The 115,343-nt window shown below is 41.4% G+C and carries 101 protein-coding genes, 10 tRNA genes, 1 other RNA gene and 2 pseudogenes (2 of these 114 cut by a window edge); 59 read left to right on the forward strand and 55 right to left on the reverse strand.

Translation table 11 applies throughout. The features are described from left to right. Nucleotides 1-612, forward strand: the 3' portion of a protein-coding gene (locus CF596_RS01270) for a LuxR C-terminal-related transcriptional regulator (RefSeq protein ID WP_096900972.1). 24 nt of this gene lie to the left of the window's left edge; the window shows 612 of its 636 coding nt (coding positions 25-636); the start codon falls outside the window, past its left edge; it ends in the stop codon at nt 610-612. A gap of 110 nt (nt 613-722) precedes the next feature. Here the strand turns inward: CF596_RS01270 and ppk1 are convergent, their stop codons facing one another. Both ppk1 and mtgA read right to left on the reverse strand, forming a co-directional pair. Beyond that, the gene (gene ppk1, locus CF596_RS01275; RefSeq protein ID WP_096900973.1) at nt 723-2,804 is read right to left on the reverse strand and encodes a polyphosphate kinase 1; all 2,082 of its coding nucleotides are present in this window, start codon (nt 2,802-2,804) and stop codon (nt 723-725) included. 133 nt (nt 2,805-2,937) lie between these two features. After that, nucleotides 2,938-3,612, reverse strand: coding sequence for a monofunctional biosynthetic peptidoglycan transglycosylase (gene mtgA, locus CF596_RS01280; RefSeq protein ID WP_004972019.1), 675 nt, complete (start codon nt 3,610-3,612; stop codon nt 2,938-2,940). Nucleotides 3,613-3,688: 76 nt separating this feature from the next. Between mtgA and CF596_RS01285 the strand changes: the two genes are divergently transcribed. After that, the gene (locus CF596_RS01285) at nt 3,689-4,504 is read left to right on the forward strand and encodes a rhomboid family intramembrane serine protease (RefSeq protein ID WP_096900974.1); all 816 of its coding nucleotides are present in this window, start codon (nt 3,689-3,691) and stop codon (nt 4,502-4,504) included. Between the two features lie 46 nt (nt 4,505-4,550). Here the strand turns inward: CF596_RS01285 and CF596_RS01290 are convergent, their stop codons facing one another. Both CF596_RS01290 and CF596_RS01295 read right to left on the reverse strand, forming a co-directional pair. Further along, nucleotides 4,551-7,040 carry an FtsX-like permease family protein gene (locus CF596_RS01290; RefSeq protein ID WP_096900975.1) on the reverse strand — a complete coding sequence of 830 codons (2,490 nt, stop codon included), beginning with the start codon at nt 7,038-7,040 and terminating at the stop codon, nt 4,551-4,553. Nucleotide 7,041: 1 nt separating this feature from the next. Then, on the reverse strand, nt 7,042-7,791 hold the full coding sequence (locus tag CF596_RS01295; RefSeq protein ID WP_004972026.1) for an ABC transporter ATP-binding protein: 750 nt from the start codon (nt 7,789-7,791) through the stop codon (nt 7,042-7,044). Between the two features lie 12 nt (nt 7,792-7,803). Here CF596_RS01295 and CF596_RS01300 point away from each other — a divergent pair, with 12 nt between their 5' ends. Continuing rightward, the gene (locus tag CF596_RS01300) at nt 7,804-8,433 is read left to right on the forward strand and encodes an arylesterase (protein ID WP_004972029.1); all 630 of its coding nucleotides are present in this window, start codon (nt 7,804-7,806) and stop codon (nt 8,431-8,433) included. A 39-nt stretch (nt 8,434-8,472) separates the two neighbouring features. Here CF596_RS01300 and CF596_RS01305 read toward each other — a convergent pair whose 3' ends face one another. After that, nucleotides 8,473-9,087 (reverse strand): carbonic anhydrase, encoded by a 615-nt coding sequence (locus CF596_RS01305; protein WP_004972031.1) that lies wholly within the window; start codon nt 9,085-9,087, stop codon nt 8,473-8,475. 299 nt (nt 9,088-9,386) lie between these two features. Between CF596_RS01305 and CF596_RS01310 the strand changes: the two genes are divergently transcribed. Together CF596_RS01310 and CF596_RS01315 are read left to right on the forward strand one after the other, a co-directional pair. Beyond that, nucleotides 9,387-10,448: an alpha/beta hydrolase gene (locus CF596_RS01310; protein ID WP_096900976.1), complete on the forward strand. Its 1,062-nt coding sequence runs from the start codon at nt 9,387-9,389 to the stop codon at nt 10,446-10,448. Nucleotides 10,449-10,466: 18 nt separating this feature from the next. Next, nucleotides 10,467-11,480, forward strand: a complete 1,014-nt coding sequence (locus CF596_RS01315) for a hypothetical protein (protein WP_096900977.1) — start codon at nt 10,467-10,469, stop codon at nt 11,478-11,480. A 73-nt stretch (nt 11,481-11,553) separates the two neighbouring features. Here the strand turns inward: CF596_RS01315 and nfuA are convergent, their stop codons facing one another. Then, entirely contained in the window at nt 11,554-12,192 is a 639-nt protein-coding gene (nfuA, locus tag CF596_RS01320; RefSeq protein ID WP_096900978.1) for a Fe-S biogenesis protein NfuA, read from the reverse strand. 157 nt (nt 12,193-12,349) lie between these two features. Between nfuA and CF596_RS01325 the strand changes: the two genes are divergently transcribed. The 3 genes from CF596_RS01325 (at nt 12,350) to CF596_RS01335 (ending at nt 15,279) form a co-directional block, all read left to right on the forward strand. Continuing rightward, nucleotides 12,350-12,967, forward strand: coding sequence for a rhomboid family intramembrane serine protease (locus tag CF596_RS01325; protein ID WP_096900979.1), 618 nt, complete (start codon nt 12,350-12,352; stop codon nt 12,965-12,967). A 317-nt stretch (nt 12,968-13,284) separates the two neighbouring features. Then, nucleotides 13,285-13,479: a hypothetical protein gene (locus CF596_RS01330; protein WP_004972042.1), complete on the forward strand. Its 195-nt coding sequence runs from the start codon at nt 13,285-13,287 to the stop codon at nt 13,477-13,479. Nucleotides 13,480-13,731: 252 nt separating this feature from the next. Next, nucleotides 13,732-15,279 carry a hypothetical protein gene (locus CF596_RS01335; protein WP_096900980.1) on the forward strand — a complete coding sequence of 516 codons (1,548 nt, stop codon included), beginning with the start codon at nt 13,732-13,734 and terminating at the stop codon, nt 15,277-15,279. A gap of 128 nt (nt 15,280-15,407) precedes the next feature. On the opposite strand, the gene CF596_RS01340 is transcribed toward CF596_RS01335, so the two are convergent. Continuing rightward, nucleotides 15,408-17,024, reverse strand: coding sequence for an inorganic phosphate transporter (locus CF596_RS01340; protein ID WP_096900981.1), 1,617 nt, complete (start codon nt 17,022-17,024; stop codon nt 15,408-15,410). Nucleotides 17,025-17,521: 497 nt separating this feature from the next. Here CF596_RS01340 and metH point away from each other — a divergent pair, with 497 nt between their 5' ends. Further along, nucleotides 17,522-21,211: a methionine synthase gene (metH, locus tag CF596_RS01345; protein ID WP_096900982.1), complete on the forward strand. Its 3,690-nt coding sequence runs from the start codon at nt 17,522-17,524 to the stop codon at nt 21,209-21,211. A gap of 319 nt (nt 21,212-21,530) precedes the next feature. Here the strand turns inward: metH and CF596_RS01350 are convergent, their stop codons facing one another. The 3 genes from CF596_RS01350 to greB form a co-directional block, all read right to left on the reverse strand. Continuing rightward, on the reverse strand, nt 21,531-22,664 hold the full coding sequence (locus CF596_RS01350) for a hypothetical protein (protein ID WP_096900983.1): 1,134 nt from the start codon (nt 22,662-22,664) through the stop codon (nt 21,531-21,533). A gap of 268 nt (nt 22,665-22,932) precedes the next feature. After that, nucleotides 22,933-23,022, reverse strand: a tRNA-Ser gene (locus CF596_RS01355). A gap of 86 nt (nt 23,023-23,108) precedes the next feature. Then, nucleotides 23,109-23,606 (reverse strand): transcription elongation factor GreB, encoded by a 498-nt coding sequence (gene greB / locus CF596_RS01360; RefSeq protein ID WP_004972106.1) that lies wholly within the window; start codon nt 23,604-23,606, stop codon nt 23,109-23,111. A gap of 363 nt (nt 23,607-23,969) precedes the next feature. On the opposite strand from greB, the gene CF596_RS01365 reads away from it, so the two are divergent. Further along, a complete protein-coding gene (locus CF596_RS01365) occupies nt 23,970-25,085 on the forward strand; it encodes a transglycosylase SLT domain-containing protein (RefSeq protein ID WP_004972108.1) in 1,116 nt (371 codons plus the stop codon). Nucleotides 25,086-25,248: 163 nt separating this feature from the next. On the opposite strand, the gene CF596_RS01370 is transcribed toward CF596_RS01365, so the two are convergent. Both CF596_RS01370 and ttcA read right to left on the reverse strand, forming a co-directional pair. Continuing rightward, nucleotides 25,249-25,632: an SCP2 sterol-binding domain-containing protein gene (locus CF596_RS01370; protein ID WP_004972111.1), complete on the reverse strand. Its 384-nt coding sequence runs from the start codon at nt 25,630-25,632 to the stop codon at nt 25,249-25,251. 248 nt (nt 25,633-25,880) lie between these two features. Next, a complete protein-coding gene (gene ttcA / locus CF596_RS01375; protein WP_096900984.1) occupies nt 25,881-26,801 on the reverse strand; it encodes a tRNA 2-thiocytidine(32) synthetase TtcA in 921 nt (306 codons plus the stop codon). 556 nt (nt 26,802-27,357) lie between these two features. Between ttcA and CF596_RS01380 the strand changes: the two genes are divergently transcribed. Together CF596_RS01380 and htpX are read left to right on the forward strand one after the other, a co-directional pair. Next, complete coding sequence (locus CF596_RS01380) at nt 27,358-28,245, forward strand: lytic transglycosylase domain-containing protein (protein WP_096900985.1); 888 nt, start codon at nt 27,358-27,360, stop codon at nt 28,243-28,245. 188 nt (nt 28,246-28,433) lie between these two features. Next, nucleotides 28,434-29,339: a protease HtpX gene (gene htpX, locus CF596_RS01385; RefSeq protein WP_004972117.1), complete on the forward strand. Its 906-nt coding sequence runs from the start codon at nt 28,434-28,436 to the stop codon at nt 29,337-29,339. Between the two features lie 111 nt (nt 29,340-29,450). Here the strand turns inward: htpX and CF596_RS01390 are convergent, their stop codons facing one another. The 3 genes from CF596_RS01390 to CF596_RS01400 all read right to left on the reverse strand — a co-directional run bounded on the left by CF596_RS01390 (nt 29,451) and on the right by CF596_RS01400 (nt 34,792). Next, entirely contained in the window at nt 29,451-30,041 is a 591-nt protein-coding gene (locus CF596_RS01390; protein ID WP_096900986.1) for a DUF4112 domain-containing protein, read from the reverse strand. A gap of 146 nt (nt 30,042-30,187) precedes the next feature. Next, nucleotides 30,188-31,522 (reverse strand): magnesium transporter, encoded by a 1,335-nt coding sequence (gene mgtE / locus CF596_RS01395; protein WP_075175071.1) that lies wholly within the window; start codon nt 31,520-31,522, stop codon nt 30,188-30,190. 165 nt (nt 31,523-31,687) lie between these two features. Then, nucleotides 31,688-34,792, reverse strand: a complete 3,105-nt coding sequence (locus CF596_RS01400) for a multidrug efflux RND transporter permease subunit (RefSeq protein WP_096900987.1) — start codon at nt 34,790-34,792, stop codon at nt 31,688-31,690. A 244-nt stretch (nt 34,793-35,036) separates the two neighbouring features. Here CF596_RS01400 and CF596_RS01405 point away from each other — a divergent pair, with 244 nt between their 5' ends. Further along, nucleotides 35,037-36,218 carry a hypothetical protein gene (locus CF596_RS01405; protein ID WP_096900988.1) on the forward strand — a complete coding sequence of 394 codons (1,182 nt, stop codon included), beginning with the start codon at nt 35,037-35,039 and terminating at the stop codon, nt 36,216-36,218. A gap of 38 nt (nt 36,219-36,256) precedes the next feature. On the opposite strand, the gene CF596_RS01410 is transcribed toward CF596_RS01405, so the two are convergent. Then, on the reverse strand, nt 36,257-37,408 hold the full coding sequence (locus CF596_RS01410) for a LuxR C-terminal-related transcriptional regulator (RefSeq protein WP_096900989.1): 1,152 nt from the start codon (nt 37,406-37,408) through the stop codon (nt 36,257-36,259). A 292-nt stretch (nt 37,409-37,700) separates the two neighbouring features. Further along, complete coding sequence (locus CF596_RS01415; RefSeq protein WP_143228669.1) at nt 37,701-39,716, reverse strand: YadA-like family protein; 2,016 nt, start codon at nt 39,714-39,716, stop codon at nt 37,701-37,703. 408 nt (nt 39,717-40,124) lie between these two features. Here CF596_RS01415 and CF596_RS01420 point away from each other — a divergent pair. After that, nucleotides 40,125-40,737 (forward strand): annotated as a pseudogene (locus CF596_RS01420) (IS5 family transposase); the annotation flags it as partial. 25 nt (nt 40,738-40,762) lie between these two features. Here the strand turns inward: CF596_RS01420 and CF596_RS01425 are convergent. The 5 genes and pseudogenes from CF596_RS01425 to CF596_RS01445 all read right to left on the reverse strand — a co-directional run. Next, nucleotides 40,763-40,981, reverse strand: a pseudogene (locus CF596_RS01425) (IS4 family transposase); the annotation flags it as partial. 173 nt (nt 40,982-41,154) lie between these two features. After that, entirely contained in the window at nt 41,155-42,789 is a 1,635-nt protein-coding gene (gene groL, locus CF596_RS01430) for a chaperonin GroEL (protein WP_096900991.1), read from the reverse strand. Nucleotides 42,790-42,848: 59 nt separating this feature from the next. Next, the gene (locus CF596_RS01435) at nt 42,849-43,139 is read right to left on the reverse strand and encodes a co-chaperone GroES (protein WP_004972131.1); all 291 of its coding nucleotides are present in this window, start codon (nt 43,137-43,139) and stop codon (nt 42,849-42,851) included. Between the two features lie 185 nt (nt 43,140-43,324). After that, the gene (locus tag CF596_RS01440; protein ID WP_004972133.1) at nt 43,325-44,098 is read right to left on the reverse strand and encodes a metallophosphoesterase; all 774 of its coding nucleotides are present in this window, start codon (nt 44,096-44,098) and stop codon (nt 43,325-43,327) included. Then, entirely contained in the window at nt 44,079-45,017 is a 939-nt protein-coding gene (locus CF596_RS01445) for a diacylglycerol kinase family protein (RefSeq protein ID WP_096900992.1), read from the reverse strand. The genes CF596_RS01440 and CF596_RS01445 overlap by 20 nt, the downstream gene beginning before the upstream one ends. A gap of 417 nt (nt 45,018-45,434) precedes the next feature. On the opposite strand from CF596_RS01445, the gene CF596_RS01450 reads away from it, so the two are divergent. Continuing rightward, entirely contained in the window at nt 45,435-47,264 is a 1,830-nt protein-coding gene (locus CF596_RS01450; RefSeq protein ID WP_096900993.1) for a phosphoenolpyruvate carboxykinase (GTP), read from the forward strand. A gap of 294 nt (nt 47,265-47,558) precedes the next feature. After that, nucleotides 47,559-47,993: a hypothetical protein gene (locus tag CF596_RS01455; RefSeq protein ID WP_096901044.1), complete on the forward strand. Its 435-nt coding sequence runs from the start codon at nt 47,559-47,561 to the stop codon at nt 47,991-47,993. 39 nt (nt 47,994-48,032) lie between these two features. Here CF596_RS01455 and CF596_RS01460 read toward each other — a convergent pair whose 3' ends face one another. Both CF596_RS01460 and folD read right to left on the reverse strand, forming a co-directional pair. Then, the gene (locus CF596_RS01460; RefSeq protein WP_004972140.1) at nt 48,033-48,701 is read right to left on the reverse strand and encodes a 50S ribosomal protein L11 methyltransferase; all 669 of its coding nucleotides are present in this window, start codon (nt 48,699-48,701) and stop codon (nt 48,033-48,035) included. A 270-nt stretch (nt 48,702-48,971) separates the two neighbouring features. After that, nucleotides 48,972-49,820 (reverse strand): bifunctional methylenetetrahydrofolate dehydrogenase/methenyltetrahydrofolate cyclohydrolase FolD, encoded by an 849-nt coding sequence (folD, locus tag CF596_RS01470; RefSeq protein ID WP_004972142.1) that lies wholly within the window; start codon nt 49,818-49,820, stop codon nt 48,972-48,974. A gap of 152 nt (nt 49,821-49,972) precedes the next feature. Between folD and CF596_RS01475 the strand changes: the two genes are divergently transcribed. The 3 genes from CF596_RS01475 to CF596_RS01485 all read left to right on the forward strand — a co-directional run bounded on the left by CF596_RS01475 (nt 49,973) and on the right by CF596_RS01485 (nt 50,988). After that, a tRNA-Cys gene (locus tag CF596_RS01475) sits at nt 49,973-50,046 on the forward strand. A gap of 15 nt (nt 50,047-50,061) precedes the next feature. Further along, nucleotides 50,062-50,147: transfer RNA gene (locus CF596_RS01480), tRNA-Leu, on the forward strand. Nucleotides 50,148-50,256: 109 nt separating this feature from the next. Then, entirely contained in the window at nt 50,257-50,988 is a 732-nt protein-coding gene (locus CF596_RS01485; RefSeq protein ID WP_096900995.1) for a hypothetical protein, read from the forward strand. Nucleotides 50,989-51,058: 70 nt separating this feature from the next. On the opposite strand, the gene CF596_RS01490 is transcribed toward CF596_RS01485, so the two are convergent. Then, nucleotides 51,059-52,831, reverse strand: a complete 1,773-nt coding sequence (locus CF596_RS01490) for an alkaline phosphatase D family protein (RefSeq protein ID WP_096900996.1) — start codon at nt 52,829-52,831, stop codon at nt 51,059-51,061. A gap of 209 nt (nt 52,832-53,040) precedes the next feature. Between CF596_RS01490 and CF596_RS01495 the strand changes: the two genes are divergently transcribed. Beyond that, nucleotides 53,041-53,126: transfer RNA gene (locus CF596_RS01495), tRNA-Leu, on the forward strand. Nucleotides 53,127-53,245: 119 nt separating this feature from the next. After that, nucleotides 53,246-53,671: a hypothetical protein gene (locus tag CF596_RS01500; protein WP_096900997.1), complete on the forward strand. Its 426-nt coding sequence runs from the start codon at nt 53,246-53,248 to the stop codon at nt 53,669-53,671. Between the two features lie 25 nt (nt 53,672-53,696). Here CF596_RS01500 and CF596_RS01505 read toward each other — a convergent pair whose 3' ends face one another. From CF596_RS01505 to rlmE, 4 genes are all read right to left on the reverse strand, one after another. After that, nucleotides 53,697-54,011, reverse strand: a complete 315-nt coding sequence (locus CF596_RS01505; protein ID WP_096900998.1) for a DUF5713 family protein — start codon at nt 54,009-54,011, stop codon at nt 53,697-53,699. 90 nt (nt 54,012-54,101) lie between these two features. Next, complete coding sequence (gene folP, locus CF596_RS01510) at nt 54,102-54,956, reverse strand: dihydropteroate synthase (protein ID WP_096900999.1); 855 nt, start codon at nt 54,954-54,956, stop codon at nt 54,102-54,104. 174 nt (nt 54,957-55,130) lie between these two features. Then, nucleotides 55,131-57,020 carry an ATP-dependent zinc metalloprotease FtsH gene (ftsH, locus tag CF596_RS01515; protein ID WP_004972155.1) on the reverse strand — a complete coding sequence of 630 codons (1,890 nt, stop codon included), beginning with the start codon at nt 57,018-57,020 and terminating at the stop codon, nt 55,131-55,133. Nucleotides 57,021-57,156: 136 nt separating this feature from the next. Then, a complete protein-coding gene (gene rlmE, locus CF596_RS01520; protein ID WP_096901000.1) occupies nt 57,157-57,807 on the reverse strand; it encodes a 23S rRNA (uridine(2552)-2'-O)-methyltransferase RlmE in 651 nt (216 codons plus the stop codon). A 297-nt stretch (nt 57,808-58,104) separates the two neighbouring features. Here rlmE and yhbY point away from each other — a divergent pair, with 297 nt between their 5' ends. Together yhbY and CF596_RS01530 are read left to right on the forward strand one after the other, a co-directional pair. Then, nucleotides 58,105-58,428: a ribosome assembly RNA-binding protein YhbY gene (gene yhbY / locus CF596_RS01525; protein ID WP_004972158.1), complete on the forward strand. Its 324-nt coding sequence runs from the start codon at nt 58,105-58,107 to the stop codon at nt 58,426-58,428. A gap of 6 nt (nt 58,429-58,434) precedes the next feature. After that, nucleotides 58,435-58,974 (forward strand): DOMON-like domain-containing protein, encoded by a 540-nt coding sequence (locus CF596_RS01530; protein ID WP_004972160.1) that lies wholly within the window; start codon nt 58,435-58,437, stop codon nt 58,972-58,974. Nucleotides 58,975-59,099: 125 nt separating this feature from the next. Here CF596_RS01530 and CF596_RS01535 read toward each other — a convergent pair whose 3' ends face one another. Next, a complete protein-coding gene (locus CF596_RS01535; RefSeq protein ID WP_004972162.1) occupies nt 59,100-59,582 on the reverse strand; it encodes a hypothetical protein in 483 nt (160 codons plus the stop codon). A gap of 323 nt (nt 59,583-59,905) precedes the next feature. Between CF596_RS01535 and carA the strand changes: the two genes are divergently transcribed. From carA to CF596_RS01565, 6 genes are all read left to right on the forward strand, one after another. Further along, nucleotides 59,906-61,045: a glutamine-hydrolyzing carbamoyl-phosphate synthase small subunit gene (carA, locus tag CF596_RS01540; RefSeq protein WP_096901001.1), complete on the forward strand. Its 1,140-nt coding sequence runs from the start codon at nt 59,906-59,908 to the stop codon at nt 61,043-61,045. 15 nt (nt 61,046-61,060) lie between these two features. Next, on the forward strand, nt 61,061-64,291 hold the full coding sequence (gene carB / locus CF596_RS01545; RefSeq protein WP_004972166.1) for a carbamoyl-phosphate synthase large subunit: 3,231 nt from the start codon (nt 61,061-61,063) through the stop codon (nt 64,289-64,291). An 82-nt stretch (nt 64,292-64,373) separates the two neighbouring features. Beyond that, nucleotides 64,374-64,850, forward strand: coding sequence for a transcription elongation factor GreA (gene greA, locus CF596_RS01550; protein ID WP_004972169.1), 477 nt, complete (start codon nt 64,374-64,376; stop codon nt 64,848-64,850). 111 nt (nt 64,851-64,961) lie between these two features. After that, entirely contained in the window at nt 64,962-65,174 is a 213-nt protein-coding gene (locus CF596_RS01555; protein WP_004972171.1) for a hypothetical protein, read from the forward strand. A gap of 135 nt (nt 65,175-65,309) precedes the next feature. After that, entirely contained in the window at nt 65,310-65,948 is a 639-nt protein-coding gene (locus CF596_RS01560) for a CatB-related O-acetyltransferase (RefSeq protein WP_096901002.1), read from the forward strand. A gap of 189 nt (nt 65,949-66,137) precedes the next feature. After that, nucleotides 66,138-66,578, forward strand: coding sequence for a universal stress protein (locus tag CF596_RS01565; protein ID WP_004972175.1), 441 nt, complete (start codon nt 66,138-66,140; stop codon nt 66,576-66,578). A 225-nt stretch (nt 66,579-66,803) separates the two neighbouring features. Here the strand turns inward: CF596_RS01565 and tnpA are convergent, their stop codons facing one another. Next, nucleotides 66,804-67,202 carry an IS200/IS605 family transposase gene (gene tnpA, locus CF596_RS01570; RefSeq protein ID WP_096901003.1) on the reverse strand — a complete coding sequence of 133 codons (399 nt, stop codon included), beginning with the start codon at nt 67,200-67,202 and terminating at the stop codon, nt 66,804-66,806. Between the two features lie 39 nt (nt 67,203-67,241). Here tnpA and CF596_RS01575 point away from each other — a divergent pair, with 39 nt between their 5' ends. Continuing rightward, entirely contained in the window at nt 67,242-68,381 is a 1,140-nt protein-coding gene (locus CF596_RS01575) for an RNA-guided endonuclease TnpB family protein (protein WP_096901004.1), read from the forward strand. A 120-nt stretch (nt 68,382-68,501) separates the two neighbouring features. Here the strand turns inward: CF596_RS01575 and CF596_RS01580 are convergent, their stop codons facing one another. From CF596_RS01580 to CF596_RS01590, 3 genes are all read right to left on the reverse strand, one after another. Next, nucleotides 68,502-68,837 (reverse strand): MGMT family protein, encoded by a 336-nt coding sequence (locus CF596_RS01580; RefSeq protein WP_096901005.1) that lies wholly within the window; start codon nt 68,835-68,837, stop codon nt 68,502-68,504. 84 nt (nt 68,838-68,921) lie between these two features. Further along, entirely contained in the window at nt 68,922-69,827 is a 906-nt protein-coding gene (locus tag CF596_RS01585; protein WP_096901006.1) for a neutral zinc metallopeptidase, read from the reverse strand. A 34-nt stretch (nt 69,828-69,861) separates the two neighbouring features. Next, complete coding sequence (locus tag CF596_RS01590) at nt 69,862-70,788, reverse strand: DUF808 domain-containing protein (RefSeq protein ID WP_096901007.1); 927 nt, start codon at nt 70,786-70,788, stop codon at nt 69,862-69,864. Between the two features lie 191 nt (nt 70,789-70,979). On the opposite strand from CF596_RS01590, the gene trpS reads away from it, so the two are divergent. Further along, entirely contained in the window at nt 70,980-71,993 is a 1,014-nt protein-coding gene (trpS, locus tag CF596_RS01595) for a tryptophan--tRNA ligase (RefSeq protein ID WP_004972183.1), read from the forward strand. Nucleotides 71,994-72,584: 591 nt separating this feature from the next. Here the strand turns inward: trpS and sucD are convergent. The 9 genes from sucD to sdhC all read right to left on the reverse strand — a co-directional run bounded on the left by sucD (nt 72,585) and on the right by sdhC (nt 84,659). Next, nucleotides 72,585-73,478: a succinate--CoA ligase subunit alpha gene (gene sucD / locus CF596_RS01600; protein ID WP_096901008.1), complete on the reverse strand. Its 894-nt coding sequence runs from the start codon at nt 73,476-73,478 to the stop codon at nt 72,585-72,587. Nucleotides 73,479-73,489: 11 nt separating this feature from the next. Further along, nucleotides 73,490-74,656, reverse strand: coding sequence for an ADP-forming succinate--CoA ligase subunit beta (sucC, locus tag CF596_RS01605; RefSeq protein WP_096901009.1), 1,167 nt, complete (start codon nt 74,654-74,656; stop codon nt 73,490-73,492). A gap of 174 nt (nt 74,657-74,830) precedes the next feature. After that, nucleotides 74,831-76,264 (reverse strand): dihydrolipoyl dehydrogenase, encoded by a 1,434-nt coding sequence (gene lpdA / locus CF596_RS01610; protein WP_004972188.1) that lies wholly within the window; start codon nt 76,262-76,264, stop codon nt 74,831-74,833. Between the two features lie 60 nt (nt 76,265-76,324). Then, a complete protein-coding gene (gene odhB, locus CF596_RS01615; RefSeq protein WP_004972191.1) occupies nt 76,325-77,539 on the reverse strand; it encodes a 2-oxoglutarate dehydrogenase complex dihydrolipoyllysine-residue succinyltransferase in 1,215 nt (404 codons plus the stop codon). A gap of 16 nt (nt 77,540-77,555) precedes the next feature. Then, nucleotides 77,556-80,378 (reverse strand): 2-oxoglutarate dehydrogenase E1 component, encoded by a 2,823-nt coding sequence (locus CF596_RS01620; RefSeq protein ID WP_096901045.1) that lies wholly within the window; start codon nt 80,376-80,378, stop codon nt 77,556-77,558. A gap of 881 nt (nt 80,379-81,259) precedes the next feature. Next, a complete protein-coding gene (locus CF596_RS01625) occupies nt 81,260-81,970 on the reverse strand; it encodes a succinate dehydrogenase iron-sulfur subunit (RefSeq protein ID WP_096901010.1) in 711 nt (236 codons plus the stop codon). 14 nt (nt 81,971-81,984) lie between these two features. Beyond that, the gene (sdhA, locus tag CF596_RS01630; protein WP_096901011.1) at nt 81,985-83,883 is read right to left on the reverse strand and encodes a succinate dehydrogenase flavoprotein subunit; all 1,899 of its coding nucleotides are present in this window, start codon (nt 83,881-83,883) and stop codon (nt 81,985-81,987) included. Nucleotides 83,884-83,895: 12 nt separating this feature from the next. After that, nucleotides 83,896-84,261 carry a succinate dehydrogenase, hydrophobic membrane anchor protein gene (gene sdhD, locus CF596_RS01635; protein ID WP_096901012.1) on the reverse strand — a complete coding sequence of 122 codons (366 nt, stop codon included), beginning with the start codon at nt 84,259-84,261 and terminating at the stop codon, nt 83,896-83,898. Beyond that, nucleotides 84,261-84,659, reverse strand: a complete 399-nt coding sequence (sdhC, locus tag CF596_RS01640) for a succinate dehydrogenase, cytochrome b556 subunit (RefSeq protein WP_143228670.1) — start codon at nt 84,657-84,659, stop codon at nt 84,261-84,263. The genes sdhD and sdhC overlap by 1 nt, the downstream gene beginning before the upstream one ends. Nucleotides 84,660-85,825: 1,166 nt before the next feature. On the opposite strand from sdhC, the gene gltA reads away from it, so the two are divergent. The 3 genes from gltA (at nt 85,826) to CF596_RS01655 (ending at nt 89,786) form a co-directional block, all read left to right on the forward strand. Beyond that, nucleotides 85,826-87,100 (forward strand): citrate synthase, encoded by a 1,275-nt coding sequence (gene gltA / locus CF596_RS01645; protein ID WP_096901013.1) that lies wholly within the window; start codon nt 85,826-85,828, stop codon nt 87,098-87,100. Between the two features lie 190 nt (nt 87,101-87,290). Beyond that, on the forward strand, nt 87,291-87,806 hold the full coding sequence (locus CF596_RS01650; RefSeq protein ID WP_096901014.1) for a hypothetical protein: 516 nt from the start codon (nt 87,291-87,293) through the stop codon (nt 87,804-87,806). A gap of 354 nt (nt 87,807-88,160) precedes the next feature. Continuing rightward, nucleotides 88,161-89,786 carry an NAD+ synthase gene (locus CF596_RS01655; RefSeq protein WP_096901015.1) on the forward strand — a complete coding sequence of 542 codons (1,626 nt, stop codon included), beginning with the start codon at nt 88,161-88,163 and terminating at the stop codon, nt 89,784-89,786. Nucleotides 89,787-89,932: 146 nt separating this feature from the next. Here CF596_RS01655 and CF596_RS01660 read toward each other — a convergent pair. Further along, nucleotides 89,933-90,009: transfer RNA gene (locus CF596_RS01660), tRNA-Met, on the reverse strand. Nucleotides 90,010-90,202: 193 nt separating this feature from the next. Here CF596_RS01660 and CF596_RS01665 point away from each other — a divergent pair. Further along, nucleotides 90,203-90,616, forward strand: coding sequence for a hypothetical protein (locus CF596_RS01665; RefSeq protein WP_096901016.1), 414 nt, complete (start codon nt 90,203-90,205; stop codon nt 90,614-90,616). Between the two features lie 39 nt (nt 90,617-90,655). Here CF596_RS01665 and CF596_RS01670 read toward each other — a convergent pair. The 4 genes from CF596_RS01670 to coaD form a co-directional block, all read right to left on the reverse strand. Then, a tRNA-Met gene (locus CF596_RS01670) sits at nt 90,656-90,732 on the reverse strand. 73 nt (nt 90,733-90,805) lie between these two features. Continuing rightward, an RNA gene (gene rnpB, locus CF596_RS01675) (RNase P RNA component class A) lies at nt 90,806-91,183 on the reverse strand. Between the two features lie 27 nt (nt 91,184-91,210). Beyond that, on the reverse strand, nt 91,211-91,474 hold the full coding sequence (locus tag CF596_RS01680) for a YfhL family 4Fe-4S dicluster ferredoxin (RefSeq protein WP_004972206.1): 264 nt from the start codon (nt 91,472-91,474) through the stop codon (nt 91,211-91,213). A 1-nt stretch (nt 91,475) separates the two neighbouring features. Continuing rightward, complete coding sequence (coaD, locus tag CF596_RS01685; RefSeq protein WP_096901017.1) at nt 91,476-91,967, reverse strand: pantetheine-phosphate adenylyltransferase; 492 nt, start codon at nt 91,965-91,967, stop codon at nt 91,476-91,478. A gap of 179 nt (nt 91,968-92,146) precedes the next feature. Here coaD and smpB point away from each other — a divergent pair, with 179 nt between their 5' ends. Next, nucleotides 92,147-92,623 carry an SsrA-binding protein SmpB gene (smpB, locus tag CF596_RS01690; RefSeq protein WP_004972209.1) on the forward strand — a complete coding sequence of 159 codons (477 nt, stop codon included), beginning with the start codon at nt 92,147-92,149 and terminating at the stop codon, nt 92,621-92,623. Between the two features lie 78 nt (nt 92,624-92,701). On the opposite strand, the gene CF596_RS01695 is transcribed toward smpB, so the two are convergent. The 3 genes from CF596_RS01695 to rluD all read right to left on the reverse strand — a co-directional run bounded on the left by CF596_RS01695 (nt 92,702) and on the right by rluD (nt 95,178). Continuing rightward, complete coding sequence (locus tag CF596_RS01695) at nt 92,702-93,271, reverse strand: flavodoxin family protein (protein ID WP_004972210.1); 570 nt, start codon at nt 93,269-93,271, stop codon at nt 92,702-92,704. A 39-nt stretch (nt 93,272-93,310) separates the two neighbouring features. Next, on the reverse strand, nt 93,311-94,054 hold the full coding sequence (gene pgeF, locus CF596_RS01700) for a peptidoglycan editing factor PgeF (protein WP_096901018.1): 744 nt from the start codon (nt 94,052-94,054) through the stop codon (nt 93,311-93,313). Nucleotides 94,055-94,125: 71 nt separating this feature from the next. Next, on the reverse strand, nt 94,126-95,178 hold the full coding sequence (gene rluD / locus CF596_RS01705) for a 23S rRNA pseudouridine(1911/1915/1917) synthase RluD (RefSeq protein ID WP_096901019.1): 1,053 nt from the start codon (nt 95,176-95,178) through the stop codon (nt 94,126-94,128). Nucleotides 95,179-95,249: 71 nt separating this feature from the next. Between rluD and CF596_RS01710 the strand changes: the two genes are divergently transcribed. Both CF596_RS01710 and CF596_RS01715 read left to right on the forward strand, forming a co-directional pair. Beyond that, complete coding sequence (locus tag CF596_RS01710; protein ID WP_096901020.1) at nt 95,250-96,230, forward strand: outer membrane protein assembly factor BamD; 981 nt, start codon at nt 95,250-95,252, stop codon at nt 96,228-96,230. Nucleotides 96,231-96,428: 198 nt separating this feature from the next. Continuing rightward, complete coding sequence (locus CF596_RS01715) at nt 96,429-98,399, forward strand: CHC2 zinc finger domain-containing protein (RefSeq protein ID WP_096901021.1); 1,971 nt, start codon at nt 96,429-96,431, stop codon at nt 98,397-98,399. A 68-nt stretch (nt 98,400-98,467) separates the two neighbouring features. Here the strand turns inward: CF596_RS01715 and hemA are convergent, their stop codons facing one another. Beyond that, nucleotides 98,468-99,742 carry a glutamyl-tRNA reductase gene (gene hemA, locus CF596_RS01720; RefSeq protein WP_096901022.1) on the reverse strand — a complete coding sequence of 425 codons (1,275 nt, stop codon included), beginning with the start codon at nt 99,740-99,742 and terminating at the stop codon, nt 98,468-98,470. A 78-nt stretch (nt 99,743-99,820) separates the two neighbouring features. Between hemA and CF596_RS01725 the strand changes: the two genes are divergently transcribed. From CF596_RS01725 to panD, 11 genes are all read left to right on the forward strand, one after another. Next, nucleotides 99,821-101,536: a tetratricopeptide repeat protein gene (locus CF596_RS01725; RefSeq protein ID WP_096901047.1), complete on the forward strand. Its 1,716-nt coding sequence runs from the start codon at nt 99,821-99,823 to the stop codon at nt 101,534-101,536. A gap of 3 nt (nt 101,537-101,539) precedes the next feature. Next, complete coding sequence (gene lolB, locus CF596_RS01730; RefSeq protein ID WP_096901023.1) at nt 101,540-102,118, forward strand: lipoprotein insertase outer membrane protein LolB; 579 nt, start codon at nt 101,540-101,542, stop codon at nt 102,116-102,118. Nucleotides 102,119-102,137: 19 nt separating this feature from the next. Beyond that, nucleotides 102,138-102,968, forward strand: a complete 831-nt coding sequence (ispE, locus tag CF596_RS01735) for a 4-(cytidine 5'-diphospho)-2-C-methyl-D-erythritol kinase (RefSeq protein WP_096901024.1) — start codon at nt 102,138-102,140, stop codon at nt 102,966-102,968. Next, nucleotides 102,967-103,041: transfer RNA gene (locus CF596_RS01740), tRNA-Gln, on the forward strand. The genes ispE and CF596_RS01740 overlap by 2 nt, the downstream gene beginning before the upstream one ends. Nucleotides 103,042-103,134: 93 nt before the next feature. Beyond that, nucleotides 103,135-103,209 (forward strand) — tRNA-Gln (locus CF596_RS01745). Nucleotides 103,210-103,236: 27 nt separating this feature from the next. Beyond that, nucleotides 103,237-103,311, forward strand: a tRNA-Gln gene (locus tag CF596_RS01750). 19 nt (nt 103,312-103,330) lie between these two features. Further along, nucleotides 103,331-103,405: transfer RNA gene (locus CF596_RS01755), tRNA-Gln, on the forward strand. 36 nt (nt 103,406-103,441) lie between these two features. After that, the gene (locus CF596_RS01760) at nt 103,442-104,395 is read left to right on the forward strand and encodes a ribose-phosphate pyrophosphokinase (RefSeq protein ID WP_004972226.1); all 954 of its coding nucleotides are present in this window, start codon (nt 103,442-103,444) and stop codon (nt 104,393-104,395) included. Between the two features lie 101 nt (nt 104,396-104,496). Next, nucleotides 104,497-104,793 (forward strand): 50S ribosomal protein L25, encoded by a 297-nt coding sequence (gene rplY / locus CF596_RS01765; protein ID WP_004972228.1) that lies wholly within the window; start codon nt 104,497-104,499, stop codon nt 104,791-104,793. A gap of 18 nt (nt 104,794-104,811) precedes the next feature. After that, the gene (gene pth / locus CF596_RS01770; protein WP_004972230.1) at nt 104,812-105,393 is read left to right on the forward strand and encodes an aminoacyl-tRNA hydrolase; all 582 of its coding nucleotides are present in this window, start codon (nt 104,812-104,814) and stop codon (nt 105,391-105,393) included. A 146-nt stretch (nt 105,394-105,539) separates the two neighbouring features. Further along, nucleotides 105,540-105,920, forward strand: coding sequence for an aspartate 1-decarboxylase (panD, locus tag CF596_RS01775; protein ID WP_004972232.1), 381 nt, complete (start codon nt 105,540-105,542; stop codon nt 105,918-105,920). A 96-nt stretch (nt 105,921-106,016) separates the two neighbouring features. On the opposite strand, the gene CF596_RS01780 is transcribed toward panD, so the two are convergent. Beyond that, nucleotides 106,017-106,502 carry a DUF1289 domain-containing protein gene (locus CF596_RS01780; RefSeq protein WP_096901048.1) on the reverse strand — a complete coding sequence of 162 codons (486 nt, stop codon included), beginning with the start codon at nt 106,500-106,502 and terminating at the stop codon, nt 106,017-106,019. Between the two features lie 218 nt (nt 106,503-106,720). Between CF596_RS01780 and CF596_RS01785 the strand changes: the two genes are divergently transcribed. The 5 genes from CF596_RS01785 to CF596_RS01805 all read left to right on the forward strand — a co-directional run bounded on the left by CF596_RS01785 (nt 106,721) and on the right by CF596_RS01805 (nt 110,206). Continuing rightward, nucleotides 106,721-107,653 carry a rhodanese-related sulfurtransferase gene (locus CF596_RS01785; protein WP_004972236.1) on the forward strand — a complete coding sequence of 311 codons (933 nt, stop codon included), beginning with the start codon at nt 106,721-106,723 and terminating at the stop codon, nt 107,651-107,653. A 342-nt stretch (nt 107,654-107,995) separates the two neighbouring features. Next, nucleotides 107,996-108,283, forward strand: coding sequence for a hypothetical protein (locus CF596_RS01790; protein ID WP_096901025.1), 288 nt, complete (start codon nt 107,996-107,998; stop codon nt 108,281-108,283). 75 nt (nt 108,284-108,358) lie between these two features. Further along, nucleotides 108,359-108,973 (forward strand): DedA family protein, encoded by a 615-nt coding sequence (locus CF596_RS01795; protein ID WP_096901026.1) that lies wholly within the window; start codon nt 108,359-108,361, stop codon nt 108,971-108,973. Between the two features lie 48 nt (nt 108,974-109,021). After that, complete coding sequence (locus CF596_RS01800) at nt 109,022-109,438, forward strand: ABZJ_00895 family protein (RefSeq protein WP_004972241.1); 417 nt, start codon at nt 109,022-109,024, stop codon at nt 109,436-109,438. A gap of 225 nt (nt 109,439-109,663) precedes the next feature. Next, nucleotides 109,664-110,206, forward strand: coding sequence for a hypothetical protein (locus CF596_RS01805; protein WP_096901027.1), 543 nt, complete (start codon nt 109,664-109,666; stop codon nt 110,204-110,206). 105 nt (nt 110,207-110,311) lie between these two features. Here CF596_RS01805 and CF596_RS01810 read toward each other — a convergent pair whose 3' ends face one another. Both CF596_RS01810 and CF596_RS01815 read right to left on the reverse strand, forming a co-directional pair. Beyond that, nucleotides 110,312-110,836 carry a YecA family protein gene (locus CF596_RS01810; protein ID WP_004972244.1) on the reverse strand — a complete coding sequence of 175 codons (525 nt, stop codon included), beginning with the start codon at nt 110,834-110,836 and terminating at the stop codon, nt 110,312-110,314. Nucleotides 110,837-110,904: 68 nt separating this feature from the next. Beyond that, nucleotides 110,905-111,114, reverse strand: coding sequence for a hypothetical protein (locus CF596_RS01815; protein ID WP_004972246.1), 210 nt, complete (start codon nt 111,112-111,114; stop codon nt 110,905-110,907). A 373-nt stretch (nt 111,115-111,487) separates the two neighbouring features. Here CF596_RS01815 and rpoD point away from each other — a divergent pair, with 373 nt between their 5' ends. The 5 genes from rpoD to CF596_RS01840 all read left to right on the forward strand — a co-directional run. Next, nucleotides 111,488-113,374 carry an RNA polymerase sigma factor RpoD gene (gene rpoD / locus CF596_RS01820; protein WP_096901028.1) on the forward strand — a complete coding sequence of 629 codons (1,887 nt, stop codon included), beginning with the start codon at nt 111,488-111,490 and terminating at the stop codon, nt 113,372-113,374. A gap of 113 nt (nt 113,375-113,487) precedes the next feature. Continuing rightward, nucleotides 113,488-113,781: a DUF493 domain-containing protein gene (locus tag CF596_RS01825; RefSeq protein WP_004972250.1), complete on the forward strand. Its 294-nt coding sequence runs from the start codon at nt 113,488-113,490 to the stop codon at nt 113,779-113,781. A gap of 151 nt (nt 113,782-113,932) precedes the next feature. After that, nucleotides 113,933-114,589 carry a lipoyl(octanoyl) transferase LipB gene (gene lipB, locus CF596_RS01830; RefSeq protein ID WP_096901029.1) on the forward strand — a complete coding sequence of 219 codons (657 nt, stop codon included), beginning with the start codon at nt 113,933-113,935 and terminating at the stop codon, nt 114,587-114,589. Between the two features lie 75 nt (nt 114,590-114,664). Next, entirely contained in the window at nt 114,665-115,198 is a 534-nt protein-coding gene (locus CF596_RS01835) for a hypothetical protein (protein WP_026438100.1), read from the forward strand. Nucleotide 115,199: 1 nt separating this feature from the next. Then, nucleotides 115,200-115,343, forward strand: the start of a protein-coding gene (locus CF596_RS01840) for an iron-containing alcohol dehydrogenase (RefSeq protein WP_096901030.1). It continues 1,041 nt past the right edge of the window; only the first 144 of its 1,185 coding nucleotides appear in the window; its start codon is at nt 115,200-115,202; its stop codon lies off the right edge, out of view.

Raw genomic sequence — 115,343 nt, forward strand, 5'->3', positions numbered from 1 at the left:
CCTGTGCCTGTTCTGCTGATTGATGATCAGGTAGAAGCATCACAAAATTTAAGCCACATTTTACAAAATTTTGGCTACCCTAAAGAGGTTCTACTTTGCAGCCCATCGCTCGCAAATGCAGTGCTGATGGTGCAGCAACATTTGCCTAATTTGGTATTTATCAATTTACAGTCTTGGTCAAAAGCTCAAATTGATTTTATCCAAAATCTCAAACTTTTCCGTAAAGATACCTTAATTGTGGCGGTGCTGCCTTCAAGTATGCCAAAACAATTGCTACAAGCTATTCATTTAGGCATTTCAGCCTATGTCTTTAGCGACCAATCTGCAACAGGCATGCAAAACCAGATTCGCACCATTTTACGTGGCGGCTCACCGCTAGACGGCAACTTAGCCAATGAAATCTTAGCCTGCGAACAATCCATTGTCGCACATGGTCATTCTTTGGCACTCTCTAAAACTGAACATGAAATATTGGCGCTTTCAGGACAAGGTTTACCTTCACAACAAGTTGCTGCCAACCTGAATGCTTCAGAACAACTGGTGCATGGTTATGTGAAAAGTATTTATCGCAAAATTATGAATGCGGATGATGCGATGTGCTGTTTTTCTTAAATTATTGATCAATAAATATCAATCAAAAATATAAGTCTTAAATAAATATTAGAAACAAAAAAAGAGCGATGTCTGGCATCGCTCTTTTTACCTGTTATAAATGTTTGAAACTAAACAATACTATCGGTCAGGATACGCTGCGCATTGTGTGGTTCTTCACCCTCAGCTGCTTTTACACGCACCCAAGTTCCATCACCCTGCAACAGCCACGCCTGTTGATTGTCTTGCATGTAGGTCAATAAACCTTGCTCATAAATACGCTTTTTCAAAGCTGGATCTTCAATTGGGAAACACGCTTCAACGCGGTTAAATAAGTTACGATCCATCCAGTCAGCACTTGAACAATAAATACGTGGATTGCCATTATTAGAGAAATAATAGACACGGGTATGTTCAAGGAAACGTCCGACAATCGAACGCACACGGATATTTTCCGATAAGCCCGGCAAACCTGGGCGCAAGCAGCAAATTGAACGGATGATGAGATCAATTTGCACACCCGCCTGAGACGCCTCGTACAATTTATTGATCAATTGCATTTCAGTCAGTGCATTCACTTTCACAATAATTTGTGCGGGCTTACCTGCTTTAGCATTGGCAATTTCTTCATCAATATAATTCACCAACTGTGCGTGCAGGGTAAATGGTGCATGCAACAACTTTTTCAGTTTTGCCATTTTACCCATGCCTGTTAGCTCTTGGAAAATACGATGCACATCTTCACACAGCTCTTTGTCTGTGGTCAGTAAACCATAGTCGGTATAAATACGCGCATTGCCTGCGTGGTAGTTACCTGTGCCTAAATGTACATAACGCACCAATTTATTATTTTCACGGCGCACCACCAAAATCATTTTGGCGTGGGTTTTATACCCCACAATACCGTACACAACCACAGCGCCCGCTTCTTGCAACACGTTAGCCACAGCAATGTTAGATTCTTCATCAAAACGTGCACGCAGTTCAATCACCGCAGTCACTTCTTTACCGTTTCGTGCAGCCTCTGCAAGCACTTGTACAATTTCAGAATCTGCGCCACTACGATATAAAGTTTGTTTGATTGCCAAGACTTGTGGATCACGTGCAGCTTCACGCAGCAAGTTAATCACGGGTGCAAAAGATTCAAACGGATGGTGTAATAAAATGTCTTGCTTTTGCATCGCTGAAAAAATATTTTCAGACTTTTTTAACACCTTTGGAATGGCGGGTGTATGTGAATCATAACGTAAATGTGGACGTTTAAAATTAGACAATAAACGCGCCAAGTTCACTGGGCCATCTACTTTATAAAGTTGTTCTTCTTCAAGATCGAACTCATCTAGCAAATAATCATAAATGGCTTTCGGGCAGTTGTGCGTTACTTCTAAACGTACCGCACGACCAAAACGGCGTGAGTTTAATTCGCCTTTTAGGGCTTTGGCCAAGTCTTCTACATCTTCATTTAAGGCCAAATCTGCATTACGGGTCACACGGAATTGATAGCATCCAGTCGCAGTCATGCCCGGGAATAAGTCAGACACATGCTCATGAATAATTGCTGAAAGCATGACGTGGTGCTCTTTACCGCCTGTAAGTTCATCGGGTAAACGAACTACACGTGGTAATGAACGTGGTGCAGGAACAACCGCCAAATCAATTTGACGACCAAAAGCATCTTTCCCTTCTAAAGTCACAATAAAATTCAGACTTTTATTGACCAAACGTGGAAATGGATGTGCAGGGTCTAGGCTAATTGGGGTTAATACAGGGGCAACTTGCTCTTGGAAATATTTTTTCACCCATGCCGATTGTGCAGGGGTTAATTCACCACGACGTAAGAAACAAATGTCTTCTTCACGTAATTTTGGCAAAATTTCCTGATTTAAAATACGGTACTGGCGTTCAATAGCAGCATGTGCTGTTTTAGAAATTTGATCTAACACCTGCTTAGGGGTTAAACCATCTGGACTACGGCTTTCATTGCCCAAGTCCAATTGTTCCATCATGCCCGCAACACGAATTTCAAAAAACTCATCCAAGTTACGTGAAAAAATCAGCAGGAAGTTCATGCGTTCCAACAAAGGATGCAACGGATCGACAGCTTGCTCAAGCACGCGCAAATGGAAATCTAAAATAGACAGTTCGCGGTTAATGTAGCGATCATTATATGTATATTCTGTTTGCGCAGGAGTCGCGCCTGTTGCCGTATTCATACCCACCTATGCTTTTTTAAAATGTTTGGCACTGCTACAAGTATGCTTCAATTTTGTGACATTTTCATAAAAAAAGCCTAAAAAATTAGGCTTTGTGGATATTTTCACATTTTATAGTTTGTTTTCGCTCAATTTAGGGAATTTCCGCATAACGCATATAGCGCTGCACCATCTGTTTACGGGCTTTTAATGCCCCCGCATTACGATGTTCCTGAAAATATTTTGGATTAGTTAAAATCGCAGCCAAGAAAATCGCTTGGTCACGGCTTAAACTTTTTGCACTTTTGCCAAAATAATGCTGTGCCGCAGCTTCGGCACCATAAATATTATCGCCAAATTCTACCGAGTTGAGATAGACTTCTAAAATGCGCTGCTTTGACCACATGCGTTCCATCATCCATGTCGCCACAACTTCTTGGCCTTTACGCAAAAAAGATCGCTTATTGTATAAAAACAAATTCTTGGCGAGCTGCTGAGAAATTGTAGAACCACCTGCAACAACCTTGCCTTCATCTTTGTTCCGTTCCAGCGCAGTTTGAATACCTTCCCAGTCAAAGCCATGATGTTGCATAAATTTGCCATCTTCGGCAGTCACCACAGCTCGCTTTAAATTATCACTGAGTTGGTCATAGTCGCGCCATTGATGTTGTATAGGCTTACTCGGTTCAGCCCAATAATCCAAACGCATCATCATGGTCGATTGCACAGGCTGCGTACGCCACCACACCAAGCTGCTAAAAATCCATAATTGAACCAAAAGCACCACACTGACAAGAATTAACAAAGTTCGTATAAAAAAAGCTTTCATCTTGGTGCATGGCTCCTGAAGCGTTATTTTTTCGTGTTAAGCTTAGATTGATCACTACGACACAATATTCAAATATATGTCCCAACATCCCCCAAACCTGCGCAACAATAAAGTTGAAATTCACCTGTGGTGGATTACCGCAGCCCTGATTGCAATAAACGTGGCTTTGTTTGCATGGCAAGTGCTCAACGGCATGAACATTAGCAATCCTAGCCCGCAAGATGCAATACGCTGGGGTGCTGATTATGCACCTTTAACCTTTTTGGCGGAACCCATTCGCCTGTTCAGCAGCATGTTTTTTCATTTCGGTTTAGTACATTTAATGTTAAATATGTGGGCCTTGTATATTTTTGGCAGCGTCAGTGAACAGTTGTTTGGGCGTGTCTATTTTATAGTGTTATATGTTTGCGCAGGTTTGATGGGTAGCCTGCTTAGTGGCTATGTCAGCATTCAAGACAGCTATACCCTGCTCGAACAAGGTGTCGCTAATCCAAAGCTGTTACCTAGCGTGGGTGCAGGTGCATCGGGTGCAGTGATGGGACTTGGAGCTGCACTGACGGTATTGGCGTTATTGCCCCAATTACCTCGCCAAAAATTTCTGTTGGATGGCAAGACTTTGGTGATGGTGATGGCACTGAACTTAGGTATGGGCTTTATGATCAGTGGCATTAATAATGCTGCACATATTGGCGGCATGCTCATGGGCGCAGCCATGACAATCATTTGGTACCTTGGACAACGCAGCAAACACAGTAACTTAGTGAACAGTTTTGCGATGCTCCTTGCACCATTGGGTTGTGCTGCATTTTACTGGTATTGCCATAAACTGCTTGCTCCAATTCAACCCCTTTGGCAAGAACTGCTTAGCATGATGCAACGCAGTCTGGGTTGAACAATCAACCTTTACAGCAAGTAAAACAACATCAACTAGAGATGAATCAGGACTGATTCATCTCCCTTAAACTTTGCAGTGGCGGAATATCGCATAAATAACTTAAACGATAACGTCCAATCAAGGCACACAGCACGGTCATAAATACAGGCAAAATCAGCCAGATTTCCCAATGTGGTTGCAGCATTAAATCCATGCGGTAACTGGCAACAGCACTAATGACTTCGGCAAATAAACACGCCACTATTCCCGCTATAAAGCCCATAAAACCGATTTCCAGACTCAACATACGTTTGAGTTTTTGTTTAGAACTACCAAAAGAACGCAGTAATGCGACTTCGCGTTTGCGCTCATCCATCAGCAAGTTTAAACACGCGATTAATACCAACAGCCCAGACACACTCACCAAAATGGCTAAAATGGTGATGATCTGCACCAACACATTCACAATGCGTTTAATTTCATCCAAAATTAGGCTGACATCAATAAACACTGTGTTGGCAAATTGCTGAATCAATTGAATCAGTTTCGGTTTATCTGCATCAGGTACATAGAAACTACCCAAATAACTGCCTGCATTTTCATCCATAGTTTGCGGTGAAAAAATAAAGAAAAAATTTGGACTAAAGCTTTCCCACTCAACCGTACGCAGATTAATCACTTCGGCTTCAAGTATGCCTTCAGGAAGACTAAAACTGAGCCGATCTCCAATTTGAATGCCCAACTCGGCAGCCGTATCTGCTTCTACTGAGACTTGCCCCACTGCACTAAAATTGGCTTGCCCATTCACAATCACATTATCGGCAGGATAACGATCCGACTGTGTCAGGTTGAGTTCGCGACTTAACGTATTGCTTTGCTGAATTAAGGCGTCGGCAAAAGGTTGATCATTTTTGGCGACCAAACGCCCACGTATATTTGGATAAAGTGGCGTGCTGTGCCACTGCTGCTGCGTTAATTGTTGTTGAAACTCAGGCATATCAAACGGTGGCAAGCCGTAAACAAACTGATTGGGTGTTCTTTCGGGCAATTGCTGCTGCCAACGATCTAGCAGGTCGGTACGCAACACTGCAAGTACCGTAATTAAACTTAATCCTAAAGCCAATGCAGTAATTTGAAATGCCGTGACAGCAGGCGCACGAATATACACTGCGAGTCTGCCTTTAGAATGACGCAATAATTTTAATAAACTCCACACCACTCCATACAGCAATACGCACAGCGCAATAATCGCACCAATCACCCATGTACTAAGCACTAAACTTTCGGTCAAGACCACACAAAACACGATTAGACTTAGCGTCCCTGTAAGCAACATCCACCACCAAGCGCGCATGCTTTTGTCTTGTTGGCGAATCACGCGAATCGGTGCGGTATTCAGCAATTGCAATAAATTAGGCAGCACAAAACCCAACAACACCACAGCACTGGTGAGCATGGCGATTGGCAATGGCCCAAGCAACATTGCCATGGCTGAAAATTGAATTTCCAGGTGCGGAATCAGTTGCAGCATGATTTGCAACAAAGCATAGCCCAACGTCACGCCCAAAATACTGCCAATGCCCATAGCGATAATTAAGACCAAAGCAAGCAAAGCCAAATAAGCGGCTAAAATTTGTCGTTTACTTGCACCAATACAACGTAATAAGGCGATATGATCCTGATTTTGTTGCACATAGCGCTGACTGGTCAAACCAATCGCAATCCCACACAATAAAATGGTCAGGATATTCGCTAACTGTAAAAAGGTATCTAAATTGGCAATGGGGCGCATTAAGCGAGTATTGCCTTCACTGGCATTGCGTAGTCTTAAACTACTTTGTTCTTCAAAGTTTTGTTCAGGGCTGGCCGTTTGCTGTGCCTGTGCAGGCTGTTGTGTATGTGTTTTAAAATACTGCTCAAAATTTTGTGTATCTTTGGCGCTGCCTGCCAACAACAAACGGTAATCTATGCGGCTACCCACTTGAATCGCGTGGGTACGTGCCACATCGGCCTGTGAAATAATTACTGTCGGCGAAAAACCTGAAAAACCGAGTTCCTGATTAGAATCATGTTCAATTTTGGCAGTCACGGTAAATGCTGCATCGGCAATATTCACCGTTTCACCAAGTTTAACGTGAAGCAAATCCATGGCACGTTGGCTGAGCCAAATTTCACCAGATTGAATCTTGTCCGCTGCAGGACTCACCCTCAATTCACCACGTAACGGAAAATTGTGCTCAATCGCTTTGACATTCACCATCACAAATTGCGCTTGAGTATGTGCCATCGAACTAAATACAGTCACATGCGACTGTTGTAACTGATGTGCAGTCGCCTGATCCTGCCAGTCTTGCGCAATGGGCTCATTGTCACTCAGGACTAAATCACCCGCCAACATTTCTGCCGCTTGCAACGCTACCGCATTTTGAATTTGTTCATTGCTAAACTTTAAGGCCGTGGTCGCACTAATCGCTAAAGTCAGCGCAATAATCAGTAAATATACACCACTGCTTTTAAAACTCTGCTTTAACAGCGGATGAAATAATGCGTTCATTTCATCCTCCTGTTATGGCAGCAGTTGGCTTAGCTGCAAATTGCTCAACCAATTGCCCATCAATTAAGGCATAGTGACGCTGACATTGTGCCGCCAGTTTCGGGTCGTGCGTGACCAACACCAAGGTTGTGCCCAACTCGCGGTTCAATTCAAATAACAATTGCTCAATTTCAGTTGCAGTTTCCCCATCCAAGTTTCCTGTCGGTTCATCGGCAAAAATAATTTTAGGTTCACGAATTAAAGCGCGTGCAATGGCGACACGTTGTTGCTCACCTCCCGAAAGCACTTTCGGCGTTTGCTGTGCTTGTCGTTCTAAACCCACACGTTTCAGCAAGTTGAGGGCTTTTTGTTCTGCCTCTGCATATTTAAATTTTTCCTGCAAACGTAGTGGCAACATCACATTTTCCAGTGCCGTCAAATGCGGCAATAACTGAAATGACTGGAACACAAAACCAATATGCTTTAAACGAACTTCTGCACGTTGTTCTTCGTTTAATTCTGCAATTGACTCACCACATACCACCAATTTTCCACTGCTGGCCTGATCTAATGTTGCCAAAATACCCAATAAGGTCGATTTTCCTGAACCCGAACGACCTGTAATGGCCACTTGTTCACCTTCCTGAATATCGAAGTTTAAATTCTCAAAAATGGTCAATTGTTTTTGTGCAAGTTGTATCTTTTGTGTCAAATTTTGGGCAGAAATAATCGTTTGTGGCATGATATTAGATTCTTTAGTGTTTTGAGTCATACGTTTCCCATTATGCAAAATCGCAATCTAACTAGTCGTGTCTTCCCGCGTGTGTTGCTGCTCGGACTATGTTTCAGCCCATTCGTGGTATCTGCAAAAACCATTATGATTGTAGGTGACAGCTTAAGTGCAGGTTACGGCATACAACCACAACAAGGTTGGGTTCACTTATTGCAAAAACGTTTAGAACAACAGTATCCGAAACAGCATAAAGTGGTCAATGCAAGTGTCAGTGGCGAAACCACCAGTGGTGCTTTGGCGCGTCTGCCTAAATTGCTGCAGACCCATCGTCCAGACGTTGTAGTCATTGAGTTAGGCGGAAATGATGGCTTGCGTGGACAACCGCCACAAATGATTCAAAAAAATTTAGCGAACTTAATTCAGCATAGCCAAAAAGCCAAAGCGAAAGTGGTGATTTTTGGGATGAAAATGCCGCCAAATTACGGCTCGGCGTATAGCAAAGCATTTGAAAATAACTATAAAGTGGTGAGTCAGCAATATAAAGTCAAATTACTGCCATTTTTTATGGAAGGTATTGCGGGCAATAAGCAATTGATGCAAAAAGATTTAATTCATCCAAATGCCAAAGCTCAGCCTATTTTGCTAAATAATGCTTATCCATATATCAAAGGCGCTTTATAAAGCGCCTTTGAGGAAAATCTAATTGCTGTGCGGTTCGGATTAAAAATCAAAAAAAACCACTTCACCTGTTTCCAGTGAATATTCTGCACCGACTACTTTCAACTGACCTTGTTCAATCAGGTTTTCTAAAACTGCTGAACCATGACGCAATTGATTTACCGATGCAAATACATTGGAACGTACTGCATGCTTAGACAATTTCGCCAAATCATTTTTCAGTTCAGTCTGCATTAAGGTTTCAACTGAAGGGCGAACACGGTTCACAATCGACATTAAATTTGCCGATGGCGGGCAGTCTGGGCACATTAAAGTATCAATTGTTGCTTGAATTGCACCACAGTGACTGTGTCCTAAGACAACAACCACAGCACAGTCATAACGCTCTGCCGCAAATTCAACACTACCTACCTGTGATGGCGCAACCACGTTGCCCGCAACACGAATTACAAAAAGATCACCCAATCCTTGGTCAAATACCATTTCTGCAGGAACACGTGAATCTGAACATCCTAAAATAATGGCAAATGGATTTTGGTCTTCTGCCATTTCTGCACGCTGTTGGTGCGACAATTGCTTCGGATGTCTGGTATCACCAGAAACAAAACGTTGGTTTCCTTGTTTAAGACGTTCTAAAGCTTCTTGAGCTGTTAGCATTCTTGATTTACCACCGATCTTTGAAGTTGTAATATTCTAAAGCCAGTTTTTATGAATGTCACTTGCAAAAAAATATGCAGCTGCGCTTTTCTTTATTCATTTTTGTTATAAATTTTTTCACTTTTTATTGAGATAGGTCACATTTTCTACCAATTTCAAAGCTTTGATCAAAAAAGCAAGGGATGACTTTCATTTTTAAACGCCTACAATAGACAGAATACACTTGTGCAATTAGACCTAAGAGCTAGTGCCTATCATTATTGGAGCCTGTTTTGGGTTCGTCAGGGGAAGACGTTTTCATGATGAAATTTATTCGATCACGTTATCTACATACGACTTTATTGGCTTTGGGACTAAGTACATCTTGCCTTGTGCAAAGCGCTGCGCCCAATCCATATACCTTCACAAAAAACAATAACGCCAGTAACAGCAACGCAACTGAACTTAAACTATTACAAAATCATTTTCAGCAACAGCGCAAACAAGCAGGACTAAGCTCTAAAAGCATTCGTGTTGGAGATGTCTTCTGGAGCTATAACGAAGGTGGCTCGCACAGCAAACCCACAATTTTATTGATTCATGGTTTGGCAGGCACACGTGATAATTGGAACCGTGTCGCGCAATTTTTAACCCCACATTATCATGTGATTATTCCAGATTTACCCAATAGCGGTGACACCAAAACTCCAAGCAATTTTGATAATTCAGTTCCGAATGTAACTTCACAACTGCGTCAATTTATTGAAGCAATTGACTGTGAAGAAAACTTACACGTGGCAGGACATTCTTTAGGCGGCTCAATTGCAACCGTGTATGCCTCGCAATATCCTTTTGATACGCAAAGTTTATTTTTACTCAATAGTGCAGGCATTTATAAACTTGCTAATACGCCTTACACCAAAAATCCATTATCTTTAAATGACTTAATTGTGAGCAAACATGGCGATTTAGCCGACGTCGCCAAACAAATCATGCAAAGCCCGCCTGCCATGACCTCACAAATTCAACATGCGCAAGAAGAAGTCCTGATTTCTCGCTCAGAACAAACCCGTAAAGCAATTGAGCAAATTGTCAAACTCAACCGTATTTATACTCCAGACTCATTTGCACGTTTAGCAGGATCAATTGAAGCACCGACCCTGATTTTATGGGGTAAGCAAGATCGCATTATTAATGTTGAAGTGGCGAAGGAATTACAATCTTTACTCAAACGCGCCGAAACACCTGTGATTCTTAATAATGTTGGACACATGCCGTTATTGGAAGCTGAAAAACAAGTCGCACAATATTATTTGCCGTTTCTGGCTAAAACTCAGAACCTAAAAAACCCACTTGCTGATAAACTGATTCCTCTAAATTAATTATTATATAAAACCTTCATGCAGAAACATCCCATCATTGAGCAACTAATTGAAGCTCAGCTTGATTTTTTAGATCAAGAATTTAACCAAAGTGAAATGGTACAAACTGAATTTGTGCAGTTTTACCAATGGTTTCGCAAACAAAGCTTACAAGATTTATGGACATCTGAAGCCATTCATCAACTGATTCAACATCAAATTTTAAATACACCTGCCAGTTCATTTTTAGTGGAACAAATTGCTGAGCATATTCGTTTTGCACTGGTACACCCTGTTAATGACAGCAGTAAAATTGCCGATGTGATACCTGTGCTGACCATCGACAAAATTGCACAATATGTTGCAAGTAAAAGTGGACATCGTCAGCGTTTGATTAAAGCCGTGGTGAATAATCCTGCCTTTGCCGCCATGATTACCCAACTCATTCAACATTCCATTCAGGATTATATGGATAATTCGGTGATCGCCAAAAGCGTGCCTGGCGTATCGCGTTTTATGAAAATGGGTAAATCGGTTTTGGAAAGCGTTACCGATACCAATTTAGACCAGACCATTCAGCATTATTTGCAAAAAAATGTGCAGAAGCTGACTCAAATGAGCGAGTCGGTGCTTAATCAACATTTTGATGAGGAAAAACTGTATCACTTCCAAGCCAATTTATGGCACAAAGTTAAAGACTTGCCACTTTCCGTTTTAAAAAATTATATTGAAGTACAAGACCTATCCCAAACTGTCAATTTAGGACATGAAATTTGGGATCATTTACGCCAAAGTGACTATTTGAAACAGCAAGTGCATGATGGGGTTTATGCGTGGTATGTACGCAATCAGGCGCGCCCTTTTGACTTGTTATTGCACGACTTAAACATTGATGAAGCGCTAGTCCAACAACAATTACAACAACTGTTAAATCCAGTCATTCAAAAAATGATCGCTGAAGGCTATTTAAAGCAACGTGCGCGCCATTATTTAGAGAAATTTTATTATTCTGAAAAAACACAACAAATTTTAAATCTACAAACGAATGAATAGGGTCTGTTGACAATTTCAGATAAAAAATAACCTCCTAAAATTTAGGAGGTTATTTTTAAGCGAGGCTTAGAGCTTATTTAAAATAAGCACCTTCAGATTGACTGTGGTCAGTCTGATCCACCACACGCATCAATTCAGGTACGTGTTGTTTCAAGGTTGTTTCAACACCTTGCTTTAAAGTCACATCAATCGCTGAACATCCTTGGCAACCGCCACCAAATTTCAATACTGCAGTTAAGCCGTGTTCTTCATCTTCAACCACTTCAACCAAAGCACAGTTACCACCATGCCCTGCTAAACCTGGGTTAATTTCAGACTGTAAAACATAAGTAATGCGTTCTTCTACTGAAGCATCTGGGCCTACGCGTGGCACTTTTGAGTTCGGTGCACGGAAAGTCAATTGACCACCAAAACGGTCTTTGTTGTAGTCAATTACGGCATCCAATAAATACGGAATAGACGGCGTATCAATAAATGCAGGAAAGTCTGGATATTCCTGTTTGTAGTCTGTAGGTACAACTTCATCGGGCGCACTATAAGCCATGCAACATTCAGCACGCGGTGTACCAGGATTTTCCACAAAAACACGCACACCAATACCCGGTGTATTTTGCTTTGCCAATAAATCCTTCAAATACTCTTGAGCAGTTGGCGTAATCAATAAGTTTGGAATTTCATCTACAACTGCTGTGCTGCTGTTCTCAGTCGACATAACAATAATTTCCTCAAGCTGAAGTGGCTATTTTAACTGAAGATGCGGGGGAATAAAAAAAAATCAACCAAAATTGTCGGATTTATTCCTAAAGTTCGACTCAAACTCAGTTTTGATGCATTATTACAGCAGAATTCAAGTAAAAGAATAGGCGTTTATGCTCGATTTACCTTTTAATCATACCGTGACCATTATCATTATTACGGTCATTGTGTCTATGTTGGCGTTTTCCAAACAAGAATTAATGAATCGTCTGATTTTTTGGCCGCCTGCGATGCAACGTGGTCAATATGACCGCTTCATTACCCATGGTTTTGTGCATGCCGATGGTGCGCATTTGCTGTTCAATATGATTACCCTGTTTTTCTTTGGCAGCATTATTGAAAGTTTTTATCGCCAATACATCTATGATTTAGGCTTTGTTTTATTCTATTTGGGTGGTTTAATCGCCGCGATTATTCCAAGTTATTTAAAGCATAAAAATGACCATCGTTGGGCCAGCTTAGGCGCATCTGGTGCTGTATCTGCGGTGTTGTTTGCCTATATTTTGTTTGAGCCGTGGAAGTTGATTTTCGTGTTCTTTATTCCAGTGCCTGCCATTATTTTTGCAATACTGTATGTAGCGTATAGCATTTGGTCGGGTAAACGCGGCAATTCCAATATTAATCACAGTGCGCATTTATGGGGTGCGGCCTATGGTGTGATTGTGACTATTTTAATTGAACCACGCATCTTGCCTCACTTCCTGAATAAACTGGCGCAACTGCCGTTTTAACTTTTGAAACTATAACGACTCGGTACATCTACCACTGAGTCGTTGCTACTTTAAAGAATTTTCAAATCCGTCAATAGACTGCTTTCATAAATCCGCTTAACACCATCATTTATTGCCTCTCATCTTCAGCCTCTCTCATTGGGAAAAACGACTTTCAATCGTCATTTTATGAACTGCTGATAAGTATTTTTGATTGATGAAAGCATCTGAATGATCCAATACAGCATAAAGCACACAACAAATAACATGCAGTTACTCGACAAGCACTTATACTAAGAATATAAAGACTAAAACTATCAAGCAATCAGGAGTCAGCCATGAAAAAGTTTGCACTTCTAAGCGCCCTGTTACTCAGTCTAGGATTAAGCGCATGTGCCGTACATACCCCTGAAGGCAGTGTGGTGATTGATCCTGACCGCACGATCTACCCGAAAGGCTATTATCCACACCAACATCCGCATGGTGATGGTGATTTTTGTCCTCCAGGTCAGGCGAAAAAAGGACGTTGTTAAGCTGTTGGTCTGAGTGAATAAAACATTGTTGATACAGCATCAGACTCATTTATGATTCGAACCTAGACATTTAAACACTAACCTTTAAATCTCAACAACATTTCATTCACATTAAAAACCTTTACACTTCGTGAAGGTTTTTTTATTCAAATTTCACTCAATTTTGGTAGTTTTTGCTACCCCATATCGCAACTTGGAATAGATAATGTATACATCTGTATATTAATTTCAATTTAGTTTGCGAGTTTTTGCATGTCCACTTCTTACGATGGCTTACAGTTTCCAATTCATCCAGAAAATCATAAACCCAGCACCTCAAGCACGGGCAAACAAATTATTGCCGAAGCCTTAGCCACAGTCGATCATCAAAGCTCAGTCGATGCTTTGGCAGAAAAAAACTGGCGTAAACACTATCCAAAATACTTTAAAGCCCTCGTGACCAATAGTATTCGTGAACAAGCTAACGCAATTCAAATTGCAGAAGATGGTTTAAGAAAAGCTCATCAAAGTTTTGAGTTTTATCGTCATGAGCAAAAATATGTGCTGAAAGATGTCATGCTCTTGCCTACTGAAACTTTACATACCTTTAAATTACAAGGCAGCAGCCAAGCAGCACCCGAATGGTATGTGCCGTATCGTGGGCAAAAGTTACAAGGTCAAGCTCTACTAGATCAAATTGCAATTTGGCTAGCAGCAGGCATTATTGAACCAAGTCATGCCGAAGCGTTAAATGCTGCAATGGCGCATCCTGAATGGTTTGATTTGTCTGACCGTAACATGGTGCTATTTGGTGCAGCTTCAGAAGCAGGGCCACTCACATGGTTAGCCAAATGGAAAGCCAATATTATTGCAGTCGATTTACCAAATAGCCGTGTGTGGAATAAAATTTTAAGCACTGTGCAACAAGGCAATGCCACCTTATATGCACCCAGTACAACACAACTCGCGGCAGATACCCCACTTGATATTTTAACAGAACAGTTGGGTGCAAATCTACTGACACAAACCCCAGAAATTGCACAATGGTTAGCTCAAAAACCTGAAACGCTAGATTTAGCAGCCATTGCCTATTTAGATGGTGAAAAACACGTGCGTGTTGCGATGGCGATGGATGCCATTATGCAATATGTCAGCGAACACAAAGCTGATAGCAGCCTTATGTTTATGTGTACCCCAACCGATGTTTATGCCGTTCCTGAAGAAGTGATTAGCGCATCGGCAGAGAAGTTTCAGCAGCGTTCACAAGGGCAAAAGCTACTCACCAAAAGTATTGAAACCATTTCACGCAGTCATTTCTTCCAAAAGAATCTGCATAATTTAATTGCTTCAGACAATGGTCAACATTATGGTATTGCCGACTGTTTGGTGGTTGAACAAGGGCCAAACTATGCTTTAGCAAAACGCATCCAGCAATGGCGTGCAATTTTAGCGCGTCATCAAGGACAGCATGTCAGCATCAATATTGCACCTTCGACCACCACACACTCTGTGACCAAAAATCCATTACTCAAAGCAGCATTTAGTGGCGCAAGTTTGTTTGATGTTGAAGCATTTAGCCCTGAAACCACCAATGCGATTATGGCGGCATTGTGGATTCATGACTTACGCAATCCAAACTCGGCAGCCAATCCTGAAGTGAAACTTGAGCATCCGCTCGAATTGATGATGGAAGGTGCGAACCATGGTGGATTGTGGCGCGTGGCGTATTTGGCACGAACGGCCCTACCTTTCGCTGCGCTCTATGGCTTTGCTGCAGATAAATTACCGCTGGACAAAGTCATCCAAAAATTTAAAAAGTAATGTAAACCGCTAATCTATCTATTCAAAAACTTGCCTGCAAATATTTCTCTAGACTGATCTGCAGGTATAAAAAAAGCGCTGTATCATCACAGCGCTTTTTTCAACCACTCAAAAAAGTTGAGAATGGATTAAAACACTTTTAAGAACAACCAGAACAAGCTACCCGATAAACAAATTGTCGCAGGTAAAGTGAAAATCCAAGCCGAAAGAATTGTACGCACCATTTGGAAATTCAGACCCGATTTATTTGCCACCATGGTACCTGCCACCGCACTGTTCAGTACGTGTGTAGTTGAAACTGGCATCCCCAAACCATCTGCAGCAGCAATAGTTGACATTGCCACAAGCTCGGCAGACATACCTTGACCATAAGTCATGTGCTGCTTACCGATACGTTCACCAACAGTCACCACAATACGTTTCCAGCCGACCATCGTACCCAAGCCTAGTGCTAAGGCAACGGCAACTTTGACCCAAGTTGGAATGTATTGTAAGAATGAATCTAAATGGCTGCGGTAGCTTTTAACCACTTTTTTCTGTTCTTCCGACATTTCAGGCAAGGCATTGGCTTTGTCTAAACGCTTGAATGAAGTCGTGCTTAAATACATATCATTACGCATTTCTGCTACTTCAGCTTCAGGCACATCTTTCAAGTTGCCATATTGACCCACACGCTCACCCAAATGGTCAGTTAAGCTTGCCAAAGCAGGCACGACTTCAGGGGTAATTTCTTTGGTCTGAATATAGCTAGTGATGACCTGACGTGCTTTTTCATCTGGCATATCGACATGTTGTGGATAAATCACATCAGCTGTTTGCGTTGAAAGCTGTTGGAACGATTGAATGTGGTTTTGGTCTAACTCTTTATTTAACGAGTACGCCAACGGCACAATCCCGATCAAAATCAACATGATTAAACCCATGCCCTTTTGACCATCGTTTGAACCATGCGCAAAACTTACCCCAGTACAAGTAAAAATTAGAATGGCACGAATCAGTGGTGGTGGTGGCTTATTGCCTTCAGGTGGCTGGAACAACTCCATTTGTTTCTTGAAGATTTTTTTCACCAAGAAGAACAAAATCGCAGCAAAGGCAAAACCAATCAGTGGCGAGAACAATAAAGCCTTGCCCACTTTCATGACTTGTTCCATGTCTACGCCACTTGCACCCGCACCTGAGTTCAGCAAGTAGTTCATAATCCCCACACCTAAAATCGAACCGATTAAAGTGTGCGAACTTGAAGCAGGAATACCGAAAAACCACGTTCCTAAGTTCCAGACAATCGCGGCAATCAACATGGCAAAAACCATGGCAAAGCCTGCGCCTGAACCGACATTCATAATCAGTTCGACTGGAAGTAAGGCAATAATACCGTAGGCAACTGCGCCACTGGCGACCATCACCCCAAGGAAGTTACAGAAACCCGCCCACATTACTGCCACAGGTGCAGACAGGGCATTGGTATAAATAACCGTTGCCACTGCGTTAGCTGTGTCGTGGAAACCATTCACAAATTCAAAGCCTAAGGCAATGAATAAAGCGGTCGCCAATAAAATCACCGAGTACATGCTTAGCGCAGGCACGTGGGATAAGTCCGCAGACAATTGGAAACCAATATAAATAAGGGTAGAAACGATGATCGTTAAAAACACCGGCATAAAAAATTTCGGTGTAGGCACATGAACATTGGTCGATTTAGTGGTCGACTTGTGTGCTGAATCTACAGGAGTTGGATTAGAATTCATGCAAGCAGAAAAGAGGATTTAAAATCCCCTTATTGTTCAATTAAATTGTGACAATTATATGACAAAGAGCTGCTATATAAAGCAACTTTCATACTTTATTTTCACACTTTAAGCTGTTTTTTTTGTGCATAAAATTAAAATTAACATTTAAATTTAAACACTTAGAATAAATAAACCTACTTTTCTTATGCCATTCTCTCAAATTTAGATTGTTACACCTTTGTCATATTTGCCTAAAATTTCAGACAAAATTTACCGTGAGCCAATTTTGCCTGAGCAATATGACAAAGCGATGACGCATCAAAGTAAAATCAAAATTAGAATGTTCCTCATCACAACTTTTATTTAGGTTCAAAAGCTACAGCAAAATCCTAAAAATACTGCTTTATGCACTATTTTTACGACTTCCACTCTCTCTGGTCGCTTCAAGTGCACGAAAGCCGTGCGAACTCTGCTAAAATAGCGCTCATTTCGGATTCAGTCATAAAGGGTTTTTTATGTCCACGCTTACCACCCTGAAAGCGCTTCTTGCCCAAAGAATTTTAATTATCGATGGTGCTATGGGTACTATGATTCAACGCCATCAATTGGAAGAAGCCGATTATCGTGGTGAGCGTTTTGCAGATTGGGCACATGACCTCAAAGGCAACAATGATTTATTGGTACTGACCCAACCGCACATTATTCAGGGTATTCACGAAGCCTACTTAGATGCGGGTGCAGACATTATTGAAACCAACAGCTTTAACGGCACACGCGTTTCTATGTCTGACTATCACATGGAAGATTTGGTTCCAGAAATTAACCGCGAAGCAGCGCGTTTAGCCAAAGCTGCCTGTGAAAAATATTCAACACCAGACAAACCACGTTTTGTGGCAGGTGTACTTGGGCCAACATCGCGTACCTGTTCAATTTCACCAAATGTAAACGACCCTGCATTTCGTAACATTACGTTTGATGCACTCAAAGAAAACTATATTGAAGCTGCGCATGCCTTAATTGAAGGTGGTGCAGATATCCTGCTCATTGAAACTGTATTTGACACCTTAAACTGTAAAGCTGCGATTTTTGCGGTCAAAGAAGTGTTTAAACAGCTCGGGCGTGAATTGCCGTTGATGATTTCAGGTACCATTACCGATGCTTCAGGACGTACCTTAACGGGTCAAACTGCAGAAGCTTTCTGGAACTCGGTACGTCATGGCGATTTACTTTCAATTGGTTTTAACTGTGCTTTGGGCGCAGATGCCATGCGTCCACACGTTAAAACCGTTTCAGACGTTGCCGATGTGTTTGTTTCTGCACACCCGAACGCGGGCTTACCCAACGCATTTGGTGGTTATGATGAAACGCCTGAAGAAACCGCAGCTTTCCTCAAAGAATTTGCTGAAAGCGGCTTGATCAATATTACAGGCGGTTGCTGTGGTACAACGCCTGATCATATCCGCGCGATTTACAATGCGGTAAAAGACATTCCACCGCGTAAAATTCCAGAGATTAAACCTGCATGCCGTTTAAGTGGTTTAGAACCATTTAACATTTATGATGACTCTTTATTTGTAAACGTGGGCGAACGTACCAACGTCACAGGTTCTAAAAAATTCCTGCGTTTAATTCGTGAAGAAAACTTTGCCGAAGCCTTAGATGTTGCTCGTCAACAGGTAGAAAGCGGTGCGCAAATCATCGACATCAACATGGATGAAGGCATGCTCGATTCAGAAGGTGCGATGGTGCACTTCCTGAACTTGGTGGCATCTGAGCCTGATATTTCTCGCGTACCTATCATGATTGACTCCTCTAAATGGGAAATCATTGAAGCAGGCTTGAAATGCGTACAAGGTAAAGCCATTGTCAACTCTATTTCCTTAAAAGAAGGTTATGACGAGTTTGTCGAAAAAGCCCGCCTCTGCCGCCAATACGGCGCAGCTGTCATTGTTATGGCCTTTGACGAAGTCGGACAAGCCGATACTGTGGCACGTAAGCGCGAAATTTGTAAACGCTCTTATGACGTTTTGGTCAATGATGTTGGCTTCCCTGCCGAAGACATTATTTTTGACCCGAACGTGTTTGCAGTTGCGACAGGTATTGAAGAACACAACAACTACGCAGTCGATTTTATTGAAGCCACAGGCTGGATTAAACAAAACCTGCCGCATGCCATGATTTCAGGCGGTGTATCGAACGTATCTTTCTCATTCCGTGGTAACGAACCTGTACGTGAAGCCATTCACGCGGTATTCCTATATCACGCTATTCAGCAAGGCATGACCATGGGGATTGTCAACGCAGGTCAGTTGGCAATTTACGATGACATCCCGAAAGAACTGAAAGAAGCAGTTGAAGCCGTTATTCTGAACCAGAACCAAGGTGAAAGCGGTCAGGATGCCACAGAAAAACTGCTAGAAGTGGCAGAAAAATATCGTGGTCAATCAGGCGCACAAAAAGCCGAAGAAAACTTAGAATGGCGTAGTGAATCTGTCGAAAAACGTCTTGAGTACGCTTTAGTTAAAGGCATCACCACCTTTATTAATGAAGACACCGAAGAAGCGCGCCTGAAAGCCAAACGTCCATTAGATGTGATTGAAGGCCCGTTGATGGATGGCATGAACGTGGTCGGTGACTTGTTTGGTGCAGGTAAAATGTTCCTGCCACAAGTGGTGAAATCTGCCCGTGTGATGAAACAAGCCGTTGCATGGCTCAACCCGTACATCGAAGCTGAAAAAACCGAAGGTCAGTCTAAAGGTAAAGTCTTGATGGCAACGGTCAAAGGTGACGTTCACGACATTGGTAAAAATATTGTGGGCGTAGTCTTGGGCTGTAATGGATACGATATTGTCGATCTCGGTGTGATGGTACCTGCAGAAAAAATCCTGCAAACTGCCATTGACGAAAAAGTCGATATCATTGGCTTGTCTGGTCTGATTACCCCATCTTTAGATGAAATGGTTTTTGTTGCCAAAGAAATGCAGCGTAAAGGCTTTCACATTCCATTGTTGATTGGTGGCGCAACCACATCTAAAGCACATACTGCGGTTAAAATTGATCCACAGTTCTCAAATGATGCAGTGATTTATGTTGCCGATGCTTCGCGTGCCGTTGGTGTTGCGACAACCTTACTCTCCCCTGAAATGAAACCTGCTTTTGTTGCAGAGCATCGTGCGGAATACGCTAAAATTCGTGAACGTATTGCCAATAAGCAACCAAAAGCTGCGAAATTGTCGTATGCAGAAGCCATCGACAATGGTTTAAAAATTGATTGGGACAACTACACGCCTGCAGTACCAAAATTAATTGGTACACAAGTGCTGACCAATTACCCGCTTGAAACCTTGTTGCCATACTTTGACTGGACACCATTCTTTATTTCTTGGAGTTTGGCGGGCAAATTCCCGAAAATTCTGGAAGATGAAGTGGTGGGCGAAGCTGCAACCGACTTATATAACCAAGCGCAAGCCATGCTCAAAGATATTATTGCAAATAATCGCTTTGATGCACGTGCAGTCTTTGGGATTTACCCTGCCAACCGTTCTGCGGCAGATTCAGTACAAGTATATGATGCAGCACGTAATCAAGTAACGCATACCTTCCATCATATTCGTCAACAGTCAGACAAAGTCACAGGTAAACCAAACTTGTCTTTGGCAGACTTTGTCGCAACTACAGAGCAAGGGCAAGATTACTTGGGCGGCTTTACCGTGTCGATTTTTGGTGCGGAAGAAATGGCCAATGAGTTTAAAGCCAAAGGCGATGACTATTCTGCCATTTTGGTGCAGTCTTTGGGTGACCGTTTTGCAGAAGCATTTGCAGAGCATTTGCATGAGCGTATTCGTAAAGAATTCTGGGGCTATCAGCCGAATGAGCAGCTAAGCAATGAAGAGCTGATTAAAGAGAAATATGTAGGGATTCGTCCTGCACCAGGCTATCCTGCGTGCCCTGAGCACTCTGAAAAAGCCACACTGTTTAACTGGTTAGGTTCGACTGAAAAGATTGGCACACAGCTTACGAGCAGCTTTGCAATGTGGCCGCCTTCATCTGTGAGCGGCTTCTACTATGCCAACCCTGCTTCTGAGTACTTTAACGCGGGTAAAATCTCGTTAGATCAGCTTGAAGATTATGCACAGCGTAAAGGCTGGAGTTTAGATGAAGCGAAGCGTTGGTTAGCTCCAAACTTGGATGATTCGATTAATTAAGTGCATTGCGCTGCATGGGTGGTTCATCTGCCCATGCGCTATATAATGTCATTTCAAAAGCCAGTGAATTGTAAAATTCACTGGTTTTTTGTTTAATGGGACAGTTCGTTATTTAGTCTGAGGTTATTGAGTGATTAGTCTGTTAGAGGTGTTTTTCACCTTTACACAATGGGTAAGGCATTCAGCTAAACGAACCCCACAGAGAGAACAAAGCGACTACTATTAAGTTAGTAGCCGCTTTTCCACCTATTTTGCCTTGTGATGAATGGAGAGTAATTACTATTCATCAACAATCATCAGTAGAGGTTATAGCTTACTCCTAAACAGCTATTGAAGTGACTTTCTTTGCACCACCAAGAACTGCTGCAATTTTAATCAAACCGATATAAGATAAAAAAATCTCTGAATCGGCAAAATAGTTTGGATAAGCTTCTTTTAATCCCCCAATAGCATTCGTTGAAAGAAGTGCAACTATCCATTTTTCATCTTTTGATAATAATTGCTCATATTGACTATATCTTTGAGAAGCCAATGTTTGCTCTGAGTTTGCAAAAAATTCATGTTCAATCTTTCTTGTCTGCACATTAAGTCGAATTAGTATAAATCCATCCCTGCTGTTTTTTGCAGTCAATACAGTATTCAAATCATTTAAAGTAACACAATAGGTTTTTAAATGGTTTTCTATAGTGATTCCACCTACAGAGCGATCCATAAAATTTTTTATATCAATACATTGATTTATAAGGTGTTGGGTCTGAACAACTTTAGTTAAATATTCTTTTGTTAACTGACCTTTATCATTCTCAAGAAAACCTTTCAAATTTTCAATAATTTGAAATTGATCACTTACATCTTTAAAAAATTTTTTATAATCATAAAGACCATCATTACTTTTTAGATCTTGCCCTGTAAAAATATCAACAATTTCTAATGTTGTTGCCCAACTATGCTGAAGTTTAGTACGAATTTGAAATTCAATTTTTCTTTCTTCATTTAACTTATTGTTAAACTTACCAACTATGTGTATGCATCTACACCCATCATTTTTGGGGTTAAGTATGTAGTTGTCCATTTTTATAAATTTTCCATCATTATAAAAACAATGTTCATTTGCTAAAACTTTAAAAATAGCATTTACTTGTTTTAAATTTTCAACAACTACTCTTATACCACCTATATCCTGCATATTTTTGAGTTGCATGCCATCAAAACGTTTAAGTTTTTTCTTAATTGACTCAAATCGTTTTAATCTTTTAGCAGTAAATGCTTTCTTATCAATTCGATAGATAAAGCGATTTAATAAATTGTGTGCTTCATTCAAAGGCTGAATATGACTATCTCTCCAATATGTTAGTATTTGCATAGTACGTTCTAGCAATTGGTGGTCATCTAATAAACTATCATTAATTAAAGCTTCGCCTGCGCGAGTTACATCTTTTTTTGAGAAGGTCATAAGTAAAAATAAATGTTTTTTATTATTTTATTGTATTTCATATATCTATACCATTTTAAAGTTCGCTTATTGATTAATTATCAATCTAAAAATCATTAATTTTCCAAGTTGAGATTCTAACAAAAACCTAGTCTTTTTTAGACCTAATCAAAATTATCTACACAAATATTATAATTATTGGGAAAGTCAAGCTCATTTTATAGTAATTAAAACTAGAAAACTTTAGCTCAAAAAAAAGACCCTTGAAAATCAAGGGTCTTTTTAAATTTGGCGGAAGCGGTGAGATTCGAACTCACGGAGGACTCACACCCTCGTCGGTTTTCAAGACCGGTGCATTAAACCGCTCTGCCACGCTTCCAATGGCGGCTATCATATAAAGAAAAATTCAGCTTGGCAAATATTTTCTAAAAATTATGATCCAAATGTTCAAAATAAAATCAAAAATCAGTCATTTTCTGCAATTTCAGGCTTTTCATAGCGTATCGAATTAATAAACCAGCTCTTTTTGCCTAACGGCGTCTGCACTTCCACCTCATCATCTACCTGTTTAGACAACAAAGCTCTAGCCATAGGTGAATCAATCGAAATATGTTGTGGATGATGATCATAAATTTCATCCACGCCCACAATTCTCAAGGTCTTTTGCTCGCCTTGTTCATTTTCAATTTCGACCCATGCGCCAAAATATACTTTACCCTCTTGTTCTGGTGCAAAATCGACAATACGCAGCTCTTCTAAACGCTTGCCCAAATAACGTACCCGACGGTCAATTTTACGCAAAAGCTGTTTGTTATATTGGTAATCTGCGTTTTCAGAGCGATCGCCGAGGCTTGCCGCCCAGTTTACTTTTTTGGTGATTTCAGGGCGTTCTTCATGCCACAAATGCTGTAATTCTGCCACGAGTTTATCGTGTCCAGAACGTGTAATTAAGTTAGATTTCATGGTGTTTTTGCAGCCGGTTTTTTACATTTGGTTAACATCAATCCTATATTTTATTGCATTTTTATACACAATAAAAATTTATAAAATTTATTTCTCAATGAAATGAATATCTTATGTTACATTTTTCAAAAAATTTATGTACAAAATTTGACATCCAAAATTTTCATCTTTATTATTCGCACATCTTTTAGTTTTGATCACTTTTTAACCTGTGTATAAATTTTACACATTTTCCCTTTAATCCCAAGTCATTTTGAATGACGTCATGACTGCCCAACCCTTATTGAATTTATCAAACTTGAAAAAGTTTAAGGTGTGTTGCCTTTGCTTTTTAGGGCATAAATTACTTGTAGCGGAGCCAACATGCACAGTAGTTCAACGTCTGGGTCTAGGCTTAGCCTTCACTCATTTTTTAATCGCCTCCCATTCAAAGTCCTCGCTTTCAGTACTGTTCTTCTCCCATTCCACAGTATTAACGCAGGCAAAGCCGTTCATCAATTTGACAGCGTCGTCAATCAGAACAAATTGACCGTTGTGTCTGTGGAAAATCCAACCACAGTGTTTAAAGATGGACAACATTTACATGGCTTTGGTTATGACCTTGTGCGTAACTATGCCGACAGCATGAATGTGAAACTCGAATTTAAAACGGTAAGCGACAATGCGACCGCTTTAAAATGGGTGTCTTCTGGTAAAGCGAACTTTGCCATGACCACGTCGAGTATCCAAAGCATCGAAAAGCAGCAACTCACGGCATTTTCTGCCAGTTGTGGCGATTTAAATACTTTAAAGCGTAATGGTTTAAATAGTGAGCTGAACTGGGTGTTTAAACACGCAGATGATCCACTTAGCCAAACCGCAAGCAACTTTGTTTGTCGTGGCAAGCAAAACGGCTCAATTACCCAATTGGCTTCATTTTATAATCGTAATGTGGTCAAACAAGAATCGTGGGATGTGATCCAGCGGGATTTGCGTAATCGTTTACCTTTATATAAGGCCAACTTTAAAAAGACTGCCACGCAGTACGATTTAGACTGGCATCTTTTGGCGGCAATTGGTTATCAGGAATCTTACCTCAAACCCAACTCGGTTTCGCCAACAGGTGTGCGCGGTATTATGATGCTGACCAATAATACAGCCAAAGCGATGGGCGTAAGCAACCGTACCGATCCTGCACAAAGTATTCAGGGTGGTGCTAAGTATTATGACCAAATGCTGAGCCGTTATGAGCATATTCCATTTCCTGATCGTAACTGGTATGCCCTAGTCGCTTATAACATGGGTCCTGGTGCAGTCAGTCAAATTCAGAAGCGTATTCGCTCACAAGGCAAAAACCCGAACAATTGGGTTAACCTATATGCGTATTTAGACCGTAACAAAGCGAGCAACGGTCGTTATCGTCAAGCAGTGCAATATGTGACTCGTATTCGCGCCTACCTTGAGCATATTAAGACCACACCGCAATTGGTGAATATCTAAAATTTACCTCGCGTGATTGAGTTGCAGTGTATATCAGCTGCAATTCAAACATAAATAATGCGCTGTTAAAGCTGCAGTGCATAAAAAAGCCTAGTTGATACTTCAGCTAGGCTTTTTTGTACTATAGCGGGAAATTCGCCTGCTACAGCGTAAATCGCTTGAATTAAGCAGATTGCTCAAGAATCTTCTTAAATAAGTCTTTTTGTTCTTGGCTTGGTTTTGCAGTTTGTAATGCCATTAATTGTGACATATCGCCCTGTACTTTGATTTTACCTGTCATAAAGGCTTGCATAGCAGCCGCCATGTCAAACTCTAGGAATACTTTACGTAAAGTTTCCGCATCCATATTTAATGTTGTTTTTGCGTTGTCCGCCAAACCTTTTTGGATTTTACCGCCATCTAAAGACAATTCTGTGTTGCCTGCAGCATCAGTCACCACTAAGTTAATTGCCAGATTTGCAAGTGCTGGAGGTAGGTTTAAATCACCAGCTTGAGCCGTTAAATTTTCTACAGTTGCAAACCAATCATCAGTTAAAAAAGCAGGCATGATTTTTCCTCAATATATTTGTGCATGTGTGTTGTCTATCCAGACACCATCATTATTAAGCTGTTTTGCTTGCTGATTGTTATAGCATGAACCTTTCGTGAAAGGCTAAGAAATTTTGTACGGGACGTTCAGTTTTTGTATTTTTAGTCGAAATGACGACTTTCTCAAATAAATCAAATTCATAAAAAAACACCAAGCTCTGGCTTGGTGTTGATTACATTTTGCAGGGATTGACAGGCTGTTATCGCTTAGTCTGCAGCGTAGCCTAAATTGACCATATTGATGCGTTTGTTTTGCTCTGCTGCGTTTTGTTCGGCCTGATCGGCAAAATCAAATACGCGCTGGCTGTCTAACGCTTCAAAGTCGAACAATTCACGGTCTGCCAACTGCGATGGCGATACATTCTGTATTGCACCAAAAATACTATGTAAACGCTTAGGATGTGCTTTATCCCACTCACGTAGCATGTCGTTAATAATCGCACGTTGTAAGTTTTCCTGTGAACCACACAAGTTACACGGAATAATTGGAAATTTGCGCATTTCTGCATATTTGATGATGTCTTTTTCTTCCACATAAGCCAGTGGACGAATCAGCATATTTTTCTTGTCTGAAGAAAGTAGCTTTGGCGGCATCGCCTTTAAACTCCCCCCATGGAACAAGTTCAAGAAAAAAGTCGCCAAAATATCATCACGGTGATGCCCAAGCGCCACTTTGGTTGCACCAATTTCCTGTGCAAAGCCATAGAGCGAACCACGGCGCAAACGTGAACATACCGCACAATAGGTTTTTCCTTCAGGGGTTAAACGCTTGGTGATGCTATAGGTGTCTTTTTCCAAAATATAATACGGAATGTTATTTTCTTCTAAATAACGCGGTAATATATCTTCAGGGAAACCAGGTTGCTTTTGGTCTAGGTTGACTGCCACCACATCAAAGTTGATTGGCGCAATACGTTTAAACTGCAACATAATGTCCAGCAAGGTATAACTGTCTTTCCCGCCAGAAATACACACCATGACTTTATCGCCATCTTCAATCATATTGAAGTCACGAATCGCATGCCCGACTTGGCGACGCAGCTTTTTCAACAAACGATAATACGCAGAGCTGGTTGGGAGTTCTGGCTTGAAATTAAATCCTTGATCGGACTCAACGGGTGAGAACATAGACGAGATTAACCCATGAAAAAAATTACCGCGCAATTTTAGCCGATTCAGACCAACATCGCATCAAAAGAATGTAATTTCATCGCAATCTTCCTTTTCGTCAAAGAACTTAATTTCTGACTGCGCGTTCATTTCTGTTTACACACTTTATTTCTATCTGCGCAGATCGTTTTTTTCTGTGGCTAGTTTGAACCCTCAGGTTCACTTTTTCGCCAAGATGCTTATCTTTTGGACTTTTCCACAGTTTTCCACAAAAGCTGTGGATAACTTTGTGGATTTAAAACAACTTGACAACGCCTCTTGCCGTTATTCTAAGGCTTCTCTTTAAATTGATTACTTTTTGATCGATTTTATTTTAATTTAAAATCATACACTTAAGTGTGTCAAGCTGATCCAATTAAAAAAAATAAATATTTTTTTTGATTACTCTGTCAGCAATTAAGCTTGATTTTTTTCGACACTACTGTAAATGAATTTGTACAAAGCCTTTTCATCTGTGAGATTTTTGTTAAACTCCTATTAACTGTTTGGGGACAGCTTTTAGTGTATTCACAGCATGAACAATAAAATTAATGCCTTTTTACTGTATATTTTGGGGACTGCCAGCATCATGCCTTTGGCAACGACAACGCACGCAGGTCAAATTTATATGTATAAGGACAGCAATGGCAGTACCTTGCTGACTAACCGCAAAAGTGCAGATCGTTCACTGACAAAAGTAAAAGTCACCTATTATCCAGACAGCAATATTCACAGTTATCGCAACTGGGGCAATTCCGAAGCGTCGGTATTGCCAAGTTATAGCCGCAATAAAAACGCCTTTGACCACATTATTCAGCAAGCAGCACAACAACACGGTGTTTCAGAAGGTCTAATTAAAGCAGTGATGCATACCGAATCAGGTTTTAATGTCAACGCCCGCTCGCCTGTCGGTGCACAAGGTCTAATGCAGCTCATGCCTGCGACAGCACGACGTTTTAATGTCAGCAACGCTTATGACCCGCATGAAAACATTATGGCGGGTGCAAAATACTTGGCTTGGTTACTCAAACGCTTTAATGGCAACACCACTTTAGCTTTGGCGGGTTATAACGCGGGCGAAGGCAATGTTGCAAAATACGGCGGTGTACCACCTTTTCGTGAAACTCAGGACTATGTACGTCGTGTGACCAGTCGTTATAGCAACCTGTATGCCAACGGTGTTAGTGCAAGTGCTAATAACAATGCGATTACGGCAAATAACAATAGCAATACTCAGAGTCAAAATGCACAAGTGATTGCGCAGTCAGACAATTACACTGCCAGTAATCATCAAGTGGCGGCAAACAAACGTCCACAACGTCAAATTATTATGGCTGCCGATGGTCGCTTTACCGATGCACCTGCAGGTTCTTACGCGACAGGGAATGCCACGGCTTCGGCACGTATTTTTATTTCAGAATAAAAGCTACAGCACTTCATTTGAGCTTGCGTTGCCGCAAGCTCAAATGAAGTGCCGATTGCAGTATCAGCTCAAAATATTTTTAGTACAGTTTTATTATTTTTCTTGAATTTTTAATACATACACCGCATATTTACGGCATGGTTTATTAATAAATCAGATTACATTTTTAATATAAGAGGATTTACTCAATGATGCGGATTGGTTTGTTCTTGCTAACCAACCTCGCGGTACTGGTTGTAGCTGGCATAATTTTGTCACTCTTCGGTGTCGGTAGTTACCATGGCGCGGGTGGCTTAAACCTAGGCAACCTGTTGGTCATCTGTTTTGTCTTTGGTATGGTTGGCTCTTTAATTTCACTATTCATGTCTAAATGGATGGCGAAAAAAACAACTGGGACTGAATTAATTGACCCGAATGCCCCTCGTAACCAAGCTGAAGCGTGGTTATTAAATGAAGTTGCGCAATTGTCGCAGCGTGCTGGTATCAAAATGCCAGAAGTGGGTATTTTCCCTTCTTACCAATCGAATGCTTTTGCAACAGGTTGGAATAAAAACGATGCTTTAGTGGCTGTATCTACAGGGCTGCTTGAGCGTATGAACAAAGATGAATTACGTGCAGTTTTGGCACACGAAATTGGTCACGTTGCCAATGGTGACATGGTGACCTTGGCACTGATTCAAGGTGTGGTCAACGCATTCGTCATGTTCTTTGCCCGTGTTGCAGGTGACTTCATTGACCGTAACGTATTTGGTCGTGAAGATGGCGAAGCACCAGGCTTGGCTTATTTTGCAATTACCATTGTACTGGATATCGTATTTGGTATTTTGGCCTCTTCAATCGTGATGTGGTTCTCGCGTCAACGTGAATACCGTGCCGATGAAGCAGGTGCACGTTTGGCAGGTAAACAAGCCATGATTTCTGCATTATTACGCTTACAAGCAGAATCTGAAATGCCAGATGCAATGCCAAAAGAAATGAAAGCTTTTGCGATTTCTGCAGGTAAAGAAGAAGGTTTTAGCTTGGCAGCGTTATTCCAAACTCACCCAAGCATTGAACAACGTGTTGCGGCCTTACAGCAATTAAATTTACCTTAATACGCATAGCAACACATTAACAGCGACACCAAAAAGCTTCCTCAGGGAAGCTTTTTTCATGTCTGTAAATTGAATCTGCCAGATGGTTTTGGACTTTTTAAACGGGCTGTTTTAAACGGCAAAACTTTGTGACCAGTGCCACAACCAACTTGCACCAAGCCAGACCGCCCAAATAAAGAAAATAAGAAAAATCACGCCAAGCAAATCAGGCAAATGTAACCACAGCCACGCCACCACTGGATTACGCCAAAATGCCGACTGCTGTTGTTTGCGTTCCAGGCGCTCATGTAAAAACGGATGCACCACATGATGTTCACTCTGAATCTGATATTCTTCACGGATATGCGTATGCACTACATCTAAAGCTTTACGGCTTGGGCGAATAAATACATCAAATACTGTGCCGACAATTGGCACAAAACCAACTACTGCATCCACCACAGCAAGTTTAATCACTGGCGTGAGTTTAGTTTGCGGTACACCAATTTGTTTGGCTTTATAAATCGCATAACAGGTCAGTGCAAAACCTGCGACATCCCCCGCGACAGGTACAGTGCCTAATGCGGCATCTGCCCCCACACCCTGCTTGGTAAATGGAATACGCACCACAGAATCCATCATATTGGCAAACTTGGCTAAATCGCGCTCTAAGCGAATCACCTCTTGCTGGCTAAGTTTTTTTGAAGATGCTGGTTCTGGCATAGAAAACGTATCGTTGGGTAAATGCAATCTAATTGAGAATAAAGCAGTTTTTTACTCAGGTCTGTTATGATTTTATAAACAGAATTTTGATCAATGCAAAAAGTTTTAAGATGAGGTGTTGAATGAGTCATCATCACCGACAGCGTTTAAAGTAACAACTGTGAAGCAATAAATAAGTACACCACCACACCCGTTGCATCACAAATCGAAGTCACCAAAGGTGCAGAGGCGCTGGCAGGGTCTAGTTTCAGGCGATGCAAAATAAAAGGTAGACTCATGCCAATTAAACAACCCATCAGCACAATGCCCAGCATACTCAGTGCCAATACCACAGACACCATCATATCGCCACGGTAATAGCCTAAAATTGAAACCGCAAAAGCCATCGTTCCACCCAAACATAGCGCCACCAAACTTTCACGTCCGAGTAAATGCAGCCAATCTTTAAATTGCACATCACCTGTAGCCAGTGCCCGTACCATTAAGGTCGCAGACTGAGAACCCGCATTACCACCACTACCGACCAAAAGCGGCAAGAAAAAAACCAGTACAATATGTGCTGCAATAATGTCTTCATAATGCGCAATACCAATTCCAGACAATAAACTGCCAAATACCAAAATCACCAACCAAAACACACGTTTGCGATATAAAAATAAAATTGGCGCAGTTTTTATACTCATGCCAGGTGAAGACGCTACCGCACTGGATTTTAAAAAGTCTTCTGTAGTTTCTGCCTGTACCACGTCCATCGCATCATCATAGGTGACAATCCCCAGTAAATGCTGTGCATCATCTACAATCGGTAAGGCCAAAAAATCATAATGGCTGAGTTTTTGCGCGATACTTTCCTGATCTTCAGTCACCAAACCTGTGACCAAATCGGTGCACATCACATTTTTAATTTTTTGTTCAGGCGGGTTTTGAATAATTTCCCTTAAAGAAATAACCCCCAATAGTTTCATTAGTTCATCGACAATATAAATCAGGTACAAAGTTTCCCGATCTGTGGTCATTCTGCGCAATTCATCTATAGCTTGCTGCATGTTCAGTTCTGGCGAGAGCACCACGAAATCCGAACTCATAATCGCGCCCGCAGATTCTTCAGGATAGCGCGCTAAAGTCTGAATCTGTGCGCGTTTTTCTTCCGTAATGTGTAAGCTGACAAAACGCTGTAAATGCGGAGAAAGTAACTTAAATAAGTCGGTGCGGTCATCTGAATGCATGGCTGAAATCAGTTTGACCAATTGCTGCGGTGCAATCGCTTCGGCAATTTGAAGTTGTGAATGCAGTGGTAAAAATTCCATCACCAAGGCAGCACTGTCAATTTGTTCAATTAAACTCAGCTGTGCTTTCAGGCTTAAATACTGCATTAAGTCGGCTAAATCGGCAGGATTGATACTGTCGATCAGGCTGTGTACTGTGCTTGGCTGATGCAATTGTAAGGCTTGTTCTAACTGTTCAGCGTGCAGATTGGTCATTGCTCTCACCCACTCCATCATTCCAAAAACGTAAAATGAAGAATGGGCGCAGTGTCTCGGCCCATACCAACCCTTAAAAAACCGAAAATCTGTAGATTTATGCAAGATTTTTAGCGTTTCATATCATAGCCTATAATTTTGCTAAGTGCCTAATAAAAAACATCTTTAGTTTATGGGTGATGAACGATTCACTTGAAATATAGAACGAATCAGCACGTACATAAACGGAATAAAAACAAGCACTAAAATTGTGCCAAAAATAACTCCACCTAAAACACTCACCCCAATTTCCTGACGGCTTGCTGCACCTGCACCAAAGGCAAATACTAGCGGCAAAATACCTGCACCAAATGCCAATGAGGTCATTAAAATAGGTCTGAGCCGTAAGCTTGCACCTTCTAAAGCGGCTTGAATCACCTGTTTGCCTTGTTGCTGCGCAGCCGAAGCAAACTCCACAATTAAGATGGCATTTTTACATGACAAACCAATGGTGGTGAGCAAGGCAATTTGGAAATAAATATCGTTCGGGAAACCTGCCAAATAGCTGAAAATAATATTTCCACCAATCCCTAAAGGAATGGCACTCATGACCGCTGTTGGAATACTCCAACTTTCATACAAGGCCGCAAGGCACAAGAAAATAAACCCGATGGAAACCAAATACAGTAACAAAGCCTGATTGCTAGACTGATTTTCTTCAAAAGACAACCCACTCCATGCCAAGTCAATGCCCTGCTGCTGTGCCACCATCTGTTCTAAATCACGCATCGCCTGCCCCGAGCTATATCCTTCAGCAGTATCGGCTTCCATTTGCAAAGCGCTATAACCCATAAAACGATTGACGACTTCTGGCCCACCGCTCCAACTGAGTTGAGCAAACTGGCTAAAAGGTACCATTTGATTTTGTTGACTACGTACCGACCATTGGTTCAAATCTTCAGGTTTACCACGAAATTCGGCATCACCCTGCATAATTACGCGTTTAATTCGACCACGGTCAATAAAATCGTTGATATAACTGCCGCCCCAAGCTGCCGCTAAAGTGCTGTTAATCGCCGTTTGATTTAAACCTGCTGCCATCGCCTGTTTCTGATCAATCGTGACGTTTAACTCCGCTTTTTCAGGATTGGCACGTTGATCTAAATTTTTAAAGCTTTGATATTGAGCGGCTTGCTGCTGTAAATTTTGAAATTGCTGAATTAAAAAATCGCGTCCTGTACCATTCACATCGCGCATCCAGAACTCTAAGCCATCGGTTTGCCCCAAACCACGAACTGCTGCGGGCATGCCAATGGTAATTTGTGCATTGGGATACTGTCGAAAATGCTGCATGGCACGTTCACGAATAGCTTGTGCGGTATGCTGTTGCCCTTGACGCTCATCCCAATGTTTTAGCGCAATAAAACCCTGCCCTAAATTCTGCCCTGTTCCCGAAAAATTACGTCCATAACGAATCATCACCAAATCAACATTGTGGGCTTCATGCTGCATAAAGTATTCACGTATGCTTTCGCCCACTTCACGACTTTTAGACAACGGCGCACCTTCCTGTAATTTAAATTGCACCGACAACATGCCCTGATCTTCATTCGGGATAAAACTGGTAGGTAAGGCACGGTAAAACAAGGCAAACACCGTCAATAAACCTGCAAAAATAACCAGACACACCGCTTTATGCTGAATCGTCCAGCCTGATAATTTGAGATAGTGTTGTTTTAAGCGTTCCAGTTTTTGATTAAACCAGATGGCCCATTGGGCTGGTTGTGGATTGGGTTTTAAAATCAAGGCACACAAGGCAGGCGTTAAAATTAAGGCCACACCTAAAGACAGCACCATCGCAGTGACTAAGGTGATGGAAAACTGGCGATAAATCACCCCAGCCGAACCACCAAAAAATGCCATAGGAATAAATACTGCGGTCAAAACTAAGGTAATGCCGACCAAAGCACCGCTAATTTCCTGCATAGATGCGATAGATGCCTGTTTAGCCGAGAGCTGCTGTTCGTGCATTAAACGCTCGACGTTTTCGACCACGACAATCGCATCATCCACCAACAAACCAATCGCTAAAACCAAAGCGAATAAGGTCAGCGTGTTAATACTTAGGCCAAAGAGTTGCAACACGGCCATAGTGCCTAAAATCACCACAGGCACGGTTACGGTAGGAATGAGCGTCGCGCGCCAGTTTTGTAAAAACAAGAACATCACGATGACAACTAAAATCACCGCTTCAATTAAAGTTTTCACCACTTCATTAATTGATTCCTGCACGAAAGGCGTGTTATCTCGTGGATAGACAATTTGGTAACCTTCGGGCAATTGTTGTTTTAAATGCTCAATTTGTTTTTGAATTAAGGCTGAAGTTTGTAACGCATTGGCACCAGACGATAAAGAAATCCCCATCCCTGCCGATGGAAAACCATTAATGGTATTAAAGTTTTGATAATTTTCTGCACCGAGTTCTATACGTGCCACATCTTTTAAATAAACAAAGCTGCCAGCCTGATCTGCTTTTAAAATAATATTTTCAAATTCTTCTACCGTTTTTAAGCGTGAACCTGAGGTGACTTTGGCATTGAGATATTGTTCTTGTGCTGTGGGTAATTCACCAATTGCCCCTGCCGCGACTTGGGTATTTTGTGCCAATACTGCAGCACGTACATCACTTGGCATGAGTGCATATTGTTTTAACTTTAATGGATTCAGCCAAATCCGCATCGCATATTGTGCACCAAAAACATCGACCTCACCCACACCTTCAATGCGTGCCAGCTCTTGCTCTAAATGACCCATCATATAGTCAGACAAGGCAATATTGCTGCTTTTGCCTGTGGCATCGTACAGCCCAATCACCATATGCGTATCGCCCAATGATTTAAAGATATTCACCCCCTGACGCTGCACATCTTCAGGTAAGCGGTTAATTGCACCATTAATCACATTTTGTACCTGGACTTGTGCGGTATCGGGGTCGGTACCATTTTCAAAGCTAATGCTGATTCGACTTCGTCCTGAAGAATCACTGCTAGAACTAAAATACAGCAGATGATCCAAACCTTTGATTTGTTGTTCTAAAATTTGAGTCACACTTTCTTCTACGGTTTCAGCCGAAGCACCTGTATAGGTTGCGCTGACGGTGATACGAGGCGGCGCAATATCTGGATAACGTTCTACAGGCAGATTCAGTACTGAAAAAATCCCGAGTGCCATCACCATAATAGCGAGCACACCTGCAAAAATTGGACGTTCAATAAAAATTTTTGACAGCATAGAACAAGATCACTTTCTGGTGGCGATTGGGCTTAAACACGCAATATTTTTCTTCAAATTAACATAGGCGAGTGGATCTTCCGTGACTGAAAATCAAAAAATTATACTTTTTCACAAAAATATTGTTTTTTCTTCATTTTTTCTCACAGATTTTTGTGTTTACCCTCCCAATTTTGGGATAGCTCCTAAACTCATCTAATTTCTATACTGCAGATATGACAATTTGAATAACAAGGAATTCGTGATGAAAAAAACCTTATTATGCTTAACTTTAGCAGGCTTACTGAGTGCATGTGGCGGTTCAGACAATGATTCTGGTAGTTCTGCTCCCCCACCTTCAAGCTCCCTAAAAACTGGGATACTAACCGATGGACCTGTAGCTGGGGTTAAATATCTCAGAGCTTCGAGTTCAGGTGAAAGTATTGAAGGTATCACCAATGATAAAGGTGAGTTTGAATATGCGGAGGGCGATACTGTTCGCTTCTTTATTGGTGATGTGCAACTTGGTGAAGCCATTGAAGCTAAAGCACGTATTACCCCACTAGATTTAGCTGAAAGTGAAAATGCCCGTACCAACTTAATGGTATTGCTACAATCTTTAGATGCCGATGGCGACCATAGTAATGGGATTGAGATTAGTGCAGAGACTCAAGCAGCCTTCAATACTGTAAATCTAACTTTTGAACAAAATAGCACCGATTTCACAACTGAAGTGCTTAGCAAAACACCCCTCACTGAAGCTCAACTCGTGACACCACAAAAAGCTGCAGAAAACTTCCAAACCACCTTTTATAAAGATATTGCTGGAACTTGGGAAATTGGACGTACCAATGCATCTGCTGTTTTATTACATATTTTAGCAGATGGACGTTATGTTCTGGGCGAAGCAGATGTAGAAGATGAAACAGGGAAGCCTGGTATTGAAATCGGACAATTAAATTGGAATGCTTTAACCTCAGCGCTGAACCCTGTAATTTCCATAGATACAAACGGTGACTACGGACTTTCACATCCTGACAATGATGATCATTACCGCTTAAGTTATAATGGCACAGATCTAGTGCTGACTGATGTAGGAAGTAATAGCACCTATATTTTAACTAAAGTAAAACAATCATCAGGTCTAGTCGGTACTTGGAAGTTCTCAGAAACTCAACTCTTTGCCTTCTTTGACAATAACTACTACTTCTTCCTAGATGGAGAAGGTGGTGAAGATTGCGGTTGGGCTGGAATTGAATATGGCAAGTTATCCATTACTGCGAATACACTCACACCTACCGAAGTTTTTTATGACACCAACGAATGTGGTGGATTCCATGATAGCTTTGACGATTCCAAATCAATTGTAAACTATACTATTTCAGGCACAAGTCTGACCATAGGCTCAGAAGGCGAACCCTCTGTTACCCTACAACGCAGTAACTAAAAACTCTTATAAGCTGTCTAAGCTAGACTTAGGCAGCTTTAACCAATATGCTCAAAATGAATGGTACAACCCATTAATAAATGCATAAGTTCAATTTGCGATTTGCATTGGGTTTTTTCATAAATATTTTTAAAATAAGTGCGCACCGAACTGAGCGTAACTCCACAATGTTCCGCAATTTCTTCTAACTTACAACCATTCATCAACAACTCACACAGCTCAAACTCACGTTTAGACAATTGATAAGCTTGCTGCAAATAGGCTTTTGACAAGGCATAGTGCTGATGCTTATCGGTCAGAAATACCGCAATTTGATGTTGTCCTGCATTTTGATGCTGCATATTTTTTAATTTAGAACAAGGTACGATAGTCAGCATTAATTGTTTTCCTTTCGCATCTGACAAAGACAATACACCGCCTACATCTGCGTTTAATGCCGACTGTCCCAATAAGGCTGAGTTCAATAATTGATCTAAACGATTTTGATCATAAGCATTTGTTTTTAAACAATTATACAAGTCCAAACCTAAACATGAATCGTGTTCCAGCATGCTTTGAGCTAAAGGGTTTGAATAAGTCAAACTCAACTGATGATCAAGCAAAATCACACCTGTTTTTAAATGATCGAGCACGCTATACAAACTTAAATTTTCTTGTTTAACCAAACTAAACTGACGATGGATTTGTAAAGCACGGCGTAAATGCACACCCAAATGCTTTAAAAAATCCAACTCTTTTTGTTGATACGGCGCTACATCTGGCGCACGGTGTAGTCCCAAAACCGCCCAACGATGTGAACCCTGATCGAGCAAAACAGCCGAGATATAACTAATTCCCGTCGGATTCAAACACCGTTCATAAAAGATATATTCATCACTTTCAGGGTTTTCCCCATAATGCGATAAATCCGAGCTCGCTACTTGCCCCACACCTAAATTTTCCCACAATACTCTGTGTAACTGCATGTCAATCACGCGAATCCGCTCATCACGATAGGCATGCAAAGCTTCATCTGGAATATTGTGACTAAATAAAAAATCGTAACTTGGACTAAATTGATCTAAGGCAGTAAAAATGGCGGTTTTACTGTCTGTATATTGAACAATTTTTTCAATTACTTGCGGCCATAAACGCGTATCCATCGCGGCATCATAAATTAACCCAATGATCTGGTGTTCTTGTTCTTTCATATCGCCCTCAGCTTAATCATTAAGCACTACCAATTTAATACAAAAGCTCATCATACTCTTAAGGTCTGTTGACATTTGCTGTAAAAAAAATAGCGAGATAGTAAAATTCAATCGCCAAACTAAATTCACTACTCGCCATGCCTCGTACAATGTTGAATGATCAACACTGGTCTAAGTTAAAAGCTATTGTCCGCAAATTTAATAGACTTCTTGCGAAAGTATAGTTTTATTGTACCGCATAAAAAAATCCCCGCAATTGCGGGGATTTTATTTCAACTATGTTAAAGGTAAATTATTTACCGCCAAACACATATGAAACACCTACACGACCACCAAACTCATTACCACCAGCGAAACCAACTGCACCACTTGCAGAGATACGATCAGTAAAAGATGTTACTACACCGATAGAACCAGCAGTTTCACCTTCATAATGACCTACACCACCAAATACAGCAACTTGACCTGGAGCAATGTTAGGTACAGCTTGTTGTGCAGCTAACGCAATTGCAATACCACGGTAAGCAGTTTTTTGCACATCATCAATACGAGTATTTAATTGATTTGCACGACCATCAGTATAAGCATTAGCTGATACCAAAGTCGCTGCCGCTTTAGCATCAGTGTAACCATTTGCAGAAGTTAACGTTGCTGCATCACCATCAACAATTGCTTTGTTTACACGTACTGTTTCAGCTGCAGCTTCACTACGTAAAGTCGTTGCTGTAGTGTCTGTATAACCTTTTGCAGAAGTTAACGTTGCTGCATCACCATCAACAATTGCTTTGTTTACACGTACTGTCTCAGCTGCTGCTTCATTACGAATCGCTGCACGATCAGTTGTTGCTGCATTGTCTGCTGCTAAACGGGTTGCTGCTTCACTTGAAATCGCTGCTGCATTAATCGCAATGTCAGCTTTGTTCGTAGCGATATCAGCTTTGTTTGTAGCGATATCAGCAGTGCTAGTTGCAATGTTTGCTGCATTGGTTGCGATATCAGCAGTGTTCGTTGCAATATTCGCTGCATTGGTTGCAATGTCAGCTTTGTTTGTAGCGATATCAGCAGTGTTCGTTGCAATATTCGCTGCATTGGTTGCAATGTCAGCTTTGTTTGTAGCTATATCAGCAGTGTTCGTTGCAATGTTTGCTGCATTGGTTGCGATATCAGCTGTATTTGTTGCAATGTTCGCTGCATTGGTTGCGATATCAGCAGTGTTCGTTGCAATATTCGCTGCATTGGTTGCAATGTTACCTGTGTTTGTAGCGATATCAGCAGTGTTGGTTGCAATGTTTGCTGCATTGGTTGCAATCTCACCAGTAACATTTACACCTTGAACTGTAAGTGTACCGTCTGCTGCAATCGTAGTTGTACCTGTTACAGTACCACTTGCATCAGTAGTAACAAATTTAACGCCATTGTCATCTAAAGTTTGTGTAGTCGAATTTGTACCACCATGCAGTACCAAAGCGCCGTTTGCACCATTACCAGTAATAAGACTTGTAGTAATACCTTCAGCTGTAACTGTTGTTGAGTTACCCGTAACAACATCGCTTGCAACAATCCCACTTGCAGTTAAAGTAGCAGTTTTATCTGCTGTTACAGTACCATCAGTAGCTGTATCTTTAGATTTAGCAACTGTTCCATAAGTATTTACACCACCAGTTGAATCAATAATGCCTGTTGTAACTGATTGATCTTTAGTAACTGTTTCAGTAGATGTTGGAATAGTACTATTTTTTAAATCTTCGACAAGGGCTACACCATCTGTCATCTGCCCTTTACTTACTGTTACAGCCTCACGCTCAGTTGTTTTCTCTCCATACTGAACATTTTGATCAGAAACAGTCTTAATAGTCTCAGATTTTTGTTGCTTAGAAGTTGTTGTTTCAAGTAAACCAGCAGCATTTGCAGGTTGCCCTGCAACATCACTAGCAGCAGCAGTTTGGTCAGCAATTTTTACAAATTCACCAAGAGAGTTTTTCTCATAATACACTGGTGCAGAAGTAGAGTTTTCTTGTACTGCATAGACTGTTTGCGTTGCGGATAAATCATAGCGAGTTACAACACCAGTTTGTAAAAGTGAAGGTACCCCAATATTTTGAAAGCCAGAATTTGAGCTACCTAAATCTACAGATTGACTTGTAGACGTATCTGGCCCCAAAAACGATATATCAAACCCATTGATGTTATTGATAGTTACAGCATGAACACTACCTGCAGCAACTAATGCAACTGCCAGAGCTGATAATTGAAAAGATTTTTTCATTAAAATACATCCTATTTTTGAAGCATAAACTTTTAATCTCACTAAGCAATTACATTCCAGTTCTAGAGTTGGAATTGTAAAGCCCAGAGAGCTGTCGTATCGCTTGAGTTATTGGCCTAGATCACTTACTCGTTTCATACAAAACTGATATAGAACAAACAATCTAGACACCCCTATGTTGCCGATTGTAATTTTACTTTAAAATTTTATCAATTAAAATTTGATTAAAAATACAGATTTATTTGAAATAAAAAGAAAATATGTTCTTACAACCAACTAACATATTGAAACAAATAAATTTTTAATAGAATAATATTTTAATAACCAATAACTTTATCAATCAAAAATTGATTTAAAAATGCTAAGGTTAATTAGGGTCTGTTGACATTTGCTGTATAAAAAATAGCGAGTAAGTAAAATTCAATCTCCAAACCAAATTCACTACTCGCTATGCCTCGCACAATGCTGAATGATCAACACTGGTCAAAGTTAGAATCTTGCGGAGCGATGCTCCTCATGCGTAATTTTGATATTTATCTCATACGAAATCTTCGAAATTTTATTGAAGCTATTCTTTATCGAATTAGAACAGGTTGCCCATAGCGAGATTTACCACCAGATTTTGGCAATCCAAATTCGATATTCAAAAAATATAGTCGTTGGTCTAAACACAATAAGCTGATGAAGATATTTAAATTAATCAGTAAACATACAGATAAAGCGTGGATTTTTATTGATGGTTCTCATATCAGAGCACATACACTCTGCTTGATTAAAAGATCAAGCTATCTCAAAAAGCATTGGTGGGAATAGTTCAAAAATACATTTAGCCGTTGATTCTTATGGTAATCCAATTGAAATTATCATCACGAATGGAACAACACATGATGTTAAAGTTGCGCCTGAGCTAGTTGAAAAATTAGATTTGGAAGAAACTGATGTCTTATGTGCAGATAAGGGTTATGATTCTGAACCACTACGAGAGCAAATAAGCGCGACGAATACAAAAGCCAATATTCCCCGAAAGTCAAATACGCAGTCCAACAATAATCATATGGATTGGAATTTATCTCTGTACACGACAAATTTCATAGGGCCCTTGTCCTATCAGGCTTTTTCTTTCTTAAAATTGCTAGCACTTTCTTAAATTCTTCTTTTTTTCCAAAACCAATCAAACGTAGAATAGCCATTTGAACATAGTCCAAACCGTAGCGAAATAAACTTACTGAAAGTCGTCCATGCTTCTTTATTTTTATCGCTTTTTTTCGATCATGTTGCCATTCACCTGTTAAATAGCACCAACAGAAACAGCACGGAAATGTATATTGATACCCTTTAAGAGCAATAAAATAAAAAAGGTCGCTAAAAATAGCGACCTTTTTTTACAACAAAATATTTTGTGAGTAACAATGTGAGTAATTTATAAAAATACAATAAATAAATCTATAAATTACAAAGAACTACCAACAGGATAAGCAGATTACATCATTCCGCCCATACCACCCATGCCACCCATATCTGGCATTGCTGGCTTGTCTTCTGGAATTTCAGTAATCATACATTCTGTTGTTAACATCAGGCCAGCAACAGACGCTGCATGCTCAAGTGCAGAACGAGTTACTTTTGCAGGGTCAAGAATACCCATTTCCAACATGTCGCCATATTCACCAGTCGCAGCGTTATAACCATAGTTACCTTCACCGTTCTTCACAGCATTGATTACTACAGATGGCTCATCACCAGCATTGGCTACGATTTGACGAAGCGGAGCTTCGATTGCACGACGAAGAATGTTGATACCTACGTTTTGGTCATCGTTAGCACCAGTCAGACCATCAAGTGCAGATGCAGCACGCACCAGTGCAACACCACCACCTGCAACAACACCTTCTTCAACCGCAGCGCGAGTTGCGTGAAGCGCATCATCCACACGGTCTTTCTTCTCTTTCATTTCAACTTCAGTTGCAGCACCAATTTTGATGACTGCAACACCGCCTGCTAATTTAGCAACGCGTTCTTGAAGTTTTTCTTTGTCGTATTCTGAAGTAGATTCTTCGATTTGCGCACGGATTTGCTGAACACGCTCAGAAATCTGATTTGCATCACCAGCACCATCCACAATCACGGTGTTTTCTTTAGAGACTGTAACTTTGTGCGCGCTACCCAAATGCTCTAGTGATGTTTGCTCCAAAGACATACCAATTTCTTCAGAAATAACCGTACCGCCTGTCAAGATTGCAATATCTTGAAGCATTGCTTTACGACGATCACCAAAACCAGGCGCTTTCACCGCACATACTTTGATGATGCCACGCATGTTGTTCACAACAAGCGTTGCCAGCGCTTCGCCTTCAACATCTTCAGCGATGATCAGAAGAGGCTTACCTGTTTTTGCAACCGCTTCTAGGACAGTAATCAGTTCACGAATGTTGCTGATTTTTTTATCAACAAGAAGAATGAACGGGTTTTCAAGTTCTGCAGTCAAAGTATCTTGTTTGTTCGCGAAGTATGGCGAGATATAACCGCGGTCAAACTGCATACCTTCGACAACGTCAAGCGCGTCTTCAAAGCCTGAACCTTCTTCAACAGTGATTACGCCTTCTTTACCAACGCGTTCCATTGCTTCTGCAATTAACTTGCCCACAGTCGTGTCCGAGTTTGCAGAAATAGAACCTACTTGCTCAATCGCTTTCGTGTCAGAAGCAGGTTTAGCCGTTGCTCTAATGTCTGCAACGACTGCCTTTACAGCAAGGTCGATACCACGTTTCAAATCCATTGGGTTCATGCCCGCAGTTACAGATTTGATGCCTTCATTTAAAATGGCTTGTGCAAGTACTGTTGCAGTGGTCGTACCGTCACCTGCGATATCATTGGTTTTGCTAGACACTTCACGTACAAGCTGAGCACCCATGTTCTCGAACTTGTCTTTCAAGGTGATTTCTTTCGCAACAGATACACCATCTTTAGTGATGTGCGGTGCACCGAAAGAACGGTCAATCACTACGTTACGACCTTTAGGGCCTAAAGTTACTTTAACTGCGTCTGCAAGTACGTTTACACCTGCGATCATTTTTGTGCGAGCTGAATCACCAAATTTTACGTCTTTAGCTGACATGTTTAACTCCAAATATTTTTAAATAATGTTCAAATTTGCTTTGAATATGAGTTCTGAACTTAGCCTTCAAGTACCGCTAAAATATCAGACTCTTTCATAATTAGAAGTTCTTCACCGTCTACTTTAACTGTGGTGCCTGCATAAGTACCAAACAAGACTTTGTCGCCCACTTTTACGTCTAAAGCGCGTACGCCATTGTCTGTAATTTGACCATTACCTACTGCAATCACTTCACCTTGGGCTGGTTTTTCTGCAGCAGAACCTGGAAGCAAGATACCGCCAGCTGTTTTTGTTTCTTCTTCAACACGACGAATAACTACGCGGTCATGTAATGGACGAATGTTGCTCATAAATAACTCCATTAGACTAAGTCAATGTATAGATTCCTGATGACGACTTAATTATTCCTTTGGTCATCATCAAAATAAATTTTAGATGACACAGTTGTGGGGATGGAAAAAAACGCTTCAAGGGGAAAAGCTAAAAATTTTTCAATTTTTGTTGTTTTTTTAGACAAGTTGGCTAGATCGGTGATTTATTCTGCATTTTGTTGCCACAACACAAATTGCTTTTTTTCAGCATCAAAAATGTAATGCTGCACATCACCATTGTTATACAATACATTTAAGCTATTCGGCATACCTTGATGCAAACGATATGAAATTGCAGTACCCGCATGAATATCCAGCACAGGATGCGCTGCGCCTAAGGCATAAATTTGATTTAAGTCATATACTGCGGGTTGATGTAAATGCCCATGCAGCAAGGCATATAAACCATTTTTACTCCACTGCTCTAAGGCAATTCGCCCCAACACTGGGCAATCTTTAATGCTGTGGCGATCATCTGGTGGTGTATAAAATGGTTGATGCGCCACCAAAATTTTAAACTTATTACTTGGCGCAACTTGTAGCAAAGCTTCAACTTCCTGAATTTGACTTAAAGAAATATGCCCGCGAGTATGAAAACGGCGTCGAATACTATTTACGCCTATCAGATAAAAATGTTGCGTTTCCAACACACTTTCCATGCGCCCAAAAAACAACTGATACCGCGCAAACGGACTAAAAAAACGATTCCAAAGATGATATAGCGGAATATCGTGATTTCCTGGCACAACCAAATACGGTAAATTCAAACTGTCTAAAAAATGCTTACAAGCATAAAACTGTGCATAGCGTGCACGTTGGGTTAAATCACCACTGACCACAACCGCTTCCGGTCGCATACTTGCACACAGTTGTTGTACCGCCTGCATACAAGCCACATTTTCAGTGCCAAAGTGCAAATCAGACAGATGCAGCAGCATGCGGCACCTTAATCTTCAATGCATTTTTCAATACAAAAATACGCAGTGGTGGGCGCATTTTGACAATTTCTCCATCAAGCGCCACGGTCAGTTGTTGGCGTTTACTATGAATGACCACCTGCTCTGCTGCAAAACTGTACATATCATTGGCTTGCTCAGCCTTCCCCTGAATTAATTGCCACAGAATTTTAAATAAAGTCAATTTATCGGACTTTGCCACTGCAACACCTGCGACTTTGCCTGCTGCAGCAGCTTTGGCAATACGTAAATTCATTTCAGACAGTTGTAATTGATTATTCCCAAAGAAAATGAGCGGCGTTTTCAGCGGATAGCGCTTTGTATCGACCTCTATTTCTAATTTTAATTCTTTACGGTCACGCAGCAGTACATCTAAAGCCGAGGTATAGGCATGTAAAGGAAAGCGTCCTAAATAACGGTTATAACGCTCACGTTTTTGAATAAATAAAGGGTATAAACCCAAACTGGCATTATTTAAATAGATGTGTTGATTGATTTGTGCCACATGCACAGCACGCGTACTGCCAGTTGCGATGACATGCGCTGCTTCAATTAAATCTAGCGGAATATTCAGTAAGCGCGCCACATAATTAAACGTGCCCAAAGGCAAAATACCCATGGGGATAGATGTCCCTTTTAACTTTGCAGCAACCGCATTTAAAGTACCATCTCCACCCGCTGCAACCACAACACCGCTTAACTGCGCTGCTTGATGCCGTGCTAACACCTGTTGCATCAGTTGATCAAAATTGGCGATTTCACCCATTTCAAACAATTGGATTTCAAAACCATGCTGTGACAAAACATGCAACAGTTCTTCATAGACACCTTCTTGCTGTGTGGCATGAAATCCAGATTTTTGATTATAAATAAGCGATAAAGGCTGTAATGTTGTCGACATTTTCTTCAATCATTTTAAAGCTTTTGCTCTAATTTCGACCAATTGATGCAGAATGAAAAGCAGCTTTATGTAAAAATCGAATGATGACCATTCATTAAATCAATAATCATTCTTTATAAAATTTAAGCTATAAATATATGTTTTAATTAAAAATAATTAAAATAAATAATGCCCATATTTTTTTTAAATAATGATAAATAGAACACAAAAAAGTTGTAAGCCCATGTTTCATATATGTTATTCATTATTTATATGGGTATTTTTCACATAAAGCTAAATCAAGCCTATGTCTTATTTTTTTTATGTTTTTGTGCTTTAATACAGCCACTTTTTTTTCATATTTCATCTGAACCATGTACCCCATCGTTCAGATTGTACTTTGTACACGACTTGTACACATTTAAGATAGGCCTCACCATGACCCAAGTGAACGCACCAGAATTCGTTCGTCACCCTAAGCTTATTGCATGGGTTGAAGAAATTGCAAAGTTAACGAAACCAGCAAAAATTGAATGGTGTGACGGTAGCGCAGAAGAATATCAACGTCTAATCGACTTGATGATCGCTAACGGCACCATGCAAGCATTAAACCAAGAAAAACACCCTGGTTCGTACCTTGCAAATTCTGATCCTTCTGACGTTGCTCGTGTTGAAGACCGTACTTACATCTGCTCTGAAAACAAAGAAGATGCTGGTGCGACAAACAACTGGGAAGCGCCAGCTGAAATGCGCGCTAAATTAAACGGTTTATTCGACGGCTCAATGGCTGGTCGTACCATGTATGTGGTTCCATTCTCTATGGGCCCATTAGGTAGCCACATTGCGCACATCGGTATTGAATTAACTGACTCTCCTTATGTTGCTGTCAGCATGTCTAAAATGGCTCGTATGGGTAAAGCTGTTTATGACGTATTGGGCACAGATGGCGAATTTGTTCCTTGCGTACACACTGTGGGCGCACCATTGGCTGAAGGCGAGAAAGACGTTGCTTGGCCATGTAACAAAGAAAAATACATCGTACATTATCCAGAAACTCGTGAAATCTGGTCGTATGGTTCTGGTTACGGCGGTAACGCATTATTGGGTAAAAAATGCTTAGCGCTTCGTATTGCTTCTGCAATGGGTCGTGAACAAGGCTGGTTAGCAGAACACATGCTAATTTTAGGCGTGACCAACCCACAAGGCGAAAAACACTACATCGCAGCAGCATTCCCTTCTGCATGTGGTAAAACCAACTTTGCGATGTTAATTCCACCTGCAGGTTACGAAGGCTGGAAAATTGAAACTGTAGGTGACGATATTGCTTGGATCAAACCAGGTGAAGATGGTCGCTTATATGCAATTAACCCAGAAGCTGGTTTCTTCGGTGTTGCTCCTGGTACAAACACCAAGACTAACCCGAACTGTATGGCAACTCTGCACAAAGACGTGATTTATACCAACGTTGCTGTGACTGACAACGGCGAAGTATGGTGGGAAGGTCTATCTAAAGAAGTTCCTGCAAACCTAACCAACTGGAAAGGTCAACCACACACTGGCGCAGAAAAAGCAGCTCATCCAAATGCGCGCTTCACTGTTGCAGCAGGTCAATGCCCTTCTATCGATGCTGACTGGGAAAATCCAGCAGGTGTTCCAATTTCAGCGTTCATCTTCGGTGGTCGTCGTGCAGACACAGTGCCTCTAATTTCAGAAGCATTTGACTGGGTAGATGGCGTATATAAAGCTGCAACTATGGGTTCTGAAACGACTGCAGCAGCCGTTGGTCAACAAGGTATTGTACGCCGTGACCCATTTGCAATGCTTCCGTTTGCTGGTTACAACATGGCAGACTACTTCTCTCACTGGTTAGAGATGGGTGAGCAAGTTGGCGAGAAAGCAAAAGCTGCAGGCAACAAATTACCAGGTATCTACAATGTAAACTGGTTCCGTCGTGATGCAGAAGGCAACTTCGTATGGCCTGGTTTTGGTCAAAACATGCGTGTGCTTGAGTGGATCATTGATCGTTGCGAAGGTCGTGCAGAAGCTGTTGAAACTCCAATTGGTTTCGTTCCAAAGTATGAGCAATTGAACTGGACTGGTTTAGATTTCTCTAAAGAGCAATTTGAAACTGTAACAGCGCAAGACAAAGAACAATGGATCAAAGAGTTAGAAAGCCACACTGAGTTATTCAACAAACTTGGTGAGCGCTTACCTGCTGCATTGAAAGCACGTCAAGCTGCTTTACTTGAAGCGGTTAAGTCTGCGTAATTCAACGCTGATGACTAAAAAAAGGTCACTTCGGTGACCTTTTTTATTGCCCTAATATTTTATGTGTTAAAAGCACCGAAATCCGCTCTTCAACAATCCCACCTGATGTGTAAATACTAAATAATACGAAGATTCAAGGTAAAAACATGACATCACAAGCACACGCTTATCAGCTCAAATATAGACAGCCTGCTACACCGCCAACAAAGCCATGCTTTGTCCTCTCAGCTATGGCATACTTAAAACAAGAATGAAATGACATCAAAAACATGGGACATGATCATGAATAAAACCATGAAGAATACAATGATTATTTTGGCTATGACGGGACTTGGGTTAGGTTTATCCGCTTGTCAAAGTTTGCCAGAGCAAAACGAGAATAGTTTTGTTGGCTATAAAGTCGAAAGCAAAACTGATCGCAACGCAGTATTAGCCTACACTCTTGCAGGACGTCAAAACCAACAGCGCGATGAAAGTAAATTACAGCGTGCCTGCCAAAAAGAACTTGGTGCGCATAAAACTTATCAATTGCGGATTTTAAGTATTAATGAAGTGGTGAATCCTGCAGCCAACCAACAAGACCCGTATGGTCGCCAACTTGGGCAAAGCCGCACCTCTATTGGCTTATCGAACACACCTGAGCTACATAGCAGTGAAAACTATGCTACACGTCAGGCCTTAGATGCTCGCCCAAGCACACTGCGCATTGTGCATTATAGCTGCAATTAATTCGCGCCACAAAACTGGCTTCCTATAAGACGTGATGAGTTATCGCGTCTTATAAAAACTCACATTACGGAACTCTTTGGCTTCATCCAAATCTGGCCATGTGGTCGCGCTGCGTTCATCTATTTTTATATATTGTGGATGACTAAAGTTTTTCACTCGGCTGTCTGCCACCCAAACTTCTGGGGCGAACTTTAAGAACTCATCTAAAAAAAAGCGATTGCATTGATCATAAAGTACATCGGCAGCCAACAATACATCCACTTGTTCTGCTTTGTATAGATCATCTAAATATTCAAGCACCACATCATTCAATTCAGCATTGGCTCGACAGGCTGCAAGGCTAATGGGGTCAATATCACAACAAATTACCCGTTTGGCACCTGCCATTTTTGCAGCAATCGCCACCACGCCCGAACCTGCACCAAAGTCTAAAACGACTTTATTTTTTACTTGCTGCGGTTCTGCCAATAACCATTGCGCCATTGCAAGTCCTGAAGCCCAACAGAAAATCCAGTACGGCGTATCATTCCAAATACGACGAATCACTTCATCATCTAGCTTGTCGGTAGGAAATACTGGTGGAATAAGCCAAAGTGAAATAGGCGTTTCAGGCAATTGCTGTGCCAGTAATTCACAATTTGGAATTACATCATGTAAAGCATCTAAAAGATGTTCAGGGGCTTTAGGAAATTGAAAGGTACAGCTCATTGGATTTTTATTCGTTCTAATTTAAAAAGTTCCCTCTGCTTTTTTAAAGGAGAGGGAGCATTCATTATTTTTACAATGAATTCCCCACTCTTTTTTAGGAGAGTTAGGGAGAGAATTTTTAAGCCCTCATCCCAGCCTTCTCCCTGAGCCGTATACGGCGCAAGAGAAGGAGCATCCATTATTTTCACAATGAATTTCCCCTCTCCTGAGCAAAATTTAAAGCACTGCTTTTAAATTGAAGCGCAAGAGAGGGTTAGGGAGAGGTCTTCATCAACCTAACGCTTTCTCAGCCGCTTCAACCGTTTGACGAATCAAAGTTGTAATCGTCATTGGGCCAACGCCACCTGGTACAGGCGTATATGCAGAAGCAATCTCTTCAATGCCTTGCAATTGGATATCTCCAACACCACCGCCATCACGTGGATGGAAGCCTGCATCAACAACCACAGCGCCTGGTTTGATCCAGTCTTTTTGAATCAATTCAGCTTTACCAACCGCACCAACAATAATGTCCGCTTGTTTCACAAAACTTGCAAGATCTTGGGTACGTGAATGGCAAATGGTTACTGTTGCATTGGCTTCAAGAAGCATCGCAGCCATTGGTTTACCTAAAATTGCCGAACGCCCCACAACAACGGCATGTTTGCCTGCAATTTCAATGTTTTTTTCTTTAAGAATGGTCATAATGCCTGCAGGTGTTGCAGAACCATATGCAGCTTCGCCCATTGCCATACGACCATAACCTAAACAGGTCACACCATCTACGTCTTTTGCAAGTGAAATCGCATCAAAACAAGCACGCTCATCAATTTGCGCAGGAACTGGGTGTTGCAACAAAATACCATGCACATCAGGATTGGCATTCAATTTTTCAATTTCTGCCAATAATTGTTCTGTGGTGGTTTCTGTTGGCAATTCTACTTTTAAAGAATCCATGCCCACACGACGGCAAGCATTGCCCTTCATGCGTACATAAGTTGCAGATGCACCGTCATCACCGACCAAAATAGTCGCTAGAATTGGGGTACGACCTGATTTTGCTTTTAACGCTTCTACACGTGTTAACAGATCAGCTTCAATTTGTTTTGCCAATGCACGACCGTCTAAAATTAATGCCACGGCACATCTCCAAATGTTGATATGAATCAATTTTGCAAATAATACATGATTATTTAGACTATTTTATTCTATATGTCGAATTAATGTGCATCTGCTCATTTAATAGTATTGTTTTTTTTTCAGAGCTTGCTAATATACGCATCACAAGACGCGGCGGGGTGGCAGAGTGGTCATGCAGCGGACTGCAACTCCGTGGACGCCGGTTCGATTCCGACCTCCGCCTCCAATCTTGTAAAACTATGCCCGAGTGGTGAAATCGGTAGACACAGGGGATTTAAAATCCCCCGCCCTCAAAGCGTGCCAGTTCGAGTCTGGCCTCGGGCACCATTTTAAAATAGATTAAAATGGTGCAAATAAAGAACCCAGCATTAAGCTGGTTTTTTTATGCCTAAATTTTAGGTTTTCCCCTCTTTATTCAATATTCAATGATGCCTCTATGAACCCTAAACAAGCGCTTCTTGATTTGCAGCAATTGCAACAACAATACCCTGCTGCATTTAAAAGAAATATTTTGTTTTATGGTTTTATTCAAAGCAAAGGCATGCTGGATGATTGGAAAGAAATGATTCCATGGGTCTTGGCCTGCCTGATTTTTATTCCTATTTCAATCAGTCTGGCGCACGGGATTCAAAACTTTGCACCGCAGTACGATGCCTTTCAAGCCAAGGCATTGGCGATTTTAGCCATCATGTTAGGTTTTATGCTGCTTCTACCTTATGTGTTGTATCAAATTAAACACAGTTCGGCATCGTGGTATCAACTACAGCAACATGCCACCATAAAAATAGCAGTATTGATTCTGCTACAAGCGGTAAATTTCGCCTATTTTCAGAGTGCAATTCTGCAAGGGATTTTATTCTTTTTCTGCATCAGTTTTGGTTTTGTACGTTTCTATAAAGAGAATATGTTCCGTGACCACATAAGCCTTGAACAAAAATATTGCTTAACGCAATTTCGCCGTGCTGCGTATTGGTCATATCGTCAAGCTGCTAAAATTCAATATCGGATGTATTTTTCCAATAAAAATAGCCCTCGTTTTGCCCAATTGAATCAGCAATATCAACATGCAATTCAGTTACATCAACAACTGATGCAGGTTGAACACAATTTATGTAAAAGCATTAAATACATAGATTTAGACAGTTATATTCAAGATAAACTCGATTAAAAACCTCCGCTTAATCATCAAAAAAAACCGAGCAACTTAGACTCGGTTTTCTGTAAATATCACACCAATTTTAAGCAGTTTTAGCGACATCAATGATTGGTTTTAAGTCTACACCATACTTCTGTTGATGACCACGCGTATCATCGAGTTTGTATTCACGTGCCTTAACCGTATCTATAAACTTCCAATCTGCAACCACTTGCGCACGATCAAAAGTCACCGTTAAATAACCACGTTGATTTAAGTTGCAATAATCTAGTTCATCAATCAGTTCTTGAAAGGCATATTCCAACGCTGCCATTTCGTCTGCAGGCACATTTAAGTAATACTCAATTCCGGGCGATGATACCGAGCTGGTCGCGAATTCCAACCCAACCTCATGATTTGTTTCATGTGTATGCAAGGTTGCAGCCCAAGCATTGTGAGTATCACCTGCCAACACCACTGCTTTTTTCCCAAGTTGCTGCAATGTCCCATACACAACTTCTCGCTCGTAGGCATAACCATCCCAAGCATCGAGGTTATAAGGTGCAACCGCATACAAACGTGCCTTATCTACTGCTGTCAAAGTTGGATCATTCGCTTTTAAACGCAATTTCAGCGTGACCAATTCTGTAATTTTCTGCTTCATTTGTGCAAGTGTTTCAGGTTGCTGATCACCATTGGTGATTTTCGCTAAAGGCAATAACAGTTCTTGTGGAATCAGCATTTTCGCCATCAACACTTGTTGAGCCAAAACATTCCAAGTAGTCTTAGACTGCCCCAACTGTTTTTGCAACCATTCTCGTTGAACTCCACCCATCAATGTGCGTTGATCACTAAATAAATCTGCCTGAAATTTAGCAGCATCAATACCTTCTGCCGTCATATAGTTAGCATAATCTAATTGCTTATGACGCGCCAAAATACGCGTATCCAGCATCATCAAATTCACCAAACCACCAAAATCAAACTGGCGATAAATATTCAAATGATCATTTTCTGCAACTGGACGAATTGGCATCCACTCGAAATAAGCCTGTAATGCCGCAATTTTACGTTCTATAAAGCTGCCTTCACCTTCTTGATGATTATCTGCACCCGCTTCCCAAGTATCATTACTGAGTTCATGGTCATCCCAAATGACAATAAATGGATGGCGTTGGTGAGCAGTCTGCAAATCAGCATCGGTACGATATAAAGCATAACGTTTACGATAATCATCTAACTTGATAATTTCTTTATCATTGTCTGCAGCAAAGGTACGTCCTAACTGTTTTGCATCGTCAGTCGCGTAGCCACCTTGTCCATATTCATAAATATAATCACCCAAGTGAATAATCACATCCAGATTGTTTTCCTGTGCCATTTCTTTATACACATGAAAATAACCTGCGGGATAGTTCGAGCAAGAACAGACCGCAAATTTCACTTGATCGCTGCGTTGTGGCAAGGTTTTGGTCTGTCCTATAGCAGAAACCGTATTACCAAAGCGGAAACGGTAATAATATTTAGTCCCTGCCTGTAAACGATCTGCGTCCACTTTAACAGTAAAATCTTGCGCTGCGCTGGTTTGTACTTTGCCAGTATTTACCAATTGCTTAAACGCCTCATCGCTGGCAATTTCCCAAACCACTTCAATGCATGCTGCCATGTCACTTGGCGTTACACGTGTCCATAAAATGATACGATCATGCAGCGGATCACCACTGGCGACACCATGCAAAAACTGCACCTTTAATGCATTTTCTGCTGTATTTTCATTGTCATCACCACATGCAGTTAATGCGACTGGCAATGACAACGCCCCAAAACCAGCCAAACTTTTTTGAATCAGCTCTCGGCGAGTTAAGCGAATGTTCATGAATATTCCTTTTATTTTTCTTGAGCGCTCAACATAGAAATTTATGATTTCGCTTTGATCTCAAATTCATGAAATATTGATGACAAACAGCAGAAATATACTGCAAACCGAACTTTTTTCAAGCTAATAAGTTGAATTGATTGAAAAGAAAGCAATTGTAAATAAATTTACTTGCCAAGATTTATTTCGTCCTCTATTATTGCGCACATGCCCGAGTGGTGAAATCGGTAGACACAGGGGATTTAAAATCCCCCGCCCTCAAAGCGTGCCAGTTCGAGTCTGGCCTCGGGCACCATTTTAATGAATCAAATCATTCAAATGGTGCGAATAAAGAACTCCAGCATTAAGCTGGTTTTTTTATGCCTAAAAAATATAATATTTAAAACAATAACATTTATGTACTGATGATTTAAAATGTTTCTACAACGCTTTATCTTCTCTTTCAAATGGATGATCTGTTTATGCTGCTTGCTCAGTTTTGCAAGCCATGCACAAAATCCCAGCCTTGAGTCAGCAACCGAATCCGTAAACCCAATTGAAACTGATGCAGAATTTTATGATGTTTTTGCAGGAACAGTGCAATATAAAAATCAAGAATTACAATTACGTCGTTGCAGCTTAGGCAACAATTTATATTTATTAAATTTCCAAAATCCTGAAGATAAAAAGCAACTCAAAACTTTGCTGCAACAAAATACAAAGTTTTGGGTCAATTTAATTGCACAGCCGAATGAACATAATGGGCTATATACGTTGAATGTTCGGGAAATTGCAGAACTACATACACAGCAAAGTTGCCATTTGGATGATGTTTTAGATGATTTATTGAATCACCCATAAATTAAAGCTGAAAGAGAGTGACCTATCACCACTCTCTCGTTGCAATCAACTCTTCCGTTTCAATCTCGAAATAACCTTGATCTTGCAACACCATCATCATCGCCTCAGCAATATAATCTGCTGCGGTATCGTCCAAATCTGAATCCAAATCTTCAAATTGTGGTTTCATTTTATTAATGGCTTGCACGGTCTGATCAGCAAAATGATAAATATCCGTTTCAGATAAATTGGATTTAGACACGTGTTTTGCAAACTGTTGAATCAGTTGTTTTAACTCAGCAACTAAAATATCAGGATAAAACTCATCATCAAACATCGGGAGAAGTAAATCTGCAAACATACAAGCACTCAAAAATACAGAGATTCAAGCGTGCCTATATAGCATAAGCAGGGCTTTAATTCTAGCTTCGCCCCAATTTGCATATTGCGATTAATTTGCCAACTGCATTGCTTGCCAGACTTTAATGGCGTCAGACATGGCTTTCACATCATGCGCACGCACCATACAAGCACCTTGCTGAATACTGAGTAAATGTGCCGCTACAGAACCAACTGCACGCTGTGTTGGCTCTGCCCCACCCAAAGCTTCACCAATAAAGCGTTTACGAGACAATGCCGATAAAATTGGATACCCCATACCATTAAGTTGATGCAACTCATTTAACAATTTCAGATTCTGTTGTGCATTTTTCGCAAAACCAAAACCCGGATCAATCATGATATTTTCAGGCTTGACCCCTACCGCCAAAGCATCAGCGACACGTTGCTGCAATTCTGCAATCACATCTGCAGTGACATCATCATATTGATCTAAATTGTTCATGGTGGTCGGTTCACCACGCATGTGCATAATAATCACGGGGATATTTAACTCAGCAGCTGTTTGCAACGCATTTGGACGGGTCAGCGCACGTACATCATTCCAGATATGCGCCCCCGCAGCTACGGCAGCACGAATCACTTCGGGCTGTGACGTATCAATCGAAAGCACTACATCATAAGTAGATAAGGCTTCCGCCACAGGAACCACACGACGAATTTCTTCTTCTACACTCACAGGACTAGCTCCCGGACGTGTTGACTCTCCGCCAATATCAATCACGGTTGCACCTTCGGCTATCATTTCCAAAGCACGCGCCACAGCAGCATCTTTTTCATTATGTCGCCCACCATCACTAAACGAGTCTGGTGTCACATTTAGAATTCCCATCACATGCGGCTGAGATAAATCTAAACGCAAACGTCCACATTGCAATACGCGCTTGGGTAATGGCATTAGCTGCATGCTGGTCTTCCTTTCAATTTGAAAAGCTTATTTTAACAAGGGTAATTTTGAAGATGTTGAATTCTTTTCAGTGCGCTTCAACATTACCAATATTCCTGTTGCAACGACGCATAAACCACACGAATAAAAAAAGAGCCTTTATACAAAGACTCTTTTTAACATTATGTGAACTGATTAGCTCGCTGGTAATGGTGGCGGTGTGCTTGGACCATCAGTTGGTGTTACATCAATCACAGGATTGTCTGCAATATACACTTTCGGTGGCTGTGGCTCACGACCTTCCATAATGTCACGGATTTGGTCACGATCAATAGTTTCCCATTCCAACAATGCTTTTACCATTGCGTGGGCAATATCTTGGTTATTTTCCAAAATATCGCGGGCAACTTTATATTGCTCATCAATAATACGACGAACTTCAGCATCCACTTGTTGCTGGGTGGCTTCAGAAATCGTACGGCTGCCTAAACTACCCATGAATGATTGTTGTGTATCGTCTTCATAGACCATTACGCCTAACTTGTCAGACATACCGTATTTGGTCACCATCGCACGTGCTAATTTAGTCGCACGCTCAAAGTCATTCGATGCACCTGTCGACATTTGATTAATAAAGACTTCTTCTGCAATACGACCACCAAACAAGATAGACAAGTCGTTCAGCATTTTGTCTTTATAATGGCTAGTTTGGTCATGTTCAGGCAATTGCCATGTCACACCCAATGCCCAGCCACGCGGCATAATCGTTACTTTATGCACAGGGTCTGTACCCGGCAGCATTTCAGCAACAATCGCATGACCTGCTTCATGATAAGCCGTTGCACGACGTTCTTCTTCACGCAGCACCATCGACTTACGTTCAGGGCCCATATACAACTTATCTTTAGCATCTTCAAAGTCGTGCATATCCACCGTATTTTTATTACGACGGGCAGCAAACAATGCAGCTTCATTCACAAGGTTCGCCAATTGCGCACCAGAGAAGCCTGGTGTACCACGTGCCAAGACTTTGACATCTACACCTGTAACTGAAGGCAGTTTTTTCAAGTGAACATTCAGAATTTGCTCACGACCTTTAATGTCTGGCAAGCCAACCATTACTTGACGGTCAAAACGACCTGGACGCAATAAAGCTTTATCCAGTACATCGGCACGGTTTGTCGCAGCGATAACAATAATGCCTTCATTGCCTTCAAAACCATCCATTTCAACAAGCATTTGGTTAAGTGTTTGCTCACGTTCATCGTGACCACCACCTGTACCTGAACCACGGTGACGACCTACCGCATCAATCTCATCAATAAAGATGATACATGGTGCATGGCGTTTAGCTTGCTCAAACATATCACGAACACGAGAAGCACCTACACCCACGAACATTTCAACGAAGTCAGAACCAGAAATGCTGAAGAATGGAACTTTGGCTTCGCCTGCAATGGCTTTGGCCAATAAGGTTTTACCTGTACCCGGTGGACCTACCATCAACACACCTTTAGGAATAGTTGCACCTAAACGCTTGAATTTAGCAGGGTCTTTTAAGAAATCTACAATTTCAACCACTTCTTGTTTTGCTTCGTCACAACCTGCTACATCGGCAAATGTGACTTTAATTTGGTCTTCAGACAACATTTTGGCTTTAGATTTACCAAAGCTCATCGGGCCGTTTTTACCACCTGCACCGCCACCCATGTTGCGCATAAAGAACATGAATAACAAAATGATTAAAAGTACAGGGAAACTTGCGATCAATAGTTGCATTAACAAACCTTGACGTTGAGGTGCAGTACCTTCAACAACAACGTTGTTTTTAATCAGATTCGGCATCAGTTCAGGGTCTTGAACTGCTGGACGAATGCTTTCAAAGGACGAGCCGTTGACTTTTTCGCCACTAATTCTTTCGCCATCAATTGTGACTTGCTTAATTTGACCAGCATTCACCGCTGTAACGAACTCTGAATAGTTCATTGCAGTTGGCTTTTCACTGTTATTGATGTTGCTGAAAATTAGAATCAGCACACCAAGTATAATCAGCCACAATACGGCATTCTTGAAGAGATCGCTCAAAGCTTTATTCCCATATCAATCTAATTTGATCATGCCCGTTACTGGGTGACCTTTCATTCAAAAAGCTGAAGATCAGCTAGACAATTCATTAAAAACGTACAAAATGCACAATTTCTAACGGCTTGGCAAGTAAACTTTATTTAGACGCTTTTTTACGTCCTTGTCCAATAAGGAATACTTCTTTGGAACGCGCCCGTGAAGCAACGGGTTTTGCTGTCTTTAGAACATCAAAACTGTCCACGACCTGTTTACGAAATTCGTCAAACCCCGAACCTTGGAACACTTTGACCACAAACTGGCCATTGGGTCCCAATACACGGTTGGCAAAATCGAGCGCCAACTCGCATAAGTAAATTTGACGCGGTTGATCTACAGCTTTATTACCTGATGTATTGGGGGCCATATCGGAAATTACAACGTCTACCGTGCGTCCGTTTAAAATATTTAACAATTTTTCGAACACTTCTTCTTCGCGGAAGTCACCTTGTAAAAAGGTCACATCTGGTAATGCGTCCATTTCCAAAATATCGGAAGCGATCACCAAACCTTTGTCGCCGACAAGTTTCCCTGCGATTTGCGACCAACTGCCTGGTGCTGCACCTAAGTCCACCACCGTCATGCCCGGTTTGATCAGTTTATATTTTTCTTGAATCTCAAGTAGTTTGTATGCAGCACGTGCACGATACCCTTCTTTTTGCGCTCTTTTCACAAAGGGATCATCTAGGTGCTCTCTCATCCACGCACGACTACTTTTGGATAACTTTTGGTTGGTAATGCGTGTTGCCATAACTCTCTTAGTAACGAATAGCCATCTAAATTGCGATTGTACGTGAAAATTAGCAAGCTTGCAGTAGACATCTGTATCTAAATGCCAATAACTAACAAGTTTTTTCTATTAAATCCATCGCTTATTTCTGTACTGTGGCATAAAAAACCTCTCTCATCACAGATGGATAAACCTAAGCAAATGTTCGATTTTGATATTTTTGCACTGCTGCATGTTCGCGGATTATTTGCATAGAATTTACAGCGTTTCAAATTGGCTTTTGTTATACTAAGTCGTTTTTAAAATTAGGTTATCTTTATGGCGGCTCTCTCTATTCAGGAACGCAAGCGTTTACGTCAAATTGGTCATGCACTTAACCCTGTAGTGATGGTTGGCGGTCAAGGTTTGACTGAAAATGTAATTGAAGAAACCAACCGTGCTTTAAACGATCACGAATTGATTAAAGTTAAAATTGGTGGTGAAGACCGTGAAGTACGTGCAGCTGTAATTACTGAAATTGCTGCAGCAACAGGTTCTGAAGTGGTACAAACAATTGGTAAAATTGCTTTGCTTTATAAAAAAGCAGCAAAACAAAATGCCAAGTTGTCAAATTTAGTTCGTCACGCTCATTTGTCTAACTAAGCTTATATGGCAAGTTACGAACTCAGCGCCTTTGATCGTCAGTTTCAAGCGATTTCTTTGGTCGGTGCAATTGAACAACAAAGTCCGTTTAGCTTAAATGTAGGTTATTGGCTGCGTGATCCGAATCAGTGGGTCGAATGGCCTGCATTGGTGACTTCACATCCACGTCATGACTTTTTGTGGGAACAGACCTGCTTTGAAATTTTCATTGGCGTTAAGGGCGAAGATTTTTATCGTGAAATCAATCTCTCCCCTTCTCAAGCTTGGCAAGCCTATGCCTTTGAAGAATATCGTTATCCTGAGCAAATGCCACCTGTGGCCGCTTATGATATTGAGTTGAATCAGCTAAAACGTACGCATTACGGTTTAAATGTCAGTTTGGATTTAACCGAATTTATACTGAAACATAAACTGAAATGGACAGATTTGTTTATTGGGCTCACAGCTGTATTAAAAACCAGTCAGGGCGAGCAGTTTTATGCCATGCAACACAGCAGCCCTGCCGCCGATTTTCACAATAAGCGCGATTGGCTACATCAGTTCTAACTGTGATTAATAGTAGTTTAGATTGAAACAACTAGTTTTTGGTTTGAGCAAGAAATTTAAATAAAAAAGTGAGGCGCATGACCTCACTTTTTTTTATGGCTGAATCAGCAACAGATTAAACTGGATTATGCTTGATCAGTTTCATCATTAGTTTCAGTTTTTGATGGATTTACTTTTTTCCACGCTTCTAGTGTGTGCTCTTTAGAACGCTTAAAAGTTTCAGCCAATTGATCTTTGTGTTTTACTGAAATGCTGCTGACATCTTCTTTCAACTCTTTACCAAGTTTAGAAAGATCTTCAATAATTGCGCTAAATTCAGTTTTTACAAAGTCTTTTAATTCGCCTAAATCTTTAGGTGAACTACCAAATTGTGCTTTTAAAGCTTCAATTTTTTGCAACACATCTTGCTTTAACTGACCCAATTGCTCTTGCACGCTGGCATTGAGTTGTTTTGCTTCGGCTTGAAGTTTTTCTTGCGTTTCCGCAACTACATCAAGCACCTGCTCTTTGGCATCATGCGTTACTTTTTCAAGCTTTTCAGCGCCTTCACTTACTGCTTTGATTGCACTGTTTTGTGGTTCAGTGGCTGATTTATCTTGTTCAGTCATTCGCTTTTACCCAAGGTCGTTGTTGTTTATAAATTAAGCATAAGGCAATTTAGACTCAAATGGGTTTTGGATTGTCTAACAATCGTAGATTGCTTACATTTGGACTACACGCTAAAACATAAACCTAGCAAAAAAAGCAAGTCTTTTATCTTACATATTCGTTAGATTCACAATGGACTTTTGGCGAGTTCATGCGTATAATGCAATGTTAAGTTCAAGCGAGCAGACATAGGAGGGTAGGTTTAAATATTGACCTTCCTTTTTTTTCGTCTACTCGCTTTTTTACAGCCCTATTTTTGTGGTTTTAGTTCAGGAGCTTTGGTTTGAGCACCCCCGCCATTTTAGCCCTCGCCGACGGTACAATCTTTAAAGGTACGTCTATCGGTGCAACGGGAAGCACGACTGGTGAAGTCGTTTTTAACACTGCCATGACTGGCTATCAAGAAATTTTGACCGACCCGAGTTATGCACAACAACTTGTGACTTTAACTTACCCACATATTGGGAACACTGGTTGCAATGATGAAGATGTTGAGTCAGGTCGAATTCATAAAGTATGGGCAAACGGTTTAATTATCCGTGATTTGCCTTTATTACACAGTAACTTCCGTTCTACTCAATCTTTAGGCGAATACTTACAACAACACAATGTTGTTGCAATTGCCGATATTGATACCCGTAAATTGACCCGTATTTTACGTTCCAAAGGTGCGCAAAACGGTTGTATTCTTGCTGGTGAAAATATCACTGAAGAAGAAGCAATTGCAAAAGCACGTGCATTTGGCGGCTTAAACGGCTTGGATCTTGCAAAAGTATGCTGCGACCCTGAAGGTTTTGAATGGACTGAAGGTTCATGGGAACTTGGCAAAGGCTTTACTCAACCTGAACTTAAATATCATGTGGTTGCATACGATTACGGTGTCAAAACCAACATCCTGCGTATGCTCGCAGACCGCGGTTGCAAATTAACCGTTGTTCCTGCACAAACCCCTGCTGAAAAAGTCCTTGCGTTAAACCCAGATGGCATTTTCTTGTCAAATGGCCCTGGCGATCCTGCTGCATGTGACTACGCAATTGAAGCTGTAAAAACAATTGTAGAAACCACGAATATTCCTGTATTTGGTATCTGTTTAGGTCACCAAATTCTTGCACTTGCATCAGGTGCAAAAACAATGAAAATGCCGCACGGTCACCACGGCGCAAACCATCCTGTACAGAACTTAGAAACTGGTACAGTGATGATTACTTCTCAGAACCACGGCTTCGCGGTAGATGAAAGCACCTTACCAAGCAATGTATGTTCAACGCATCGTTCATTGTTCGATGGCACAAACCAAGGTATTCATCGTACAGACAAGCCTGCATTTAGCTTCCAAGGTCACCCAGAAGCAAGTTCAGGTCCACATGACTGCGCACTCTTGTTCGATCATTTCATCGAACTTATTGAAGCCGCTAAGAAGTAATTAAGGAGCGAAATAATGCCTAAACGTACGGATATTAAAAGCATCTTAATTATTGGTGCTGGTCCTATTGTTATTGGTCAGGCTTGTGAGTTTGACTATTCTGGTGCTCAAGCATGTAAAGCGCTGCGTGAAGAAGGTTACCGCGTTATTTTGGTAAACTCGAACCCTGCGACCATCATGACTGACCCTGCAATGGCAGATGCAACTTATATCGAGCCAATCACTTGGCAGACTGTTGCAGCAATCATTGAAAAAGAACGTCCAGATGCAGTACTTCCGACCATGGGTGGTCAAACTGCATTGAACTGTGCGCTTGCATTAGATGCCAACGGTATTTTAGCCAAATACAATGTTGAATTAATTGGTGCAACCAAAGACGCGATTGAAAAAGCCGAAGACCGTAAATTGTTTGATGAAGCAATGCGCAAAATTGGTCTTGAGTGTCCAAAAGCAGCAATTGCTGAATCTATGGAAGAAGCACTTGAGATTCAATCTCGCTTTGGCTTCCCTGTGATTATTCGTCCATCATTCACCATGGGTGGTTCTGGTGGCGGTATCGCATATAACAAAGAAGAATTCCTTGAAATCTGTGAACGCGGTTTCGATCTTTCTCCAACCAAACAATTATTGATTGATGAATCACTTATTGGTTGGAAAGAATATGAGATGGAAGTTGTACGTGATAAAAACGACAACTGTATCATCGTATGTTCAATCGAAAACTTTGACCCAATGGGCGTGCACACTGGTGACTCAATCACCGTTGCTCCTGCGCAAACTTTGACGGACAAAGAATACCAATTGATGCGTAATGCATCTTTAGCGGTACTTCGTGAAATTGGTGTAGAAACAGGTGGTTCTAACGTTCAGTTCGGTATTTGCCCGAATACTGGTCGTATGGTTGTGATTGAGATGAACCCACGTGTATCTCGTTCATCTGCACTTGCATCTAAAGCCACTGGTTTCCCAATTGCAAAAGTTGCAGCGAAATTGGCTGTGGGTTATACCCTTGATGAACTGAAAAATGACATCACAGGCGGTACCACTCCTGCGGCATTTGAACCATCAATTGACTACGTTGTAACTAAAGTTCCACGTTTCAACTTTGAAAAGTTCCCTCAAGCAGACGCGACTTTAACCACGCAGATGAAATCTGTAGGTGAAGTCATGGCGATTGGTCGTAACTTCCAAGAATCTGTAAACAAAGCCCTTCGTGGTTTAGAAACTGGCGCTTGTGGTTTTGACGAACAAATTGAAGTGGGTGCTGAAGGCGCACGCGACAAGATTTTAGTTGAATTGAAAGTTCCAGGTCCTGAGCGTATTTGGTACGTGGCTGACGCATTCCGTCATGGCTTTAGCTTGGACGAAGTTTTTGAAGCGACCAAAATTGACCGTTGGTTCTTAATTCAAATTCAAGACATCGTGAACACTGAAAATGAAATCAAAACTTTAGGTTTTGGTGATCTAAACGCTGACAACATCCGTTCGTTCAAACGTAAAGGTTTATCTGACCTACGTATTGCGAACTTGATGGGTATTTCACAAAAGCAATTCCGTAAACACCGTTGGAACTTGGGCGTAACCCCAGTTTATAAACGTGTGGATACCTGTGCTGCAGAGTTTGAATCTGACACAGCATATATGTATTCAACTTACGATGAAGAGTGTGAATCAAATCCTTCAGCGAAAGACAAGATCATGGTGATTGGCGGTGGTCCAAACCGTATTGGTCAAGGTATCGAATTCGATTACTGCTGTGTACACGCTGCGCTTGCAATGCGTGAAGATGGTTTTGAGACCATCATGGTGAACTGTAACCCTGAAACAGTATCTACCGATTACGACACTTCAGACCGTTTGTACTTTGAACCAATTACTTTGGAAGATGTACTTGAAATCGTACGTACTGAAAAGCCAAAAGGCATTATCGTACAGTACGGTGGTCAAACTCCATTGAAATTGGCACGCGCTTTAGAAGAAGCAGGTGCGCCAATTATTGGTACATCACCAGATGCGATTGACCGCGCAGAAGACCGTGAGCGTTTCCAGCAAATGATTCAACGTCTGCAATTGCGTCAACCTAACAACAGCATTGTAAAATCTGCTGAAGAAGGTATCGCAGAAGCAGCGAAAGTGGGTTATCCGCTGGTTGTTCGTCCATCTTATGTATTGGGTGGTCGTGCAATGGAAATCGTGTATAACGAAGAAGAATTGAAACGCTACCTGCGTGATGCGGTTCAAGCTTCTAACGATGCACCTGTGCTGTTAGACCGTTTCTTGGATGATGCGATTGAAGTTGACGTAGACTGCGTATCTGACGGTAAAGATGTGGTGATTGGCGGTATTATGCAGCACATCGAACAAGCAGGTATTCACTCTGGTGACTCAGCATGTTCAATTCCACCTTATTCATTGTCAGATGAAGTACAGGACGAAATGCGTCGTCAAACTGTTGCAATGGCAAAAGAGTTGGGCGTTATTGGTCTAATGAACGTACAGTTTGCAGTGAAAGGCAATGACGTTTATATCTTGGAAGTGAACCCACGTGCATCACGTACTGTTCCGTTCGTTTCTAAGTGTATTGGCGAATCATTGGCTAAAGTTGCAGCACGTTGTATGGCAGGTCAATCTTTAGAAGCACAAGGCTTTACTAAAGAAATTATTCCGCAACACTTCTCTGTGAAAGAAGCTGTGTTCCCATTCAACAAGTTCCCTGGTGTAGACCCTGTGCTTGGGCCTGAGATGAAATCTACAGGTGAAGTGATGGGTGTGGGCAAAACTTTTGGTGAAGCATTCTATAAAGCTGTGTTAGGCTCGAATGATCGCTTACCAGGAATCCCAACTGAAGGCGAAGTAAAACATGCATTCTTATCTGTACGTGAGTCAGATAAACCGCATGTGGCGCGTATTGCAAAACAATTGGCTGATTTTGGCTTCAAACTTGTTGCAACGGGTGGTACGCATAAAGTCATCACCGATGCAGGTATTGAGTGTGAACGTGTGAATAAGGTGACTGAAGGTCGCCCACACATTGTAGACCGCTTGAAAAATGGTGAGATTCACCTCATCATCAATACTTCTGAAGGCAAACAAGCTCAGCAGGATTCATTCTCAATCCGTCGTTCTGCATTGCAAGGTAAAGTGTATTACACCACGACCTTGAATGGCGCAGATGCTGTATGCCAAGCCTTAGCGATTAAATTACCAATGGATGTATATCGCCTGCAAGATCTTACTGTAGGTTAATACATTTCAATAAAGTCCCGTCACCTTTCGGGTGGCGGGCTTTTTTCATTTATAGACTTCAATATTTTTAAAGAGGGACAACATGCAACGTTATCCTATGACGCCTGAAGGTAAACACGCTTTAGAGCAAGAATTACAACAACTTAAATCGGTTGAACGTCCACGTATTACTGCAGCGATTGCAGAAGCGCGTGAACATGGCGATTTAAAAGAAAATGCTGAATACCATGCCGCACGTGAACAGCAAGGTTTCTGCGAAGGTCGTATCCAAGACATCGAAGGTAAATTAGGCGCTTGCCAAGTAATTGATGTTAAAGAATTGGAACAAAACGGACGTGTGGTTTTTGGTGTGACTGTGACCATTGAAAACCTAGACACCGAAGAGCAAAAAACCTACAAAATTGTAGGTGATGATGAAGCTGATTTTAAAATCAATAAAATTTCAGTGAATTCGCCTATTGCACGCGGTTTGTTGGGCAAAAATGAAGGCGATGAAGCCAAAATTGTCACTCCGCAAGGCGAAGTGGAATATGAAATTGTGAATGTAGAATATCTTTAAGTTTTAATAAAGATGACTACACGCGATGCCCCTCTTTGAGGGGTTTTATTGCCTATAAATCATACAGCCGAGCTTATAGATTATACTGCGATAAAAATAGAGGAAAATAAGATGGAAAATCGCATCATTCATGCATTTGTTTATGCGCTTTCTGGGGCTGTGTTAGGACTGATTTTAATTCCAGTCTGGGGACTCTTTATCAATACACAAACCAGTCCTGTCAGTATCGTATTGGCATCATCACTCTTTTTTGCTATTTGGGGATTCTTATTTCCAAACAGTGTTAAAAATGTTTTTATGTATTTGTGGAATTTTTTAAGATAGATACTTTAAGCTTTCAAATCACTAAAGTGTAGTGGTCAACTAATATTTTGAACATTCCCTCTCCTTCTAGGAAAGGGCTAGGGAGAGGTTCAAAATTTCAAATATAATCCCCTCATCTCTCCACACGAAAAAACCATGTCCGAAACGCTGATTAATTCCCCTGTTAAACACTGGTGCGAATTTGAGTTCATCTCCAAAACTGTGAAAAACCCCAACATCCACATCAAAGGCAATTACTCTTATTATTCAGCCTATTGGGATCAGGGTTTTGAACGTTGTGTGGTGCGTTATTTACATGACAAACCTGCAACAGCAGACAAGCCAATTGATCAATTACATATTGGCAATTTTGTCTGTTTTGGTGCGGAATGCGTGATTATGATGGGTGGCAATCAATTGCATCGCAGTGACTGGGTTTCGGCTTTTCCGTTTGATACTCGCAGTTTTGTTGCGGCAGGTGATACCACAATTGGCGATGGCTGCTGGATTGGCAGTCGCGCCATGATTATGCAAGGTGTTGAACTAGGCGAAGGTGCAATTGTGGCGACAGGTGCAGTGGTTACGCAAGATGTACCGCCTTACGCTATTGTGGCAGGTGTGCCTGCCAAAGTAATTAAATACCGCTTTAGTGAAACAGAGATTGCTCAACTTTTGGCGCTAAAACTGTATGATTTTGATGAAAAATATTTACTGAAAATCCGCGAACAATTGCAGAGTAATGATGTCAATCAACTGATCGATTTTTTGACAAACACGCAAACAAAAAATGACTAAAACTTTAGTTGAATTGAAAGCACAGCTTCATAATTTCATGCTAAATTAAGGTGAAATAAGGACTTACAGCACTCAATTATCTTTATGAAATTACTGGGTTTTATTCTATATGAATTCAGCGTAAGATAAGACAGGACTCAGAGCGAATATTTTATTAAAGTATTGAAATTACAATAAGGAGAAACACTCATGGCTTACCAAAACATCCTCGTACCAGTGGACGGTTCTGAAACTTCTTTTGCCGCTGTTGCAAAAGCTGCTGAACTTGCAAAAGCATTTGGTAGTAAAATCACTGTGGTACAAGTACTTACACTTGACCCGTATATTGCTGCAGAATACATCACTGCAAACCAAACCAATGACTTGATTGAACGCGCTCGCGCTTCTATCGTAAAAACTTTAGAAGAAGCAAAGCAAAAATTCACTGAACAAGGTGTTGAAGCTGAAACTAAACTACTTGAAGGTCAAGTAATTGCACGCGAAATTACCAATGCTGCAAAAGACTTAAATGCTGACCTTATCGTGATTGGTTCACATGGCCGCACTGGCTTGAAAAAATTATTCTTAGGTAGCGTTGCGCAAAGCATCCTAAGTGAAGGTACAACACCTGTATTGGTTGTACGTCAATAAGATTGCGTGTTCCTCATTTCTACGGAAGTGAGGAACTTCCCCTCTCATTTAGATTTCTTTGTTTGTTCTAAAATTTTTATTTGCAGCACTCTATTCAGCAAATTTTCTCAGTATCACCATATCTCAATATTAAACGCTCGATTTAGCAGCTCAGTTTAACTAACTGTGCGAAATTCCCCATCTATAATCTTCGATTTAGGTGGGGATGGATAGCACGACTTTTCGTTATTCGGGTCTTTCTTGATTTTTTATATATTCACGAATTACATCAATTGTCGCACCACCTGTTGTAAGCAAGCAATAAGCCCTAGTCCAAAGTACAGGCTTCCAATAATACTGCTTTAGTTCTGCATCAAATTCTTTGCGTATAAGTCTGCTAGATACCGTTTTGATGTTATTTATAAACTTGCTTGGCATGATATTAGGGTGCATTTCTAGTAATAAATGAATGTGGTCAGCTTCACCATTAAACTCAAGCAAGTCGATTTCCCAATCTTGACAGTTCTTTCTTACGATTTCTTCAAGGCGATTGAGCATTTCATTTGTAAAGCATTTTCTTCTGTATTTTGTTACCAACACTAAATGATAAGTTAGCTTATAAACACAGTGGTAATGTGACTTCATGTTATTTACACCAAGATTAATATTTGTTAAATTATAGGTATGAATGAAGCTCAAATGAAAGCCTACAAGTATCGTATTTATCCGAATGGTGAGCAAAAAGTGCTAATCGAAAAGCACTTCGGCTGTGCTAGGTTTACTTACAACTGGGCTTTAGCACTTCAACAAAAATATTATGATGAACATAAAAAATCACTGAGCCGAAAAGATATTCAGGATCAGCTTGTGAGTATGAAAAAGCAAGAACAATACTCATGGCTCAATGAGGTGAACAGTCAAACTCTACTTAGTGGATTGCTTCATGTTTATACGGCTTTTGGAAACTTCTTCAAAGGTCGGGCGAAATTCCCCAAGTTCAAGTCTAAGAAAATTCCACAACGATCATATCAATGCCCTCAACATGGTAGTGTTGATTTTGAAAAAGGCACACTGAATCTACCTAAATTAAAAGGCATTAAAGCTGTATTTAGTCGTCAATTTGATGGAAAGATTAAAACTGTCACTATTAGTAAAACAGCAACAGGAAAGTATTACGCATCAATTTTAGTTGAAACTAATCAAGCTAAAGTAACAGCATCAATAATTGAGTCAGATAAAACCATTGGTATTGATTTGGGCTTAAATCACTTGTTGATTCAGTCGGATGGTCAAAAAATTGAAAATCCAAAATATTTACGACAAGCTCAAAAAAGGTTGGCAATTCAACAAAAGATATTTGCTCGAAAGAAGAAAGAATCCAAGAATTATCAACGTCAGAAATTAAATGTTGCGTGTATCTATGAAAAGGTACGTTTGCAACGCTTAGACCTACATCACAAACTAACGCATCACTTGATCTGTGAAAACCAAGCGACCACGTATGCAGTAGAAGATTTAGGAATTAAAAACATGGTTAAGAACAGTAAACTAGCCAAGTCCATTTCGGATGTGGCATGGGGGCAATTCTTAACGCTGTTACAATACAAAGCTGAATGGTATGGCAAGAATGTTTTGAAAATTGGTCGATTTGTACCAAGTTCAAAAACTTGTTCTTGCTGTGGCTATAAGATGGAAAAGTTACCGCTAAGTGTCAGATTGTTTGAATGTCCAAGTTGCAACTTGGTTGAAGATCGTGATGTGAATGCGAGTATAAATATCCGTAATTTCGCTTTAGCTGATGCACTAGGGCTTCGTGCTGTGTAAAGAGTTCCTGTGCCACAATACTTGTCAGCGCAAGTGTGGCATCGAAAGGTGTAATCAATTTGATTGCATGGGTCGCAAAGATTCCCCCACTATAACTTTCAGTTTAGTGGTGGGAGTATGTCAATTCTGCCATTGGTATTGTTTTAAATTCACCTTTTCTGCAATTACCACAATCCCTTCTTCCTGTAATTTTAAAGTTTGTATATTTTCTCCTTGGGCGTTTAGTTTGCTTAGGCTAATTTTTCCTTGCGCATTAATCACCCGATGCCACGGCACAGTATGTTCTGCCGATAAATGCCTGAGGACATAACCGACCAAACGTGCATGTTTGGGCAGACCCGCTAGGCATGCCACTTGCCCATAGGTCGCAACCTGACCTGCTGGAATCAAACACACCACGTTCAAAATCATGTGTGCTAATTCATCACTCGGTTTACGGCTTAACGTTGTTTGCATCTATCCACTCGCATTCATTTAGCCTATAAAAAAGGAGCGACTGGCAGCACTCCTTTTGTTTATAAAACTTGATTTTTAAGTCAGTTAAATTGCGGCATTGAATGTATCACAATCACTGATCAAGCCTGATTTTAAGCCAGTCTGGAACCATTGTACGCGCTGTGCACTGGTACCATGCGTAAAGCTATCAGGCACGACTTGCCCACGTGCACGTTTTTGTAAATAGTCATCGCCAATTTTATGTGCCGCATCCATTGCTTCTTCAATATCACCTTGTTCGAGGAATTGAGTACGTTGATGGTTATGATGCGCCCACACTCCCGATAAACAGTCCGCTTGTAATTCCTGACGTATCGAAAGCTGATTACCCTGTACTTCGCTGACTTGCTGACGTGCTTTATGCACTTGTTCTGAAATCCCTAAAATGGTCTGAATATGATGCCCAACTTCATGCGCCACCACATAGGCTTGAGCAAAATCGCCCGCCTGATCATTTCGGCTTAATTCAGTCTGATTTTGTTCACCACCAATGCCCATTTGCTGACGCATGGCTTGGAAGAATGAAGTATCAATATATACTTTTTGATCGGCAGGACAATAAAATGGCCCCATTGCCGATTGTGCCGTACCACAGCCAGAATTGACCACACCTGTAAATAACACCAGTTTAGGTGGTATATATTGGCTATTTAACTGCTGCTGAAACACTTGTGACCACGTATCTTCTGTATCGGCCAAAACAGTGCCCACAAACTCCATCGCCTCTTGTTGTTCAGGACTTGGATTATCTAAACCTTTAGTTTCAGCACTTTGCGCATGTGAGGTGACTTGCTTGGTCGCTTGATAAGCCGATTGCGGATCGATGCCAAAGAACTTCCATGCAACAAAGGCCACCACTAAGCCCAAAATACTGATACCGCCCGCTTTTGCTCCACCGCCACCACGGCGGTCTTCTACATTCGTGCTAACTCGACGGCCTTTCCAACGCATTATTCTTATCCTTCTCTTAAACTCTGATAATAGATTAAGCCGATTTAGACTTTGACCACACTTTTTGAACAAGTGCGACCACAATCACCACCAAGATGCCTGCCAAAATACCCACGACAAGGTTCATCAACATTGGCGTGACTGAACCTACAATACTGCCCATCGTTGGGATGTCTTGTACATACTCTACCGTATCTTCTGTGAAATGGTGCACAAAAGGAATAGCATGATTGATAATTCCTCCACCAACCAAGAACATCGCTGCAGTACCCACCACAGATAAAGTCTTCATTAAAATTGGAGCAAATGCCAGTAAACCACGCCCAATACGTTGTTTAAAATTAGTAGCTTGTTCTGTGAGATATAAACCAATGTCATCAATTTTGACAATTAAAGCTACAAATCCGTAGACACCGACCGTCATGGCAATCGCAATTAAACTCAACACTGTCACTTTGGTTAAAAAGCCTGCCGCAGCCACAGTCCCCAAAGAAATCACCACAATTTCCGCCGATAAAATAAAGTCAGTACGCACTGCACCTTTAATTTTTTCGTTTTCATACGTCGCAAGGTCTTGTTCAGTTTGAATTAATTCTAATTGTGCTTCTTTAGCCGATTGAGCTTTTTTGTGCTGTAAGGTGTGCATGATTTTTTCCACACCTTCATAACTTAAAAATAAACCACCAATCACCAATAAAGGATTAATTAACCACGGTGCAATTACACTAATGAATAATGCCAACGGTACTAAAATCAATTTATTAACAAAAGAGCCCTTAGCTACCCGCCACACTACAGGCAACTCACGATCGGCGCGCACACCACTCACCTGCTGCGCATTCAACGCCAAATCATCACCCAAAACCCCTGCGGTTTTTTTGGCAGCCATTTTGCTCATAACTGCCACATCATCTAAAACTGTTGCAATGTCATCTAATAAAAGTAATAAGCTGCTCGCCATTGCGTTGTTATCCTTATGCGATTTTCTATCTATTTTAAAACTGTACGCAAATAAACTCTGTATTTACTTCATTAATTTTTTAAACGAATTCAATTCAATCTATTTAAGGAAGTGACATTGAAAAATGTTATGCCTTACAATGTAGCAATTCATCGGTAAATAGATGTCGTAGATACGACTTGGAATAAAAAATGAGTAATCAAGATAATCGTCCTGTGATTTTGACAGGCGATCGTCCAACTGGACAATTACATTTAGGTCACTTTGTGGGTTCTTTACGTTCACGTGTAGGTTTACAAGACTCACATCATCAACATCTGTTACTTGCCGATGCTCAAGCCTTAACTGACAATGCCGACAACTTTGAAAAAGTACGTCGCAATATTATTGAGGTAGCAACCGATTATTTAGCGGTGGGGATTGATCCAACAAAAACCACCATTTGCGTGCAATCTTGCCTGCCAGCGCTAAACGAACTTACCATGTTGTATTTAAACTTCGTGACTGTGGCACGTTTGGAGCGAAATCCAACCATTAAATCTGAAATTCAGATGCGTGGTTTTGAGCGTGATATTCCTGCAGGTTTCCTGTGCTACCCTGTAGCTCAAGCAGCCGATATTACTGCATTTAAAGCAACGGTCGTTCCTGTAGGTGAAGACCAAATTCCAATGATTGAACAGACCAATGAAATTGTGCGTCGGGTGAATCGTCAAATTGGTCATGACTTACTACCTGAATGTCAGGCATTGTTGTCAAATGTCGGACGTTTACCTGGTTTTGATGGTAAAGCGAAAATGTCAAAATCACTGGGCAATACCATTGTGTTAGATGCCACAGACAAAGACATTAAAAAAGCTGTCAATGCAATGTACACCGACCCAAATCACCTGCGTATCGAAGACCCAGGTCAGGTTGAAGGCAACGTAGTATTTACTTATTTAGATGCCTTCGATACCAACAAAGAAGAACTTGAAGAACTGAAAGCGCATTATCGTCGTGGTGGTTTGGGCGATGGTACGGTGAAAAAGCGTTTGGAAGGCATTCTAAAAGAATTGATTGGGCCGATCCGTGAACGTCGTATCGAACTTGCTAAAGATCCTGACTACATTATGGATATTTTGAAAACAGGCACCGACAAATGCCGTGATATTACCCAGCAAACTTTAGATGAAGTGAAAGCTGGCTTGGGTGTATTCCGCTTCTAAGCATTTTGTAGATAGAAATATTTTAAAGTCTCTTATTCACATGAATAAGAGACTTTTTATTTGAGTGAAAAATCAACACAAGCTGACTCGACTTACAAAAAACACTTATTACTTACGTGATTTAACATCACGTAACCTGAATACTGCGGAATAGTATTCATTCTCAGTTTAGTATACTTACATGCTTTAGGAGCAATCCTAATTTCATAACATTTCTCCGTTATCGAAGCTGTGAAAGCAGATTCGTTTTTCATACGCAATGATCACCCCAATCATTGCGTATTTTTTTATTTGAATCAGCTGTTTATACAGCTTGTACAACAATAAAAATAATTTCCCGAGATGCAAAAAATTACTTGAACGGCTTTGTCGCACAAAGATTTCATAACTATATGATTTAAAAGTTTTGATTATTTTTTGATACAAAATTAAATTTATTTAAATCAGATGCTTACATATTTATGCAACAAAGCAATACCAAATTAACTCTTATCATATACTTTATCTCTCAAATGTGGCTAATTTTTCAACATAAAAAATCCCCAAAATTGGGGATTGAGTACTGAATAAAATCAAGATCTTCAAAATTTGTTATTTAAGCAAACCTTGATCTTTTAATACTTGCCACATGGTAGAACCCAATTCAGCAGGGCTACGCGTATAAGCAATTCCAGCACGCTCAAAGGCTGCAAATTTTTCTTCCGCAGTACCTTTACCGCCTGAAATAATTGCACCCGCATGTCCCATACGCTTACCTTTAGGTGCTGTCACTCCTGCAATATAACCCACCACAGGTTTGCTAACATTCGACTGGATATATTCCGCAGCTTCTTCTTCTGCCGTACCACCAATTTCACCAATCATAATAATCGCATCGGTGTCTGGGTCGTCTTGGAACAATTTTAAAGCATCAATTTGGTTCATACCTGGAATTGGGTCACCACCAATCCCGATACAGGTCGATTGCCCTAAGCCTAATTTGGTGGTTTGTGCCACAGCTTCATAGGTCAAAGTACCTGAACGTGAAATAATGCCAATTCGTCCTGGTTGATGAATATGCCCTGGCATGATGCCAATTTTACATTCACCTGGTGTAATCACACCTGGGCAGTTTGGTCCCACCAAACGTGTACCATTGCCATTGGTTTCTAAATAACGCTTGGCTTTGAGCATGTCGATGGTTGGCACACCTTCCGTAATCACCACAATCAAACCTACTCCAGAATCGACTGCTTCTACAATCGAATCTAAAACAAACGGTGCAGGCACATAAATCACCGATGCATCTGCACCTGTTTCACGTACAGCTTCTTTCATGGTGTTAAATACAGGTAATTCCAAATGGGTTTGACCACCTTTTCCTGGCGTTACCCCACCCACCACTTTGGTTCCATAATCAAGTGCTTGTGCTGAGTGAAAAGTACCATTTTTACCAGTGAAACCTTGTACCAATACTTTGGTGTCTTTATTAATTAATACGCTCATCCTGATTCTCCTTAAGCTTTCACTGCAGCAACAATTTTTTCTGCGGCATCAGACAAGCCGTTTGCAGAAATAAGTTTTAATCCTGATTCATCGAGTAATTTTGCACCAAGTTCCGAGTTGTTCCCTTCTAGGCGAACCACTACAGGTACTGTCACATTTACTTCCTGAACCGCTGCAATAATTGCTTCCGCAATCATGTCACAACGTACAATTCCACCAAAAATATTAATCAGTACGCCTTTAACCGAGTGATCTGCCAAAATAATTTTAAAGGCTTCAATTACGCGTTCTTTGGTTGCACCACCACCTACATCCAAGAAGTTCGCAGGCTGACCACCATAGAGTTTAATAATATCCATAGTTGCCATTGCTAAACCTGCACCATTCACCATACAACCGATATTGCCTTCTAAAGCAACATAGTTCAGGTCAAATTCTGATGCACGCAATTCACGTTCATTTTCTTGTGTTTTATCGCGCAGTGCCAAGACTTCAGGCAAACGATACAGCGCATTGGAATCAATACCGACTTTGGCATCGACACATAAAATGTCGCCATTTTCACGTACAGACAATGGGTTAATTTCAAATAAGGCAAAATCATTGTCGATAAATGCCTGATAAGCCGCTGTCATAATCTTCACAAACTGCGTGATTTGACTGTCTTTGAGTTTTAATGTAAAAGCCACTTCACGTGCCTGAAATGGCAATAAACCCACTAAAGGATCAACTTCTACTTTAATAATTTTTTCTGGGGTTTCTTCTGCCACTTTCTCAATTTCAACACCACCTTCAGTAGATGCCATAAAAGTGACGCGACGGCTAGAACGATCTACCACTGCACCCAAATACAGTTCACGCTCTACAGGATAAACATCTTCAGCCACTAAAATACTGTTTACAGGCTGACCATAGGCATCGGTTTGATAGGTGACCAAACGTGTTCCAAGAATTTGGTTGGCATAGTCTGCTGCTTCTTGTGCAGATTTTACGACCTTCACGCCGCCCGCTTTACCGCGACCACCTGCATGCACCTGAGCTTTCATCACTGCAAATTTACCGCCCAGTTGCTCGAAAGCTTGCACAGCTTCTACGGCTGTAGTTGCCAAAATGCCTTCTTGTACTGGCATACCATATTTTTTTAATAGCGCTTTTGCTTGATACTCATGTAGATTCATTGACTAACCTTTTACTACTTCTTTTATTCAGTTATCACCACCAATATCAAACCTGCGTTTTAATATTGCTTTCCTTGTGTGGTGTTTTTCCTATGCTCTTTACTTTTAGATGATTATTCCCATAAATACAACCATCAAATGCAAAAAGAGCGGCCTAAGCCGCTCTTTTTAGTGTTATTTGCGTTTACGCTGAATCGCGTGAATCGCACGCCCATCTACAGCTAAAGCGGCTTCATGCACCACTTCAGAGAAGGTTGGGTGACCAAATGTCATTAATTGTAAATCTTCAACTGAAGATACAAACTCAAGTGCAATCATACCTTGGTGAACGATGTCAGACGCAGCAGGTCCAATCACGTGCATACCCAATAAACGATCTGTTTTTGCATCTGCAACAAACTTCACGAAACCAGCACCTTCGCCTGCAGCTAAAGCACGACCATTTACCGCGAAACCGAATTGACCAGTTTTCACTTCGTGGCCTTTTTCTTTCGCTTGCTCTTCAGTTAAACCAACCCACGCCGCTTCAGGGTGTGTGTAGATTACTGAAATGATTGTGTCGTAGTTAACTTGTGCAGCATGACCGTGAATACGCTCAACTGCCATTACGCCTTCTTCCATTGCTTTGTGTGCAAGCATTGGACCACGTACTAAGTCACCAATTGCATATACACCTTCAACAGAAGTTGCACACCAATCGTTTACTTCAACCAAACCACGTTCAGTCAGTTTAATACCGCAGTCATCTGCCAATAAACCTTCAGCATAAGCACGACGACCTACACAAACGATCAATTTATCGAAAGTTTGTTCTTTGTCTTCGCCGCCTTGGGTATATTTAACAGTCACTTCACGACCATTAACTTCAGTACCTGAAACTTTCGCACCGATACGGATATCCATACCTTGCTTGGTCAATAGTTTTTGGTAGTCTTTTGCCAAAGCTTTGTCAGCCATTGGTAAGAATGCATCCATTGCTTCAAATACAACAACTTCTGCACCTAGACGACGCCATACTGAACCAAGTTCAAGACCAATTACGCCTGCACCAATCACACCTAAACGCTTAGGCACTTCTGGGAATTCTAATGCACCAGTAGAATCAACAATAATGTCTTGATCTACAGGAGCAACAGGAATATTTACAGGAACTGAACCAGTCGCAAGAATCACATACTTAGGCTCTAAAACTTGAGTTTCGCCTTCATGAGAAACGAACTCAACTTTTTTACCTGCAAGCAATTTACCCGTACCTTTTAACCACTCAACACCGTTACCTTTTAATAACTGATCAATACCGCCAGTTAATTGGTCAACGATTTTGTCTTTACGTGCTAATAGCTTCGCAAGGTCAAACTGTACTTCACCTGTAGTGATACCATGATCAGCCAAGTGATGAACCGTATCTTCATAACGATGTGAAGAATCAAGTAATGCTTTAGATGGGATACAGCCCACGTTTAAGCATGTACCACCCAAAGATGGTTTGCCTTTGTGAATACGTTTTTCGATACACGCAACTTTAAAGCCAAGTTGAGCCGCACGAATTGCCGCTTCATAACCACCTGGGCCACCGCCAATAACAACAAGATCAAATTGTTGAGACATTTTTATCTCCAAAAATGAGCTTAGAGGATCGCTCCAAGCCCACTGATTTATTCTTTAGAATTAAAGGTCAAGGATGAGTTTAGCTGGCTCTTCTAACAATTCTTTGATTGTTACAAGGAAACCTACAGCTTCTTTACCATCAATTAAACGGTGGTCATAAGAAAGCGCTAAGTACATCATTGGCAAGATTTCAACTTGACCATTTACCGCCATAGGACGCTCTTGGATTTTGTGCATGCCCAAAATTGCAGTTTGTGGCGTGTTTAGAATTGGTGTAGATAACAATGAACCGAAAGTACCACCGTTAGTAATGGTGAATGTACCGCCAGTCATATCTTCAATACCTAGCTTACCGTCACGTGCTTTATAAGCATAGTCACGAATACCGTTTTCTACTTCAGCGTAGTTCATGCGGTCTGTATCACGTAATACAGGAACCACTAAACCACGGTCAGAAGAAACCGCAACACCGATGTCGTAGTAACCGTGATATACGATGTCTTCGCCATCAATAGAAGCGTTTACTGCTGGGTAACGTTTCAATGCTTCAGTTGCAGCTTTCACGAAGAAAGACATAAAGCCTAAACGTGCACCATGACGTTTTTCAAATGCGTCTTTGTATTGTGCACGCATTTCCATGATTGGCTTCATGTTCACTTCGTTGAATGTTGTCAACATTGCAGTTTCTTGAGTCGCTGCAAGTAAACGCTCTGCAACACGCTTACGTAAACGTGTCATAGGAACACGTTTCTCGATACGCTCACCTACCGCAACGCTTAATGGCGCAGCTGCAGCAGCAGGTTTAGCTTGATGATTTGCAACATCTTCTTTAGTGATACGACCACCACGACCTGTACCAGAAACGTCTGCAGCATTGATACCTGTTTCAGTCAACGCTTTACGTACTGCTGGTGCTTGGTCAGCAACTGGTTGTGCACGCTCAACAACTGGCGCAGCGCCTGCTTCAGTTTTCGCCGCAGCTTGCTCTACTTGTGCTTCAGACTGAACTGCTTGAGTTTGAGCAGCGCCAGAAACAGCACCCGCTTCAAATTGAGCAATTACTTCGTCAGAAAGAACTGTATCGCCTTCGTTTTTGATGATTGCAGAGATTGTGCCATCAGCAGGAGCGACTACTTCCAAAACAACTTTATCGGTTTCAATATCACAGATCACTTCATCACGTGAAACTGCTTCACCTGGTTGTTTGTGCCAAGTTGCAATCGTACCGTCTGCAACTGACTCTGGAAATACCGGTGCTTTAATTTCGGTTGCCATTACTTCGAATCTCCTGTTATTCAGCTACGATCGCAAGCGCGTCATTGATGAGCTGAGCTTGTTGTTTTGCATGCAAATATGGTGAACCACACGCTGGTGCTGCAGATGCTTCACGACCCGCATAACTAATGCGAATCTGTTTACCAGTTTTCATTACGTCATCATATAAACGTGGCGCGATGAATAACCAAGCACCTTGGTTCTTCGGCTCTTCTTGAGTCCAAACTAATTCTTTTACGTTTGGATAAGAAGCAAGAACTTCAGCAAGACGTTGTTCTGGATATGGGTACAACTGTTCAATACGAACAATTGCAGTATTGTTCAATTCTAATTCACGACGCTTTTCAAGCAAGTCGTAATACACTTTACCACCACACAATACCAAACGCGTCACGTCTGATTTGTTGATGTTGTCAATTTCATCAATCACAGTCTGGAATGTACCAGTTGCAAGCTCATCAAGGTTAGACACTGCTAACTTGTGACGAAGTAAAGACTTCGGCGACATGATGATCATTGGCTTACGGATTGGACGAATCGCCTGACGACGTAAAGCGTGGAAAATCTGTGCAGGTGTTGTTGGTGTCATCACTTGCATGTTTTCTTCCGCACAAAGCTGTAAGAAACGCTCTAAACGTGCAGATGAGTGCTCAGGACCTTGACCTTCAAAACCGTGTGGAAGAAGCATCGTTAAACCACACACACGCTCCCACTTGGTTTCGCCAGATGAAATGAACTGGTCGATTACCACTTGAGCACAGTTGGCAAAGTCACCGAATTGTGCTTCCCAAATAATCAAGCTCTTTGGAAGGGTCGTCGCATAACCATATTCAAATGCCAATACTGCCATTTCAGACAATAATGAGTCGTAGATTGCAACGCGTGGTTGGTTCTCTTTGATGTGGCAAAGTGGAATATAAGTTTTACCATCGACTTGGTTATGCAGTTTTGCATGACGGTGCGAGAAAGTACCACGACCAACGTCTTCACCAGTCAAACGAACAAGGTAACCCTCATCCAACAAAGATGCGTAAGCTAAAGTTTCAGCTGCACCCCAGTTTAGTGGCATTTCACCTGTTTGCATTTTCAAGCGATCGTCAATCACTTTGGCAACTTGGCGCTGCATCACGAAACCTTCTGGAAGTTTACGCATGGTTTGACCAAGTTCTTTCAAACGCTCGATAGGGAAAGTTGTATCCCAAACGTCTGTATAGTCGTGACCCAAGTATGGCGACCAATCTACAAACATTTTAGTATTTGGCTCAAGTACCAATGCGTTCGCAACGTGATTACCCGCTTCTAAATCTGCGCGGTAATCTTCAATCATTTGATCTGCTGCTGCGCGATCCAACACACCTTCTTGCACCAATTGGTCAGCATACAAAGTACGTGTAGTGGTCTTTTTGTTGATCACTTGATACATCATTGGCTGAGTTGCTGCAGGTTCATCCGCTTCGTTGTGACCACGACGACGGTAGCAGAACAAATCAATCACAACGTCTTTACGGAATGTATGACGGAAATCGTGTGCCAATTGAGATACAAAAATCACCGCTTCAGGATCATCGCCATTCACGTGGAAAATTGGCGCCTGAATCATTTTTGCAATGTCAGTACAGTATTCAGTAGAACGTGCGTCACGTGGGTCAGATGTTGTGAAACCAACTTGGTTGTTAATCACAATGTGAACTGTACCACCTACGGTATAACCGCGAGTTTGTGACATTTGGAAGGTTTCTTGGTTAACACCTTGACCTGCAAATGCGGCATCACCGTGAACGATTAATGGCAATACATCATCACCACCAATGTCTTTACGACGTACTTGGCGCGCACGTACAGAACCTTCAACCACAGGTCCAACAATTTCTAAGTGCGATGGGTTAAACGCAAGTGCCAAGTGCACTTCACCACCCGGAGTCATCACGTTAGATGAGAAACCTTGGTGATATTTTACGTCGCCAGAACCTTTTTTATGCAAGCTCTTACCTTCGAACTCACCAAATAGGTCTGCAGGGTTTTTACCCATGATGTTCACAAGCAGGTTCAAACGACCACGGTGTGGCATGCCAATCACGACTTCTTTACAGCCAACAGCACCCGCACGTTGAATGATTTCGTTGACCATAGGGATAAATGATTCACCGCCTTCTACACCAAAGCGTTTCGCACCAACGTATTTATTACCTAGATATTTTTCTAGACCCTCAGCTGCTGTTAAGCGTTCAAGAACGTGTTTCTTTTGATCTGCAGTAAATGTGAACTTACCACGTGCGCTTTCTAAGCGTTGTTGAATCCAGCGTCTTTCTTTGGTATCAACAATGTGCATGTATTCTGCACCAATTGAACCGCAGTAGATCGCCTGCATGGCATCAACCATTTCGCCTAGTGTTGCTTCAGACTTACCAATTTCCAAATTACCTGTATGGAAAACAGTATCTAAATCAGACTTGGTTAAACCATGTGCAGCAAGATCAAGATCTGGCACGTCTTCACGTTTTGCCAAACCTAGTGGATCTAATTTTGCTTTTTGGTGACCACGGTTACGGTAAGCAGCAATCAGTTGCAACACGCCAATTTGACGTTGTTCATGTTCAGAACTCACTGAACCTTGAACAATGGCTTGAACGCGATTTGAATTACGACCTAATAAAAGGAATTGCTCACGTACATTACTGTGTGGTTGATCACCCTTCGGGAATTTATCGAAATATTCGCGCCAATCAGCACCGACTGATTCCGGTGACGTCAAATAATGCTCGTAAAGTTCTTCAATATACGCTGCACTATCAGCGGAAAGTTCAGTGTCAAGACGCAGTGCGTCAGCAACTTCTTGCATTTGTGGACCCATTTCCTATTGCAAAAACATTTTCCAGGATGCTTTTTAAGCAAAACCCATGATTGATAATGTCAAATTGGTAACATGACATTAGTCCCCAGTTGACATATGTCATGAGGCGTTATCACTACATTAGGAAAACCCAATGTCATTTATGAATCATAACGCCCTCATTGGCATCATCACTCATTTATATACTCGACCCAAGCCGAGCAATTTTTTGCAAAATCGTTTTAGAAAAAATAAGTGCTCAGTCTTAGCTTTTCTAATACGACTTTTCTGCAATAGTCCTGATTTAATAACACATCATTTGCACTTAAAATGTTGATAAAATGTACAAAAATTCAACATTTTTCAGATATAGTCATTTGTTAATCGTAACATGATCTCAGAAATGCAATTGATTTTTTTGACACATACCTCCTATAAATTGGCGAAATACAGTGATTCTATTTTCATCTAATATATGGTGCTTTATTTAAAAAACAGAAGCAATTTAGACCAAAGTCCAACCCCACTATTTTAGATAAAAGAAAAGAGAGCACATCTCTCAATCTGCCCTCTCAATTACACGTTAAATGATAACATCTAAAAACAAATATTGCAGCTAATCTTGGCATTTGCCTATGCTTTACAACAAAATAGCAGCACTGGATTACAATTGTGTGCAACTTTAGTCGCCTTTTATCGGTTTTTGTCTATTAATCCAGCAGTTATACCTAAAAAATATCAAGCACTCATTTTTTAATCACTTCTTTGCATACTACGTTTATATGTTCGATATTAAAAAACACACCTCGTTATTATTTTACTTTTACAGCAATATTAAGCCATAAAAAAAGCACATCCAAAGATGTGCTTTTTTTTCAACCTTAGCTCGCTTAGCCAGCTTGGTCTAATAACATGTTACGAATGTGACCAATTGCTTTCGTCGGGTTCAAACCTTTCGGACAAACAGACACACAGTTCATGATGCCTTTACAACGGAACAATGAGAATGGGTCGTCAAGACGAGCCAAACGCTCTTGAGTTGCAGTATCACGAGAGTCAATGATGAAGCGGTATGCATTCAACAATGCTGAAGGACCCAAGAACTTGTCTGGGTTCCACCAGAATGATGGGCATGAAGTTGAACAACATGCACAAAGAATACATTCATACAAACCATCAAGGTGTTCACGGTCTTCTTGAGACTGTAAACGCTCTTTTGGAGGCGCAGGCTGGTTGTTGATCAAGAACGGATGAATCTTGTTGTACTGATCGTAGAACTGATTCATATCAACAACTAAGTCTTTAATTACTGGAAGACCTGGAAGTGGACGAATCGTAATCACTTCTGGTAAGTCGTTGAGGTTCCAAAGACACGCTAAACCATTTTTACCGTTGATGTTTACACCATCAGAACCACAAATACCTTCACGACATGAACGACGGAACGTTAAAGTTTCGTCTTGTACTTTCAATGCAAGAAGCGCATCAAGCAACATACGGTGCTTATCAGTCAATTCAAGCTTAAAAGTTTGCATGTACGGTGCTTTATCCTTATCAGGATCGTAGCGGTAGATATTAAATGTACGAGTACCTCTACTCATCTTACTTCTCCCAATTAGAATGTACGTGGTTTAGGTGGAATAGCAGCTACAGTAAGCGGCTTGTAACGTACTGGTTTGTACTCAAGACGGTTATCTGTAGAGAACCATAAGGTGTGCTTCATCCACTCATCATCACGACGACCATAAGAATAAGTTGGGTGATCTGGTGGTAACTCGAAGTCTACAACCGTATGCGCACCACGACATTCTTTACGTGCAGCAGCTGAGATTAATGTCGCTTTAGCAACTTCATATAAGTTTTCAACTTCTAAAGCTTCTACACGCGCAGTGTTAAATACTTTAGATTTGTCTTTCAAATGAATGTTGCGAACACGTGGTTCAAGCGCAAGAATTTGTTTAACACCTTCTTCAAGCAACGCTGAAGTACGGAATACACCTGCGTGATCTTGAACGATGTTACGAATCGTATCTGCAATTTCTTGAGCATTTTCACCAGAAGTCGATTCGTCAAGTTTACGAATACGGTTCACAGTGTTTTCAAGAACAGTTGTTGGAAGTGGTTCGTACTCACCATCGTGTTGCTTAGTTACATACTCAATGATGTGCTGACCAGCAGCTTTACCAAATACAACCAAGTCAAGCAATGAGTTTGTACCTAAACGGTTTGCACCGTGTACAGATACACATGAACACTCACCAATTGCATAGAAACCTTTTACTGGTTTAGCAAAATCACGGTCGCCCGAGTTTGTTGTATAAGTATCAGTTTCTGCGTTGTAGTTCGCAACCAACTCTTGAGTTTCACGGCTTTCTGGCACAACCACTTGACCATGAATATTTGTTGGAATACCACCCATTTGATAGTGGATAGTCGGCACTACTGGGATTGGCTCTTTTGTACAGTCAACGTTCGCGAATTTCTTACCAATCTCGAATACAGATGGAAGACGCTTCATGATGGTGTCTGCACCTAAGTGCGTCATATCAAGCAAGATGTAGTCTTTATTTGGACCACAACCACGACCTTCTTTAATTTCTTGGTCCATAGAACGTGATACGAAGTCACGTGGCGCCAAGTCTTTCAAAGTTGGTGCATAACGCTCCATGAACGGCTCGCCTGAATCGTTACGAAGGATACCACCTTCACCACGACAGCCTTCCGTTAACAATACGCCTGCGCCCGCAACACCCGTAGGGTGGAACTGCCAGAATTCCATATCTTGTAATGGAATACCCGCACGAGCAGCCATACCAAGACCGTCACCAGTGTTGATATATGCGTTTGTAGATGCACGGTAAACACGACCTGCACCACCTGTAGCAAATAATGTCGCTTTCGCTTGGAATACTGCAATTTTGCCAGTTTCTTGGTCAATTGCTGTAACACCAAGTACATCGCCTGCTTCGTTACGGATTAAATCAAGAGCAATCCATTCAACGAAGAATTGAGTACCCATTTTCACGTTGCTTTGATAAAGCGTGTGAAGAAGTGCGTGACCAGTACGGTCAGCTGCAGCACATGCACGTGGAACCGCTTTTTCACCGTAGTTTGCAGAGTGACCACCGAATGGACGTTGGTAAATTGTACCGTCTGCGTTACGGTCAAATGGCATACCCAAGTGTTCTAATTCATAAACCACTTGTGGCGCTTCACGCGTCATAAACTCGATCGCGTCTTGGTCGCCTAACCAGTCAGAACCTTTTACTGTGTCATAAAAGTGGTAGTGCCAGTTATCTTCTTGCATATTACCAAGAGATGCACCAATACCACCCTGCGCTGCAACAGTGTGTGAACGTGTAGGGAATACTTTGGTCAATACCGCAACTTTCAAACCTGCTTGAGCAAGTTGGTAAGATGCACGCATACCTGAACCACCACCACCAACGATGACTGCGTCAAAGAATTGGTGTGGAATATTTGTATAATCTTCTTTAGGGTTAATCGCGCCCATGATATTTTCCTATCAATTCGCCCAGAAAATCTGGATTGCCCAGATTGCGTATGCAAAAACAGCAATAATCACTGCTGAAGTCAGCACTAGGCGTAAACCTGAAGCTGAAGGACCCATTTGACGAGTAGTCACATAGTCAGTGAATACTTGCCACATGCCAATCCAAGCGTGTGCAACAAGAGATAAGACTGCCAATAAAGACATAATCTTCATTGGTAATGTCATCATAAAGCCGTACCACTGTTCAAAGTTGAATCCACCGTTAAGAAGAATCCAACCAAATACCACAACGGTATAAACAGCAAGAACTACAGCACTAACACGTTGGATATACCAATCGCGAGAACCTGAACCCGTTAAACCTGTAGCACTTTTCATTAGATTACAATCCATACAAATGCTGCAACGATACCGATAGCAGACAAGATCAATGAAATAGTAGCTGCAATGCGACCGCTTTGCAGTTCTTCTGCAAAACCAAGGTCAGCAAGTAAGTGCTTAATACCAGCAATGAAGTGATAAATTAAGCCGGCTACAAATACCCATACGATAAAGCGTACAAAGAAACCGTTAAAAATTTCTTGAACTTGAGCAAAACCTTCAGGTGAAGACAATGACTTGTCTAACAACCATAAAAGTACCGGTACGAGTAAAAATACGATGACACCAGAAAGACGGTGTAGAATTGATGCAATAGCCACGGGCGATTTTAAGTTTACTTCTAAAACTTGACCCATGGACAAATTGACAGGTCTGTTGCTTTTCACAGCGGGCATCCTGTAAGTAAAAACTCCATCCGGAGTTTGTTGGAATAAATTCGAAGGAAAGCTGGCATTGTCAGGCAAATTCATGCCTAACCTTAAAACGACACTGAATTATAAAACGTCAACTGTCAAAATACAAACAACACAGCTCGGCTTTTTTGCCAAAAATCCTTTAAATAAGAATCATTAACAACAATAAGAATCAACAACCTGCTTAACTAAATTACAATCATACTTATAACACAATGTTTTTATACAATTTATTTAGCAATAGGCTCTATATATAGCTTTATATCTATTTAGAATATTTAGACTAAAGATAAATTTGCACCTTACTCTCTATCATATCTATTCGTGTCTACAAACATTGAGCACACAGCTTTATCGGACACTCGCATCTTTTACTGTTAAAGCTGTGATACGTTGCTGCAAAGCAACAATTATTGGCTTACTCACACTCGGATAACTTTTATTTATTTATAATCAACAGACTTAGACTGTTTTATATTTCCCCGATTACAAGGTTTACAACCCAGACTATTTCTCAAACTTATATTCAGCGTCCGCTCTAAATACCAATCTACCTTTTTTACCATAATCATCATGCGAAAGAATGACTTATCCAGTATTTTCCAATATTACACAAAACAAGAAACTCTTAATCTTATGCAGAACCCCATATTCTTTTGCCCAAAAAATGCTTATTCCTGAAATTTTTTCTGAGTTTAATCAGTCATTTTTTGATCAATTAACATCTATTTTAAATACCCGACTTGCAGCCTGTATCCAAAAGACAAACCTACCTGATGCCTATGCAAAAACGTGTAAGTTATGAGAATTAGATAAATTTAAGTTTTGGGCTGCAACCCACCGCAGAATCACCACAGCAAAACCATTATTTAAAATTGCTTACAATTAATCCCAAACGATGATTTTTTTCTGCACATCCAACAAATTTTGACTTATGATACTGCGGCTGTGCTGTGATTTTATTGATTTTTTTACTGGAATTTTTTCGGCTTTTTCTGCAAACAGTCGTCTACTTAATCCATAAGTATAATTGACAAAATTTCAGTACTCTCTAATCTTAGAGCAAATTTTTAATCCGTCTGACTTGCGCATTAAAAGATTGATACTTCGAGTCAGATCAACATTCACCAGGACAGGAGATCTATTGAATGTCTGAAGCAACTGGCAAAAAAGCCGTATTACAGCTTGATGGAAAAGAAATTGAATTACCAATTTACAGCGGCACATTAGGCCCAGATGTAATTGACGTTAAGGATGTGTTGGCGGCAGGTCACTTTACTTTTGATCCTGGTTTTATGGCAACAGCGTCTTGCGAGTCTAAAATCACATTTATTGATGGTAACAAAGGTATTCTTTTACACCGCGGTTACCCAATTGACCAATTGGCAACTAAAGCTGACTACTTAGAAACTTGCTACTTATTATTAAATGGCGAGCTTCCAACAGCTGAACAAAAAGCTGATTTTGACGCAAAAGTTCGCAACCACACTATGGTTCACGACCAAGTTAAGCGTTTCTATAACGGTTTCCGTCGTGATGCTCACCCTATGGCAATCATGGTTGGTGTTGTTGGTGCGTTATCTGCGTTCTATCACAACAATTTGGACATCGAAGATGTTAACCACCGTGAAATCACAGCGATTCGTTTAATCGCGAAGATTCCTACTTTAGCGGCTTGGAGCTACAAGTACACAGTTGGTCAACCATTCGTTTACCCACGTAACGACTTAAGCTACGCAGAAAACTTCTTGTACATGATGTTTGCTACACCAGCAGACCGTGACTACAAAGTTAACCCTGTTCATGCACGCGCTATGGATCGTATTTTCACGCTTCACGCTGACCACGAACAAAACGCGTCCACTTCAACTGTACGTTTAGCTGGTTCTACTGGCGCTAACCCATACGCATGTATCTCTGCAGGTATTTCTGCACTTTGGGGTCCTGCTCACGGTGGTGCGAACGAAGCTGTTCTTAAGATGCTTGATGAAATCGGCTCTGTAGAAAACGTTGCAGACTTCATGGAAAAAGTGAAGACTAAAGAAGTGAAGCTTATGGGCTTCGGTCACCGCGTTTATAAAAACTTCGACCCACGTGCAACAGTAATGAAGCAAACTTGTGACGAAGTTCTTAACGACTTAGGTATCAACGATCCACAACTTGCACTTGCAATGGAACTTGAGCGTATTGCGTTATCTGATGAATACTTCATCAAGCGTAACTTATACCCTAACGTAGACTTCTACTCAGGTATCATCCTTAAAGCGATTGGTATCCCAACAGAAATGTTTACTGTAATTTTCGCTCTTGCACGTACTGTAGGCTGGATCAGCCACTGGTTAGAAATGCACAGCGGTCCTTACAAAATCGGTCGTCCACGTCAGCTTTACACAGGTTACACTCAACGCGACATCAACCGTTAATTCGGTTTGCGTTGTACCTTATAAAACGAGTACGACTCAAAAAACCACCTTCGGGTGGTTTTTTTATTTTTGAATATTTGTCTCGCCATAATGTAAAGCCTTGGTAGTTTGACTTAAACAAGATAATTAGATTGGGTCATCAGCCAATTTACGCTATATTTTTGATATCAGCCTTTCATGATCAATTTACATGCTGCAACTGCATTTCTTATTTTTAAGTCTGCTCATGCGTTTTTTAAAACTTGCGCAGTTTAAATATCGCTACTTAACACCTGCAGAAATACAGCTATGCCAGTCTGTGTTCGGTCATTTAATTGACTACAGCAAAGTCAGAGTCATGAATCACCCCTATTTACCTTGGCAACCACAACATATATTTATGGCACCCTGTGGTGATATTCATGTGCGTAATTTGAATTACCGTTCAGACTACACTCAAGCACATTTAGGCTATCAAGCCATTTTTATTCACGAAATGGCGCATGTCTTGCAATATCAACAGAAAATCAATGTCTTGCTACATGGCGCACTCTTACAAACGGCATATTATTTAAGCTTTAAACAGTACAATCCATATCGCTATCAATTGACTACAAACAAGCCTTTTTTTGCCTATAACATTGAACAACAAGGCGACATCGCTAAAGATATTTTCCTGAAAAAAATTGACAATATTATTCTGAATCCACCAAAACCAATTGCTTAACTGAATATTCTTTAACTTGAGCGATCAGGCTTAAAACCACAGACAAACCTAATCTTAAAATATAATAATTTCAAATAAATAGCATAAAAATTCTGTCACATTTCAATGATATTCTGCAGCATACAAGAATAAAGTGTATTCGATGCTAGCATCTATTCTAAATTACGATAAAATAGCAAAAGTCTCTATTTTTGCACCGCAAAATAAGATCTTTATCTGTTAGATAATAAATGGTTTTTATTTGTGCCTTTCGGCAGTCGTTTAATCCACAATACACTGCGCTGAAATTTTTATAACAATAATAATCAGTTGTTTATGTGTATTTTAAACCTATAGGAATAGGACTTAATTTAAATGAAATCTTTTAAAATTGCCCTTGCACAGTTCTCTCCACACATCGGCAATCTCGAAGCAAATGCGCAAAAAATGCTTGAACAGGCAAATGAAGCGAAAAAACAACACGCAGATCTGATTATTTTTCCTGAACTTTCTCTCTTGGGTTACCCAGCAGAAGATTTATTACTGCGCCCAAGCTTGAACAAACGCACTCAACAAGCATTTGAACAATTACGTGAAATTAAAGATATCGTTTTAGTTTTCGGTTTTGTGAATGAAACTGAAGATGGTCAACGTTTCAACTCTGCTGCAGTCATGAAAGATGGCAATATTCTTGGTATTTATAACAAACAAAATTTACCGAATTATGCCGTATTTGATGAGAAGCGTTATTTCGATGAAGGTCATCAACATCTGGTATTTGAATACCTTGGACATAAATTTGGTGTATTAATTTGCGAAGATTTATGGGCACTGCCAACGGTACAGCAACTCGCACAACTCAATGTTGAAACAGCATTGGTGCTCAATGCATCACCTTATGAAGTGGGTAAACCGCAGCATCGTGTACAAACCATGACCGAGTTAGCGAAGCAATTACATCTCAATGTGGTTTATGTCAACCAAGTTGGCGGTCAAGATGATTTAATCTTCGATGGTACGAGCTTTGTGATTAACCAAGCAGGCAATGTTGCGCTACAAGCCCCAACCTACCAAGAAGGTTTGTTCTACGCTGAATATGACTCTGCGCAGAAGCACTTTAAAAGCGCCGAAATTAGCCCCGCTTTAGACACCCTTGCTGAAATCTATCAAGGTTTGGTACTCGCAACCCGAGACTATGTGCAACGCTCTGGCTTTCCAGGTGTGATTCTAGGCTTGTCAGGCGGAATTGATTCAGCGCTCACCCTTGCTATAGCGGTTGATGCAATTGGTGCAGACAAAGTACAAGCAGTGATGATGCCGTACACCTATACCGCGCAAATTAGCGTTGAAGATGCTGCAGAACAAGCCAAAACCTTAGGCGTGACTTTTGGTATTGCCGAAATTCACCCTATCGTCAATAGCTTTATGCAAACGCTTTATCCTTTCTTTGGCAACAGCCCAAGCGACACTACAGAAGAAAATCTACAAGCCCGTGCCCGTGGTACGATTTTAATGGGACTATCGAATAAGTTTGGCAACCTCGTGCTTTCTACAGGTAACAAATCTGAGCTAGCAGTTGGTTACTGCACGCTTTATGGCGATATGGTCGGTGGTTTTGCTGTATTGAAAGATGTGTACAAAACCATTGTGTTTGAACTGGCAAAATACCGTAACAGCATTGCCGATATCCCTGTGATTCCTGAACGTGTCATTACTCGTCCACCTTCAGCCGAATTGCGTCCTGACCAAAAAGACCAAGATTCTCTACCACCATACGAAGTGCTCGATGCAATTTTGTATGCGTATATTGAAGAAGATCAAAGCCAAGAAGACATTATTAGCAAAGGCTTTGAACGTGCAATGGTTGAGAAAGTCATTCAATTGGTTGATCGGAATGAATACAAACGTCGTCAAGGTGCATTAGGTCCACGTATAAGCTCGCGCGCTTTTGGTCGTGAACGTCGCTATCCGCTAGTCAATGGTTGGAAAGCAGGAATTTAAAGCTTAAAACATAGCTTAACTAGATTTATAAAAAACCAAGCTGTGGCTTGGTTTTTTTTATAACTGCTATAAAACCAATGCTGCACCAAAAGCAACTTAAAAATTTGGCAAAAAAAAGACCAAGCTGAGAGCTTGGTCTATTAAAATGGTGGCTATGACGGGACTTGAACCTGTGACCCCCGCATTATGAGTGCGGTGCTCTAACCAACTGAGCTACATAGCCGTAAACTGTGTGCGCATTATCTAAACTTAGCTCTGCATCGTCAAGCATTTTAATTTACAAACGCTCACAGTTTAAGCAAAAACAGGGAGATTTGTTTAATTTTAATCAAATTACTATTTTCTTACGGAGATTCTTAAATATTTGCAGCAAAATCTATATCAAGTCACACAGAAAAAAGAGAATAAATTCAACCATGATCTTGAAGTCTATAATACTGAGTAGCCTTGTTGTTGGCTTAAGTTCCTGTGCTTTGGTTTCACCTATTTTTGTAGATTACAACGGTGTACGGCGTGATGTTGCGCAATTTATTAATTCTAAAATGAGTTATAGCATCGCAGACCGACGTGTCTTGGTTGCTTATGCCAAAGGGCAGCAAAAGATTTTAACGGCACATCAACTCAATGCTGCAGCGCAGCAACAACTGGCTTATGAGCGTGCTGTAGGGCGTTATTGTGCATCACAACACATTTCGCTAAAAAAATTAAATCAGGTCGATGCCAAAATTTTTGCTCACTCTGATCAACAAGCCAATTGGCAACAGATTCAAAACCTACAAATGCAGATTCAACTGGATACAGCTCAAATAGATTGCACAGACAAATTTTAAACAAAAAAAAGACCACGTTAGTGAACGTGGTCTGAAAAATGGTGGCTATGACGGGACTTGAACCTGTGACCCCCGCATTATGAGTGCGGTGCTCTAACCAACTGAGCTACATAGCCAAAAACTGTGCGCGCATTATCTGCTGTAATCTAGGTAACGTCAAGCCTTATCACGCATCAATTGCTTAAAATTTGGTGAAGTGAACCGATAAGCCGGGTTCTGTCGAGAACGATCATTCCTCTAGGCGTACAATCACTCATACGCTCAAGCGACCTACCCGAATCCAGTACGGGCCGTACCTCAGGATTCCTATTTGGTCTTGCTTCTGGTGGGGTTTACCATGCCATGAACTGTTACCAGCCATGCGGTGCGCTCTTACCGCACCCTTTCACCCTTACCTTCAATTTCTTCCGAAAAAGAAACCATACGAAGGCGGTCTACTCTCTGCTGCACTTTCCGTCGGCTCACGCCGCCCAGGCGTTACCTGGCACCCTGCCCTATGAAGCCCGGACTTTCCTCCCCTGTTTCAGTCACGGAGACCTCCACAGCAGCGATCGTCTGGTTCACTTCGAAGGCGCATCTTAGCAAAATTATAAGTTAATTGCTTGCGCTTTTTTGAGCAATCAGTTTTTTATATTTTTCCAGCAATTGTTCCTGTGTTTCTACATGCTCTGGATCGAGCGGAATACAATCGACTGGGCAAAATAACTGACACTGCGGCTGCTCGTGATGTCCTACACATTCAGTACATAATGCTGGATTAATCTCATAAATCAGCTCACCCATATAAATTGCCTCATTTGGGCATACAGGTTCACAGACATCACAGTTAATACATTCATCGGTAATATATAAAGACACGCTACCAACCTTGTCGTAATTTACGCTCAAAGGCTTCGACCACAACAGGTGCAACAAATTTAGTCACATCACCTTTTAAGCGTGCAATTTCACGAACTAATGTAGAAGAAATAAATGAATATTGCTCTGAAGGAGTCAGAAATACCGCTTCATATTTCGCATCTAATTGACGGTTCATATTTGCCAACTGAAATTCGTATTCAAAATCTGAAACAGCACGCAAACCACGCAAAACTGCAGTCGCATTTTGCTCACGGAAAAGATTAACCAATAAACCATCAAATCCGACAAATTCAACATTAGGCAAATGCTTTAAAGATGCCTGTGCCAATTCCACACGTTCTTCCAAAGTAAAAATTGGATTTTTATGATGTCCAATGGCAATTGCGACCACGACTTCATCAAACATTTTTGCAGCACGTGTCACCAAGTCAATATGACCATTAGTAATCGGGTCAAAGGTGCCCGGATAAATTACGCGAGTTTTAGACATCCATTATGCTCTAGTTGGTTTTGTCAAAGTTAGTTTAACAAATACAAAAAATTTTAGTGAACTAAAGTCTACCAAATTATGAAATATCAAAGCAGTTTAGCCAACAGTTGTGATGATTTTGATTTGTCAGCAAGCCTTGGTTTGAGGCACAATAGTCATAAGTTTGGAAGTAATTGAATATGGCGAAGCTAACTGTAGTTAAAAAAAATACGGGCGGAACAATTGCACAGAATAAACGTGCACGCCACGATTATTTTATTGAAGAAAAATTTGAAGCAGGACTTTCTTTGCAAGGTTGGGAAGTCAAATCTTTGCGCGCAGGACGTATGACTATTACCGAAAGTTATATCCTGTTTCGTGACAATGAAGCCTTTTTATTTGGTGCACAAATTCAACCACTCTTGTCTGCTTCAACGCATGTAGTGCCTGAAGCGACCCGTACCCGCAAACTCTTACTTTCACGACGTGAAATTGAAAAGTTGATGGGTGCAGTCAATCAAAAAGGTTATTCTTGCGTACCTTTAGCATGTTATTGGAAAGGCCCTTTAGCGAAGCTTGAAATTGCTTTGGTGAAAGGTAAACAATTGCACGATAAACGCGCTTCTGAAAAAGACCGCGATTGGCAGCGTGATAAAGCACGTTTAATGCACAAATAATTTTGCACATTCCGCCCATAAAAAATGCTCGAGATCAACATCGAGCATTTTTTATGGAAGTTGTAAAACTAAAAATGCTTAGTCTTTAAGTTTTAATTCCACCAAATATTTACCAAATTTGACTGCAGTTTCCAAATCACCTTCGGGTGGCGTAACTTCAACACTGGCATTATCAGACTGCGTCATTAAACCCAAAAAGCTCGACATGCGGTTAATATCGTGTGGACTACGCCCTGTCGGCATAAACGGTAAACCTGACCACAACATGCCATGCTGCATCGCAAATAAATTAATTTGTTGCAGCACCGCCAGTTTATCGCCACTTAAACCACCGCCATTGGTAAAACCTGCCGCCAGTTTGCCCTGCCAAGTTCTGGCCAACCAACGCTTAGACGATTGCTCCATAAACTGTTTTAAAGCCGAAGTAATGCTGCCCATATAAGTTGGACAGCCCATAATGATAATATCGGCTTGATCTAGGCTATCCCATTCAATTTCAGCCACATCCATCAAAGTCACCTGAGCATCCATTTGCGCAGCACCTTGTGCAATATGCTGTGCCACCTTAGCAGTATGACCATAAGGACTGTGATAAACCACCGCCACACGAATAGCAGCGCAAGAAGATGTTGAATGAGTCACTGACATGAGAATGTTTAAAACCAAATAATTAAGTCAAGTTTAACACTAAGCCTGCATAAACACGAATGTTGCCATACGTCCTGTACGTGCTTGACGGCGGTAAGAATAGTAATCATCGGCTTGTTGATACGAGCACTGATCACCGCCCAAGACCGTTGTAACACCATGCTGCTGCAAAATAAAACGCGCGATCGCATACAAGTCAGCAAGATATTTACCTTGCTGCTGCCCTGCAATAAAAGCCGTGTCTAATTCAGGATATTTATCGCAAAATGCCTGTTTCACCTCAGCCCCAACTTCAAAACACGGCTGACTAATAGCCGCACCCAACCACGACCATGTTGGAGCACTTTGCATTTCGACGATGGTGTTTTCGATAATACCGTTGGCAAGACCACGCCAGCCTGCATGCAGATTCGCAACCTCAGTGCCTTCGGCATTGCCCAAAACCACAGGTAAACAGTCTGCGGTCATCATCATTAAAGCATGCGCTTTACGCTGAGTGACCAAACCATCGCCTTCTAAAGCTTCACAAGTGATTTGCTCATTAATGGTCTGACACAACACGCTATGTGTTTGCGTCATCCACGTCATTTTATCGACCCCATATTCAGCAAACTCTGCCAGTAAACTCATACGATGCTGCTGCACACGCCATGCATCATCCTGCACATGCAGCGCCAGATTAAAACCAGATACATCGGCACAGTCTGTCGCTAAAGCTTGCACATGTTGTATGCGGGTTTGCCCAACATACACACCTGCAGGTAATCCTTGAACAAATTGCATACATCTATCCTTAGTCGTTTTCTGGCATTGCCGTATCTGAGTTGATCTTGTTAATGCTGTCTATGCAACAATTAATAGGCAGCATTTTCACTGCGTAACACGTCTACCAATTGTTTAAAGTCTTCAGGCCACGGCGCTTCAAACATCATTTCTTCTTGAGTACGTGGATGCACCAAACCGAGTTTGACGGCATGTAAGGCCTGACGTTTAAAGTTACGCAAGGTATCGTTTAATAATGCCGATGCGCCTGCTGGCACACGTACACGTGGCGTATAAACAGGATCGCCAACCAAACCATAACCAATATAACTTAGATGCACACGAATTTGATGAGTTCGCCCAGTTTCCAAACGTGCCTGAACACGGGTGAAATGCTGAAAGCGTTCTTTAACATTGTAATGTGTGACGGCGTCTTTGCCGCCCGGCAAGACAGCCATTTTCACCCGATCTACAGGATGGCGTTTAATCGGCTCATCGACTGTGCCACCCGCAATCATGTTGCCGTACACCACCAAGTCGTATAAACGATAGACTGACTTTTTCGCCAGTTGTTTAGTCAAGGCAAACTGTGTTTCCAGATTTTTAGCAACCACCAGCAAACCCGAAGTGTCTTTATCAATACGATGCACCAAACCTGCACGAGTCAACTCAGCCGATTTTGGATAATGATGCAGCAAGGCATTTACCAGAGTTCCAGAGCTATTTCCCGCCCCCGGATGCACCACCATGCCCACAGGTTTATTAATCACCATGATGTCATCATCTTCATAAATAATATCCAGTGGAATATCTTCAGGCAGGCTGCGGGTTTGCGCTTCAAGCTCGACTTCTAGGGTAAGAAGCTCATCACCTTCACACTTATATTTAGGTTTGACCGTGTTACCATTTACCAACAAATGACCGTCTTTGAGCCACTGTTTTAGCTTTTCACGTGAAAATTCACTCCAAATGATGGCTGCAACTTGGTCGATGCGTAGTCCTAAGTGGCTGTCATCCAATTGAAATTGCAACGATAAACGTGTTGCAGTTGAGTCTGAAGTATGGTTATCTGCATCCTCAGCATCTTCAAGTAAATTGAACTCAGTTTCAGGTAAATTGGAATGGGTAGATTGTGCTTGACTCATTTGCTCATTCAGACAAAAGTGGTTTAATAGCGCAATTGTAGCTCATTGCCCGTATTAACAGAGGAATTTTTATGTCGCTACCACGTTATAAAATAACAATGCTTGCTCTTTCACTCGGCGTTGCGTCTGCAATTGTGGGCTGTAGCAGCAATCCAAAAAAAGAAGTGGTCGATACTGGTCCGCAATCTAGCGAACAGGTTTATATTGAAAAAGCAGAAAAAGCACTGGATCGTGGTCAATACACCGATGCCGTTAAGCATCTTGAGGCTTTAGAAACCTATTATCCAACGGGTGATTATGCGCAGCAAGCGCTGCTTGAATTGTTGTATGCAAAATTCCAGCAAAAAGATTATGAAGGCGCAATTGCTGTTGCAGATCGTTTTATCCGCATGAACCCGCAGCATCCTAAAGCCGATTATGCCTACTATGTACGTGGCGTAGCGAATATGGAACAAAACTATGATGGTTTGTTGCGTTATACCTCGCTCAAGCAAGCGCACCGTGATGTCAGCTATTTAAAACTAGCGTATCAAAACTTTGTCGATTTTATCCGTCGCTATCCATCGAGCACTTATGCGGTAGATGCTGCACAGCGTATGCAGTTTATTGGTCAGGAACTGGCAGAAGCCGAAATGAATGCAGCACGTTATAACATTAAACGTAAAGCATGGGTGGCTGCAGTAGAGCGTTCATTGTGGGTAGTTGAGCATTATCCGCAAACTCCACAAATTCCAGAAGCATTGGCAACGGTGGCTTATGGTTATGGCAAACTGGGCGATCAAGCCACAGCTCAACAATATATTGATGTGTTGAAACTGAACTATCCAAATTTGGTTAAAGCAGATGGTAGCGTGAATTTACGTGCTGCCCGTCATGACGCAAGCTGGATTAACCGTGCAACTTTGGGTATTTTCGGACGTGAAGCGCAAAGCAGCACCGAAGCACAACAGTCAGATACTAAAGCACAAGCAGAGCCATCACGCAGCCTCACCAACCGTTTGAGTTTTGGCTTGCTCGATCGTCCAAAATCTCAAAACGACAGCACTGAATAAAACCATTCCGACTGATTTTTCAGTTTTGAAAAATGCAAAGGGCAAGTTATGATACTTGCCCTTTGTTCTTTTATGGGCTTGTTTCCTGTCCTAGAAAAAGATACAAAAGAGAATACTCATTGAGTCAATCAGCACAGTCTGATGTATTCAACCTGTTCGGCGAACCTTTCACTACCAAGAGATAACAGACAAAACCGTATGGCCATTCCACAGCACACGATTGATCAAATTTTAGATCGCACTGATATTGTCGATCTGATTAGTCAGCGCGTGAAATTAAAAAAAACTGGTCGTACCTATTCGGGCTGCTGCCCGTTCCATCAGGAAAAAACCCCGTCTTTTCACGTTTACCGTGACAAGCAGTATTATCATTGCTTTGGCTGTCAGGCAAATGGTAACGCCATCCGTTTTTTAATGGATATTGATAACCGCAATTTTGTAGATGTCATGAAAGACTTGGCCAGTCAAACAGGCATCGAACTCCCAAAAGATCAGCACGACAATAAAAAACTCTCTTATAAACGTGAAGCCAAAAAGCCAACACCGATAGCTCAACCCAAACCAACAGCAAAAGACCAGAATGAAACTTCTGCAGCTCAAACCACATCAAGCGAACATACTTTTGAAGCTTCTGGCATCGACTTTGATCCTTTTGCCGAGTTTCAAAGTGCTGAATACGCAAACTCGGAATTTCAGAACTCGGAATTTCAAAACAATGCCGACCCGTTTGCAGGTTTTGAGCAATGGGACACCATGCAGGACACACCTGCACAAGAAGGCAACTTATACGACTTGCTAGAAAATATAGCGCAATATTATGAGCAGCAATTGCCGCACAGCCCTGCCGCGCAACAGTATTTTCAAAAACGTGGTTTAACCGCACAAACCTTGCAGTTTTGGCGCTTGGGTTACGCACCCGAAGATTGGCAGCATTTAGAAAAAGCCTTTCCGCAAGACATTGCAGGTTTAAAACTGCTAGGCTTAATTCGTACCAGTGACAAGGGACGTGACTTCGATTTATTACGTGATCGGGTGATTTTTCCAATCCGTGACAGCAAAGGACGTGTGGTTGGCTTTGGTGGTCGCGCACTTAATGATGAAATCAAACCCAAATACATCAACTCGCCCGACTCAGAAGTGTTTCATAAAAACCAATTGCTCTATGGTTTATATGAAGGACGCAAACAAAAAGCCCAAGATTATTTAATGGTCGAAGGCTATATGGATGTGATTGCCTTGCAGCAATACGGCATTCATGGTGCTGTAGCGACACTCGGTACAGCCAGTAATACCGATCATTTAAACATTCTATTCCGCCAAAACAACCGCATTACCATCGCGTTTGATGGCGATGCCGCAGGTCAAAAAGCCGCACGTCGTACACTGGAAATTGCACTGCCTTTGCTCAATGATGGACGTGAACTGAAGTTCTTTGTTTTACCCAATGAGCACGACCCTGACTCACTTATTCGTCGTGAAGGCATCGAAAATTTCCGACGTTTATTAGATCAAGCACCTTTGCTATCAGATTTTGTCTTTGCGCATCTCACCCAAAACCATAATATCAGTACCCCTGAAGGCAAAAGTCAGGTCATGGGTGAACTGCGGCAGTTGACCGAACTTTTGCCCAAAACGGGTTCTTATCGCTATTTGCTGCAACAGTTTTTCCGTGAAAAGTTAGGCTTTAACCGTAAATGGCAGGCACAGACCAATAACGATGCATCTTTGAGTTTTAGCACCAAAGTCGATGCCGAAGAATATGTGATTGCGATTCTAATCAATCACCCGTATTTGTATATTCACTTTGAACCGTTACGTGCGCTGATTCCAAATGATCATCTGCTACACCAAATCTTAAATATTTTAAATACTATTTTTGATGATCTACCCGATGATCCTGAACAAGCCAAATATTATATTTTGGGTGCATGCTCAGCGTATCACTATGAATTACAGCGCATTTTACAACAAGCCAATGTCAGTGATTACACGACTTCTCCTGAACACGTCGATAAATTGGCGCAGGATTTTTCGACCAAATTGCAATACGACTGTTTACAGCAAAAAATTCGCTCCAAAAAATTCAGCAGTATTGAAGAAATGAAGCGCTTGAAACATCAAATTTATGAAATTGATAAAAAAAGATCGCTGACCTTGTTAGAGGAATAAGCGATCTGGTCTGATTAGATTAAGTTTGTATCGTCAAAAATCTTTTTTGTAAATCACGTTAATCTTACTTATTTGCGACGACGTTTGGCAGTCGCTGCTAAATTTTCCTGCATAAACTCAAAACATTCAGGCTCATCACCTTTGGCTGCTTCACGCAATAAAATAGAAGTTGGATGCAGCAGTTTTTGGGTTAAACGATAGGAAAATTCTTGCATAACTTGTGCAGAATCTTCACCTTTGGCAATACGCGCCATCGCCAAATTTAATTCTTCCTGACGCAAGCTTTCGCCATGTTCACGGTAAGCATGAATGGTCGCACCTGCTTGCTGAACTTTTTGATGGGTCACCAACTCAGTCACAAGCTGATTGACCATTAGCTCTGCTTCCACAGCCGCCTGACGACGCTGCGCCAAGTTTTCATCAATCACGCTTTGCAGGTCATCGACCCCGTACAAATACACGCCATCCAAATTTTCAATTTTAGGATCAATATCACGTGGTACGGCCAAATCGACCAACAACATTTGCTGATAGCGACGTTTCTTTAACGCTGCTTTTACTTCAGGATAAGCAATCACCTGATGCAAACTACCCGTACAGCTTGAAATTACATCAGCGCGGTGTAAATTGGCTGCTAACCGATCAAATTCAATAATTTCAACTTCAACCCGATGCGCAATTTCTTGTGCCAAAGTTTCGGCGCGGGCGCGGGTACGGTTACAAATTAAAATTTTAGCGACGCCCATCTCAGCTAAATGCTTCGCTACAAGGCTATTCATTTCGCCTGCAGCCACCACCATCACTGTTAGTTTTTCAGGATGGCTAAATACTTGTAACGCCAGTTGCGCTACCGCATAACCCATAGACACGGCATGGCTGCCTACGGCAGTTTCTGAACGTACCCGTTTGGCAGCATAAAACGCATATTCAAAAATTCGGTTGAGTTGTTGCGAAACCGTATGTGAGTCTTTGGCTAAAGACAGCGCAGTTTTGACCTGACCTAAAATTTGCGGCTCACCCAACATGAGTGAATCTAGCCCACTGGCTACGCGCATTAAATGCGACACCGCCTGTGCATTTTCATAACGATAAACATGACGACTCAATTGCTTCGCATCAATACCATTGACGTGTGCAAGCCAATCCAACACCTGTTCTGGATGTTCAGACATGGCGTAGACTTCGGTACGGTTGCAGGTAGACACCACCACCAAATCATTCAGTTCGGGATGTTGGCTTTGCTCAGCAAGTAAGGCACTTAACTTTTCTGGGTTAAATGCAATTTGCTCGCGCAACTCTACAGAGGCGGTTTGATGGTTGACACCCAATGCAAAGAAAGACATATCAGATCATCATTTCGCTAAATTTATGCTATTGTGCAATAACGGTGTCATAAAAAGCATTACTTGGATCAAGAAAAATTGCGTCAAACAAATAGCCGACCATACGGCGCGACAATTAAGCAATATTCTACCACATTCTTACTGGTCGGTAGCATGGCTTCAGTTGCTCATCTTAGAGCATCTGAAGAAATTTATCATGCAAATTCAAATTATAATGCGGTAAAACAAACCATGGTGGCAGAATTTGCCTTGGCTTATGGCGATATTCCAACTGCATTACACAACTACACGGTCTTGGCAATTAAGAACAATTCGACTTCCATTAAACAACGCGCCCTGAATATTGCCATTGAACAAAATGACCTACGTGCCGCATTAGATATTGCAACACATTGGGTGGTACAAGAACCATCCGATGTCCCTGCACTGTTTTATTTGGCGCACATTGCACTCAAAGCGCATGAATATGACTTGGCTGCAGAAACCTTAGATAAAATTCTAAATATTGATGCCACGGCTGACTTAGAACAAATTTTGGCGGGAATTTCCCCTGAATCTGTAGAAGACCGTGAATTTCTGATTCAAGCCCTGCGCACCAGCAAAGCCAAAGACAATCCATCTATTTTGGTATTGATTGCAGGTTTAAAAGCGCAAAATGGACAATATCAAGCCGCGCTCGAAACCATTAACAGAGCGTTGCGCAAACGCCCGAAAGTCACTGGCTATATTTTAATGAAAGCCAATTTGTTGAGCGTACTTGGCAATGAAGAAGAAACGGCAGCTTGGTATGCAAAATCCAGCCGTAAACACAAAAATAATTTTGAAGTCCGTTTAGCCGAAGCCAAATATTTGGTCAAAAAAAATGAAGCAACTTTGGCGCTAACAAAGCTAGAAGCTATTTTAAAAAAATGGCCTACGGAAGATGAAGCCTTATTTATTGCAGGTTTGACCAGTATTGACTTGAAACAATACGAAAAAGCCGAAAAATATTTAGTAGAGTTGCGCTATTCAGCCCAATATCAAAACGAAGCCTATTTCTATTTGGCAGTCAATGCCGAGCGTAAACAGCACTTTGAAACAGCCAAAGCCTATTATCGTTTGGTCGATGGTAGCCTTTATACGGTTTCACGTCGCAACATGATCAGTATTTTTGCCCAGCAAGATAAACTGAACGATGCCCTGCGCTTTTTAACGCAGGAACGGGTCAACTATCCGCAGCACGCCAGTTTTTTATATCAGGCACAGGCCGATATTTTAAAACGTATGGATAATAAAAAAGCAGCACTGCGTTTGTTAGATGAAGCCATCAAAAACCTGCCCGATGATCCTGACCTGATCTATTCAGAAGTCTTACTATTGGATGCACATCAGGAAAAAGACAAACTGGATCAACTGCTCACCAAGTTACTGGAAATTGAGCCGAACAGCCCAACCTATTTAAATGCCTACGCCTATACTCTTGCACTGCAAAATCGTCGTTTGGATGAAGCGCGTCGCTATGTAGAGCAAGCACTTGAGTTTGCACCTGAACAAGCCTCTATTTTAGATACTTTAGGTTATGTCAGCTATTTGCAAAATGACTACACTGCTTCGGCACAGGCTTTGGAAAAAGCCTACGCGCTGAGTCATAGTGCCGCGATTGGCTCACGTTATGCAAAATCGTTGTATATGCAAGGAGATATTCAAAAATTCAGCCAAGTGTTACAACAATTACAACAAAATCATCCGAATGATCCGCAATTGCAACAATTAAATTCGCTATTGTTACCGCAGCCAGTTAAAAGAGTTAAATGATTCATGCGTTTATTTTCAAAATTAGGATTAACCCTTTTTGCCACCAGCAGCCTTGTACTGACAGGTTGTCAGCCTTTCGTACAAAAACCAGCCAACATTTCACAGCAAGTTGAAGCCGAAAATCAATTTAACCTACAAGGCAAAATTGGTGTGCGCACTCCGCAGCAATCTGGCAGTGCCTTTTTTACTTGGGTACAGCAGCAACAGCAGTTTGATATTGAACTGAGCGGCATTTTGGGCGTTGGTAAAACGCAAATTAGCGGACAACCAGGACGAGTCACCCTCAACAATGCCAAAACAGGGATAATTTATGCCGAAAGTCCTGAAGAACTGTTAGAACAAGCCACAGGTTGGCAAGCGCCCATCACCCACTTGGTCGATTGGGTACAAGCCCGACCTGCAACGGTCAATGCCCAAATTCAAAAAGACCCCCAACAGCGCCCGACTCAATTTATTGAAGATGGTTGGACGGTCGATTTGAGCTATAACGACAGTGCCAGTTTGCCAAACCGTCTGATTTTGAAACAAGCACTTGAATCAGGGCAAGAAAACCGTATTACAATGCTCATCCAAAATCGTTAATCACTTGCCAAGTTTCGCCATGATTCGTGTACCCTCACCTGCCAAATTAAATCTGTTTTTGCACATTACTGGGCGTCGTGACAACGGCTACCATGAATTGCAGACTATTTTTCAACTGATTGATTTATACGACTGGCTAGAATTTGAAGTCAATGATACTCAAAGCATTCAAATTCAGGGTTTAAACAGTGTCAATTTAGAGCAAAACCTGATTTACAAAGCCACGCAAATTTTAAAACCCTACGCGAAACAAGTCACAGGTGTAAATATTAAAATTGAGAAGCACATCCCTATGGGTGCAGGGCTTGGCGGAGGTTCATCCAATGCCGCAACCACCTTAATTGTAGTCAATCAACTTTGGCAATGTGGCTTGGATACTCAAAAACTAGCTGAACTTGGTTTACAGCTCGGAGCAGATGTACCGATCTTTGTGCATGGTCGTAATGCATGGGCAGAAGGCATTGGTGAACAGTTAACATTCATAGACTTAGCCGCAAAACAATATATTGTGTTAAAACCTGACTGTTTTATCAGCACTCAACTACTTTTTTCACAAAAAACATTGACAAGAAACACGAAGCCCACTAAATTCTGCGGCTATCAGATAAAGCCATCTGACTTTGGAAATAATTTTGAGCCTGTGGCACGAAATTTATACCCCGAAGTTGATGAAGCAATGCGTTATTTAGACCAATTTGGTCAAGCAAAGCTTACAGGTACAGGTGCTTGTGTCTTTACTGAAGTGACTGCAGAAATGAATGTAGACGACATTTTGGCACACTCACCATGTACTGCGTACGTTGTGAACAGCTTAGATGAATCTCCATTACGACATTTCACAGTACAATAGGGGTATCGCCAAGTGGTAAGGCACCGGTTTTTGATATCGGCATCCGTTGGTTCGAATCCAGCTACCCCTGCCATTTTCTCGCATTAGACAGAACCCCCAATATTACCGCTATCCTGTTAATTTACCTTGACAGAACGCAGTAAAAATATTAAAGTTCTGCCGCATTAGGGGTATCGCCAAGTGGTAAGGCACCGGTTTTTGATATCGGCATCCGTTGGTTCGAATCCAGCTACCCCTGCCATCTCTTTCACCTGTAGATTACTGTATTAGGGGTATCGCCAAGTGGTAAGGCACCGGTTTTTGATATCGGCATCCGTTGGTTCGAATCCAGCTACCCCTGCCATCTTACAGTGATCAAATCTAGGGGTATCGCCAAGTGGTAAGGCACCGGTTTTTGATATCGGCATCCGTTGGTTCGAATCCAGCTACCCCTGCCATCTATTCCTACATACACCAACCGCCAAGGGTGCTTCATGCCCAATCTTGTCGTTTTTAGTGGAACCGCGCATCCACAATTCGCTCAAAAAGTCGTAAGCCACTTGCACATTCCTTTAGGTGCTGCATCAGTTTCTACCTTCTCTGATGGTGAGATTGCTGTAGAGATTACCGAGAATGTCCGTGGTAAAGACGTATTTATCGTACAACCTACTTGTGCGCCAACCAATGACAACCTCATGGAAATCTTGGTGATGGCTGACGCGTTGCGTCGAGCAAGTGCAGGTCGTATTACTGCCGTTATTCCTTACTTCGGTTATGCCCGCCAAGACCGTCGTCCTCGTTCTACACGTGTTCCAATTACCGCTAAAGTGGTTGCAGATATGCTCACCACTGTAGGGATTGACCGTGTAGTGATGATTGACTTGCACGCAGACCAAATTCAAGGTTTCTTCGACATCCCTGTAGACAACATTTATGGTACGCCTGCGCTATTGGCTGACCTGCGTCAACAGTCACACGACAATCTCATGGTAGTTTCACCAGACGTTGGTGGTGTGGTTCGTGCGCGCGCTGTTGCAAAACAAATGGGTGATATTGATCTTGCAATTATCGATAAACGTCGTCAAAAAGCGAATGAATCACAAGTGATGCATTTGATTGGTGATGTAAAAGATCGTGACTGTGTCATTGTAGATGACATGGTGGATACTGCAGGTACATTATGCAAAGCTGCCGATGCACTTAAAACTTTTGGTGCTCGCCGCGTTGTTGCTTATGCTACCCACCCTGTACTTTCAGGCAAAGCGATTGAAAACCTGAAAAATTCTGTCATTGATGAATTGGTTGTTACCGACACCATTCCTCTTTCAGAAGAAGCTCAAGCACTTGGTAAAATTCGCCAAGTATCTGTAGCAAGCATGGTTGCAGAAACAATTCGTCGTATTAACAACGAAGAATCTATTAGCGCAATGTTCGATTCTTATCTATAATAGAGCGCTAAATTTTCAAAGCCCTGCCACTTGGCAGGGCTTTCTATCACTAGATTGGTCGCAGATCTAGTTTATTTAAACTCAAAATAAGGATGTCTATCATGGCAAACTTCGTATTAAACGCTCAAGCGCGTGAAGCAGCTAACCAAGGGAAAGGTGCGAGCCGCCGCCTTCGTCACGCTGCATTAGTTCCAGCTATCATTTATGGTGGCGACGCTGAGCCTGTAACAATCACTTTAGAACTTCGTGAGCTTGTAAAAGCTTTAGAAAGCAATGCTTTCTTTGAAGAAGTTGTAGAAATCAAAGTAGGCGACAAAGTTGAAAACGTGAAAATCCAAGCGTTACAACGTCACCCTGCTAAAAACACACCTATGCACGCTGACTTCAAACGCGCATAAGTGTTCATGGTATAATTAGTGGCTAATATTTCACTGATTGTTGGTTTGGGCAACCCTGGTAAAGAGTATGCCCAAACTCGCCATAATGCAGGCTTCTGGTTTGTAGAACGCCTTGCAGATCAATATGGCATTACATTAAAAGCCGATCCTAAATTTCACGGGATCAGCGGACGTGGTAATATCGAAGGTCAAGACGTTCGTCTGTTATTACCCACAACCTTTATGAATCGTTCTGGTCAAAGTGTTGTTCCCTTCGCCAAATTCTATCAAATTGCACCTGAAGCAATGCTGATTGCTCATGATGAACTGGATATGAACCCAGGGATCATTCGCCTAAAAACGGGTGGTGGTCATGGTGGACATAATGGTTTACGTGACATCGTGCCGCACACAGGTCCAAACTTCCATCGTTTACGCATTGGTATTGGGCATCCGGGTTCAAAAGAACGCGTGTCTGGTCATGTACTGAGCAAAGCACCAAGTAGCGAGCAAACTTTAATGGATGATGCACTTGCACATGCATTAGGTCGTATCAAGTTACTGGTCAATGGCGAAGTACAACAAGCCATGAATCAAATCAATGCCTATAAACCGAACTGATGAATCCACAATTGTTGAACAATCACACTTGCCATGTCGCAATTTTCAGAGCAAAATGCGCTTTCTGCTCGGAACTGACATCCAGCAAGCAGTGTTTGAATTCAACCATAAGATAAAATCTTAGGTCCACTAAGGAGACGCTCACCATGCTATCTCGTTTATTAAAATGCAAAATCCACCGTGCTTTTGTAACTCATGCAGAACTTCACTACGAAGGTTCATGTGCAATTGACGGAACACTCATGGATTTGGCTGGCATTCGTGAATATGAAGAAATCCACGTATGGAACGTGACCAATGGTAAGCGCTTCACAACTTATGCAATTCGTGGTGAAGACAACTCAGGCATCATTTCAGTCAATGGTGGTGCTGCACACCAAGCCGATGTAGGCGATATTATTATTATTGCAACCTTTGGTGACTTCACTGAAGCAGAAGCCAATGCACACGAACCACGTTTGGTCTATGCAAACCCAGACAATACCGTGAGTCACACTGCAAACTGTATTCCTGTACAAGTGGCTTAAGCCATTCCTGTACAAAATAAAAAAACTCGCAAATTTTGCGAGTTTTTTTATGGTTCAATAAAAGTCTTTCTAGCCTTTAATCGCAAGAATTACGAATTAATCATCTTGCAAGCTATGCAATAAGCTATGGCTAATACCATCAGCCCTTAAAAATGCAAAATCATAACTTGCGGTTGCAAGCGCCAACACGCGACGTTCAAACTCCTGCCACAAAGGTCGCACTTCTTTGTAGTGAATGCCCAAGCCGCTTTCATCGGTAAAATGTCGATTTTTTTCACAAATTTTCAGTGCATGGTACAGCTTACGCCCTTTTGAAGCATCATCTCGTAAACGCACCCGCTTAGAGCGGATAAACCCTTCAACATGACGCAGGTCGGCAAACGGCAACATAGGCACTAAAATCTGATCGAGCTGTGCATCTAAACGACGCCAAACGGCAGTGTGTTGTTCAGGCGTATAACTGTTCCATTGAATCACTTCATGGTTAAAGCGACGGCAACCTCGACAGACAGCATCACCAAACACCGTAGAACAACGACCTGCACACGGGGTTAAAGTGGCAATTTGACGATCCTTACTCAACACAACACTCCAATATTTAACAACACCTGTTGGCGCATCAACATGAACACAACATTCTTCTTTGAAACGAGTGGCATCATACCCCGTTCTGCTACATTTTTAAAATGTTGTGTCGTGCTTTAAAAACCATGTACCGCACTCGGTTTTCTCGCATATTCACACAAAGCAGGTTAGAATATGCGCCTTAAATTTTTGTCTTTCATCTATTGGAGTACTCCATGAACGCTACTGTAGAACAGCTTGCACCTGTAGAACAGCCAGCGACCACGACTTGGGTTGTTGCCGCACTTTATCAATTCAAAGAAGTTGCAGATCCTGCCGATCTTCAACAACGCTTATTAGATTTGGTAAATTCAATCAACCTTTGCGGTACTCTTATTGTGGCAGGTGAAGGCATTAATGGAACTGTAGCGGGTGATCGTGCCGCGATTGATCAAGTTCACCAATTTCTGTTGGATGAAGGCTTTACCGCAATGGAATACAAAGAGTCGCACAGCTCTGAAAAGCCATTCCGTAAAATGAAAATCAAGCTGAAAAAAGAAATTGTGACTTTGGGTGTAGAAGTAAAACCACGTGATTTAGTCGGTCACTACCTAGACCCGAAAGAATGGAATGAACTGATTGCTCGTGACGATGTCATTCTGATTGATACCCGTAATGACTATGAATACAAAGCAGGAACGTTTAAGGGCGCAATTGACCCGAAAACCGAAACTTTCCGTGAATTTCCAGAATATGTGAAACAAAACCTAGAACAGCATAAAGATAAAAAAATTGCGATGTTCTGCACAGGCGGGATTCGTTGTGAAAAATCGACGTCATTATTGTTGCAAGAAGGTTTTACCGAGGTTTATCACTTAAAAGGTGGCGTACTTAAATACTTAGAAGAAACACCAGCCGATGAAAGCTTATGGGAAGGTGAATGTTTCGTATTTGATGGCCGTACTGCGGTGACACATGGTATGCAAGAAGGTCAAAACACCAAATGTCATGCTTGCGGTTGGCCATTACTGCCTGAAGAAGTTGAATTACCAAGCTATGAACACGGTGTATCTTGTGTGTACTGTATTGATAAAACCAGTGAGAAACAAAAAGAAGGTTTCCGTATGCGCCAATCACAAATTGCCGCAGCTAAACGTAAACGTCTGTAATCCGTACAGGCTCATACACATCAACAAGGTCTAACAAAAGCCATGTTGATGTTGTATCGACCACTCTAATCATATTGAAAAAGTCCTCATCCAGTATGGGGATTTTTTATGTCTACATATATGCTTCACGCAAGATTACATAGAACATAAAAATACAACGCTTGTTTACCAAGCATTGCGCAATATCCCCAGATTGGGTGATAGCATTCAATCAAAATAAGCCACAAAATCTGTGGCTATATTGGTGCAGATGTTCAGCACAAACTCAACATCTCCCATAACCCAAAATTCAAGGATCGTTATGTATTCCTAAATTTATATGCCGCAATCAGGAGTGACGCTATGCCTAAAACAACAATTTCAAATTCAATGCACACACTACGTTTTACGCCTGTAAAATCTGTGACTGCTACGCATAGCGCAACAATGCAAGATGGTTTGGAACATGAATCTCATACTTTTATTGTGGCTTTAGGTGCAATTTTAGGCGGTATTATTGCGGCATTTGTGGGCTACCATCTGCAAGCGCATTTCTTGAATTACGCCCTGCTCTGTGCCATTCCTATACTTGTGGCATATAGCTTAAGACGTGTATATATCTATACCCTGACCCATGCAGAGCTTGATTAAGTCTAAATTGCGCAAGACTTTACTGTTCGTCCAATACTGCTTAGGATAGAAGCACTTTTCTAAAGCACAACCTGCATGAACTTAACTGAATGGATTATTTCCATTATGGAACAACTGGGCTACCTTGGTATTGCCCTGTTAATGTTTCTGGATAATGTTTTTCCACCCGTTCCTTCTGAAATTATTATGCCCTCTGCAGGCTATTCTGCATCGCAAGGGCAATTACTGCTATTGGGTGTCATCATTGCAGGCTGTATCGGCTCGTTGTTCGCAGCGGCAGTGTTATATTGGGTAGGTTATCGCTGCAAACATGAAAGTATTTACCACTGGGTCAATCGCTACGGTAAATATCTATGGATTAAAGAACAAGACGTCCGAAACTCCCTGCATTGGTTTGAACAATATGGACATCGGATTGTATTTTTTGGGCGCATGATTCCCGCTATTCGTTCTCTCATCAGTATTCCTGCAGGCATGAGCCACATGCCATTTTGGAAATTTATGTTTTATAGTGGTTTAGGCACAATAATTTGGACCACTTTTTTAGCTTGCGTGGGTTATTATTTTGGTGAAAACCAACAATTGATGCAGCAAATTTTCAGTCAGGTCAGCCATGTCATTATAGGCTTGGTGCTCTTAGTCATCGCCATTTTTTTATACCGTAGGCATCGCCGTAAAATGCGTGACTAATGCTTGTGTTGCTGCGCAATTGAATCAATTTTTTGGGGAAAATCAGACATGAAACCATATTTATTATTTTTTGCTGCGGTTTACAGTATTACGCTGGTCTTACTCATTACCGTATTGATTTTTGGTCTGAACTTAGGTGGCTTGACCTTGCTCCCTGCATTAATTGCCGCAGCATTCATTAGCGCAGGACATTTTGTCAAAAAAGAACAACGCTTACCGAGCAGTGATGAAAAAATTCAACTGGTTTGGGGCTCAAGTGCGGTGGCAATTATTATTGGTAGCTTCTTTGTGTTTTTCTTGGTGCTGATGAATCCGAATGCAGAAGCCATTTTAAAAGCTGCAGATAAAGCAGGACTAGCACTGGCTGCGGTGGTGATGCTGTGTTTGATTGCGATTCATGGTGCAGTTTTTCATGTTGCCTATGGTTGGTATGCGAACCGTTATTATCAAAAAAAGTACTTATAAGCTTACCTAAAGTACGTATTTCACACTGAACCGCAACATCAAACACTTAAAATCAACATCAGGCTGATATATCACACATAAATTTACGTCTGACATGCGCTGTAACTGAAATGCATTCTGAATAGGCTATAAGCCTACATTGTAGCAGCGTAGATTAAGCCTATTCATAGCGATTTATGAATATAGGAACGCTATAACGCATACAAAGATAAAAAGGTGATTCGAATGTCAGATTTTGAACGCAATGAAAAAATTGACCGTGATGTGGTTAAGAACTTACCAAAAGAAGAACGTGATCGCTTAAATGCCGATCCAATTACAGGAGAACCTGGTGCACACCCTGTCGGTACTGGTTTAGGTGCTGTTGGCGGTGCGGCTACTGGTGCAACAGTAGGTGCGCTGGGTGGTCCAGTAGGTGCTGTGGTCGGTGGTGCTGTAGGCGCTGTAGTGGGTGGTTTGGCAGGTAAAGGTGCAGCAGAAGTTGTGAACCCTACCGAAGAAGAAGCTTACTGGCGTACCAATAGCTTAAATACAACCTACTTTACAGAAACACGCAACCATTATCATGATTTAGATTATGATCGTGACTATCAAAATGCCTATCGCATTGGTTATGAAAACCGCCCACATTATGATACGCACACACGTTTCGAAGATGTTGAGCCCGATCTAAGAAGCAAATGGGAGCAAATTAAAGGCAGTTCACGCTTAACGTGGGAACAAGCTAAATTTGCTGTCAAAGATGCTTGGGATCGTGCGACACGCTAATTGGTAACATGATCATTGAAGCGCCATAATAAAAAACGCACTGCGATTTGCGCAGTGCGTTTTTTTTATGAGGATTACATATTACACAATATGTAAACCAAGCCATTAATCAGGCGTGTGGTACATCAAATATAATTCATTCAGGTTTTCAGGAATTTCTTCTGCAATTTCGTCCATTAACTGACCATTGCGACGGAAAGATTCCATTTGTGGATCTTCTTCATCAATGCCGCTAAACACCATCATTGGCAAAGTTAAATCAACCAATTGCTCTTCAAATTCAGGCGTAAACCATGCTTCTTCGTTTAAGAACATCGCATCGACAAAGCCAACGCTCCAATCACCCAAACTTGAATCAACTTCTGCTTCTTCAATTTCAAATGGAAACTCAATGCCTTCTTCATTGGCTAAACTTTGGCGAATGCTTTCTAACCAAGCCTGAATTTGCGCAATAATTTCAGCAGGCACTTTCTTTTGGTTGCCTTCAAACAATTCATTTAACCATGGGTCAAATTGAGGTCCAACTGCAATGGCACACAAGAAACCATGCGTTGCAGCGAAGTCTAGACCATACTCGTTTTGGTCACCATCTAGATATTCACTTAACAGGTCTAAATCTAAAGCAGTCATTTCAAATCCATCGGTGTCAATTTAGGGGTGTAGCATAGCATTTTCAATGCCAGATACAGTACCTGATTTTAGTCATCTTCATCGTCAAAATCGTCGTCATCGTCAAAATCATAATCAAAATCTTTGAGCTCACGTTCCAAACGACGTTGTGCGAGTAAATCATCAATCAAACGGCGCTTTTCTAAAGATTCTTTCGCGCTTATTTTGTTTGATGCCTCATCGAAATTAACATCATCATCACCGTAGTTATCATCTAGTTCAAAATCTGTAGAAGACACTAAAACTACCTCAGAATGAAAAAATGTGAAGGGTCTAGCCGCTATTTATCTGCCTTTATAAATATTGTCAAGTTTTATTTATTTTTTTCAAAAAACTGCAACATAGACAGCTTGCAACATTGCGGCAAATTTGTGTATTTATGAACAAGTTAGTATCATTATTTGAGATTCGCCCCAATCATAAAAATATTTTGCGGGCAAAAAGGAAATTGACTTGAAAAACAGTAATGAAGCCCCATATTCCTATCACATTCTTCATTCAAACATCATTTTAAAATCATGCTTGATTGATCAATTCACCCCCTATTTAAAGCGAATTGTGCTATCATGCACGGTTTTTCACTGCCACAGATTCAACGAAGAGTAAGCAAAGATGAGCGATATGAATTCCCCTACTTCGCAAGTAGCGGCTCTGATTAGCCGAGGCAAAGAGCAAGGTTACCTAACTTACGCTGAGGTTAACGATCATCTCCCGGACTCAATCACAGAAAGCGAGCAGATTGAAGACATTATTCAAATGCTTCAAGACGTCGGTATTCCTGTGCATGAACGTGCGCCTGAATCTGATGATGCAATGTTCGAGGATAATGCGGAAGCTGCCGACGAAGTTGCTGAAGAAGAAGCTGCAGCGGTACTTGCCTCTGTAGAAAATGAGCCTGGTCGCACCACAGACCCTGTGCGTATGTATATGCGTGAAATGGGTACGGTTGAGCTGTTAACGCGTGAAGGTGAAATTAGCATTGCGAAACGTATTGAAGAAGGGATTCGCGATGTACTTCACTCGATTGCCTACTGGCCAAACGCAGTGCAAGTGGTACTGCAAGAATATAAAGATTATGAAGCAGGCGAACGTCGCCTTGCCGATATTTTATCAGGTTATTTAGACCCTGAAACCGATGAAGAAATTCCAGAAGTTTTAGAAGACGAAGCCGATTTAGACAAAGAAGAAGACACCAGCAACAAACCAACCAAAGACGTCAAACTTGATGATGACGATGAGGAAGAAGAAGCTGAAGCCGAAGAAGAATCTGAAGCAGATTCAGGTCCAGACCCAGAAATTGCAAGAATGCGTTTTGGTGAATTGGAACAGGCTTATCTTGCAAAAATTGCTGCCATTGAAAAACATGGTCGTGAAAGTGCCGAAGCTCAAGAGGCTTTAGAAGCTTTAGCGACTGTATTCATGATGTTTAAATTTACGCCACGTTTATTCGATATTATTTCGGAAATGATTCGTGGTACACATGAACAAATTCGTACTGCTGAACGTGAAGTGATGCGTTATGCGGTGCGTCGTGGTCGTATGGATCGTACTCAATTCCGTACCTCATTCCCAGGTCAGGAATCTAACTTTGCTTGGTTAGACGAGCACATTGCCAAAGCACCTGCCGACCAAAAAGGCTATTTGGAAAAAGTACGTCTAGATATTTTGGCGTTCCAACAAAAAATTGCCGACATTGAAAAAGAGTTAGGCTTAGATGTTAAAGGCATCAAAGAAATTTCTAAGCGTATGGCAGTAGGCGAAGCCAAAGCCCGTCGTGCGAAAAAAGAAATGGTTGAAGCCAACTTGCGTCTGGTTATTTCGATTGCAAAAAAATACACCAACCGTGGTTTACAATTCCTAGACTTGATTCAGGAAGGTAACATCGGCTTGATGAAAGCGGTAGACAAGTTCGAATACCGTCGTGGTTATAAGTTCTCGACTTATGCAACATGGTGGATTCGTCAGGCGATTACCCGTTCTATTGCCGACCAAGCGCGTACCATTCGTATTCCAGTACACATGATCGAAACCATTAACAAGATCAACCGTGTATCGCGTCAATTGCTTCAGGAAATGGGTCGTGAACCGACTCCAGAAGAATTAGGCGAACGCTTGGAAATGGATGAAGTTAAAGTTCGTAAAGTTCTGAAAATTGCCAAAGAGCCGATTTCTATGGAAACGCCAATTGGTGATGATGAAGATTCACATTTGGGTGACTTCATTGAGGACAGCAACATCACCTCACCTGTTGATGCGGCAACCTCTGAAGGCTTAAAAGAAGCGACCCGTGAAGTGCTTGAAAACTTGACTGAACGTGAAGCCAAAGTTCTGAAAATGCGTTTTGGTATTGATATGCCAACCGATCATACTTTGGAAGAAGTTGGGAAGCAGTTTGATGTGACCCGTGAACGTATCCGTCAGATTGAAGCCAAAGCCTTACGTAAACTTCGTCACCCTTCTCGTTCTGAACACTTACGCTCGTTCTTGGAAAATGACTAAGATTGCTGCATAAATGAGCTATTGAAATTTTTAAATTCAGCCTCATTTATTCAACAAGACAAAAAACGCCTGCCCTATGCAGGCGTTTGATATAGAGATAGAGACACACGCTTATGACGTTATTCAACCGTACCCCATCTCGTGAACTACAAGAGCATCTTTGGGTGTTTCCAATGGATTACCCAATTAAACTCATTGGTGACGCGGGTGATGAACTGCGTATTGCTGTGCTTGAAATTTTAGTGAAGCACTTCCCTGAGTTTGATGCACAAAGCATCAGCATTACCCCATCACGCACAGGCAAGTATCATTCAATTACAGCACAATTGCGTTTTGAAGAATTGGAACAAGTGCATGCCATTTATGCAGATTTGGCAGCTTGCCCACTGATTAAAACTGCATTGTAATTTTGTAGATTGATTTTCAAATAACACGCTTTCGAGCGTGTTTTTGTTTCTGAACTCACAAAATCTTATTCATTCCACAAATCCCCTACACCCGCCACATTTTCGTATAATAAAATCAATTTCTTGCTTTTACGGATAGGACTGCATCACTGTGGACACTGCACAACGGCCAAACCTGATTATTCGTCAATACCATGACCTGACAGACTACGAAGCACGCTTTCAGGAAATGAAACACTGGACGGAGCAACGTGATGCAGACAGTCCTGACCAACTCTGGATTTTGCAGCATCCGAATGTACTCACTCAGGGGCAAGCAGGCAAAGCTGAACATATTTTAATGGCTACGGATATTCCTGTAGTACAAACTGACCGAGGAGGCCAAGTCACATGGCATGGCCCAGGCCAATTGGTCGCCTACTTCATGTTTGACCTCAACCGTTTAGGTTGGAATGTCCGTACTTTGGTATCTTATGCTGAAAACTTGATGATTGAGCTGCTTAAAAAATACGGCATTGATGCCTATGCCAAAGCCGATGCACCAGGGGTATATGTCAATGAACGAAAAATTGGCTCACTCGGTTTTAAAATTCGTAAAGGCCGTAGTTATCACGGTTTAGCCCTTAATATTGATTGTGACTTGACTGGTTTTCAAAGTATCAACCCTTGCGGCTATGCAGGTTTGGAAATGGTACGTGTGATGGATTTAGTCAATGACTATCCACATTTTGAAAACTTCTGCGCAGATATCATTGAAACTTTACAAAACAGCGGTTACTTTAATGACGTTCAAGTCATTCACGTATAAATGGCTTTCTTTTCAATAAGAAATAAAATAGAGTATTTACTCTAAATAATGATTTATAACACAGGGATTCAGCGCGTGATTTCAACTAAATCTGTGAAACCCGCTTTGCAACTGGCCTATGTCAAACTCATGATGGATGTGATTGGCAGAGGTTTAGTCATGGCAAGTCAGGTCGATGAAGAAATTAAACAAGAAGTTGCCAAATTTCCCAGCAACTTTGTGTTGTCTATGAAAGTTTTTCCGAATGGTCCAGCCTTTGTTGCCAAAGTCACTGCAGATCATCAATTAGAACTGTTACAGAATACGGCACAAAAACCCGATTTAACCATTACCTTCAAACACTTAAATCATGCATTTTTAGTGTTTTCATTTCAGGAAAGTACCGCACAGGCCTTTGCGCATGACCGCATGATTGCTGATGGTGATGTGTCTTATGCAATTCGCTTGGTACGTTGCCTGAATAAAATGGAAGCACTGATCTTGCCTAAATTACTGGCAGAACTGGCGGTAAAACAATATCCGACTGAACTCAGCTTAAAAGAAAAACTATCAGGTGCAGCCAATATCTATCTAAAAGTTGCCCAATCTTATTTCAAACGGAGTGCATAACATGGCGAAGCCTTATTACGAATTTTTTTGCCCAGTCAAAGTCATTGCAGGTCATGCAGCGCTTGAACATATTCCGTTTGAATTGGCGACACTCGGTTCGCAGCGCCCAATGATCATTACCGACAAAGGCGTGCGTTCCAACAAT

This window comes from Acinetobacter sp. YT-02, assembly GCF_002412355.1.
In the GTDB taxonomy this organism is placed as follows: Bacteria; Pseudomonadota; Gammaproteobacteria; order Pseudomonadales; family Moraxellaceae; genus Acinetobacter; species Acinetobacter towneri.

What these genes read in the sequence shown, in the direction of transcription:
- CF596_RS01785 (WP_004972236.1), top strand. Translation starts at nt 106,721, where the DNA reads ATGAACGCTACTGTAGAACAGCTTGCACCTGTAGAACAGCCAGCGACC.
- CF596_RS01590 (WP_096901007.1), bottom strand. Translation starts at nt 70,788, where the DNA reads ATGGCGAGCAGCTTATTACTTTTATTAGATGACATTGCAACAGTTTTA.
- sdhA (WP_096901011.1), bottom strand. Translation starts at nt 83,883, where the DNA reads ATGGGCGCGATTAACCCTAAAGAAGATTATACAAATATTCCACACCAA.
- CF596_RS01455 (WP_096901044.1), top strand. Translation starts at nt 47,559, where the DNA reads ATGAAGAATACAATGATTATTTTGGCTATGACGGGACTTGGGTTAGGT.
- rplY (WP_004972228.1), top strand. Translation starts at nt 104,497, where the DNA reads ATGGCAAACTTCGTATTAAACGCTCAAGCGCGTGAAGCAGCTAACCAA.
- CF596_RS01585 (WP_096901006.1), bottom strand. Translation starts at nt 69,827, where the DNA reads ATGCGTTGGAAAGGCCGTCGAGTTAGCACGAATGTAGAAGACCGCCGT.
- CF596_RS01390 (WP_096900986.1), bottom strand. Translation starts at nt 30,041, where the DNA reads ATGCCAGAACCAGCATCTTCAAAAAAACTTAGCCAGCAAGAGGTGATT.
- CF596_RS01445 (WP_096900992.1), bottom strand. Translation starts at nt 45,017, where the DNA reads ATGTCGACAACATTACAGCCTTTATCGCTTATTTATAATCAAAAATCT.
- rpoD (WP_096901028.1), top strand. Translation starts at nt 111,488, where the DNA reads ATGAGCGATATGAATTCCCCTACTTCGCAAGTAGCGGCTCTGATTAGC.
- CF596_RS01340 (WP_096900981.1), bottom strand. Translation starts at nt 17,024, where the DNA reads ATGAATTCTAATCCAACTCCTGTAGATTCAGCACACAAGTCGACCACT.
- CF596_RS01695 (WP_004972210.1), bottom strand. Translation starts at nt 93,271, where the DNA reads ATGTCAGTGACTCATTCAACATCTTCTTGCGCTGCTATTCGTGTGGCG.
- CF596_RS01580 (WP_096901005.1), bottom strand. Translation starts at nt 68,837, where the DNA reads ATGCAAACAACGTTAAGCCGTAAACCGAGTGATGAATTAGCACACATG.
- CF596_RS01760 (WP_004972226.1), top strand. Translation starts at nt 103,442, where the DNA reads ATGCCCAATCTTGTCGTTTTTAGTGGAACCGCGCATCCACAATTCGCT.
- CF596_RS01810 (WP_004972244.1), bottom strand. Translation starts at nt 110,836, where the DNA reads ATGACTGCTTTAGATTTAGACCTGTTAAGTGAATATCTAGATGGTGAC.
- CF596_RS01485 (WP_096900995.1), top strand. Translation starts at nt 50,257, where the DNA reads ATGAACCCTAAACAAGCGCTTCTTGATTTGCAGCAATTGCAACAACAA.
- CF596_RS01330 (WP_004972042.1), top strand. Translation starts at nt 13,285, where the DNA reads ATGAAAAAGTTTGCACTTCTAAGCGCCCTGTTACTCAGTCTAGGATTA.
- ttcA (WP_096900984.1), bottom strand. Translation starts at nt 26,801, where the DNA reads ATGTTCTCACCCGTTGAGTCCGATCAAGGATTTAATTTCAAGCCAGAA.
- CF596_RS01460 (WP_004972140.1), bottom strand. Translation starts at nt 48,701, where the DNA reads ATGAGCTGTACCTTTCAATTTCCTAAAGCCCCTGAACATCTTTTAGAT.
- CF596_RS01440 (WP_004972133.1), bottom strand. Translation starts at nt 44,098, where the DNA reads ATGCTGCTGCATCTGTCTGATTTGCACTTTGGCACTGAAAATGTGGCT.
- coaD (WP_096901017.1), bottom strand. Translation starts at nt 91,967, where the DNA reads ATGTCTAAAACTCGCGTAATTTATCCGGGCACCTTTGACCCGATTACT.
- hemA (WP_096901022.1), bottom strand. Translation starts at nt 99,742, where the DNA reads ATGTCTTTCTTTGCATTGGGTGTCAACCATCAAACCGCCTCTGTAGAG.
- CF596_RS01305 (WP_004972031.1), bottom strand. Translation starts at nt 9,087, where the DNA reads ATGCTAACAGCTCAAGAAGCTTTAGAACGTCTTAAACAAGGAAACCAA.
- CF596_RS01555 (WP_004972171.1), top strand. Translation starts at nt 64,962, where the DNA reads ATGGAAAATCGCATCATTCATGCATTTGTTTATGCGCTTTCTGGGGCT.
- rlmE (WP_096901000.1), bottom strand. Translation starts at nt 57,807, where the DNA reads ATGGCAACACGCATTACCAACCAAAAGTTATCCAAAAGTAGTCGTGCG.
- CF596_RS01300 (WP_004972029.1), top strand. Translation starts at nt 7,804, where the DNA reads ATGCAAAATCGCAATCTAACTAGTCGTGTCTTCCCGCGTGTGTTGCTG.
- lolB (WP_096901023.1), top strand. Translation starts at nt 101,540, where the DNA reads ATGCGTTTATTTTCAAAATTAGGATTAACCCTTTTTGCCACCAGCAGC.
- CF596_RS01435 (WP_004972131.1), bottom strand. Translation starts at nt 43,139, where the DNA reads ATGAGCAACATTCGTCCATTACATGACCGCGTAGTTATTCGTCGTGTT.
- sucC (WP_096901009.1), bottom strand. Translation starts at nt 74,656, where the DNA reads ATGAATCTACATGAGTATCAAGCAAAAGCGCTATTAAAAAAATATGGT.
- CF596_RS01565 (WP_004972175.1), top strand. Translation starts at nt 66,138, where the DNA reads ATGGCTTACCAAAACATCCTCGTACCAGTGGACGGTTCTGAAACTTCT.
- sdhD (WP_096901012.1), bottom strand. Translation starts at nt 84,261, where the DNA reads ATGAAAAGTGCTACAGGTTTAACGGGTTCAGGTTCTCGCGATTGGTAT.
- tnpA (WP_096901003.1), bottom strand. Translation starts at nt 67,202, where the DNA reads ATGAAGTCACATTACCACTGTGTTTATAAGCTAACTTATCATTTAGTG.
- yhbY (WP_004972158.1), top strand. Translation starts at nt 58,105, where the DNA reads ATGGCGGCTCTCTCTATTCAGGAACGCAAGCGTTTACGTCAAATTGGT.
- CF596_RS01490 (WP_096900996.1), bottom strand. Translation starts at nt 52,831, where the DNA reads ATGAACATTCGCTTAACTCGCCGAGAGCTGATTCAAAAAAGTTTGGCT.
- greB (WP_004972106.1), bottom strand. Translation starts at nt 23,606, where the DNA reads ATGAAATCTAACTTAATTACACGTTCTGGACACGATAAACTCGTGGCA.
- CF596_RS01620 (WP_096901045.1), bottom strand. Translation starts at nt 80,378, where the DNA reads ATGCAAGAAGTTGCTGACGCACTGCGTCTTGACACTGAACTTTCCGCT.
- CF596_RS01800 (WP_004972241.1), top strand. Translation starts at nt 109,022, where the DNA reads ATGAAACCATATTTATTATTTTTTGCTGCGGTTTACAGTATTACGCTG.
- CF596_RS01655 (WP_096901015.1), top strand. Translation starts at nt 88,161, where the DNA reads ATGAAATCTTTTAAAATTGCCCTTGCACAGTTCTCTCCACACATCGGC.
- mgtE (WP_075175071.1), bottom strand. Translation starts at nt 31,522, where the DNA reads ATGACCAATCTGCACGCTGAACAGTTAGAACAAGCCTTACAATTGCAT.
- CF596_RS01530 (WP_004972160.1), top strand. Translation starts at nt 58,435, where the DNA reads ATGGCAAGTTACGAACTCAGCGCCTTTGATCGTCAGTTTCAAGCGATT.
- CF596_RS01500 (WP_096900997.1), top strand. Translation starts at nt 53,246, where the DNA reads ATGTTTCTACAACGCTTTATCTTCTCTTTCAAATGGATGATCTGTTTA.
- CF596_RS01285 (WP_096900974.1), top strand. Translation starts at nt 3,689, where the DNA reads ATGTCCCAACATCCCCCAAACCTGCGCAACAATAAAGTTGAAATTCAC.
- mtgA (WP_004972019.1), bottom strand. Translation starts at nt 3,612, where the DNA reads ATGAAAGCTTTTTTTATACGAACTTTGTTAATTCTTGTCAGTGTGGTG.
- htpX (WP_004972117.1), top strand. Translation starts at nt 28,434, where the DNA reads ATGATGCGGATTGGTTTGTTCTTGCTAACCAACCTCGCGGTACTGGTT.
- CF596_RS01505 (WP_096900998.1), bottom strand. Translation starts at nt 54,011, where the DNA reads ATGTTTGCAGATTTACTTCTCCCGATGTTTGATGATGAGTTTTATCCT.
- CF596_RS01790 (WP_096901025.1), top strand. Translation starts at nt 107,996, where the DNA reads ATGCCTAAAACAACAATTTCAAATTCAATGCACACACTACGTTTTACG.
- pgeF (WP_096901018.1), bottom strand. Translation starts at nt 94,054, where the DNA reads ATGCAATTTGTTCAAGGATTACCTGCAGGTGTGTATGTTGGGCAAACC.
- CF596_RS01290 (WP_096900975.1), bottom strand. Translation starts at nt 7,040, where the DNA reads ATGAACGCATTATTTCATCCGCTGTTAAAGCAGAGTTTTAAAAGCAGT.
- groL (WP_096900991.1), bottom strand. Translation starts at nt 42,789, where the DNA reads ATGTCAGCTAAAGACGTAAAATTTGGTGATTCAGCTCGCACAAAAATG.
- CF596_RS01380 (WP_096900985.1), top strand. Translation starts at nt 27,358, where the DNA reads ATGAACAATAAAATTAATGCCTTTTTACTGTATATTTTGGGGACTGCC.
- CF596_RS01625 (WP_096901010.1), bottom strand. Translation starts at nt 81,970, where the DNA reads ATGAGTAGAGGTACTCGTACATTTAATATCTACCGCTACGATCCTGAT.
- CF596_RS01335 (WP_096900980.1), top strand. Translation starts at nt 13,732, where the DNA reads ATGTCCACTTCTTACGATGGCTTACAGTTTCCAATTCATCCAGAAAAT.
- CF596_RS01560 (WP_096901002.1), top strand. Translation starts at nt 65,310, where the DNA reads ATGTCCGAAACGCTGATTAATTCCCCTGTTAAACACTGGTGCGAATTT.
- CF596_RS01795 (WP_096901026.1), top strand. Translation starts at nt 108,359, where the DNA reads ATGAACTTAACTGAATGGATTATTTCCATTATGGAACAACTGGGCTAC.
- lpdA (WP_004972188.1), bottom strand. Translation starts at nt 76,264, where the DNA reads ATGTCTCAACAATTTGATCTTGTTGTTATTGGCGGTGGCCCAGGTGGT.
- sucD (WP_096901008.1), bottom strand. Translation starts at nt 73,478, where the DNA reads ATGAGCGTATTAATTAATAAAGACACCAAAGTATTGGTACAAGGTTTC.
- smpB (WP_004972209.1), top strand. Translation starts at nt 92,147, where the DNA reads ATGGCGAAGCTAACTGTAGTTAAAAAAAATACGGGCGGAACAATTGCA.
- CF596_RS01450 (WP_096900993.1), top strand. Translation starts at nt 45,435, where the DNA reads ATGACCCAAGTGAACGCACCAGAATTCGTTCGTCACCCTAAGCTTATT.
- CF596_RS01315 (WP_096900977.1), top strand. Translation starts at nt 10,467, where the DNA reads ATGCAGAAACATCCCATCATTGAGCAACTAATTGAAGCTCAGCTTGAT.
- ppk1 (WP_096900973.1), bottom strand. Translation starts at nt 2,804, where the DNA reads ATGAATACGGCAACAGGCGCGACTCCTGCGCAAACAGAATATACATAT.
- metH (WP_096900982.1), top strand. Translation starts at nt 17,522, where the DNA reads ATGTCCACGCTTACCACCCTGAAAGCGCTTCTTGCCCAAAGAATTTTA.
- CF596_RS01535 (WP_004972162.1), bottom strand. Translation starts at nt 59,582, where the DNA reads ATGACTGAACAAGATAAATCAGCCACTGAACCACAAAACAGTGCAATC.
- CF596_RS01325 (WP_096900979.1), top strand. Translation starts at nt 12,350, where the DNA reads ATGCTCGATTTACCTTTTAATCATACCGTGACCATTATCATTATTACG.
- CF596_RS01410 (WP_096900989.1), bottom strand. Translation starts at nt 37,408, where the DNA reads ATGAAAGAACAAGAACACCAGATCATTGGGTTAATTTATGATGCCGCG.
- greA (WP_004972169.1), top strand. Translation starts at nt 64,374, where the DNA reads ATGCAACGTTATCCTATGACGCCTGAAGGTAAACACGCTTTAGAGCAA.
- CF596_RS01350 (WP_096900983.1), bottom strand. Translation starts at nt 22,664, where the DNA reads ATGACCTTCTCAAAAAAAGATGTAACTCGCGCAGGCGAAGCTTTAATT.
- CF596_RS01825 (WP_004972250.1), top strand. Translation starts at nt 113,488, where the DNA reads ATGACGTTATTCAACCGTACCCCATCTCGTGAACTACAAGAGCATCTT.
- CF596_RS01295 (WP_004972026.1), bottom strand. Translation starts at nt 7,791, where the DNA reads ATGACTCAAAACACTAAAGAATCTAATATCATGCCACAAACGATTATT.
- CF596_RS01310 (WP_096900976.1), top strand. Translation starts at nt 9,387, where the DNA reads ATGATGAAATTTATTCGATCACGTTATCTACATACGACTTTATTGGCT.
- CF596_RS01715 (WP_096901021.1), top strand. Translation starts at nt 96,429, where the DNA reads ATGGCCATTCCACAGCACACGATTGATCAAATTTTAGATCGCACTGAT.
- nfuA (WP_096900978.1), bottom strand. Translation starts at nt 12,192, where the DNA reads ATGTCGACTGAGAACAGCAGCACAGCAGTTGTAGATGAAATTCCAAAC.
- panD (WP_004972232.1), top strand. Translation starts at nt 105,540, where the DNA reads ATGCTATCTCGTTTATTAAAATGCAAAATCCACCGTGCTTTTGTAACT.
- folP (WP_096900999.1), bottom strand. Translation starts at nt 54,956, where the DNA reads ATGCAGCTAATGCCATTACCCAAGCGCGTATTGCAATGTGGACGTTTG.
- carB (WP_004972166.1), top strand. Translation starts at nt 61,061, where the DNA reads ATGCCTAAACGTACGGATATTAAAAGCATCTTAATTATTGGTGCTGGT.
- CF596_RS01665 (WP_096901016.1), top strand. Translation starts at nt 90,203, where the DNA reads ATGATCTTGAAGTCTATAATACTGAGTAGCCTTGTTGTTGGCTTAAGT.
- CF596_RS01575 (WP_096901004.1), top strand. Translation starts at nt 67,242, where the DNA reads ATGAATGAAGCTCAAATGAAAGCCTACAAGTATCGTATTTATCCGAAT.
- CF596_RS01365 (WP_004972108.1), top strand. Translation starts at nt 23,970, where the DNA reads ATGCACAGTAGTTCAACGTCTGGGTCTAGGCTTAGCCTTCACTCATTT.
- sdhC (WP_143228670.1), bottom strand. Translation starts at nt 84,659, where the DNA reads ATGCCCGCTGTGAAAAGCAACAGACCTGTCAATTTGTCCATGGGTCAA.
- odhB (WP_004972191.1), bottom strand. Translation starts at nt 77,539, where the DNA reads ATGGCAACCGAAATTAAAGCACCGGTATTTCCAGAGTCAGTTGCAGAC.
- CF596_RS01400 (WP_096900987.1), bottom strand. Translation starts at nt 34,792, where the DNA reads ATGCTGTCAAAAATTTTTATTGAACGTCCAATTTTTGCAGGTGTGCTC.
- CF596_RS01710 (WP_096901020.1), top strand. Translation starts at nt 95,250, where the DNA reads ATGTCGCTACCACGTTATAAAATAACAATGCTTGCTCTTTCACTCGGC.
- ispE (WP_096901024.1), top strand. Translation starts at nt 102,138, where the DNA reads ATGATTCGTGTACCCTCACCTGCCAAATTAAATCTGTTTTTGCACATT.
- CF596_RS01805 (WP_096901027.1), top strand. Translation starts at nt 109,664, where the DNA reads ATGTCAGATTTTGAACGCAATGAAAAAATTGACCGTGATGTGGTTAAG.
- gltA (WP_096901013.1), top strand. Translation starts at nt 85,826, where the DNA reads ATGTCTGAAGCAACTGGCAAAAAAGCCGTATTACAGCTTGATGGAAAA.
- rluD (WP_096901019.1), bottom strand. Translation starts at nt 95,178, where the DNA reads ATGAGTCAAGCACAATCTACCCATTCCAATTTACCTGAAACTGAGTTC.
- CF596_RS01650 (WP_096901014.1), top strand. Translation starts at nt 87,291, where the DNA reads ATGCTGCAACTGCATTTCTTATTTTTAAGTCTGCTCATGCGTTTTTTA.
- CF596_RS01370 (WP_004972111.1), bottom strand. Translation starts at nt 25,632, where the DNA reads ATGCCTGCTTTTTTAACTGATGATTGGTTTGCAACTGTAGAAAATTTA.
- trpS (WP_004972183.1), top strand. Translation starts at nt 70,980, where the DNA reads ATGAGTAATCAAGATAATCGTCCTGTGATTTTGACAGGCGATCGTCCA.
- CF596_RS01405 (WP_096900988.1), top strand. Translation starts at nt 35,037, where the DNA reads ATGAAAAAAACCTTATTATGCTTAACTTTAGCAGGCTTACTGAGTGCA.